The following is a 113837-nucleotide window of genomic DNA, read 5'->3' on the forward strand; positions in this document are numbered from 1 at the left end:
TGCTCCTTCAGGATGCCAATGATCTGCTCTTCGCTGAAACGGCTTTTCCGCATCGTCTGTCTCCTCGTTTGGAGAACAGGCTAACCTCAAACCGCGGACTTTTCAGGGGAGCAGGTCAACGGGTCTCGGCCCAAAGCCGACCTTCGTACCAGACGTGGCAGATTGCCGGTGTCAGCCTTTTGCGGACTATCATAGCCGATCGCGGGGGCAAGGCCGTTGGCTGGAAGCGGTCGTTGGACGAGCATTGCAGCTTCGTTGCGACCGCCGCAGACCGCAGCGGGACGAACCTACCATTTTCCTCGCTGCACGAAGGACGTGCGCCCCGCATGTAAGCAGTGGGTGCACAGACGTGTTCCGACGATGAAACTTCGACATCCAAGTAGCGATCAAGAAACCCCATTGCGAATCCAGCCGCTCAGCCCTCGGCGATCATGTACTCAGCTCGACTAATAAGGCCTCGCCTGTTTCATTTAACCACGTGCTCCAGAATCCAAGCGAACGCGACAAGCATAATCTCTCCCGAAGCCTGACGAAATTCAGTCACGCGGCGCGGCAAACAGAGGTAGGTTCCCGGAGACTACCAAGCAACATGAGGGACACTCGACCTGAATTTTCATCGCCGATAGGTGTGACAAGGTCGACTGCCTGTCTGCCTTTGGGTCGATTTGGCATAGGCGTCTTTGGTCAGACGATCCGCGGAAGTCCCGCCGCTTCGAGGCGAGCGTTGAAATAGCTACGGTCACGATTATCAGAGACGGACACCGCGTCCTTGGACGCTATCCGCGTAAGATTCTCGATGTATCGCTTCTCATTTGTCATCAAGCCTCGAATGCGCCAGATGAAGGAGCTATGGCGAAAAAGCGCATACAGATTGTCAACCTCACCTCTTTTCGCAAAGCTCTTCCAAAGTATCCGGTGGCACCTGTCAAACAATGACGGGATTCTCTGGATGAACAAATATTGATATGCAGCGATTAGCTTGCTGTGATCGAGCTCGGAAATTGAATCCCCGATTTTGAGGGCTCTTTCAGCGAAATCTACCGCTGCCCGGGCTTCGTTATAAATATTATCAGAGCTTCCCTTCGTATTAATGACGCTGCTAAGGTACTGCTCGGCAATTCCATCATCCTTGCTTTCCTTAGCGAGCAAGATCGCCAGATTGTTGGCAACAGTGTAGTACTTTTTATTCCTGGCCTCGCGCTCCAATGCCATGAGTTTTGACGTGCGTTGCTCTCCATCTGGCTCGGCCCCAACAATAATGCTTTGCGCTTGTATCTTTTTCGATCGCGCCTTAGATGCCTTGAGGAGTCTCTGCGCAAAGTCTATCGCCTTAGAGGTATCGTGGGATTGATATGCCAGTGCCAATTCCAAAAGGAGGGATTCTCGATCTGAGCGCCCGAGCTTCTCTAGATCGAGACCTTCCAGGATCTCGATCGATTTTTGGCGCTCACCTCCGATGCGGAGAGCTTTGCCGTAGTTCAAAGTGATGCGCTGGACCGTGTCGTAGGCCACGTTGGTTGGTGCAGTGTGGAGGAAGGCCGAGCAGAAGGCTGCTGCTCCGTAATAGTGCGATCCGGTCAGCAGTGCGGAACTATATGCGACCGCAAGATGCATCAACGCGATCGTTTCATCTTTGCTCTCGTCCTGAAGCGATATCTTTAGAAGGCGAAGGAGAATGGCCGATGCATTCGTTATCTCGTGATGCGAGCATTTTGGACTGGAATACTTGCGTTCCGGCGGCCAACTAGTCGAACCTGCGCGCCAATTCGACCCAAAATACAATTCGGCGGCACGGCGATCGTGGCGCTCAAGCAATTCGTCGCTCATGTTGGCACGCACGACCTCGCGCACCGCACGCGGCACTGAAAGTATGCGTCGGGTTTCCACGACACTCTGGGGCTCAAGGCCGGGCAGCGTGGTGGCAGTTATAAGTGCGCGCTGCATAAGTTCTGTGGCGTTGTCTGGGTAGAAACCATGGACGCCGTTGAAGCGTTTAATGTGTTCGAACTGCGCTCCGTGGGGAAAGGTGGACAGTACTTGGAGCATCGACCGCGCGCGTTGAAGCATGGGGTCTTCTGCGTTGCCGAGCTCCTCAACAGCCCGAACGAGCGTTGGTGAGCGCGTCGCGATTGACGGGTCTGCACCCTCCTGGTGGCCTGCAATTAGTTCGGAAAGAGTGACCACCTTCAATGACTTCAGAATGCGGTCAACCTGATCGGGAACACCGCCAGTCAGATCGTAAACCTGACTGACTACGGGCGGTTCCGCCAGATTCTGGCCACCATTGGAGTGGTGGAGTATGTAGGTCTTCAGGTCTGCCTCGTCCAATGCGCGGATCTCAACCTTGCCGAACTGCTCGTTTGCAGGATTAGACCGAGTTCGCATGATGATAACGAGCGATGGGCAGTAATCGAGCACAACGCGTGCGAGGTCCTCTAGACCTTTTTCACGAGGAAGAGCGCCCTGTGGGCGGTCGCCGAGGGAGATGTCATCGAGGAGCAGAACATAGTTAGATTGCGCGAGTTCTTCCGAGAGTTCCTGTATCTTAATGCCAATCTTGGCTTCGATCTCCTGTTCAAGGTCCTCACCGGAGAGAGGAATCTCGCTGAGGTCGAGCCGCACTATCGACTTGTCTGCCATCGAAGCCCCTTCGAGTATAGACGAGACGAATTCGTCGGAGCTTAATCCCCAATCCGCCACGATCCAAAGGCCGCGCTTGCCGAGCGCATGGCGGGCGGCGGCTTGCTCGACGGTTCGGACGTGAGCGTGTGGTCCCGAGGGCAGGAGATGGTGTCCGAAGCGCGCAACCAACGCTTGTGGCTCTGATGTGGAAGTTGCAGCGAAGATTTTTGGCTTCGGAACCGCCGGGGATTGAGACATCGCGACCGGAGCGGCACTGTCCGCGGACCGTTCGACCTTCTTTGTCTGGAGTGTTAAGCTAGTCGAAATGTTGTCTGGGAGATGGAAGTTGTGATCTGGAGCCATCTTCCCCTGCCCGCCTCGCGAGACCATGAAAGTCCGTGGCCAAATCCTTAATTTACGGCCGCTAGCGGTGACAGCCAGTTCGCCAGCGCTGTAGCCATGTATCCGTCGGGTAGAATTATCGGGCAGATACTCGAGCCCGAACAAGGAGGGCGACTGGAAGATAGTCTTCGGCGTCGATCCCATTACGGAGAGGCTGCTGTGCTCGGGTTCGTGCATATGTCCAAATAGGTGAATGTCGAACCGTCCAGGTGCGGCGATCTCTGCGTTCCATTTGGCCTTGCTTTCGGCGCCGAGCCAATCGACAGGCTGATGGGTGACAAGGATGTTGAAGTCGTTTGCCCGGCACCAGCCTTCCGCTTCTGGCAGCATAGAAGAGAGTTGTGAATGATCTATATGCAGGTCGCCTGCCTTGGCTTCATGAGTCAGTTGGAGCCAAGTTGAATTCAGGCCGACAATCCCGACCTGGTGTCCGTTGACCTCGACGCGAGCGACCTGGTCGCCAGGCAGGTAACCGTGAACGACGTCCAGCACCGGGATGCCGGTGGCGGCGAGGCCCGCTTGCCACAAGCGGTAATTTTCAAACGCGTTGTTTATTACTTTGCGGTAATGGCTGTCCGGGTTGTTAAGAAATTCGTCCCTTACCGTCTTGTTGGTGTGCCACTGACCGAGCAGCATAACTTCCATCCCTTTTGCGGCAGGGCGTACAAGGTCGTGATTTCCCGGGACGGCGATGAATTTCGGGTGGCATCCGAGTTCGGCGAGTTTGCCGTAGAGTTCGAGAAGAGCTTCAGTTGCGCCCTCGAACTCCGCTGGGTTGCCGCTCTGGACGATATCGCCAGAGAAGACCAATAAATCCCAAGGCCCGGACTGCTTATGGAGAAGCGCTAGGTCATCGTAGAGATGATGCTTTAGGTTCGACCAAAGTGGAGCCTGCCCTTTCATGCCGAAATGAAGGTCGGAAATGTGTAGCCATCGGAAGGAGAATTCGGACATACGTCGCTTTCGGAAAACTGAGCAGCGAAACCTGCGGACTGATCGCGCGAACAATAGGGAACTGCCGTACCCTGCTCAAGGGGGACGTCCCCGTAGCGTATTCATCACTAACGGTATTCGCTATGGGAGCCGTTGAGTGTCCGCCTCCGTCAATGCCGCCGCTCAGCGTAGTTAGATCGCGACCGTCAGCAAAGAGCCCGGACCTCCGGAAATCCCTGGGACGGACATCAACCACCCAGGTTAGCTTTCCGCCCTTCATGTCGGCACCTGGCGTGACGCTGCGCCTGGCACGAATGTCGTGGAAGGGCTGCGACCGGACATCCGCCGCTCTTGGCACGAACGGAAGCAAAGGGCCAGTAGCGGCAGGGGACGCTGTTCGAACCTCCCAGAAACTATTTCGGTACCTGCACCGTTCAGTTCAACTGGGCGGAGACTTGGACCGACAGCCACCGCACCTCGCCGTGCCATCCGCACCCGTGCTTTGAAAAGCGCCGCCATAGGCTGAAGCTCCCATTGTGGCCTTGGACGGTCAATCGTCCTTAGACTAGCGTCTCGTGCTACTCGAAGTAAGTCTCTCAATAATAGGCTCAACTTGCTCGACTAGAGCATAGCACGCCGCCCCGTCATTGGCCCAAAGCTGGCTTTCCAGAGAGTCACCCAGCCCAAGGCTCTGAGATGAGAGAGCTCCAAGGTATTTTGGGATCATGCCGTTTCGACTATCCAGTGCTTCGTCCACCGCATCTCTGTCAGACTTGTTCTCCAACACCGTACGGACGATCGTGGATGACAAGAGCAAGCCGTCGGAATTCTTTTCAGTTTGCTTGAGAATGCGGCGGAGCCGTGTTTCGGTCTCTTGATCCTGAAATTTCATAAGCTCTTCCGAAATCAAGGAATGCATCGCGGAATAGAAAGCGGAGCAGCGAGTCATTTGATAAGCAAGTGTGTCTACGGTCAAATCGGGTAGTGGCTCAAGGGCTTGCGCTCGCGCCGACAACGGATAGCTTACGAACAATGCGAACAATAACATAGAAATGTACTGAAAGAGCATGTCGAACCTCTCGTGTAGCCGCTTTCTTGGCATACTACCGGGCACGAAAGGCCAAGCGAAGTCGCCCTCTTCGCGCCGGATTGAGCTTGTCGTCCTTCAGTCATGCGCCGGAAGTTGCTGGATGCAGTTGTTATGATAACATCAACTTTGGGAGGCACAAGTTTAGCATGTTCTACAAAATATCCGGCAGTGTAGGGTCCGGGAAGACTCAAGCCGTCCTTGAACATATCAGAGACAACCTCGGCGTGGGTTACATATTGGTCGCACCTACCATAATGCTATGCGAAGAGGTCTACAAACGAGCGCTCAAAGTCCTCGTAAACCACCCCGAGTACATCAACAACGGCCCGCTTCGTTTGATCGTCACAGACGAACAGAAAGATGAAGGCGTATATCAAAGAGCGGTCAAAGCCTGCGATGACTTTGACGATGCGACCCCGCCGATCATAATCCTGACCACGAAGACATTTGAGTATTTGGTTGATCACCTTCAAGACCATTTTAAAGCCAGATTCGATGTTTTTATTGATGAAGGCCTCCCACCGATCCGGCTGGTTAGATTTGCGCCCGGCGACAAGAGTAGCTACCTAGACTTTTTATCCATTAATGAAAACCATCTAGCCACACCAGCTAACGGTAAGCGTGAGATTCTTGAATGGGCGGCATTCACACCCAATAAGCTTTATGGGCAACAGTTGGACCATCTTAACACCGCTCCTTTTCGGGACATCGCCGAACTCGTTCTCAGCCCCCACTTTGACGCCTTCTTATGGGAAACCGATAAGTCCATTGAGGTTATCGGTGTTTTTTCACCACAAAAACTGTTGCCCTTTCGCTCTATAACGCTCGTCGTCGCAATCTTCGAGCGAACCCTACTCCCGCTACTCTGGGAGAAGCGCTATGGTATCAGTTTCGAGAATTCTCCTGCAGCAGCAAACTTGTTCGATGCTCATACCGCCAAGGGCGCACAAATGGCCGTTTGGCATGTTCTCTGTGAAGGCGACTTGCCTAGCAAAAACAACTTAGAGCGAAATTTTGAAACCCACGAAACCAACGAACCAGATCCACGAAAGCAAGTGATCTTTGAGGCGGCACGTCAAATCAATGCGCGTTTTCCTGACGGTGCTTATTGCTGGGCGGCCAATACAAGTTTCAAAAACACTGACAGTGTCTTGGAAGGCAAAAGGATGCCAGCCAACAGCTCTGGTCTCAACGAATACAAGAACTTCGACACAGTGGTTTCGTTGGTCTGCATCAATCCCCCTCCTTGGGCGAAGCATCGAATGCTTGAGCTTTTCGATCTTGACCAAGACCAGCTTTACGAACTTTGGAGATTTTCCCACACATATCAAACGATTGGACGTTGCTCTCTAAGAGTTCGAGAGAGAGAAAACCCGATCAATGTTGTCGTCACCTCAAGCTTTTGCGCGGACCAAGTCTTGAATTTGTTTGAGGGGGCTACGAAGAAGGGACAGATCACCAACCTTCCGAGATTGAGCAAACTTGCGCACCACGAGAAAGTAACGTTGGGCATCGGCATAAATTATACGAAACAGGATAACACTGCATACTCAAAGTATCGGAGCCGGTTGAAAAAAAAGGGACAAGAACCGATGGAGAAGCACGAGTGGTACGAAGAACATAGAAAACCTCAACTCGCGAAGAAAGGGTAACACGCCCTCTTTTATATAAGTCTAATGTTACCCCTATCATATTGGTTCATCTATTCCCACTGCCATACCTTGCAAGCCGGACCTAACCGCCACAGCACCCTAGCTTTCTAAGTTAAATCATTGATACTCATACCACTTTCTTCGTTAGTACATATCGTTCTTTTGCCGAAGGCGTCTACTTGAGAGCGCCCGTTACCCCACCATCATCGGGTATTTCTAAGACCTTCCTGTGAAGCGTCCTAAGGCCCCACCACTGACATTCGCAGAGGACTTTGCAAGGGTCCATTCTCGAGTTTTCAGTGAGAAAATATTCCGCTTCGTTTCACCTTATCACAAGGGGCTCGCCCCCCTTGCCCCCTTTCATTCTAGACATCAACGACAACTCTGAAATGCAGGTGCTTCCATCAATGACCATGAAGTGAATTTATTCATAATCACAATGCCTTAGCCCTACAGTCACAGTGACTGGCGTGTGACCAGTTGCCCGAGGCGTAATCCGTTCGTTTTGTAGTACTGACTCTCCGATTTTTTGACGGAAAATACTTTGAACTGCCTCTGCGCGATCAAGGCACGAGAGGCTCTCAGTTCGCAATATCTGGGCACGGCTAAGTACGTAGCTCTTACAGCGTACTTTCGTTGACCTAGGAACCCTAGAACGAGTGCCGCTGTTGCTCAGCTGGTAGAGCACGTCCTCGCTCTATAGCGAGCAGGTCGAGTGAAACGAGACCATTCAAAATGATGGGCACTGCATCCGTACATGCCCACGAGAAGCCCGACATGCTCATGGGTTCAAGCTGGATACCCAAGGCATCCGGCTGTGACAACTGTGACAGAAGTTGTGACAAAACACGTTAACTGATACACTCACTGTGCACGTAACACGGTAAGTGCCTCATTTTTCAGGGAAGAGTGGTGCCGCTGAAGGGACTCGAACCCCCGACCCCATCATTACGAATGACGTGCTCTACCAGCTGAGCTACAGCGGCACTCTTCTCTCTGATAGGCCGAAAACGACCCCTCGTGGGGCGGGGCTATAACACCCCGCCGAAGGTTGGAAAAGGGCTATTTTGCCTTCTCGTCCCCGGTCTTGCTCTCGGCCTCCACCGTGCCCTCTGGGGGCAGGATCTCGGCGTCGGGCACGCTGTCCGCATCCTTGGTCGCGGCAGGCGTTGCAGCGGGCCCGGGATCGGCCGCCGGCGGGGTCGGGATCTCCGGTTCGACGGGCTGCGCGACAGGCACGGGCGCAGGGGCCTCTTCGTCGATCTTGCCGACGATCATCGGCAGCATCTCGAAGCCCATGGGCGCGCCGTATTCGCCGCTGCCCGCGTCACGCCAGGCCAGCGTGTCGAAGGCACCGCAGCTGTTGCAGACCGGCGTCCAGTGGCTGTGGACCTGGTGACAGTTCTCGCAGACCCACTGCGGGCCGCGCGGCGCGGCGATGGCGCGGGTCAGCCAGCCCTTCACGATGGCATCGGTGGAGCCCTCGCCGCGTTCGATGGCCGCCATCACGGTCAGCACGCGGGCATCGGGGCTCTCGGTCACCAGATCGCCTAGCGCGCGACGCGCCTCGGGGAAGTCCTCGGCAGCGATGTTCAGCTCGGCCTTGAGCAGGCGGGTTTCGCGGTGCTCGGGGTGGGACTTCAGCAACGGCGCAAAACGCTTGAGCCGGGCCTTGGGCGTCTCCTCCGGCTCGATCGAGGCGAAGGCAGCGGCGAGGTCGGGATGCGGCAGCGCCTCCCAAGCCTTGCGCAGCACGCGCGCGGCATGACGCTTGTTGCCCTTGTCGAGGTAGCCCTGCGCGGCCATGACGGCGGCCGGGATCAGGTCGGGCGACAGGCGGTTCGCCTCGATGGCGGCCTCGCGGGATTCGATGGAGACGCCTTCCTCGAACACGCCCTTGGCCTCGGACAGCGCGAGGACGGCATCGCGGCGGCGATGCACGTCGCGGGGCAGGGAGCCATGACGCAGCTTGGCGTTCAGGGTCGCGCGGGCGCCCTTCCAGTCAGCGTTCTGGGCCTGCAGCTTGAGCAGCGTGTCCTGCACTTCCTCGTGGGCGGGCTTCAGGGCGAAGGCCTTCTGCGCCAGTTGCATGGCGGTATCGGTGTCGCCCTCGGCCAGCTTCTGCTTCATCAGCCCGCGCACGCCGACGAAGCGGGTACGCTCATCGGTGAGCAGGGTCTTGTAGGCGGCCTCGGCGCGGCGCTTGTCGCCGGTGTATTCGGCGGCCTGAGAGGTGAGCAGGGCGCTCAGCTCGGGCCGGTCGAGGTACTTCTGCGCCTTGTTCGCCTTGGCCATGGCCAGACGGCCCTCGCCGGAGGCCAGCGCGATCATCCCGTCGGACAGCGCCTGGTAGCCCTTGCGCTCGCGGTTGCGGTCGAAGTAGCGCGACAGCGCCGTTTCGTCGCCGTTGATGAAGCGCAGCACCGCGATCAGCAGGCCGAAGAGCTTGAGGAACAGCCAGACCGCGAGGATCAGCAGGATCATCGCGATGACCGACTTCAGCGGCGTCAGGTTGAATTCGTACCCACCGAAGGCGATGCGTACCCCGCCGTCCATTTCCAGCAGGTATCCGGCGCCCAGGGTGGCAGCCGCCACCAGCAGGACGAAAACGACAATCTTGATCAGTGACCAGAGCATTCGCTGGAGTTCCTTATTGGCTTTGCGTTTGGTCGGCCAGAAGCGCCTCGGCCGCGGCGAGGGCCTGCGCCCGTTCCGTGGCACTGGCGGTCCAGTCGGCCATGGCGGCCTTGGCCGGTTCCGGCAGGGTGTCGATCTCGGCCAGGGCGTCCTGCAGGCGTCCGTCGCGCAGGGCGGCCTCTGCACGGGACAGCACGGCATCGGCATCATCGCCATCGCGGGCGGTCAGCGAGCGCGCGCCGAGCTGGGTCTTGAGGAAGTCCCCGATCGAGCTGGTGCCTTCGCCGGTCGCCATGCGCACATCGGCAAGCGCGGCGCGGGCGGCGTCGGGATAGGTGTCGATCAGCGCGCCAAGCGTCGTCACACCGGATTGCGCCGGGGCGGACAGCGGGGCAGGGATCTCCACCCCGTTCGCGCCAAGGCCCTGCAGAACGTTGGCGTAGGGCGCGCCGTTGTCGATGGCCGAAAGCACCTGCGAGATGCCCGCGCGGATGGAGGCATCCTGCGCATCCTCGGCGGCGGCGGCCTCCTTCTGCTGGGCCTGGGTGATCAGCGCCTCGACCTCGGTCCGCTGGTCCTGCATCGCCTGCTGCAGCCGGGCCAGTTCATCCTCGTAAGCCTTGATCGCCGCTTCCGAGACGCCCTCGGAAATCGGGCGTTTCTCAAGCTCGGTGATCTTGGCGGCCTGATCGCCCAGCTGGCTTTCCAGCGCAGCGATCCGGTCGGAGGCCGCGGCGGCGGCGGCCTGCGCCTCGGAGGCTGCGGCTTCGACACCGCTGATGTCGGGGCCCACTTCGAGGGCGGCGTTCAGGTCATCCAGCACGCGCTGCTGCGCATCGAGACGTTCGGTGAGCGCGACCACGGCCTCGTCATCGGAGCCGAAGGGCGCGATGCCGGCATTATCGAGATAAAGCGCGAGGCCAAAGCCAAGCCCGGCCGCGACGATGCCACCCACCATGATCGGGACGAAGCCGCCCTTCTTCTGGACGATGGTCGTGCCCGCGGGCGCCAGCGGCGGCTCGGCCACGGTGCGTTCGGTTTCGATCGGATCGGAGGGCGGCAGGACGGGTTCGTCGTCCGACGCCATCTCGGTCTCCGCGTCCTCGGGCGTGTCGTCGGCGGTCGGCGCCTCGTCGGTGTCGCGGAAGGGCTCTTCCTGCGCGATCACCGGGGCATCGTCGTCGCCGGCGCTCTCGGTCTTGGGATTGGAAATGCCAATGTCCTCGGGCAGCGTCAGCTCCGGTTCGGAGGCTGCGTCTGCCGTCGCGGGTGTCTCTTCGAGATCGGTGGACTCGGGCGTCGCGTCGGGCGCGGGCGTTGCCGCGCTCTCCTCGGTCGGGGTTCCCTCGGTGGTGCCGTCCTCGGGCGTCACACCTTCCGGCGTGAGCTTCTCTTCGGAACCATCCGTCTGGGCGGAGGAGTCTTTCTTCTTCGCCACGGTCTCTCCTTTCGATTCTGCCCGGCCCTCACGGGCGTCAAGGCTGACCTTACTGTGGGGCCTCCCGCCCCTCAACCCGCCGGGCGGCGCGGTAAAGCGCCGCCATGGCCTCCATCATGGACGCGGCATCAGGTCTCAATGCAATGGCGCACTTTGTCATCTGACATGCACCCAGCGCCCTGACCACCGCCACGCTCATCGCCGCGACATAAAGCGGCGCTTTTCCGCGCGGTTCTGCTTCAAATAGGGCAGCGCTGCGCGGCGAAAAGAGCGGCACCAGAACAGGGGCGTCCCGATCCAGCAATTTGTGCGCCTCCTGCGAGAGCGGCTGCGCCTTTTGATCGTAAAGCGCGGCCCCCCGTGCCGAAAGACCTGCCGCCGCAAGTCTTTCGACGAGGTTACCACGCACGTTGACGCCGTGGACATGCAGAAGGCCGCCCGGACACCCGCCCGTGCGGGCCATGTCGATCAGCGCCGCGCCCAGCGCATCGACATCGCCGCCAAGCACATCGGCGGTGTGGCCGGCGGCGCGTGCGGCGGCGGCGGTCGCCTCTCCGACGGTGTAGGCGGGCAGGGGCGGCCCACCGCAGGCGGACCAGGCCCGCACCCCGTTGCGCGAGGTGAAGACCAGACGGTCAATGCCGCCCAGATCGGGCAGGGCCCCCGCGAAGACAATGCGTTGCAGCGGAGAGATCACGACCGGCGCCTCGGGCCATTGCGCTGCCAATTGCGCCGCCATGACGCGGGCGTCCTCGGCGGGGCGGGTCAGCAGGAAGGCGGGCTTCATGGCGCGGTCGCGGTTGTTTGTGGACTGTTCCGGTGTTACCTGCCGGGGAACCGCGATGCAAATGCGCAGGAGGCCGGGGGATGACCCGGAGCTTGACCATCCTCGGGCTGGAAAGCAGCTGTGACGACACCGCCGCCGCCGTTCTGCGGGGCGATGCGCAGGGCCGTGCCGAGATCCTCTCGACCGTCGTTTCAGGCCAGACAGAGCTGCACGCGGCCTTCGGCGGCGTGGTTCCCGAGATCGCTGCCCGCGCCCATGCCGAGAAGCTGGACCTCTGCGTCAAACAGGCTCTGACACAGGCGAATGTGACCCTGAAAGAGATCGACGCCGTGGCCGTGACCGCTGGCCCGGGGCTCATCGGCGGGGTCATGTCGGGTGTGATGTGCGCCAAGGGGATCGCCGCGGGCGCCGGTCTGCCGCTGGTGGGGGTGAACCACCTTGCGGGCCACGCGCTGACGCCGCGGCTGACCGATGGCGCGGCCTATTCCTACCTGATGCTGCTGGTCTCGGGCGGGCATTGCCAGTTCCTGCTGGTGCGCGGCCCGCAGGATTTCACCCGCCTTGGCGGCACGATCGACGATGCCCCGGGCGAGGCCTTCGACAAGACCGCCCGCCTGCTGGCCCTGCCGCAGCCCGGTGGCCCCTCGGTCGAGGCCGAGGCGCTGGAGGGCGATCCGAAACGCTTCCGCTTCCCGCGTCCGCTGCTGGACCGGGAGGGCTGCGACATGTCCTTTTCCGGCCTCAAGACCGCGCTGCTGCGCACGCGGGACGAGGCGATGGCCCCCTTCGACGGGCTGCGCAAGCAGGACCGCCGCGATCTCTGCGCAGGGTTCCAGGCCGCCGTGGTGGATGTGCTGGCCGAGAAGACCCGCCGTGCACTGACGCTCTACCTGGCCGAGACCCCCGCCCGTCCCATGCTGGCCGTCGCCGGGGGCGTGGCCGCGAACAAGGCCATTCGGGCCGCGTTAGAGACGGTTTCGGGCGAGATGGGCGTGGCATTCACCGCGCCGCCGCTGCGCCTGTGCACCGATAATGCCGCGATGATCGCCTATGCCGGGATCGAACTATATTCTCTTGGACAGCGGGACGGGATGGACCTGACCGCGCGGCCAAGGTGGCCACTGGACAAGGCCAGCCCGGCAATGCTGGGCGGCGGCAAGAAAGGGGCCAAGGCATGACGGCAGTTCTGGGCGCAGGCGCCTTCGGCACGGCACTGGCGGTCTCGCTGGCGCAGATGGGGCCGGTGACGCTCTGGGGCCGCAACGATTATGCCATGTCCCGCATCGCCGAAACCCGGCAGAACCCGCGCCTGCCCGGCGTGACCCTGCCGGACGCGCTGACCGTGACGGACGATCTGGGTGCGCTGCCCGAGGGGCCGCTGCTGCTGGCCGTGCCGATGCAGAAGCTGCGCGCCATGGTCACCGATCACGCCGAGGCCCTGCGCGGCCGCACGCTGGTGGCCTGCTGCAAGGGGATCGAACTCTCCACCGGGCTCAGCCCGCTGCAGGTGATCGAAGAGGTGCTGCCCGGCACGATGACCGCCCAGCTGACCGGGCCCAGTTTCGCCGCCGACATCGCCCGCGGCCTGCCCACGGCGCTGACGCTGGCCTGCGCCGACGAGGCCTGTTCCCGGACCCTGCAAAGCGCTCTTTCGACCCGAAACCTGAGGATCTACCGCACCACCGACGTGGTGGGCGCGGCGCTTGGCGGGGCGCTGAAGAACGTCATCGCCATCGCCTGCGGGGCGGCCATGGGTGCAGGTCTGGGGGAAAGTGCGCGCGCCGCCCTGATCACCCGCGGCTATGCCGAGATGCAGCGCCTCGCCCTCGCGCTTGGGGCCGAGCCGGAGACGCTGGCGGGCCTGTCGGGCTTTGGCGACCTCACGCTGACCTGCACCTCGGCGCAGTCGCGCAACTATGCCTTCGGCCTCTCCATCGGGAAGGGCGAGGGCTTCGATCCATCCGTCACCGTCGAAGGCGCGGCCACCGCGCGGGCAGTTCAACAGAAAACCGATGCCATGGGCCTCGAGATGCCGATCACAGGGGTTGTGGTCGGGCTGATCGACGGCAAGATGGACGTCGGCCAGGCCATGGACCGGCTGCTGAGCCGGCCACTGAAAGAGGAATAAAAGATGTTTTACGCCCTGATGGCACAGGACAAACCCGGCGCGCTTCAGGTCCGCAAGGACAACCGCGAGGCGCATATCGCCTATCTGAAGGAAACCGGCATCGTCGCCCAGGCCGGGCCGCTGCTCGATGCCAACGGCGACATGTGCGGCAGCCTCGTGATCCTCGACTGTGCCGACATGGCCGCCGCCGAGGCCTGGGCCGCGAATGACCCCTATGCCAAGGCGGACCTCTTTGCAGAGGTGAAGCTGGCGCCGTGGAACCGGGTGATCGGCTGATGCGCTACTGGCTGTTCAAGTCCGAGCCCTCGACCTGGTCCTGGGATGACCAGGTGGCCAAGGGCGATGCCGGCGAGGAATGGGACGGCGTGCGCAACTATCAGGCGCGCAACATGATGCGGGAGATGAAGCTGGGCGATCACGGCTTCTTCTACCACTCCCAGTCGGAAAAGGCCGTGGTCGGGATCGTCGAGGTCTGCGCCGAGGTCCACCCCGACAGCAAGGCCGGTGATCCCCGCTGGGAATGCGTGGACATCAAGGCGGTGCGGCCCTTCAAGCGGCCCGTGACGCTGCAGGACTGCAAGGACGAACCGCGGCTGGCCGAGATGGTGCTCGTGAACAACACGCGGCTTTCCGTGCAGCCGGTGACCGAGGCGGAATGGCGGCTGATCTGCGAGATGGGCCAGACGGACGCGTGATCGCGTACTGATCGGGCAGGGGCCGCGCGCCCCAGTCCGATCCTTCGGTTCCGACCTCACCAATGCCCATAAAACGAAGGGGCCCGGATCGTACCGAACCCCTTCGCCACCCCACGTGTTCCCACTTCACCACACGTGTTCGATTTCAAGGTCCGGCCGTCCTGGCCGCTCCCTTTTAATACCAGACCGGGCAATGCCGAGGCAAAGCCTAAGCACTTAAAATGCCACGCATTGCCGGTGCGGGATCAGCCGTAGACGGCCTCTTTGCCGAAGTGCTTGGTCAGCATGTAGTAGACGACCGCGCGGTACTTGTTCCGCTCGGACTTGCCGTAGGTCTCGATGACGCTGTCGATCGCGCTCATCAGCTCGGGCCCGTCGGCCAGGCCCAGCTTCTTGATCAGGAAATTGGCCTTCACGGTTTCCAGCTCGCCCGGCTGGCTGGAGGCCACGGTGGAGGCATCCGCGTCATAGATCGACGGGCCGCAGCCGATGGTCACCTTGGTCAGCAGATCCATATCCGGATCCATGCCGCATTTCTCTTTCAGATCCTCAGCGTATTTCGCAATGAGATCGTCGCGCTTGCCCATGAATTTCACCTGTCCGTTAGTCATTAAATACACATGAAACCCGGGCAACCCCGCGGTTTCGATCAAAGGTTACTCCCGCGCCGGGACTGAAAGAAGCGCAAAACACCATAATTCCGCCTCAAGTATTAAGCGTTCGTAAAAAATCCATGACAGGTGAGGCGCATTGGCGTCATGCTGACCCCATGCGGGAATACCCGCGGCCGGGCCCTCGACGGTCCCACCGTCCCACCCCGGTCCCAATAAGAACAGGAGAGTGGAGATGACGACTGAAACCTACGTCGTGGCCTATGAGGGCGATGACGACGACAGCAAGACGCTCGACTACGCGATGGCGAGCGCCAAGAAGGCAGGGGCCAAGATCTATCTGGTCCACATCCTCGAATGGTCCCCCTACAGCTTCCTGACCCCGACCGAGATCGAGGAGCGGACCATGCGCCGCAAGGAGGAACTGGCCCGCGCCAAGGAGGTCATCATCGACCCCGCGCTTGCCAAGGTGACCGCCGCCGGGCTGGAGGCCGAGGGCGTGATCAAGTACGGCTCGGTCGTCGAGTTGGTGGCCGAAACGGCGACCTCCGTCGGCGCGTCGATGATCTTCGTGGGACGCTCGGGGTCGAATTCGATCTCGTCGCGGGTCTTCGGCTCGGTCCCGCTGGGGCTGGCACAGATCGCCCCGGTCCCCACGGTCATTGTCCCCTGAACGCGAAAGGCTTCTCCATGAATTTCAAATCCGCATTCCTTGCCGCGCCGGGGCTGGCCTTCCTTGCCTCTGCCGCGCAGGCCTCGATCGACGAGACGATCAACACCGCCGTCGGCGCCGCAACGGGGCCCTTTGTCTCCTTCATCTTCTCCCCCTTCCCGGGCACGTCCTTCCCCTGGATCGTGATGTGGCTGGTCATCGCGGCCACGATCTTTACCCTCTATTTCGGCTTCATCCAGTTCCGGGCCTTTCCCCACTCCATCGCCCTCGTGGCGGGCAAGTACTCTGACCCGAATGACGCGGGCGAGGTGAGCCACTTCCAGGCCCTCGCAACGGCGCTCTCGGGCACCGTGGGCCTCGGCAATATCGCGGGGGTCGCGGTCGCGGTCTCCATCGGCGGGCCCGGCGCGACCTTCTGGATGATCCTCGCGGGCCTCATGGGCATGGCGTCGAAATTCACCGAATGTACGCTGGGCGTGAAATATCGGAACGAGTACGAGAACGGCACCGTTTCGGGCGGCCCGATGTACTACCTCAGCAAGGGCCTGAGCGCGCAGGGCAAGGCGGGCCTCGGCAAGGTGCTGGCGATCCTCTTCTCGATCTTCTGCGTGCTCGGCTCGCTGGGGGGCGGCAACATGTTCCAGGCCAACCAGGCCCATGCGCAGATCACCAACATCGTGGGTGACTACCCCGGCTGGATCACCGGCGTCATCTTCGCGGCCATCGTCTTTGCGGTGATCGTGGGCGGGCTCCAGTCCATCGCGCAGGTGACCGAGAAGATCGTGCCGCTGATGGCCGTGATCTACTGTGGTGCGGCGCTGATCATCATCCTGATGAACATCGACAAGCTCGGCTGGGCCTTCGGTCAGATCTTCTCGGGTGCCTTCACCGGCCTCGGCATCGCGGGCGGCCTCGTGGGCGCGCTGATCCAGGGCTTCAAGCGGGCGGCCTTCTCGAACGAGGCGGGCGTCGGCTCGGCCGCCATCGCGCACTCGGCGGTGAAGACCAAGGAGCCGATCACCGAAGGCTTCGTCTCGCTGCTGGAGCCCTTCATCGACACCGTGGTGATCTGCACCATGACCGCGCTGGTCATCGTGATCACCGGGGTGATGACGATCGACCCGGACACCGGTCTCTATGTCTGGGACGAAGCGGCAGGCCGCATCGCGACCGTGGACAATGCCTCGGGCGTGGCACTGACCTCTGCCGCCTTCGGCTCCACGATCTCGTGGTTCCCCTTCATCCTCGCCATCGCGGTGATCCTCTTCGCCTTCTCGACGATGATCTCGTGGAGCTACTACGGGCTAAAGGCCTGGACCTACATGTTCGGCGAGGGCAAGTCGAAGGAGCTGACCTTCAAGGTGATCTTCTGCATCTTCGTGGTGATCGGCGCGGCCATGAACCTCGGGCCGGTGATCGACTTCTCCGATGCGGCGATCTTTGCCATGGCTCTGGTGAACATCTTCGGCCTCTACTTCCTGATGCCGATCGTGAAGGCCGAGCTGACCTCCTACCTCTCGCGGCTGAAGTCGGGCGAAATCAAGAAGTTCGCCTGATACGGGCCCAAGCGATCCGAAGGGGCCGTCCCATGGGGGCGGCCCCTTTTTCGTGGCGCGCTGTCCGCCACCCGGCCCGCGTCTCTGCCCGGAAAATTCGAATTTTCCGGACCGGAATTTTTGAAAATTCCGGGGGCAGCGCGGGGTGAGAGGGAAACGCAGAATATCATATGAATATGTATCTTTGTTCTTGTCAGACCGGGGGGAGGGGGCGCATCGTCGGGGTCCGGGCGTTGAGGAGCGCCCTTTTCCAGGGAGGAAATCATGATCAGAACGATACTGGCCGCGCTTGCGGTCCTCGTGGCCTTTGCCCTGCCCGGGCTCGCGGAGGGGAGCCGCTATGGCCAGCAGAAGGTCGTCTACCACATCAACGGTGACGGTGGAGAGGGCGGCAAGGCCTATGCCGGTGCGCTCAACAACGTGCAGAACCATATCAACGCGCTCGGGGTCGAGAACCTGGAGGTGCGGATCGTCATGCACGGCAACGGCGTGGGGCTGCTGAAGGCGGCGAAGGAGAACGAGAAACTCCAGACCCAGATCGGCTCGCTCAAGTCGCAGAACGTGGTGTTCAACGTCTGCAACAACACGCTGGTCGGGCGGAAGATCGACTACGAGAACGATCTCTACGACGTCTGGGAACAGGACATCGTGCCCTCCGGCGTGGCCGAGATCGCCTATCTCCAGACGCAGGGCTTCGTCTACGTGAAACCCTGAGGCGACCCCGGGATACGAAAGAACCGGCCCCCGAGGGGACCGGTTCGCAGGGGGCAGGCGCCCCGATACCTTAAGCGGATCAGTAGCGGTAATGATCCGACTTGAACGGGCCCTCGGTGCCGACACCGATGTAGTCCGCCTGCGCCTTCGAGAGCTTCGACAGCTTCACGCCGATCTTCTCGAGGTGCAGCATCGCGACTTTCTCGTCGAGATGCTTGGGCAGGATGTAGACCTCGTTCTTGTACTGGTCGCCCTTGGTCCAAAGCTCGATCTGCGCCAGCACCTGGTTGGTGAAGGAGGCGGACATCACGAACGAGGGGTGGCCGGTGGCGTTGCCGAGGTTCAGCAGACGGCCTTCGGACAGCAGGATGATCTTGTTGCCCGAGGGCATCTCGATCAGGTCCACCTGGTCCTTCACGTTGGTCCACTTGTGGTTCTTCAGGTTGGCGACCTGGATCTCGTTGTCGAAGTGGCCGATGTTGCCGACGATGGCCATGTTCTTCATCTCGCGCATATGCTCGATGCGGATCACGTCCTTGTTGCCGGTCGTGGTGATGAAGATGTCGGCGCTGTCGACGACGTCTTCCAGCAGGACCACCTCGAAGCCGTCCATGGCGGCCTGAAGCGCGCAGATCGGGTCGACCTCGGTCACCTTCACGCGGGCACCTGCGCCGGCGAGCGAGGCGGCAGAGCCCTTGCCCACGTCACCGTAACCGCAGACCACGGCCACCTTGCCGGCCATCATCACGTCGGTGGCGCGGCGGATGCCGTCGACCAGCGATTCCTTGCAGCCGTACTTGTTGTCGAACTTCGACTTGGTGACCGAGTCGTTCACGTTGATCGCCGGGAAGGGCAGCAGGCCCTTCTTCTGAAGCTCGTAGAGACGGTGCACGCCGGTGGTGGTCTCTTCCGACACGCCCTGGATCAGCTCTTTCTGCTTGGTGAAGAAGCCCGGGGTTTCGGCCATGCGCTTCTTGATCTGCGCGAAGAGGAAGGTTTCCTCTTCCGAGGTCGGGGTTTCGATCAGGTCGGTCTCACCGGCTTCGACGCGCGCACCCAGCAGGATGTACATGGTGGCGTCGCCACCATCGTCGAGGATCATGTTCGCGCCGTCCTCGAAGAGGAAGATCTTGTCGGCGTAATCCCAATATTCCTCAAGGGTTTCGCCCTTGATCGCGAAGACCGGCGTGCCGCTTTCCGCGATGGCGGCGGCAGCGTGGTCCTGGGTCGAGAAGATGTTGCACGACGCCCAGCGCACTTCAGCGCCGAGAGCGACAAGCGTCTCGATCAGCACTGCGGTCTGGATGGTCATGTGCAGCGAACCGGCGATCCGCGCCCCGGCCAGCGGCTTCTTCTCGCCATATTCCTCGCGCAGAGCCATCAGGCCGGGCATTTCAGTTTCTGCAATGTCCAGCTCTTTGCGCCCGTAGGCGGCCAGCGAGATATCCTTGACGATGTAGTCAGCGGCCATGTTGATAAATTCCGTTTTTTGCTACGTTCGTGCCGTCTGGTACCATTTCCCGCGAGAAGCCTCAATGTAAGGCCCTCTATGGCGGCCGTCAGGGCATGTCCCGCGGGTGTGACAGAGAGCCATGACAAAGGCGTATACACAATCTGCCCGAAATCTGTGCGCTCTTCCCGGCCCCCGCGCCACGCTGTCCTTGCGTCGCCTGTGGTTGACCTCCGGGCCCGCTTTGCGCCAGATCGACCCAGACAGCTGACCCGGATGATGACATGGCCAAACCGCAACGCGCCTGGCAGAGGATGCTCTCGGGGCGCCGCCTCGACCTGCTGGACCCGACCCCCGTTGATATCGAGATCGAGGACATCGCCCATGGCCTTGCCTTCGTGGCGCGGTGGAACGGCCAGACCCACGGCGACTATGCCTATTCCGTGGCCGAGCATTCGCTGCTGGTCGAGGAGATCTATGGCCGTCTCTGCCCCGAGGCGCCGGTCAAATGGCGCCTCGCCGCCCTGCTGCATGACGCGCCCGAATACGTGATCGGCGACATGATCAGCCCGGTGAAGGCCGCCGTCGGCCCCTCCTACGGAGAGCTGGATGCCCGGCTGACCACGGCGATCCACCTGCGCTTTGGCCTGCCTGCGGCGATCCCGAAGACGGTGAAGAAGCAGATCAAGAAAGCCGACCAGATCAGCGCATGGATGGAAGCGACCGAAATCGCGGGCTTCTCCGAGGCCGAGGCGACGAAATTCTTCGGCCGTCCCACTCCCGCGCTGATGGAGGGGCTGTCCATCGTCCTGCGCCCGCCGGTGGAGACCCGCAACGACTACACCGCCCGCCACGCGGCCCTTCTGGCGCAGATGCCATGATCCACGTGCGCCGTGCCGGGCCGCTCGACACAGGCGCCATGGCAGAGCTTCTCAACGAGATCATCGCCAAGGGCGGCACCACCGCCCTGACGCGGCCGGTGTCCCGCGCGATGCTGGCGGAGTGGATGACCGGCTCGGATCGCGCCGCATGGCACCTCGCAGAGGATGACGCGGGCGAGCTCCTCGGCTTCCAGTGGATCGATCCGCTGCCCGAGACGCCCGACGTGGCGCATATAGCGACCTTCGCCCGGGTGGGCCGCACCGGGCTCGGCATCGGATCGGCGCTCTTCGAGGCCACGCGACGCGCCGCAAAGGATCTGGCCTACCACGCCATCGACGCCGAAATCCGCGCCGACAACGCGGGTGGGCTGGCCTACTACCAGAGCCGGGGGTTCGAAGATCACCACCGCATCCGGGATCGCCTGCTGGACGACGGCACGCGTATCGACAAGATCGTGAAGCGCTACGAGGTCTGACCAAGGCGCTCCGGCTGTGCCCGACCAGCTGTTTCGTGCATTAAGCGCGGGGACATGGCGATGTCCCCGACGCGCCCCTCAGCGGGGCGAGCGTTTGGCGAGGATGCGTTGCAGCGTCCGGCGGTGCATGTTCAGCCGCCGCGCGGTTTCACTCACGTTCCGGTCGCAGAGCTCATAGACCCGCTGGATGTGTTCCCACCGCACGCGGTCTGCCGACATCGGGTTTTCCGGCGGCGGCGGCAGGTCCGCGCCGTCCGAGAGCAGGGCGTTGGTGATATCCGTGGCATCCGCGGGTTTGGACAGATAGTCGGTCGCGCCGATCTTCACCGCGGCCACGGCGGTGGCGATCGCGCCGTAACCGGTCAGAACCACGATCCGGCAATCGGGCCGCTTCTCGCGCAGCACTTCCACCACGTCGAGACCGTTGCCGTCTTCCAGCCGCAGGTCGCAGACCGCGTAGGCCGGGGGCCGGGCCATGGCGATGGCCTTGCCCGCAGCGACGGTCTCGGCCATCTCGACCTCGAAGCCGCGTTTCTCCATCGCCTTGGCGAGACGGCGCAGGAAGGGCTCGTCATCGTCCAGCAGGAGCAGGGACTTGTCGGGTCCGATCTCGGGCAATTCGGTCATCGCGGCTCCCCGGGCATACAACCATATACAATGGCAGATGTTTTATCCCCAAGCCGGCCCAGCGTCAAACCTGTGCGCAGGTTACGCCGTCGTTACAGGGCGTCGAGGAAACAGGCCACCTTGTCGGCCATCTGCTCGGGCGTCGCTTCCCGGCTGAAGAAGTCTGCGAAACCGGTGCCCGGCAGCATGAAATAGGTCTGCGTGGAATGCGAGACGAGGTAGAATTCGTCGTCCTTATCCTCGGGTTCCTGCTTCTGGTAGAAGGTCTTGTAGGCTTGGCTTGCTGCCTTCACCTGTTCCGGCGTGCCGGTCAGACCCAGCATCCGGGGATGCATGTAGTCGGTGAACTCGGCCAGCTGTTCGGGCGTGTCGCGCTCCGGGTCGATGGAGATGAAGACCGGCTTCACCTCATAGCCGCGCTCTTCCAGCAGTTCGACCGCCTCGGCGTTGCGGGCGGCATCCATCGGGCAGACATCGGGGCAGAAGGTATAGCCGAAGTAGACCAGCGCCGGTTCGTCCAGAACCTCCGCATCGGTCACGGTCTTGCCGGTCTCGTCCACCAGCGTGAAGGGCCCGCCGATGGCCGCGCCGCCCGCGACGGCGCCGCTGCGGCACTGCGCGAACTTGTCGTCGCTGCGTCCCAGCGTCGTGGCCAGCCAGAGACCCCCCATCAGGGCGATCAGAATACCGGCGGCGGCGATGGCGACGATGCGGGTCATGGGGGGCTCCTCCTCGGCACGGGCAGCCATTGCCTGCGCTCCGCGGGAGATCTACCCTCTGGACCGGCAGATGCAATGGGACAGGAGCGCACGGGTGCCCGATACGATCGAACGCGTGCTGGCGGGGCAGGAGCGTGGCGGCTGGATTCGCCTGAGAACCCTGACCCTGCTGCGATGGGGGGCCATCTTCGGGCAGGTGTCTGCGCTTCTGGTGTCGCAATACGTCTACCAGCTGCAACTGGAATACGGGCTGGCCTATTTCGTCGTGGGGATTTCCCTCGCCGGGAACCTGATCGCCGGGGTCGTCTTTCCCGAGAGCAAGCGCCTCTCGGAGGTGGAGAACCTGCTGCTGGTGCTCTTCGACCTTCTGCAGCTAAGCCTTCTGCTTTATCTCACAGGGGGGCTGAACAACCCGTTCTCCGTCCTGATCATGGGGCCGGTGACCGTCTCGGCGGTGGCGCTCACGCTGCGCTCGCTGATCTTCATCGGGGCGACGGCCATCGTCTCGGTCACGGTGCTGGCGCGCTATCACATGCCGCTGCTCTACCACGACGGGTCAGAGCTGGAAATCCTGCCGATCTTCCTCTTCGGGTCGTGGCTCGCCATCGTGATCGGGGTGATCTTCCTCGGCATCTACTCGCGCTGGATCGCGAGCGAGATGCACGCCATGTCCGATGCGCTGACCGCGGCCAAGATGGCGCTGGCCCGGGAGCAGAAGCTGACCGACCTTGGCGGGGTGGTGGCGGCGGCGGCCCATGAACTGGGCACGCCCCTTGCCACGATCAAGCTGACCTCCGCCGAGTTGATGGAGGAACTCGACGACCGGCCCGAGCTGCAGGAAGATGCGCGGCTGATCCGCGAACAGGCCGACCGCTGCCGGGACATCCTGCGCTCCATGGGACGCGCCGGGAAGGACGACCTGCACCTGCGGCAGGCGCCCCTCACCACGGTGCTGCGGGAGGCGGCAGAGCCCCATGCGACCCGCGGCAAGACGATCCATTTCGAGGATGGCGAAGGCCCCGGGCACGACGGCCCGCAACCCGCCATCCTGCGCCGCCCCGAGGTGATCCACGGGCTGCGCAACCTCGTCCAGAACGCCGTGGACTTCGCCCGCACCAGCATCTGGGTCGAGGCGGAGTGGAGCGACAGCCGCATCCTCGTGCGGATCACCGACGACGGGCTGGGGTACTCGCCCTCCGTCATCGGGCGGATCGGCGATCCCTTCATGCGGCGACGACGCAGCCAGCGCGATCTGAGCCAGCGGCCGGAATACGAGGGTATGGGGCTGGGGCTCTTCATCGCCAAGACCCTGCTGGAACGCACCGGGGCCGAGCTGAGCTTTGCCAATGGATCGGATGACACGACTGGGCCGCAAACCCCCGGCGCACGCACCGGGGCCATCGTCGAAGTGGTCTGGCCACGTAGCAAGATCGACGCCCGTGTCGGCGAGAATGCGGTGAAGATCGGAAAGAATCAGCCCATCGAGATCTAGGGCCGGGGCCTCGGGCGGTTGGTCCTGACGACCAAACGAATATTTTCGGCATATCTTTTACCCCCCTATTTCGGGGGGATCGGCAACACGGCGGTGAGAAGTCGCCGTACAGGTGGCCCTGGGCGCCAGAAATTAACCCTTTCTTAACCTTTCGCCTGAAACCTGACCGGTATTGTGTCAGGGGGTGGGGGATGACTGTCATCGGTCTGGAGTTGGTGATCACGCTCGTGATCACCAGCGGGTGTGTTGCTGGGGGGGTTCTGTGGTTCGTCGCACGTGTCGGACAGCCGATCCCCCGTGTCGCGCTCTACGCGGCCCCGCAGGACCGGACCGAGATCGACGAACGACAGGATGTCTCCTTCCTCTTCCTCGACAACCAGCTGGCCCATGCCTCGGACCCCGCGCGCGAGATCCTCGCCCGCGGAGACCCGGCGCTCGATGACTGGACCCGGATGGCGCGGATGCTGGAGCCGCGGTTTCCCGGTGTGCCGGACAGCCTCGAGGACCTGCCGCGAAGCCGCGAGATGTTCCTGCCCTCCGCCGCCTCGGGCGACAGGGCCGTGCTCCAGTTCCAGCAGGACGACGAGGCGATCCGCCTTCGGATCGCGAACGACCGGCCGGCCTCGGCCGCCGATCGGCACGTGCGCCTGCTGCGCCAGTCGGAGCTTGCCACGCTGCGCAGCGCAGCGCTCCACGCGCCGAACCCGATCTGGCTGACGGATGCAAAGGGGGCCCTGCTCTGGGTGAACGATGCCTACGCAGGGCTTGCCGCGCAGGCTGACCCGGGCGCCCCCCCGCTGCGCGGCGGCGCCCTCCGGCGCGGTCAGACCTTGCCCTGCATCCTCGACACCGGGTTGCCGCTGCCGACGGACGGGCAACGCGCCAGCGCCCGGGTGCAGGTCACCCCGAAGGAAAGCGGCGAGGACCGCTGGTATGACGTGACGATCCTCGCCTCCCGGCTGGGCTGGATGCATTACGCCACCGATGTGACGCCGGTCGTCCAGGCCGAGGTTGCCCAGCGCAATTTCGTCCAGACGCTCAGCAAGACCTTCGCGCAGCTCTCCATCGGGCTGGCGATCTTCGACCGGGAACGCCGCCTTGCGCTGTTCAATCCCGCCCTGCTCGATCTCACCGCGCTGCCGGCGGACTTCCTGTCGCGCAAGCCCGGGTTCCGCAGCTTCTTCGACATGCTCCGCGACCGCCAGATGATGCCCGAACCCAAGAGCTACGCCAGCTGGTGCGAGCGCGTGACCGAGCTTTTCGCCGCCGCCAAGGATGGCACCTACGAGGAGACCTGGTCTCTTCCCAACGGGATGACCTACCACGTGTCGGGCCGTCCGCATCCCGAGGGGGCCGTGGCCTTCCTCTTCGAGGACATCAGCGCCGAGATCGCCCTGACGCGCCAGTTCCGCCAACAGCTGGAACTGGAGCAGGCGGTGCTGGATGCGATGGAAGACGCCGTCGCCGTCTTCTCGCCGCAGGGGTTCGTCAGCTTCTGCAACACCGCCTACCGCAGGCTCTGGGGTGTCACCGCCGAGGAAACGCTGCTCGATGTCTCCGTGCTCGACGCCACCCGGGCCTGGCAGATGGCCAGCACGCCAACCCCGGTCTGGGGCGAGATCCGCGACTTCGTCAGCGCCTATGGCCCGCGCAGCGAATGGATATCGCAGGTCAAGCTGGCGGATGGCACCCCCGTCGACTGCCGCATCGTTCCGCTTGCTGGCGGGACCACGCTGGTGGCCTTCCGTCCGCAGGAGATTGCCGCCCCCGCGCCCAGCGCCGTGCTTCAGGTCTGATCCCGCTTGCAGGGCGGCGCACGGGCTGTAAGGTCGCCGCCATGTCTGCGCCCGATGCCCCCCTCTGCCGCTCCCTCGACCTGCCGGACCCGCAGGCCACCGCCGACCTGGCGGCCCGCCTCGGCGCGCGGCTCCAGCCCGGCGACGTGCTGCTGCTGGAAGGGCCGATCGGCGCCGGAAAGACCCATTTCGCCCGCTCCCTGATCCAGTCCCTGCTGACCGAGCCGGAGGACGTGCCCTCGCCGACCTTCACGCTGGTGCAGGTCTATGACACGGAAAAGGGCGAGATCTGGCACGCCGATCTCTATCGCCTCACCGGCCCCGACGAGGCGGTGGAGCTGGGCTTGACCGAGGCCTTCGAAACCGCGATCTGCCTGATCGAATGGCCCGACCGGCTGGGCGACCTCGTGCCACCGGGCGCGGCCCACCTGACCTTCACCGCCACCGGAGAGGACAGCCGGGCCCTGACCCTGCGCCTCACCGATCCGCGGCCCGACCTGCTGGAGTTCCTGCGTGACATCTGAGCGCGACACCGAAATCACCACCTTCCTCGCACAGGCGGGCTGGGGCGAGGCGACCCGCAGCCACCTCGCGGGCGATGCCTCCTTCCGCCGTTACGAGCGGCTCCATGCCCCGGACGGCACGCCCGCCGTGCTGATGGATGCCGATACCTCCAAGGGCGAGGACGTGCGCCCCTTCGTGCGGATGGCCGACTGGCTCGCGGGCCTCGGCCTCTCTGCGCCGCGGATCATGGCGGCCGAGGAAGCGGCGGGGCTGCTGCTGCTCGAAGACCTCGGCGATGATCTCTTTGCCCGCGTCATCCCGGGCAAGCCCGAGCTTGAGACCCAGCTTTACGCCGGGGCGATCGACGTCCTGTCGGAGCTTCAGGACGCCACGCCCCCCGAGGGGCTGAAACCCTATGACGCGCAGGTGATGACCGATCTCGCCGCGCTTGCCTTCGACTGGTATCTGGCGGGCGTGTCCGGCCCCGATCCCGTGGCCCGGGCCGAGGCGATGAAGCCGCTAGGGCAGGCGCTCGCCGCGCTCACCGCCAAGCCGGTGGTGATCCTGCGCGACTACCACGCCGAGAACCTGCTCTGGCTGCCCGACCGCGACGGCACCGCCCGTGTCGGTCTGCTTGATTTCCAGGACGCCATGCTGGGCCATCCGGCCTATGACCTCGTCTCGCTGCTGCAGGACGCGCGCCGCGATGTGCCCCTGGAGCTGGAAGAGACGATGATCACCCGCTTCTGCGCCGCCCGCGGGCTGGACCGGGCGGGCTTCCTGCCCGCCTATGCGCTGATCGGCCTGCAACGGAACCTGCGGATCGTCGGCGTCTTCGCGCGGCTCTGCCTACGCGACGGCAAGGCCCATTACGTGGACCTGATCCCCCGGGTCTGGGCCCACCTGCAACGCGACCTCGCCGCCGTGAACCTGCCCGGGCTGACGCAGGCCCTCGCGGCGCTGCCCGCCCCCGACGCGGACGTATTGAAGAAACTGAAGGACCAATGCGCGACACTCCGGACGCCGTGATGATGTTTGCCGCGGGCTTCGGCACGCGGATGAAGGCGCTGACCGCCGACCGGCCCAAGCCGCTGGTCGAGGTGGGCGGCCGCCCCCTGATCGACCATGCCCTGACGCTTGTCCGCGAGGCCGGGATCGGCACCGTGGTGGCCAACACCCATTACCGGGCCGATCAGATGGCGACCTGGCTGACCCCCCGCGGCGTGCGCGTCTCGCAGGAGGCACCGGATATCCTCGAAACCGGCGGCGGGCTGCGCCATGCGCTGCCGCTGCTGGGGGAGGGGCCGGTCTTTACACTGAACACCGATGCGATCTGGTCCGGGCCGAACCCGCTGGCCCTGCTGCGCGACGCCTGGGACCCGGCGCGGATGGATGCGCTGCTGCTCTGCATCCCGGTGGAGCGCGCCGTGGGCCACAAGGGCCGAGGCGATTTCCTCACCGATGCCGAGGGGCGGATCACCGCCCGCGGACCGGGGATGACCTACCTCGGCGCGCAAATCCTGCGGACCGAAGGGCTGGCGGAGATCGCCGAACCCGCCTTCTCGCTCAACCTCCTCTGGGACCGGATGCAGGCGCAGGGCCGTCTCTTCGCGCTGGAATATCCCGGCCACTGGTGCGACGTGGGCCAGCCCGAGAGCATCCCGCTGGCCGAGGCCCTGCTGACCGATGTTTGAGCCCTCCGACACGCCCCGCGTCTTTGCCCTGCCGAACGGGGCCGATTTTCCCCGCGCCCTTGTCGAGGGGCTGCGCCAGATGGTGGACCCCGGCGATCCGCTGGCCTTGCCTCGGGTGAAGCTGATCGTGAACACCCGCCGCATGCAGCGCCGGATCCGCGAGATCTTCGACGAGGGCCCCGCCAGCCTGCTGCCCAGTGTTGAGCTGATCACCGATCTTGGCGCGGCGGCGGCACTGGCCGAGATTCCCGCCCCCGTGCCGCCCCTGCGCCGTCGCCTCGAGCTGGTGCAGCTGATCCAGGCGCTGCTGGATGCCCAGCCGGACCTCGCCCCGCGGGCCGCGCTCTATGACCTCGCCGACAGCCTCGCCGGGCTGATGGACGAGATGCACGGCGAAGGCGTCAGCCCCGAGGATATCGCCGCGCTCGACGTGTCGGACCTCTCGGGTCACTGGGCCCGGGCGCAGCAATTCCTGACCATCGCGCAGGCCTTTGCCGACAAGGCCGACAGCGCCCCCGATGGCGAGACACGCCAGCGTATGGTGGCCGAACGGCTGGTGGCCGAATGGCAGGCGAACCCGCCTCAGGTACCGATCATCCTCGCCGGCTCCACCGGGTCGCGCGGCACGACGCATATGCTGATGGAGGCGGTGGCCCGCCTGCCGCAGGGCGCCGTCGTCCTGCCCGGCTTCGACTTCGACATGGGGCAGGACACCTGGGATCACCTCGATGACGCGCTGACCGCCGAGGACCATCCGCAGTACCGGTTCCACAAGCTGATGCTCTCGCTCGACCTCAAGGCCGGTCACATCCGTCCCTGGCCCGGCGCGGCGGTGAACCCGGCCCGCAACCGCGCACTCTCGCTCGCGCTCAGGCCCGCGCCGGTGACGGATCAGTGGCTGGAAGAGGGCCCGAGGCTGGCCGATCTCGATACCGCCTTTGCCGATGTGACGCTGGTCGAGGCACCCTCGGCCCGGGCCGAGGCGCTCGCCATCGCCATGCGGCTGCGGCAGGCCGCCGAGGAGGGCCAGACCGCCGCGCTGATTACCCCCGACCGGATGCTGACGCGGCAGGTGACGGCGGCGCTCGACCGCTGGGATATCCTGCCGGACGACAGCGCGGGGATGCCGCTGCAACTCTCGCCGCCGGGGCGCTTCCTGCGCCATGTGGCCGCGCTCTTCCAGGCGCCGCTGACGGCCGAGGCGCTGCTGACCCTGCTGAAACATCCGCTGACGCACAGTGGCACCGACCGGGGCCTGCATATCCTGCTGACCCGCGAGCTGGAGCTGCACCTGCGCCGCCACGGGCCGCCCTTCCCGGATGCTGCATCGCTCACCGCCTTCGCGGAGAGCCGCGAGGAGGATATCGCGAAGGACTGGGGCACGTGGCTGGCGGGTTGCTTTGCCGCGCAGGAACTGTCGGGCGACATGCCGCTGGCCGAGCGTGCCGCGCGCCACCGGGTGCTGGCCCAGAAGATCGCGCAGGGCTGCCGCGGCGACGGATCCGGCGGGCTCTGGGACAAGGCCGCGGGCCGCGAGGCGCTGCGCCTGACGGAGAGCCTGATCGAGGAGGGCGTTCACGGCGGGGCGATGAACCCGCTCGACTACGGCAACCTCTTCAACTCCGTCCTCGGCACCGGCGAGGTCCGCGACCGGGACGAGGGCCATCCGAACATCCTGATCTGGGGCACGCTGGAGGCGCGGGTGCAGGGCGCCGACCTCGTGATCCTCGCAGGGCTCAACGAGGGCTCCTGGCCCGAGGCGCCCAAGCCCGATCCGTGGCTCAACCGCCAGATGCGCCACGACGCGGGGCTGCTGCTGCCGGAACGGCGCATTGGCCTTGCCGCCCATGACTTCCAGCAGGCCGTCGCTGCGCGGGAGGTCTGGATCACCCGGGCAATCCGCTCGCAGGACGCGGAAACCGTGCCCTCCCGCTGGGTCAGCCGGTTGACCAACCTGCTGGCCGGGCTGGAAAGCGGCGCACCCGTTCTGAAGGACATGAAGGCGCGCGGCGCGCTCTGGCTGGCGCGCGCCAAGGCGCTGGAGGCGGTCACGCCCGTTGCCCCCGCGCCCCGTCCCGCGCCGATGCCGCCTGCGGCCGCCCGTCCGCGCCGCCTCTCGGTGACCGAGATCAAGCGCCTGATCCGCGACCCGTACGCGATCTACGCCAAGCATGTGCTGAAGCTCCGCGCCCTCGATCCGCTGATGAAGATGCCCGACGCCCTGCTGCGCGGCATCGTCGTGCACGGCGCGCTGGAGACCTTCATCAAGGACAGCCTGACGGATCCGTCGCAGCTAACCGCCGCGCGGCTGATGGACATCCTCGATGAACAGCTCGAAGAGAACGTGCCCTGGGCCGAGGCACGGCTGCTCTGGCGCGCCCGGCTGGAGCGTGTGGCGGCCGATTTCGTCGCCGACGAACAGCGCCGCCAGCAACAGGCCCGCCCCGCCGCCTTCGAGGTGAAGGGCCGCGCCGAGATCGCGGAGATCGATTTCACCCTCTCCGGCACCGCCGACCGGATCGACATCGACGACCGCGGGCTGGGGCATATCTACGACTACAAGACTGGCGCGCCGCCCTCGAAGGAGGCCCAGACCTACTTCGACAAGCAGCTGCTGCTGGAGGCCGCCATGCTGGATCGCGGCGCCTTCGAGAACCTGACCCCGCGACAGGTGGAGCGTGCGGCCTTCATCGGGCTCGGCTCCAAGGCGGGCGAACTGGCCGCGCCGCTGGAGGAAGAAACACCCGAGAAGGTCTGGGAGGAATTCGTCACCCTGATCACCGCCTATGCGCAGCCCGATCAGCATTACACCTCGCGCCGGGCGATGTTCCGGGCCGAGGACGTGGGCGATTACGACCAGCTGGCCCGCTTCGGCGAATGGGACGCCACCAGCGACCCCAAGAAGGAGGTGCTGGAATGAAGCGCGACGCCGCCAGCGAACGGCAGGTACAGGCCGCCGCCCCGCACCGCTCCACATGGCTCTCTGCCAACGCCGGATCCGGCAAGACCCGGGTGCTGACAGACCGGGTGGCGCGCCTGCTGCTGGACGGGGTGCGCCCGCAGCACATCCTCTGCCTGACCTACACCAAGGCCGCCGCCAGCGAGATGCAGAACCGCCTGTTCCGCCGCCTTGGCGAATGGGCCATGCTGCCCGACGACAGGCTGCGCGGACAGCTCGCCTCGCTGGGCCACGAGGGCGCGGTGGAGGACGAGGTGCTGCGCACCGCGCGGCGTCTCTTCGCTGGCGCGATCGAGACCCCGGGCGGGCTGAAAATCCAGACCATCCACTCCTTCTGCGCGGGCGTGCTGCGCCGTTTCCCGCTGGAGGCCGGCGTCTCGCCCCAGTTCACCGAGATGGAGGACCGCGCCGCCGAGCTGCTGCGCGCCGATATCGTCGAACGCATGGCCGCCGGCCCGCAGGAAGCGCTGCTGCGCCGGGTCGCGGCGCATTTCTCGGGCCAGACGCTGGACCAGCTGACCGCCGCCGTGGCCGGGCAGGGGCACGCCATGGCCTTCGGCCTCGACGAGGCCAAGCTGGCCGAGGTGCTGGACCTGCCGAAAGGATACGATGCCGCACGGTTGCAGGGGGATGTCTTCCTCGGCGGCGAGGCCGACCTGCTGGCCCGCGTCCGCGAGGTGATCGCAGGCGGCAGCGCCACGGACGTCAAGAACGCCGCCCGGCTCACCGGGCTGAGCATGGACCTCTCGGCCCTGCCGGAGCTGGAGGGCATCTTCCTCACCGGCGGATCCGCCAAGGAGCCCTTCACCGCCAAGATCGGCAGCTTCCCGACCAAGAAGATGCAGGTCGCCCTCGGCGCTGATCTGCCCGCGCTCGAAGACCTCATGCGCCGGGTCGAAAGCGCCCGCGACCGCCGCCTTGCCCTCGTCGCGGCCGAGCGGACCCGCGCGCTCTATGCCTTCGCCGCGGCCTTCCTGCCAGAATACGAGCGCGCCAAGCAGCTGCGCGGCTGGCTCGACTTCGATGACCTGATCCTGCGGACCCGCGATCTGCTGACGGATCCGGCGGTGGCGGCCTGGGTGCTCTTCCGCCTCGACGGCGGGATCGATCATATCCTCGTGGACGAGGCGCAGGACACCAGCCCGACGCAATGGGACGTGATCCAGACGCTCGCGCGGGAATTCACATCGGGCGAGGGCGCGCGCGCCGACAAGACCCGCACGATTTTCGTGGTGGGCGACAAGAAGCAGTCGATCTACTCCTTCCAGGGCGCCGACCCGCGGGAGTTCGACCGGATGCGCGCCGATTTCGCGGAAAGGCTGGCGCGGACGGAAACGCCGCTGCAGCAGCTCGAACTGGCGCACAGCTTCCGCTCGTCCCCCGCTGTTCTGACGCTGGTGGATACGGTCTTCGAGGGCCGGGTCGAGGCGGGCTTCACGCCCGAGCAACGCCACATCGCCTTCAAGTCCGAGATGCCCGGCCGGGTCGACCTCTGGCCGCTGGTGGACAAGGTCGACGACAAGGACGAACGCGACTGGTTCGATCCCGTCGATCAGCTGGGACAGAACCATCACGACGTGGTGCTGGCCCGCCGCGTGGCCCAGCAGATCAAGCGGATGATCGAGGCCAAGACCCCGATGCCGAGGGAAATTGGCCATACGGGCACGTATGAAGGCCGCCCGGTGGAGCCCGGCGATTTCCTGATCCTCGTGCGCCGCCGCGCCACGATCTTCAACGAGATCATCCGCGCCTGCAAGGAAGCGGGCCTGCCGATCGCGGGCGCCGACCGGCTGAAGGTGGGCGCGGAACTGGCCGTGCGCGACCTTGCGGCGCTGCTCAACTTCCTCGCCGCGCCGGAGGATGACCTCTCGCTCGCCACCGCGCTGAAATCGCCGCTCTTCGGCTGGGACGAACAGGCGCTCTTCGACCTCGCCCACAAGCGGACGCACCGCCACCTCTGGCCCGCCCTGCGGGAGCGCGCGGCGGAGTATCCCGCCACCATGGCCATGCTGAACGACCTGCGCGGCCAGACCGATTTCCTGCGGCCCTACGATCTGATCGAACGCATCCTCACCCGCCACGACGGACGGCGGAAGCTGCTGGCGCGTCTGGGGGAAGAGGCCGAGGACGGGATCGATGCGCTGCTGGATCAGGCGCTGTCCTACGAACGCTCCGCCGTGCCCAGCCTGACGGGCTTCCTCGTCTGGATGGAAACCGACGAGCTGGAGATCAAGCGCCAGCTCGACAGCGCAGGCAACCGGATCCGCGTGATGACGGTGCATGGCTCCAAGGGGCTGGAGGCGCCGATCGTGATCCTGCCCGACACCGGCGTGCGCCGTGACAAGGGGCCAGGGCTGATGATGCGGCAGGGCGAGCAGCGGCTCTGGTCCCTGCCCGCGGCCGAGATGCCCGCCCCAATGCGCGCCATGCGCGAGGCCGTGCTGGAGGCCGAGCGGCAGGAGCAGGACCGCCTGCTCTACGTCGCGCTGACCCGGGCCGAGGTCTGGCTGATCGCCGCCGCCGCGGGTGATCTGGGCAAGTCCGGCGACACCTGGTACGACCGGATCGGCGCAGGGCTTCAGGCGCTCGACGCGCAGCCGCTGGAGGCCCCCGGTGGGGCTGGCCTGCGGCTGGAGCGGGGTGACTGGGCCTCGCTCGTGGCCGGTGAGCGCGAGGTCCGCACAGTCGAAACCCTCGACCTGCCCGCGCATTTCACGACGCCCGCCGCCGCACCTGTCCGGCCTTTGGGCACGATCAGTCCTTCGGAGCTTGGCGGCGCCAAGGCGCTCCCCGGCGAGGCGGGCCTCGACGAGGAGGCCGCGAAACGTCGCGGCCGTCAAGTCCACCTGCTGCTGGAACATCTCGCCGGCACCGAGGAAGCGACCTGGACCGACGCCACCGCCCGCCTGCTGGCCTCCGGCCCCGACGCCGCGGGCGAGGCGGAACGTGTGCTGCTTCTGGGCGAGGCACAACGCGTCCTGACCGCCCCGGCGCTGCAACCGCTCTTCGCGAAGGAGGCCCTCGTCGAGGTCCCGATCACCGCCCATCTGTCCGAGATCGACGCCCGCATCCACGGCATCATCGACCGGCTGATTGTGACCGACGGCCATGTCCTTGCCGTGGATTTCAAGACCAACGCCTCGGTCCCCGACAGCGTGGCACAGGTTCCCGACGGGCTGCTGCGCCAGATGGGCGCCTATGCGGCGGCCCTTGCGCAGGTCTTCCCGGGGCGCGAGATCGACACCGCGCTGCTCTGGACCCGCAACGCCACCCTCATGCGTCTGCCGCAAGATCTTGTGGCCCGTGCACTTGTGCACGCAGGCCCTGCCTTGACGGCAGAGAGGGGCGACCTTACGTTCTGAGCCAAGTTTTAAACTTCCTGTAACCCGGAGAAGATCAATGGCAACCGTTGCCGTGACGGACGATACGTTCGAAGCCGAAGTGAAGAATTCCGACGTGCCCGTGGTCGTGGACTTCTGGGCCGAATGGTGCGGCCCCTGCAAGCAGATCGGCCCGGCTCTCGAAGAGCTGTCCGAGGAATTCGGCGACAAGATCAAGATCGCCAAGGTCGACGTCGACCAGAACCCGAATTCGCCCATGGCGCTCGGCGTGCGCGGCATCCCCGCGCTCTTCATCTTCAAGAACGGCGAAGTGGTCTCGAACCGCGCCGGCGCCGCCCCCAAGGCCGCGCTGCAAAGCTGGATCGAAGACTCGATCTAAGGCTTCGCCCTGAGATACCTACGGAAAGGCGCCCCCACCCGGGCGCCTTTTCTGCTTTCAGCTTTCCGAAAATACTCCAGTGGAATTGGCCCCGGCGCGATCCCGTTCAGGACAAACCGATCCCGGAGAGGGCAGGGCTCACAATAGCAAGCCGCAGCGCGTGAGGGCGTCACGGATCCGTGCCTCGGCATCCTCATGCCCCGCGTTCACCGACATGCGCTGCCAGTACCACCAGAGGTATCCGGCAAAATCCGGCGCGTGCTCCGCAACCCTGTCGAAGGCGGAAAGGTTACCGGGCGTGGCCGTGAGCATCACATGGTGGAAGTCGATCTGCCCGAAGAGGATCGCCGGTTTACGAAAGAACATCGCATCGAAGGCGACCGAGGAATTCATCGTCACCACATAGGCACAGCGGGTGAGGGCCTCCTCCATCCCGCCGATCCCGACTGTCAGGCGCGGATACAGGGCCGCCAGGGCGTCCAGCGCCGCAAGCTCTTGCGACGTATAGGTTTCTTTCGGGTGCAGACGGGCCTCCACACGCCGCTTCGGATCGGCGGACAAGGTGGCCTCGATCATCTGGAGCGGGGTGCAGGACTGGAAACTGCGCTGCTCCAACAGGCGGCCCTGAAGCGGGATGTAGACCATGTCCTGCTGACGTGCCGCCCCGGGCGCATCGCCAAAGAGACGCCGGGCCCAGCGGCGGTGGAAACCATCGGCCTCGCGGCGAGGGACTTCCCCGGACGGGAAGGGCGTGCGGGCCACGTGCCAGTCCCAGCGACGGTCCGTCGTCTCGATCGCCCAGAAGGGATAGTGATAGGCGCGACGTACCGTCAGGGCACGGGCGTGTGTCGGGGCCTCCATGTGGAAGAGCGCCCAGCCGTCGCGCAGCGGCGCCTCCAGCCGTGCGGCGGCCCCGGTCGCGCGGAGGCTGACCGCATAGCCGGCCTCTTCCAGAACCCCTTGAAGACGCGCGAAAAAGTTATGCTCCCCCGCGGCCACGGAGGGGCGCAGATCGTCGTCGAGGTAGAAGGTGATCTGCCGCGTCCCGCTCATGGGGCGACGCTAGCCGCGCAGGGCGCGTGGAACAAGCGCCACGACCCGCCCGCGATGGCCGCTTCCCGCCGCCACCCTTGCAGCGCAGGGTCAGAGCCCGCATATACCCCCCTGACAGAGACGGAGTTTGACATGGCAGAGCGCGACAGCGGCTTTCCCAACTGGCACGGCACAACGATCATCGGCGTCCGCAAGGGCGGCGAAGTGGTGATTGCCGGCGACGGGCAGGTCTCGATGGGCAACACGGTGATGAAGGGGACGGCCCGCAAGGTGCGCCGCCTCTCGCCCGGCGGATACGACGTGGTGGCGGGCTTTGCCGGCTCCACCGCCGATGCCTTCACCCTGCTGGAACGGCTGGAAGCGAAGCTGGAACAGACCCCCGGCCAGCTGGCCCGCGCCAGCGTGGAACTGGCCAAGGACTGGCGCACGGACAAGTACCTGCAGAAGCTGGAGGCGATGCTCATCGTCTCGGACGGTAAGGACATCTTCGTGATCACCGGCGCGGGCGACGTGCTGGAGCCGGAACATGACGTGGCCGCCATCGGCTCGGGCGGGAACTATGCGCTCGCCGCCGCGCGCGGCATGATGGACAGCGCACATTCCGCCGAGGACGTGGCCCGCCGCGCCATGGCGATCGCTGCTGACATCTGCGTCTTCACCAATGGAAATCTGACGGTGGAAAAGATCGGCGGCTAAGAATTTTCGAAAATTCTTGGCAAAATTCTTCGAAGAATTTTGCCCGCCTGTATCTGCCGACATCCCCAAGTATTGAGGACCCCCTCATGAGTGACCTGACCCCCCGCGAGATCGTGAGCGAGCTGGATCGCTTCATCATTGGCCAGAAGGACGCCAAGCGCGCCGTGGCCGTGGCGCTGCGCAATCGCTGGCGCCGCAAGCAGCTGCCGGATGACCTGAAGGACGAGGTCTATCCCAAGAATATCTTGATGATCGGCCCGACCGGCGTCGGCAAGACCGAGATCAGCCGCCGCCTGGCCAAACTGGCGCGCGCGCCCTTCATCAAGGTCGAGGCGACCAAGTTCACCGAAGTGGGCTATGTCGGCCGCGACGTGGAGCAGATCATCCGCGATCTCGTGGACAGCGCCATCGCCCAGACCCGCGAGTGGATGCGCGAAGACGTGAAGGCCAATGCCCACAAGGCGGCCGAGGACCGCGTGATCGAGGCCATCGCCGGCACCGACGCCCGCGACGGCACGCGCGAGATGTTCCGCAAGAAGCTCCGCTCCGGCGAGCTGGACGAGACCGAGATCGAGCTGGAGGTGGCCGACACCGGCAACCCGATGTCGATGTTCGAGGTCCCCGGCCAGCCCGGCGCGGGCCAGATGGGCATGATGAACCTCGGCGATATCTTCGGGAAGGCCTTCGGCGGGCGCAAGGTGAAGCGCAAGATGAAGGTTTCCGAGAGCTACGAGGTGCTGATCGGCGAAGAGGCCGACAAGCTGCTGGACGACGAGACCGTGAACCGCGCCGCGCTGGAAGCGGTGGAGCAGAACGGCATCGTCTTCCTCGACGAGATCGACAAGGTCTGCGCCCGGTCGGACGCGCGCGGCGGCGACGTCTCCCGCGAGGGCGTGCAGCGCGACCTGCTGCCGCTGATCGAGGGCACGACCGTTTCGACGAAATACGGGCCCGTGAAGACCGATCACATCCTCTTCATCGCCTCGGGCGCCTTCCACATCGCCAAGCCGTCGGACCTGCTGCCCGAGCTTCAGGGCCGCCTGCCGATCCGGGTGGAGCTGCGCGCGCTGACCGAGGAAGACTTCGTCCGCATCCTGACCGAGACGGACAACGCCCTGACGTTGCAGTATTCCGCGCTGATGAAGACCGAGGAGGTCGAGGTGAGTTTCACCGAGGGCGGTATCCTCGCCATGGCGAAACTGGCCGCAGAGGTGAACCAGTCGGTCGAGAACATCGGCGCCCGGCGGCTCTACACGATCATCGAGAAGGTCTTCGAGGAGCTGAGCTTCACCGCGCCCGACCGGGCCGGAGACAAGATCGAGGTGACGGCCGAGTTCGTCGAGGAAAACGTGGGCAAGCTGGCCCATTCCGCGGACCTCAGCCGCTACGTCCTGTAACGCACCGTCGCGGCCCCGGAAACTGGCGCCGCAGTGCACCGCTTGCTAGCAAGGGGCATCCTGTCGGGTGCCCCTTTTTGCGGTTATGGTTGCGATGCGTTTCCTTGTCCTGCTCTTCCTTCTGCTGCTGACGGCCTGTGCCGACCGGAATGTCACGCAGGTCTTCCCCACGGCGGGCGGAGAGGTGGAGCGGATGCTGGTTCAGACCAACCGGGCGATCGGGGCGGACGGCGTCCCGGGCTGGGGCCGGGACATGGCGGACCACTTCCTGCAGGTCGGCGTCTCCGTTCCCCCCGACCGGGCGGTGGGCTCCTTCCCGATCAGCTATCTCCACCCCGATCCGCAGCATGACTTCGTGCTTCAGCAGGTGGCGCAGGTCGAGGACCGCACCGCCTTCCTGGCCGAGATGCGGCACCGGCTGGCCGCCCTCCCGCGTGGCGGACGGGAACTGGTGATCTTCGTCCATGGCTACAACACGAGCTTTGCCGACGGTGTGTTCCGCATGGCGCAGGTCCAGCGGGATTTTGGGCTGGAGGCGGTGTCCGTCGCCTTCTCCTGGCCCACGGCCGCGCGGACGCTGGGATACAGCCATGATCGTGAAAGCATGCTCTATTCGCGGGATTCGCTGGAGAGGCTGATCCGGGATGCCGGGGCCTCGGGCGCGGATACGGTTCTGCTGGTGGGGCATTCCATGGGCGCGATGTTGATCATGGAAACCCTGCGCCAGATGGCGATTGCCGAGCCGGGCCTGCCTGCGCGCCTTGTGGATGGGGTTGTCCTGATGGCGCCCGACATCGACGTGGACGTGTTCAACGATCAGGCCCGGCGGATCGACCCACTGCCACAGCCTTTCTACATTTTCACCTCCGCCCGCGACAGCGCGCTGCGGGTGTCGGGGCAGATCAACGTGGAAAGCACCCGCCTGGGGATGCTGGAAGACCCGGCCCGGGTGGCAGATCAGCCGGTGACGCTGGTGGATGTGACGAATTTCCCGACGACCCTGCGGGACAGCCACCTTGTGGCGATCTCTTCCCCGGCGCTGATCCAACTGCTGGCCAATCGCAGGCAGCTGGAGGAGACCTTCCGCGGGACCGCCGCCGGAAACACGCTGCCCGAAGCCTTCGACAGCGTGCGCCGGGCCACGCGGCTGGTGCTCTCCCCGATCACGCCCTGAGGCGATCAGCCCCGGTTCTTGCGTAGGTAGACGTAGTAGGCCCCGCCGCCGCCGTGCTTGAGGTGCGCCTCGCTCACCTGCATCACGAGCGCCGAAAGCGGGGGCATCTGCAGCCAGTGCGGCACCTGATGGCGCAGCACGCCGCGCGGCACCGGGATCGGGCCATCCTCGTCGCGGTCCTTGCCCTTGCCGGTGATCACCAGCACCAGCCGCCGCCCCTCGTGGTGCGAGCGCAGGATAAAGCCGATCAGCGCCGGATGGGCGCGGGCCATGGTCATGCCGTGCAGGTCGATGCGCGCCTCGGGCAGCATCTTGCCGCGCTTCAGCTTGGTATGGGCCTTGCGGTCCATCTGCACCGCCGCGCGGCCCAGCAGGTCGGGCAGGGCGGGCAGCAGATCATGGGACGGCCCCGTGGCCGAGGACTTCTGCCCCAGCCGGAACGGCTTCAGCCCGGGCTGGGCCACGGGCTGCGGGTCTGGACGTTTCGGGGCGGGCGTCTTGCCCTCGACCTTGGGCGGCTTGGCCTCGGGGTGCATCCTCTCGGTCGATCGGGCCACCCGCTGCCACAGTTCCAGATCCTCTTCGCGCAGGCGTCGCTTCTTCATTCGGCCCCCAGCGGCAGCATGGCATAGGCGCGCTGGATCGGCAGCAGGGCGATCACCCGCCCGCCATCGCGCATCCGCCCAGCCTCGCGCCCGGCGGCATCACCGGTGCCCATGAAGATATCCGCCCGCTGCGGCCCCTTGATGGCCGATCCGGTGTCCTGCGCGATCATCAGCCGGTGCATCGGGATCGCGCCCTCCTTCTCGATCCAGACCGGCGCGCCAAGTGGCACGTAGCGGGGATCGACGGCGATGGACCGCCCCTTGGTGATCGACCGGTTCATCGCGCCGAGCGGCCCGAACTCGGGCGGGACCTCGTTCACCTCGCGGAAGAAGACGTAGGAGGGGTTGTGGCGCAGCAGCTCCTGCCCGTCCTCTGGATTGCGGCGCACCCAGTTCTTGATCACCTGCGCCGAGACCTGATGCGGCTGGTAGACGCCGCGGCGCACAAGCTCTTGCCCGATGGAGCGGTAGTCATGGCCATTCGCCCCGGAATAGCCAACGCGGATATAGTCCCCATCCGGCAGGTGAATCCGCCCAGATCCCTGAATTTGCAGGAAGAACAGCTCAACCGGGTCATCGACCCAGGCGATCTCCAGCCCGCGCCCGGCAAGGGCGGTGTCGCTTTCGATCTCGGCCCGGGACAGCCAGCGTTCGGTCGCGCGGGCCTCGGGCGGCATACGATAGACGGGATAGCGGAAGCGCGCGTCGGGCGCGCGGGCGCCTTCAAGCTCGGGCTCGAAGTAGCCGGTGAAAAGCGCGGACGTGTCCTCGTCGCGGATCAGCACCGGCACGAAGAACAGCTCGAAGAAGGTCTTGGCATTGTCCTGCTGGACCGAGGCGAGGGCGCAGAGCGCGCGCCAATCGGGATCGTCCATGTCTCCGCAGGTGGAGAGGAAGACCTGCATCGCGGTCTGGTGGTCGTCGTCCTCCCAGCCGTCAAGCTGGGAGAAGTCGAGGATCGAGGTGACGACATCCGCGGCCGCCGGAAGAGTGAATGCCCCCGTCATGGCCAGCCCCGTTGTGACCGATGCCAGCCAGGCCCGGATCATTCGCCCGTCGCGACCAGATGCCAGTTCGGATCGTCGTTGCCCATGGTGCGGGCAAAGGTCCAGGCGTCCCGCTGGGTCTTCACCTCGCCGGGTGTGCCCTCGATCACCTCGCCGCCATTGTCGCGCACGACAGAGGTCAGCTGACCGACGAAACGCACGGTGAGTTCGGCAAGACGGCTGTTGGGATCGAATTCCGCGTCCACCAGTTGCATCTCGCGCACGCCGACGAATTCGGCCTCGATGCTCAGCCCCTGCGCTTCGCGGGCGGTCACCACCTCGGCAAAGCTGTCATAGACCTCGGGGGCGAGGAACGGCTTGATCTCGGCGAGATCACCACGCTCGAAGCCCATCAGGATCATCTCATAGGCGCCACGGGCGCCGCCAAGGAACTCGTTCACCGAGAAGGAGGGTTCCACCTGCTTCATCTGGGCGAGGGCCGCGGCCGCCGGGCTGTTTTCGGGAACGTGATCGGTGATGTCCAGATCCGGGCCGCCCTCGATCACCTCGAACTTGCGTTCGGGCGTCGGGCCGGTCGCCTCGCCACGGGGTGCCGGTGGCTTCTCGAAGCCTTCGCGTGTTCCGAGGACGGAGCGCAGACGAAGGATCAGGAAAACGGCAATGCCGGCCAGCACGAGCAGCTGAAGGATGGGCGAGTTCATCAAATCCTCTTTCAGGTCCAACCATGGTAACGCTTGGGTTCCGTCCCTATGTAGGTGCTGTGCGCGGCCACGTCTACCGCGCCAGACCCAGAGGAGAGGCAAGATATGTGGCTTTTGATCGCCTTCATCGCGGTTCCGATGATCGAGATCGCACTTTTCATCCAGGTTGGCGGGCTGATCGGCCTTGGCTGGACGCTGGCGATCGTGCTGGGAACGGCTCTTCTGGGCAGCTACCTGATGCGCTCTCAGGGGGCGCAGGCGATGGAAAAGATCAAGCGGTCGTTCAATGAAATGACCGATCCGACGGCCCCGCTGGCCGAGGGGGCGATGATCCTCTTTGCCGGTGTCCTGCTTCTGACCCCGGGTTTCTTCACCGACACGGTCGGCCTTCTGCTGTTGATGCCCCCCGTCCGGCACAGCGTCTTCAGGACGCTGCGTCGTCACGTGAAGGTGCAGAGTTTCTCGTCCTTCAACTCCGGCTTCAGCACCGGTCCCGCGCAATCGCCCCGTCGCGGCCCGATGGGTGGCGATGTGATCGACGGGGAGTATACTGAGGTCGACCCCGAGGATTTCGGGGACAAGGAGCTGCCGAAGAAGCCGACCCATCGGCCCTCGGCCTGGACGAAACATTAAGACCGCCGTCGCCGGAGTGCAGCCTGCGCCCCGGCGTCGCAATCACGCATTGAGCACAAAGCATTGAGCGACCTGTTCCGACTTGTTAGGAACGTTGCGACCTAAGCCTTTTGGAGAACGAAAATGGCCGAGACCGGCACCGACGCACCGCAGCCCGAACAACAGCCGCAAGTGCGGATGAACATCCTGTCGCAGTACATCAAGGATCTCTCCTTCGAGAACATCCTGGCCCGCAAGCCCGCTGACGGCAACGTCCAGCCCGACGTGAAGATCCAGGTCGGCCTCGACGCCAACCGCCGCGCGTCCGGCGAAAACCACTACGAAGTGGTGATCAAGGCCAAGGTGACCTCGAACGCCAAGGACACCGATCAGCCGCTCTTCCTGCTGGAAGTGGAATATGCCGGTGTCTTCCTGATCGACGGCATCCCGCAGGAGCAGCTGCACCCGTTCCTGATGATCGAATGCCCGCGCATGCTGTTCCCGTTCCTGCGCCGCATCGTCTCCGACGTGACGCGCGATGGTGGCTTCCCGCCGCTGAACCTCGACACGATCGACTTCGTGCAGCTCTACCGCCAGGAAATCCAGCGCCGCGCGCAGGAACAGCAGGCGGCCGCACAGCCGAACTGATGTCTCGATCCTGCCGGTCTGCGGCAGGTCGACAGGGCGGGGCCATGTGCCCCGCCTTTTCTATTGCGGATGGCGGGGGCCAAGGCCCCGTTTCAGGGCAGAGGGGCTTCAGCCCCGGTGCCAGACAAAGGGGCCGCAGCCCCGTTCGCCGATGGTCGGGGCCTCAGCCCCGTTTCCAGACGGCAGCCTCGCCCAGTTTCTCCACGAAGGTCGCATGGGCGGTGGCCTCTGCCTCGGTGATCCGGCCGGGCAGGGGGGTCGGACGGGGGCGCGGGCGCCAGTCGTCCGCCTCTGCCCCGTCGGCCCCGCCACCGACGTTCAGCGACAGGCCGAAATCCGGCTGCCGCCCGCCGATCAGCTCCAGATAGACCTCGGCGAGGATCTCGGAGTCGAGCAGCGCCCCGTGCAGCGTCCGCGAGGAGTTGTCGATGCCGAAGCGGCGGCAGAGCGCGTCCAGCGTGGCCGGGGCCCCGGGGAACTTCTTGCGCGCCATTTCCAGCGTGTCGATGGCCTGTTCCCACGGCAGTTTCGGCAGGCCCAGCCACCCCAGCTCGGCGTTGAGGAATTTCATGTCGAAGCTGGCGTTGTGGATCACCAGTTTCGCATCGCCCACGAAATCGAGGAAGCCCTGCGCCACATCCTTGAAAAGCGGCTTGTCGGCGAGGAATTCATCCCCCAGCCCGTGCACCTCGAAGGCCTCCAACGGCATGGACCGCTGCGGGTTGATGTAGACGTGGTAGGTGTTGCCCGTGGGCATGTGGTTCAGCAGCTCGACGCCGCCGATCTCGACGATCCGGTCGCCCTGTTCGGGGTTGAAGCCGGTCGTTTCCGTATCCATCACGATTTCACGCATCGGCGCTCTTCCTCCGGATATCCGCCACCACGTCACGGACCTGCGCGCGGGCGTGGTCCAGCGTGTCGGTGACGATCACGTAATCGGCCCGGGCGCGTTTCTCCGCGTCGGGCATCTGCTTGGCCAGAATGGCCCCGAACTGGGTCTCACTCATGGTGCCGCGGGCCATGACCCGCTCGCGCTGAAGCTCCGGCGGCACGCTGACCACGGCCACCGCATCCATCATCCGCTCTGAGCCGCCCTCGTAGAGCAGCGGAATGTCCAGCACCACGATATCCGCCGTGGCTTCCGCAAGGAAAGCCTGCCGGTCGGCCCCGACGAGGGGATGCACGATGGCCTCGATCCGCTTCAGCGCGCCGGGGTCCGCGGCAATCGCGCGTTTCAGCGCGCCACGGTCGATGCCACCCTCAACAACAGCCTCTGGAAAGGCCTCCGCCATGGGCGCCACCGCCGCGCCGCCGGGGGCGTAGAGGCGATGCACCGCCGCATCCGCATCCCAAAGGGCACAGCCCTCGTCCACGAACATCTGCGCCGTCGTGCTCTTGCCCATGCCGATGGAGCCGGTGAGGCCCAGAATGAAGCTCATGCCAGCACCGCGGCCCGCGTTTCCTCATCCACCTGCGGCCGCTGGCCAAACCAGCGTTCGAAGCCGGGCACGCCCTGATGCAACAACATGCCAAGGCCGTCGACCACGGTGCAGCCCACGGCGCGGGCTTCCTTCAGAAGCGCCGTTTCAAGCGGGGCATAGACCAGATCGGTCACCACCATGTCAGGGCGCAGCGCATCCAGCGGCACCCGCAACTCGGCCTGTCCGACCATTCCGAGGGAGGTGGTGTTCACCAACGCACCCGCCTCTTCGATCATGTTGCCGGCCTGCACCCAGTCCACGACGCGCAGGCGTTTGCCGAAATCGTCATAGAGCTTCTCGGCCCGGTTGCGGGTGCGGTTGGAGATCAGGATTTCCGGCACGCCTGCATCCAGCAGCGCGGCCACGACGCCCCGCGCGGCCCCGCCCGCGCCCAGCACGGCCACCGGTGCCTCGGTCGCGTCCCAGCCGGGTGCGCCCTGCTTCAGGTTCTCGATGAATCCGTACCCGTCCGTATTGTCCGCGTGGATCTTGCCATCGGCCCGGAAGGTCAGCGTGTTCGCCGCCCCGATCAGCGCCGCGCGGTCAGTGACCACGTCGGCCAGCGCCAGCGCCTTCTCCTTGTGGGGCACGGTGACGTTGCAGCCGACGAACCCCATCTTCGGCAGCGTGCGCAGCACCTGCTCCAGATCAGAGTGTTCCACGTGGAGCGGCACGTAATGTCCGCTCAGCCCATACCGCTTGAGCCAGAAGCCGTGCAGCTGCGGCGACTTGGAGTGGGCGATCGGGTTCCCGATCACGCCCGCCAGCGGAATGCGGTGCTCGCTCATGTTTCGATCAGTCCTCGCACGGTCAGGTAGTTCAGCAGGTCCAGCAGGGGCAGCCCCAGTATGGCGAAGTATTCACCGTCGATCCGGGAAAACAACCGGATCCCTTCCGCCTCGACCTGATAGGCCCCCACGCAATAGCCGACCTCGGGCCAGTTCCGGTCGAGGTAGCTCTTTATATAGCTGTCGCTCAGGTCCCGCACCCGGAGCCGGACGGTCGAGACGGCGCGCCAGACCGGGCGGTTGTCTTCAAAGATCACGGCGGCGGAATGCAGCATATGCGGCTTGCCGGACAGACGGCGCAGGTGGGCGGCGGCCTCGTCCCGGTCGGCGGGCTTGGAGAGGACCTCGCCCTCGATCTCCAGCACCTGATCCGATCCGATCACCAGTTGCTCAGGCCTGGCCTTCATCGCGACGCGCTGCGCCTTCATCTCTGCCAGGGCATCGGCCAAGTCGCGCGGCTTGGTCCCCTCGGCCAGAAGGGCGGCCTTCAGGGCCTCCTCATCCACCCGCGGCTTCACCACGTCGAAGCTGAGCCCGGCGTTTGTCAGCATTTCCGCCCGGATCGTGGAACCGGAGGCGAGGACGAGCGTTGAAGTCATGTGGATATCCCGGTGGAGGTTTTGCCCTGAACCATGGGCAGACTTTCTGGGGAAAACCGGTCCGACATGCAAGCGGGCGGATCTACACACCTCCATGCACCCTCAATCCTGCCGCTGTCCCGCCGTGGACAGGGATAACTGGTGAACCGGTAAAACTCGGCTTAACCTCGGCCTATCCCCCATTTACCCCCAAGCCGGAAAACCTGTCCTCAGAGAGATTCAGGAAAATTTTACAAATACTTGCGCGAAGAAGTTCACCAAGACTCAGATTAGCTCCACATAGTTATCCACAGACGAGAGTCTTGGGGGATAACTCCGAGGGCAACCGAATAATCCACCGGACTCGGGGATCCCTACTTACATCATCAATCTTTCTTTTCTTTCTTATTTAATTATTAGGGAGGTCCGAGCAGCGAGGCCCCCATGACCGATATCCTGATTTCCCTGTATCCCTGGACCAAGGCGCTTCACATCGTGTCCGTCGTGGCCTGGATGGCCGGGATCTTCTATCTGCCGAGGCTTTTCGTCTATCACGCGGAAAGCGTAGAGCAGGGGAGTGACACGGACGCGCTCTTCAAGATCATGGAACGGCGCCTGCTGAAGGCGATCATGAACCCCGCCAGCATCGCCACGTGGATTTTCGGCCTCATGCTGGTCTTCACGCCCGGGATCGTCGACTGGAGCGCCGTCTGGCCCTACACCAAGGGCGCCTCGATCCTCGCCATGACGTGGTTCCACCACTGGCTCGCGCTGCGCCGCAAGGATTTCGCACGCGGCGAGAACCAGCTCGCAGGGCGCCGCTACCGCATGATGAACGAGCTTCCCACGCTCCTGCTTATCGTGATCGTGTTTTCGGTCGTCCTGCGCTTCTGAGGGGCCTTACAGCGCCATCTCGGCCCCTTCCGGCTTTTTAGATCCCAGCGAATCCGTTGACTCAGCGGGGGGCTGCGCCTATCTGTGGCCCCAAGCCCGTCCGTCCGGACAAGGGATTCCACGATACACATGACCAAACGAACGATCGCGCGCCCGTGCTTCACCGGGCCGATCCGGGATATTCGCATATGACCACCGAACGTCTGAACCTCTCCGACCTGAAGGCAAAGAGCCCCAAGGCGCTTCTTGCCATGGCCGAAGAGCTGGAGATCGAAAACGCCTCGACCATGCGCAAGGGCGAGATGATGTTCTCGATCCTCAAGGAAATGGCCGAGGAAGGCTGGGAGATCGGCGGCGACGGCGTCCTCGAGGTGCTGCAGGACGGTTTCGGCTTCCTGCGCTCGACCGAAGCCAACTATCTGCCGGGTCCCGATGACATCTATGTCTCGCCCGACATGATCCGCCAGTACTCCCTGCGCACCGGGGACACCATCGAGGGCCTCATGAAGGCCCCGCAGGAGACCGAGCGCTACTTCTGCCTGACCACGGTCTCCTCGATCAACTTCGAGGACCCTGAGAAGGCCCGCCACAAGATCGCCTTCGACAACCTGACCCCGCTCTATCCCGATGAGCGGCTGAAGATGGAAATCGAAGACCCTACCATCAAGGACCGCTCCGCCCGGGTCATCGACCTCGTCGCGCCGATCGGGAAGGGGCAGCGTTCGCTCATCGTGGCACCGCCGCGGACCGGTAAGACCGTCCTGCTGCAAAACATCGCCCACTCGATCGAGAAGAACCACCCCGAGTGCTATCTGATCGTCCTGCTGATCGACGAACGTCCCGAAGAGGTGACGGACATGCAGCGTTCCGTGAAGGGTGAGGTGATCTCCTCCACCTTCGACGAACCGGCCACCCGTCACGTCGCCGTCTCCGAGATGGTGATCGAGAAGGCCAAGCGTCTGGTCGAGCATAAACGAGATGTTGTGATCCTTCTCGATTCGATCACAAGACTTGGTCGTGCCTTCAACACTGTGGTGCCGTCCTCGGGTAAGGTGCTTACCGGTGGTGTTGACGCCAACGCCCTGCAGCGCCCCAAGCGCTTCTTTGGTGCCGCACGGAACATCGAAGAGGGCGGTTCGCTCACCATCATCGCCACCGCGCTGATCGATACCGGCTCGCGGATGGACGAGGTGATCTTCGAAGAATTCAAAGGGACGGGTAACTCCGAGATCGTGCTCGACCGCAAGATTGCGGACAAGCGCGTCTACCCGGCGATCGACATCCTCAAGTCCGGCACGCGGAAAGAGGATCTCCTCACCGACAAGGGCGACCTGCAGAAGACCTTCGTCCTGCGCCGTATCCTCAACCCGATGGGCACCACGGATGCGATCGAATTCCTCCTGTCGAAGCTGAAGCAGACCAAGACGAATGGCGAATTCTTCGACTCGATGAACACCTGATCCTGCCATCCGGCACGGAGCACGACAGGGCAGGCGCGGTGATCTCACCGGCCTGTCCGTTTGCTTTCCGGCCCCGGCTTTCCCTGGCGGGTCGCCCGCCGCAGCGCAATTCGGATGTGACACGATGGACACGATCTATGCCCTCGCTTCCGCCCCCGGCAAGGCCGGCGTGGCTGTCATCCGCCTGTCCGGGCCCGAGGCCTGGGCCGCCGGTCGTACGCTTGCCGGCTCTCTGCCTGTTGCGCGCCAGTCTGCCGTCCGCCGCCTGACCTCCGCCGACGGCACCCACCTAGACGAGGCCTTGGTGCTGCCCTTTGCAGAAGGGGCCAGCTTCACCGGCGAAGAATCGTTGGAGCTTCATCTCCACGGGAGCCCCGCGGTCATCGCTGCGGTCCTGCGTGAACTGTCGCTTCAACCGGGTCTTCGACCGGCCGAGGCTGGCGAGTTCACTCGCCGCGCGTTGGAGAACAACCGGCTCGACCTTGCGCAGGTCGAAGGCCTCGCCGATCTCATCGACGCAGAGACCGAGGCACAGCGGCGCCAGGCGCTTCGTGTTCTCTCCGGCGAACTCGGTACCCGCGCCGAAGGCTGGCGCCGAGACCTGATCCGTGCCGCCGCGCTCATCGAGGCGACCATCGACTTTGCCGACGAGGAAGTGCCCGTCGACGTTACCCCTGAGGTGACCGAGCTTCTGACCGGCGTCCGCGACAGCCTCCGTGCCGAGATTGACGGCACCCGCGTGGCGGAACGTATCCGCACCGGCTTCGAGGTTGCCATCGTCGGTGCGCCCAATGTCGGAAAATCCACGCTGCTCAACGCGCTTGCCGGGCGCGAAGCGGCGATCACCTCGGAATACGCCGGCACCACGCGCGACGTGATCGAGGTCCGCATGGACCTTGGCGGTTTGCCCGTGACGCTGCTGGACACCGCGGGCATCCGCGATACCGACGATTACGTCGAAGCCATCGGCGTCGAACGCGCCCGCGAACGGGCCCGGCTGGCGGATCTGCGCGTTTTCCTCCTCGACGGCGATGCGCCTGATCTGGAACCGGAAGGGCAGGACCTCGTCCTGCGGGCCAAGGCCGATCTCCACCCCGATGCCGATAATGCGATCTCCGGCAAGACGGGGCAGGGGATCTCCACCCTTGTGGCCCGCGTGACCGAGATCCTCTCGGCCCGTGCCGCCGGGATTGGCATCGCCACGCGCGAACGCCACCGGATCGCCATGACGCGCGCCATCGCCACCATGGAAGACGCGCAGCTGCGGATCGACATGGGGCCGGATATGGCCGACCTCGCGGCGGAAGAGCTTCGCACCGCTATTCGCGCCCTCGATTCTCTGGTAGGACGCGTGGACGTTGAGAATTTGCTGGATGAAATCTTCTCCAGCTTCTGCATCGGCAAGTAGGAGTGTTTCACGTGAAACATTGGGACTTCGATGTCGTCGTCATCGGCGGCGGTCACGCGGGCAGCGATGCAGCCCACGCAGCGGCGCGCGCCGGGGCACGAACTGCCCTCGTCACGCTCAAGCGAGCCGGTATCGGCGTGATGTCCTGCAACCCGGCGATCGGGGGCCTCGGCAAGGGGCACTTGGTGCGGGAAGTGGACGCGCTGGACGGCGTGATGGGCCGTGTCGCGGACAAGGCGGGTATCCAGTATCGCCTGCTGAACCGCCGCAAGGGCCCCGCGGTGCAGGGGCCGCGCGCCCAGGCAGACCGTAAACTCTACCGCGAAGCCATGCTGGCCGAGATCGAAGCCTGCCCCGGCCTGACCGTGGTCGAGGGCGAAGCCACCGACTTCCTGATGGAAGGGGAGGGCGTGCGCGGCGTCCGCCTCGCCGATGGCAGCGAGTTGAAGGCCGGGGCCGTGGTCCTGACCACTGGTACCTTCCTCCGCGGCGTGATCCACATCGGAGATGTGAACCGCCCCGGCGGTCGTATGGGCGACAAGCCCTCGGTGAAGCTTGCCGAGCGGATTGACAGCTTTGATCTGCCTCTGGGCCGCCTGAAAACCGGCACGCCTCCGCGTCTCGACGGCCGTACGATCAACTGGGATATCCTCGAAAGCCAACCCGGCGACGATGAACCGGTCCTGTTCTCCTTCCTGTCCAAAAGCGTCGCCGTCCGGCAGATCGCCTGCGGGATCACCCACACGAACGAGCGGACGCACGAGATCATCCAGGAGAACCTCGGCCGGTCTGCCATGTATGGCGGCCATATCGAGGGCGTCGGTCCGCGCTATTGCCCGTCCATCGAGGACAAGATCGTGCGGTTTGCGGATAAAACCTCGCATCAGGTCTTCCTCGAACCCGAGGGGCTGGATGACCACACGGTCTATCCCAACGGCATTTCCACCTCGCTGCCGCAGGATGTGCAGGAGGCCTACGTCACCTCGATCCGCGGTCTGGAGAACACGACGATCCTGCAGCCGGGCTATGCGATCGAATATGACTACGTCGATCCCCGCGCGCTGGATACACGGCTGGCCGTGAAGTCCGTCCCGGGGCTGTTCCTCGCTGGGCAGATCAACGGGACCACGGGTTATGAAGAGGCGGCGGCACAAGGCCTTGTGGCTGGCATGAACGCCGCCCGCGAAGTCTTGGGGCAGGAGCCTGCGCTCTTCTCGCGCTCAGATTCCTACATCGGTGTCATGGTGGATGACTTGACCAGCCGTGGCGTGACCGAGCCCTACCGGATGTTTACCTCACGGGCTGAATTCCGTTTGTCCCTGCGGGCGGACAACGCGGACCAGCGCCTGACGCCGCTTGGTCTCAACTGGGGCGTGGTCGGGGAGACCCGTAAAGCGGCCTTCGAGGATAAGATGGAGCGGCTGGAATCCGCGAAGGACCGGATGACCACGGCGACCTATACGCCGCGCGAGGTGTCCGCGCTTGGGCTAAAGGTCAACCAGGACGGTGCACGGCGGAGCCTGTACCAGCTGATGGCCTTCCCGGATATGACCTTCGAGGCGCTTCTCGCGCTCGACCCCGCGCTGGAAACCATCGACGGCGAGACGCGCGAGCAGATCGCCCGTGATGCGCTTTATGCGAACTACATCGAACGGCAGCAGCGCGACGTGGAGGCGATGAAGCGGGATGAACAACAGGAGATCCCCGTGAACTTCGATTTTACCGCGCTTGAGGGGCTCAGTAACGAGCTGAAAGGCAAGCTGACGCGTGCCCGACCTGCGAACCTTGCCCAGGCGGCACGTGTGGATGGGATGACGCCGGCGGCTGTGACGCTCCTTCTGGCGCGTCTGCGTCGCGACAAGCGCGAGAAGTCGGCGTGAGCGGGGCAGGGGAGGCGCTCAATGTTTCACGTGAAACACTGGAGCGGCTGGAAACCTACGCAGAGCTTCTGAAGAAATGGAACCCTCGGATCAACCTCGTGGCCAAATCCACGCTGGATGACCTGTGGAACCGGCACATCCTTGATAGCCTTCAGGTTTACGAGGCGGCTGGCGCGCCCGAGGGGAAATGGGTGGATCTGGGCAGTGGCGGAGGCTTCCCGGGGCTGGTTGTCGCGATCTGTGCGGCGGATCAGCAGCCCGACCTCGATGTGACGTTGATCGAATCCGACCAGCGGAAGGCGGCCTTCCTGCGCTCGGTCCTGCGGGAAACCCATACCCCGGGCCGGGTGCTGGCGCAGCGGATCGAGCAGGCGGAACCGCAACAGGCGGAGTACCTTTCGGCCCGGGCGCTGGCAGATTTGGGGGACCTTCTGGGCTTTGCCGAACGGCACCTCGCACCCGAGGGAATCGCCTATTTCCAGAAAGGCGCGCGCTGGAAGCAGGAAATTTCTGCGGCGGAAACCGCGTGGCGCTTCCACTGGGAGGCCGTGGAGAGTAAGACTAATCCCGGTGCAGCCATCTTGAAAATCAGGGGAATCGCGCGTGTCTGACCTCATCACTTCTACTCAGCCCAAGATCATCGCGATTGCCAATCAGAAGGGCGGGGTCGGGAAGACCACGACCGCGATCAACCTCAGCGCTGCGCTGGTGGAGCAGGGCTGCAACGTGCTTCTCATCGATCTCGACCCGCAGGGGAATGCCTCTACCGGGCTTGGGGTTGAGCTGGAAGAGCGTGAAAATACGACCTATGAGCTGCTGCTGGACGAGGTGGCGCTGGAGGATGTGATCCAGGCGACGGAGATTGACGGGCTGTGCATCGTGCCTGCGACGGTCGATCTGTCTTCCGCGGATATCGAGCTGATCGCGAATGAGAAGCGCAGCTTCCTGCTGCATGACGCGCTGCGCCAGCCTGCGATGGAACGCTATCGCTTCGATTACATCCTGATCGACTGCCCGCCTTCGCTGAACCTGCTGACGGTGAACGCCATGGTCGCCTCGCATTCGGTGCTGGTGCCGCTGCAGTCGGAATTCTTCGCGCTGGAAGGTCTGTCGCAGCTGATGCTGACGATCCGCGAGGTGCGTCAGAGCGCCAACAAGGACCTTCGGATCGAAGGTATTGTGTTGACCATGTATGACGCACGCAACAACTTGTCCCAGCAGGTCGAAAAAGACGCGCGGGATAACCTCGGCGATCTGGTCTTCAGCACCATTATCCCGCGTAACGTGCGTGTCAGCGAGGCGCCGTCCTACGCGATGCCCGTGCTGGATTTCGATACGACCTCGAAAGGGGCGCAGGCTTATCGCCAACTGGCGGAAGAGCTGATGCGGAAGAACGAGCGGGTCGCCGCCTAAAACACCCTGGAAAAGGGCCCACAAGAAGGGGAAGAGCATGAGTGAAGCGAGAAAAGGCCGCGGCCTTGGCCGGGGGCTGTCGGCCCTCATGGCGGATGTACGGACCGAGGAACCGGTCGCAGCGGGGGCAGGGGAGGCCACGCCGCGCCGTCCCGACATGATGGTGCCGGTCGAGCGGGTTCAGCCGAACCCGGATCAGCCGCGTCGCACCTTCACGCCGGATCAGCTGGACGAACTGGCGGAATCGATCCGCGTGCGCGGGATCATCCAGCCGCTGATCGTGCGCGAGAAGGACGGCAATTACGAGATCGTCGCCGGTGAACGCCGCTGGCGCGCTGCGCAGATTGCGCAGCTGCACGAGGTTCCGGTGCTGGTGCGGGACTTCAACGATACGGAAGTTCTGGAAGTCGCGATCATCGAGAACATCCAGCGGGCGGACCTGAACCCGGTGGAAGAGGCCGCGGGCTACCGCGCGCTCATGGATCGTTTCGGCCACACGCAGGAGAAGGTCGCGGAGGCGCTCGGCAAGAGCCGGTCCTACATCGCGAACCTGCTGCGGCTGCTGAACCTGCCGGACGAGATCCTGAACTACCTCAAGGAAGGTCAGCTGTCCGCCGGTCACGCACGGGCGCTGATCACGGCGGAGAACCCGGTGGCGCTGGCGCGTCAGGTGATCCAGCGCGGTCTTTCCGTACGGGAGACTGAGCGTCTGGTGAAACTGGGGCAGGAGCAGAAGCCGAAGGCCGAGAAGAAGCCGCGCAGCCTTGAAAAAGACGCGGACACGCGGGCGCTGGAAGGCGACCTGTCGGCCACGATCGGCATGAAGGTTTCGATCGACCACACCCAGGGCCAGAAGAGCGGCAAGGTGGTGATCAGCTACGACTCGCTCGAAAAGCTTGATGAGCTGTGCAGCCTGCTCAGTTCGGGGCGGTAGGCCGCGTCCAGATGAAAATCAGGACGCCGCAGAGCACAAGCGCCTGAATCAAAAGGATAATTGGCGCGAAACCAAGGGCAAGCGACACGCAGAAGCCAGCAAAGACCGAGATGGTCGTGATTTGCTTGGTTTTCTTGGTCACCGAACCGGTTTCGTGCCAATGATGGATGGGCGGCCCGAAGGTTGGGTGGGTCATCAGCCAGTCGTGCAGCCGTTCGGATGAACGGGCAAAGCAGAAGGCCCCCAGCAGCATGAAGGGGACCGTGGGCATGATGGGAAGTGCCGCGCCGATGAGGCCCAGCAGAACCGCCGTCAGCCCGCAGAGGAACCAGACGGTCCGCATCAGCCGCCCAGGTATTCCGAGATCACAGCGTTGAGCACCAGCCTGCCTTCTTTCGTGGTCTTCAGGCGGGAACCGTCCCGCCGGATCATTCCGATATCAGACAGATATTGCGTTTTCGCTTCCGGCAAAGGGGCCCCGGCGAGAACGTGATAGCGCTCCGGGTCGATGCCTTCGGTGAGGCGCAGGCCCATCATGAGGAATTCCTCGGCCTGATCGAGCGGCTCCAGCGCACGCACCGGGCCGGCGGGCTGGCCGCTTTCGACCAGCTCCAGCCATTTGCCGGGGGCCAGCACCGTCTCGGTCGCATAGCGCGTGCCGTTGAGGGTCAGACGGCCGTGGGCGCCGGGGCCGATACCGATGTAATCGCCGTAGTTCCAGTAGATCAGGTTGTGCCGGCTCTCCGCGCCCGCACGGGCGTGGTTGGAGACCTCGTAGGCGGGCATGCCGGCGGCCTCGGTCAGCTCCTGCGTGATCTCGAACATCTCGGCCCCGCTGTCCTCGTCGGGCAGGCCGCGCAGCTTGCCGCGGTTGTAGCGGTCGCCGAAGGCCGTGCCCTGTTCGATGGTCAGCTGGTAGAGCGAGAGGTGATCGACCGCCATGGAGAGCGCCTCTGACAGTTCCGCACGCCACTGGTCTTTGGTCTGGTCCTGCCGGGCATAGATCAGATCGAAGGAGACGCGGTCAAAGGCGCTGCGGGCGATGTCGAAGGCGGTGCGGGCCTGTGCCACGTCATGGATCCGTCCAAGGCGGCGCAGGTCGTCGTCATTCAGGGCCTGAACGCCGAGGGAGACCCGGTTCACGCCGCCCTGCGCATAGGCACGGAAGCGTCCCGCCTCGACGGATCCGGGGTTCGCCTCCAGCGTCACTTCGATGTCGTTGGTCTGGGGCCAGAGCCGCCGGATCCGCTCAAGGATCGCGGCGACGACCTCGGGCTCCATGAGGGAGGGGGTGCCGCCGCCGAAGAAGACCGACCGCAGGATGCGGTTCGGGGTCAGGGCGGCGCTGCGGTCCAGCTCGCTCAGGTAGGCGTCCAGCCAGCGGCGCTGATCGATGTGCCGCACCACGTGGCTGTTGAAGTCGCAATAGGGGCACTTGGCCTCGCAGAAAGGCCAGTGCAGGTAGAGGCCGAAGCCTCCGTTCTGCCAGTCCTCAGGCAAAGCAGCCCTTCACGAGCTTGTCGAAGGCATCCGCGCGGTGCGAGATCGCGTTCTTCTGCTCGGAGGTCATCTCGGCAAAGGTGATGTCGAAGCCTGCGGGGACGAAGATCGGGTCATAGCCATGCCCGTTCGTGCCACGCATGGGCCAGACCACCTCGCCGGGCATCTTGCCTGCGAAGACCTCGTCATGGCCATCGGGCCAGGCAAGGCAGAGCGTGCAGTTGAAGGCCGCGGTGCGCGGGAAGGGGGCGTTGCGCTCTTCCAGCTTGGTCCAGGTCTTGGTCATCGCCATGACGAAGTCGCGCCCGTCGGGCGTTTCGGCCCAATCGGCGGTGTAGACACCGGGCTGACCGTCGAGACCATCGACCGAAATGCCGCTGTCATCGGAGAGCGCGGGCAGGCCGGTCGCCTTGGCGGCGTAATGCGCCTTGATGCGCGCATTGCCGGCAAAGGTCGTCTCGGTCTCTTCCGGTTCATCCAGGCCGTGATCGGCGGCCGAGGTGACGGTGATCCCGAAGGGGGCGAGGAGCTCGGTGATCTCCTCCAGCTTGCCCTTGTTGTGGCTGGCCAGAACCAGCGCCTTGCCCTCGAACTTACGCATTGGCGGCGGCCTTCTGGATCTCCACCAGCTCGCCCACGCCCTTTTCGGCGAGGTCGAGAAGCTGGTCCATCTGGGTGCGGGAGAAGACAGAGCCTTCCGCCGACATCTGCACTTCGATCAGCCGCTTGGAGCCGGTCATGATGAAGTTGCCATCCACGCCCGCATCGCTGTCCTCGGGGTAGTCGAGGTCCAGCACCGGCTGACCGGCGTAGATGCCGCAGGAAACGGCGGCCACGGGATCGACCAGCGGGTCGGAGACGACGGCGCCGGTCTTCATCAGCTTGTTGACCGCGATGCGCAGCGCAACCCAGCCCCCGGTGATCGAGGCGCAGCGGGTGCCGCCATCGGCCTGGATCACGTCACAGTCGATGGTGATCTGGCGCTCGCCCAGGGCCGAGCGGTCGACACCGGCGCGCAGGGCGCGGCCGATGAGGCGCTGGATCTCGACGGTGCGGCCGCCTTGCTTGCCCATGGCCGCCTCGCGGCGCATCCGCGAGGTGGTGGAGCGGGGCAGCATGCCGTATTCCGCCGTCACCCAGCCCAGACCGGTGCCCTTGATGAAGGGCGGAACCCGGTCTTCCAGCGTCGCGGTGCAGAGCACATGGGTGTCGCCCATCTTGATCAGGCACGACCCTTCGGCGTGTTTCGTGACCCCGGTCTCGATTGAAACCGCGCGCATTTCGCTTAAATCTCGTCCTGACGGTCGCATTGGGCACCCCTTTCGTTTGTGGGCGACATAGTCACGGCCACCTCGTGAACGCAACCCCGATTGACCTTTGGGGCAGGGGCTCTTTAATGGGCGGCCAAGGGCAGGACCTCTACGGATGAGCAACGGAACTTCCATTCTGAACGAACTCAACGACCGCTCGCGGGAGGTCTTCCGCCGGGTGGTCGAGGGCTATCTCGAAAGCGGCGAGCCCGTCGGCTCCCGCAGTCTGACCCGCGTGATGTCCGAGAAGGTCTCCGCCGCGACGGTGCGCAACGTGATGCAGGACCTCGAGTATCTCGGCCTGCTGAACTCGCCCCATGTCTCCGCCGGCCGGGTGCCGACACAGATGGGTCTGCGCATGTTCGTCGATGGCCTGCTGGAAGTCGGCGACCTGCACAGCACCGACCGCGAGATGCTGGACGCCACGCTGGGCGACCGCGGTGATGTGGGCGCGATGCTGGATCGCGTGGGCGCGGCGCTTTCGGGGGCGACCCACGGCGCCTCGCTGGTGCTGGCGCCCAAGCACGAGGCCCCGATCAAGCATATCGAGTTCGTCAGCCTTGCGCCTGACCGGGCACTGGTGGTGCTGGTCTTTGCCGATGGCCACGTGGAGAACCGTCTCTTCACCCCGCCGCCGGGTCAGACGCCGTCCTCCATGCGGCAAGCGGCCAATTTCATGAATGCGCTGATCGAGGGACGGACGCTTTCCGACCTGAAAAGCGTGATGCGCCGCGAGATCGCCGCCCGCCGTCAGGAGATCGACGTGCTGGCGCAGGAGCTGATCGACAGCGGTCTTGCGGTCTGGGACGGCGAGGGCGACAGCTACGAGCGGCTCATCGTCCGGGGCCGCGCGAACCTGCTGGAAGCGGCGGCGGAAGAGGACCTCGATCGCATTCGCAGCCTCTTTGACGACCTCGAGCGCAAGCGGGACATTGCCGAGTTCCTGCAGCTTGCCGAAGAGGGCGACGGGGTGCGGATCTTTATCGGGTCAGAGAACAAACTTTTCTCACTTTCGGGTTCCTCTCTGGTGGTTTCTCCATATATGAACGCTGACCGAAAGATCATTGGTGCGGTGGGAGTCATTGGTCCGACGCGATTGAACTACGGTCGGATCGTACCGATCGTGGACTACACGGCACAGCTTGTAGGTCGGATGATTTCCGACCGGAGTTAGAGGTGAGACATGGCAGAGCCTAAGAAAGACGATTTTCTCGACGATATCGAGGATGCCGAGGCCGAGGCCTATGCCGAGGATATGGCAGAGATTGACGATGACGCCGCAGAGCTTGATGCGCTGCGCGCCGAACGGGACGAGCTGAAGGACCGCTTCATGCGGGCGCTGGCGGACGCGGAAAACGCGCGCAAGCGCGCCGACAAGGACCGGCGCGAGGCCGAGAACTACGGCGGTTCGAAACTGGCGCGCGACATGCTGCCGGTCTACGACAACATGAAGCGCGCACTCGAAGCCGCCGGTGAGCAGACCGAAGCCACCGCCGCGCTGATCGAGGGCGTGGAGCTGACCATGCGCGAGCTGGTCAACGTCTTCCGCAAGCATGGAATCGAGCCGATTTCCCCCGCCGTGGGCGACAAGTTCGATCCGAACCACCACCAGGCGATGTTCGAGGCCCCCGTGCCCGGTACCAAGTCCGGCGAGATCATCCAGGTTGCCGCCGAAGGCTTCATGCTGCACGACCGCCTGCTGCGTCCCGCGCAGGTTGGCGTTTCGTCGAACCCGGGCTGATTGTTCACGGGTCACAGACCCGTCGATGAGAGATGCAAAGAGGCGCCGTGGATTTCCCCGGCGCCTCTTTCTTTGCGTTGTTCCTTGCCGCGAGGGTGGAGGGGGCTGTCTGCCCCCCGGGCCTGCGGCCCGTCCCCCGAGGATATTTTGGAACAGTGGATGTGGGGGTCAGCTCTCGCGGCTGGCGTCCTTGAGCTTGTAGAGCAGGTCCAGCGCCTCGCGCGGGGAGAGGTCGTCGGGCGTGATCGTGGCGAGGAGATCGAGCGCGGGGGAAGGTTTCGGCGCGGCTTTGGCCGCGGGCGGCGGGGCGGCGGCGAAAAGCGGCAGGTCGTCGATCAGCGCCTTGGGCTTGGTGCCGCCTTCGCGTTCGCCCTTTTCCAGCGCGTCGAGGACGGTGCGGGCACGGGCGACGACGCTGTCGGGAAGGCCCGCGAGCTTGGCCACCTGCACCCCGTAGCTGCGATCGGCGGCGCCGCGGCGCACCTCGTGCAGGAAGATCACGTCGCCATCGTATTCCCGCACCGCCACCGTGGCATTGTCCACCTTGCCGAGCTTGCCGGCGAGTTGCGTGAGTTCGTGGTAGTGGGTGGCGAAGAGCGCCCGACAGGCGTTCACGTCATGGAGGTGTTCCAGCGTGGCCCAGGCGATGGAAAGGCCGTCGTAGGTGGCCGTACCGCGGCCGATCTCGTCGAGGATGACGAGGGCACGGTCGTCGGCCTGGTTCAGGATCGCCGCGGTTTCGACCATTTCGACCATGAAGGTCGAGCGGCCGCGGGCGAGGTCGTCGGAGGCACCGACGCGGGAGAAAAGCTGGCTGACGAGGCCGATCTGGGCAGAGCTGGCGGGGACGTGGCTGCCCATCTGCGCAAGCAGCACGATCAGCGCGTTCTGGCGCAGGAAGGTCGACTTACCGGCCATGTTTGGGCCGGTGAGCAGCCAGATCTCGGCTTGATCCCCGCCCGAGAGATCACAATCATTGGCGATGAAGGGCGCGCCCTGCTTGCGCAGGCTTTGTTCCACGACCGGGTGGCGACCACCGTCGATCTTGAGCGCGCGGCTGTCGGTCACATCGGGGCGGCACCAGTTCTCGGCCCGGGACAGGTCTGCGAGCCCGGTGGCGAGGTCGATTTCCGAGAGCGCGCGGGCCGTGCCGCCGATCAGGGGCGCGCTGTCCAGAATCGTCTCTTTCAGCCTGTCATAGAGCCGCTTTTCGACCTCCAGAGCGCGGCCACCGGCGTTCAGGATGCGGGTCTCCATCTCGCTCAGCTCAGGCGTGGTGAAGCGGAGCTGGTTCGCCGTGGTCTGACGGTGCTTGAAGCGCTCGTTCAGCGGCTCGGAGAGCATCTTCTCGGCGTGGGTCGCCGTCACCTCGATGAAGTAGCCCAGCACATTGTTGTGCTTGATCTTGAGCGAGGAGATGCCGGTCTCCTCCGCGTAGCGGGTCTGCATCTGGGCGATGACGCCACGGCCCTCGTCACGCAGCTGGCGGCTGTCGTCGAGATCCGGCTCGAACCCGGGGGCGATGAAGCCGCCGTCGCGGGCGAGGAGCGGGGGCTCTGCCACAAGCGCCTGATCGAGGAGCGAGAGCAGATCGTCATGGCCGGTGAGATCGGCAGCGGCGCGGGCGAGGAGATCGGGCAGATCGCGTCCAGACAGGGTCTGTGCAAGGGTTTCAGCCTGTGTCAGCCCGTTGCGGATGGCGGCAAGGTCGCGCGGGCCGCCCCGGTCGAGGGAGAGCCGCGAGAGGGCGCGGTCGAGGTCCGGCACCTTGCGCAGCGCATCGCGCAGATCCGCCGTCAATCGAGACTGTTCCACGGCGAAATCGACGGCAGTGAGCCGATCCTGCACCGTGGAGAGTACGCGCGAGGGGCTGGAGAGCCGGCGTTCGAGCAGCCGCGCCCCGCCGGCGGTGACCGTCCGGTCGATGGCGGAGAGCAGCGAGCCCGCGCGGCCGCCGCCCAGCGAATGGGTCAGTTCGAGGTTGCGCCGGGTCGCGGCGTCGATCTGCATTGTGCGCTCTTCGGCCTCGCGCACGGGCGGGCGCAGCAGGGGCAGCTTGCCCTTCTGGGTGATCTCCAGCCATTCGACGATCGCGCCCATGGCGGCGACCTCGGGACGGGTGAAGCTGCCGAAGGCCTCCAGCGAGCCGACACCGAAGAGCGAGAGCAGGCGCTTCTCGGCGCCGGTGCTGTCGAAGGCGGCACGGCCCAGCGGGGTCAGGGATGCGCCGGATTCAGAGACTGTTTCAGCGAAATCGGCCTCGTGGCTTTCGCTGATCACCACCTCGGAGGGCATCAGCCGGGCCAGTTCCGGCCCAAGGCGCACCGGCGGCAGGGGCATGACGTGGAAGGCCCCGGTGGAGATATCAACCCAGGCCAGCGCACCTTCGTCCCGCAGCATCGCATAGGCCGCGAGGTAGTTGTGGCGCCGCGCCTCCAGCAGGCTTTCCTCGGTCAGGGTGCCGGGGGTGACGAGGCGGACCACGTCGCGGCGCACCACGGATTTCGAGCCGCGCTTCTTGGCCTCGGACGGGTCTTCCATCTGTTCGCAGACGGCAACGCGGAAGCCCTTGCGGATCAGTGTCAGCAGATAGTTCTCGGCCGCGTGGACGGGCACGCCGCACATGGCGATATCCTCGCCCAGGTGTTTGCCGCGCTTGGTGAGCGCGATATCGAGCGCCTCGGCGGCCGCGACGGCGTCGTCGAAGAACATCTCGTAGAAATCACCCATCCGGTAGAACAGCAGCGCGTTCTGGTACTGCGCCTTGATTTCCAGATATTGCGCCATCATCGGCGTGACAGTTGCGGCCTTGTTCACGGCATCCCCCAAAGTTCCGGCGCCCATCCTATCGACCGTGCACCTGCGGCGAAAGGGGCCGGTTGGCAGCCTGCGTGACGTTGTGTAAGACGCGGCGACCGCAGAAGGGATCCAACATGAGCCGCAACCGTATCACGCGCGAAGACGCACTGGCCTTCCACCTCGAGCCCACGCCGGGCAAGTTCGAGATTTCCGCCACCGTGCCGATGACCACGCAGCGGGACCTGTCGCTGGCCTATTCGCCGGGCGTGGCCGTGCCCTGCGAAGAAATCGCCGAGAACCCCGAGACGGCCTATGATTACACCAACAAGGGCAACCTCGTTGCCGTGATCTCGAACGGGACCGCGGTGCTGGGCCTCGGCAACCTCGGCGCGCTGGCCTCCAAGCCGGTGATGGAGGGCAAGGCGGTGCTCTTCAAGCGCTTCGCCGACGTGAACTCCATCGACATCGAGCTGGATACCACGGACGTCGATGCGATCGTGAACGCGGTCAAGCTGATGGGGCCGACCTTCGGCGGCATCAACCTTGAGGACATCAAGGCGCCCGAGTGTTTCATCATCGAGCAGCGGCTCAAGGAAGAGATGGATATTCCCGTCTTCCACGATGACCAGCACGGCACCGCCGTGATCTGCGCCGCGGGCCTGATCAACGCGCTGCACCTGAGCGGCAAGAAGATCGAGGACGTGAAGATCGTCCTGAACGGGGCAGGGGCGGCGGGCATCGCCTGCATCGAACTGCTCAAGCGGATGGGCGCGAAGAACGAGAACTGCATCGTCTGCGACACCAAGGGCGTCATCTACCAGGGCCGGACCGAGGGGATGAACCAGTGGAAGTCGGCCCATGCGGTAAAGACCGACCTGCGCACGCTGGAAGAGGCGATGAAGGATGCGGATGTCTTCCTCGGCGTGTCGGTCAAGGGTGCGGTGACCCCCGCAATGGTCGAGGCGATGGCCAAGGACCCGGTCATCTTCGCCATGGCGAACCCCGATCCCGAGATCACCCCGGAAGAGGCCCATGCCGTCCGCGAGGATGCCATCGTCGCCACCGGCCGGTCGGACTACCCGAACCAGGTGAACAATGTCCTCGGCTTCCCCTACCTGTTCCGCGGTGCGCTGGACATCCACGCCCGCGCGATCAACGACGAGATGAAGATCGCCTGTGCGCAGGCCTTGGCCGAACTGGCGCGGGAAGACGTGCCGGATGAGGTGGCGATGGCCTATGGCAAGGCGCTGACCTTCGGGCGCGACTACATCATCCCCACGCCCTTCGACCCGCGCCTGATCCACCGCATTCCGCCCGCCGTGGCGCAGGCGGGGATGGAGACCGGGGCCGCGCGGCGCCCGATCGTGGACATGGACGGCTACGAGCTGAGCCTGAAGACCCGGATGGACCCGACGGCGAGCATCCTGCGCTCGATCAACACCCGCGCACGCAACGCGCAGGCGCGGATGATCTTTGCCGAGGGCGACGATCCCCGCGTGCTGCGGGCCGCCGTGCTCTACCAGCGGTCCGGCTTCGGCCATGCGGTCGTCGTGGGCCGCCAGCCCGACGTGGAGGCCAAGCTGAAGGCCGCCGGCATGGCAGATGCCGTGGGCGAGCTGGAGATCGTGAACGCCGCGAACACCGAGCACCTCGAGACCTACAAGGCGTTCCTCTACGAGCGGCTGCAGCGCAAGGGCTTCGACATGATCGACGTCCACCGGCTTGCGGCGCGGGATCGCCATGTCTTTGGCGCGCTGATGCTGGCCCATGGCCATGGCGATGGCCTCGTCACCGGGGCGACGCGGAAGTCGGCCCATGTGATGGAGCTGGTGAACCACGTCTTCGATGCCGATGCGGAACATGGCGCGGTGGGGATCACCGCGCTGCTGCACAAGGGCCGGATCGTGCTGATCGCGGATACGCTGGTGCATGAATGGCCGGACGAGAACGACCTCGCCAATATCGCCACGGCGGCGGCAGGCGTGGCGCGTCATCTGGGGCTGGAGCCGCGGGTGGCCTTCGTCAGCTTCTCGACCTTCGGCTACCCGGTGTCGGAACGGGCCGAGAAGATGCACCTCGCCCCGGAAGTGCTGGACGCACGCGGCGTCGACTTCGAGTACGAAGGCGAGATGACCGTCGACGTGGCGCTCAACACCAAGATCCAGAACAACTATCCGTTTCAGCGCCTGACCGGCCCGGCGAACATCCTCGTGGTGCCCGCGCGGCATTCGGCGTCGATCTCGGTCAAGCTGATGCAGGAAATGGCGGGCGCCACGGTGATCGGCCCGATCCTCGCGGGCGTCGACCAGTCGATCCAGATCTGCTCCACCGGCTCCACCGTGAACGACATCCTGAACATGGCGGTCCTCGCGGCCACCAAGGTCGGCTGACATGGCGGTTTTCAACCTCGGCTCGGTCAATGCGGATCTGTTCTACAGGCTGCCGCATATGCCCGCGCCGGGGGAGACGCTGGCCGCGCTCTCCCATGACCGGGGCCTCGGCGGCAAGGGGGCGAATATGTCGGTCGCCGTCGCCCGTGCGGGCGCGCGGGCGGTGCATATCGGGGCCGTGGGCCCCGATGGTGTCTGGATGCGCGCCCGGCTGGAGGCCTATGGCGTCGATGTGGCCCATCTGGCGCTGCACGAGGGGCCTTCGGGCCATGCGGTGATCTACCTCGATCCCGAGGGCGAGAATTCCATCGTGATCTTCCCCGGCACCAACCGTCAGATCGCGGAAACGGACATGGTGTCGGCGCTGGCCGAGGCAAAGCCCGGCGATATCGCCGTCTTCCAGAACGAGACGAACCTGCAACGCGCCTTTGCCGAAACCGCCCGCGCCAAGGGCCTGACCGTGGCCTATGCGGCGGCCCCGTTCGAGGCGGCGGCGGTGCAGGAGGTGCTCGATCAACTCGACCTCCTGGTGATGAACCGGATCGAGGCAGCGCAGCTGCAGGCCGCCACCGGGCTGGCGCCCGAGAAGCTGCCGGTGGGGCAGGTGGTGATCACGCTGGGGGCCGAGGGCTGCCGCTGGATCGACACGGTTTCAGGGGAAACCCGTGATTTCCCCGCGCCGAAGGTGCGCGTGGTGGATACCACGGGCGCGGGCGATACCTTCACCGGCTACCTGATGGCCGGGCTCGACCGGGGCGACGACATGGCCACGGCGATCACGCTGGCACAGCGCGCCGCCGCGCTGAAGGTGACCCGTGCGGGCACCGCCAATGCCATCCCCACGCGGGACGAGGTGCTGGCCGCGGGCTGACCGCACCCGCGCCGGATCGGGCCCGAAGAGGCCGAAAACCCCAGTAAAAACAGCGCAAAACAATCCTGTATTTCACACTTATGTTATCCGGACAGTTGGTCCGAAACTCCTGACCCTGCGTAACGTGTCTATTGCAGTTCGGGCATTCCGCCCGGGCCCCGGACGATCTGTGCCGGGACCGAAGAGACCCAAGGGAGAGAAGATATGAAGACCATTCTGACGACTGCCGCCGTGCTCATGGCCGCCACCACCGCGATGGCCGATGGCCATTCCTCCATGACGCCGATGGTGAAGGCGATGGACCAGGACGTGTCCAACGGCGTGGTCAGCGCCGAGATGATCACTGCCGGTGAAAATGGCTGGATGGTGGTGCACCGCACCGATGCCGCGATGAAGCCGGGCCCGGTGGTCGGCTATGCCCCGCTGCGCGCCGGTGAAAACCATGATGTGGCCGCCCTGCTGCAGGAAGACGTGGCGTCGGGCGACATGCTGATGCTGATGATCCATTCGGAGGCGGGCGGCGTCACGCCGGGTGTCTTCGAATATACGCTTGGCGCCACGGAGGACGGCCCGATTAAGCCGGACGGCAAGCTCGTCATGGCGACGATCACCGCGAAGTAACCTCCGCACGGTCCCTCGTGTATCCCGACTTGCCGGGGCGGTAGCCGTACCTGCCCCGGCCTTTTAAAACGGTCATGCCTCGGCGCCCTGTCGCCGCTTGGCATTCCAACGTCACCTGCGTAGCCTCGCCCCCGAAAGGGGACCCACATGCAGGAACAGACGACCCATGACGCGGAACACGACCCGCGCAACGATGACCTCAAGTTCTGGCTGAACGGCCGGATCGTCGGCAAGGCCGACGCCGTGGTCAGCATATATGACAGCGGCTTCATGCTGGGCGATGGCATCTGGGAGGGTCTGCGTCTCTACGATGGGCATTGGGCCTTTCTCGACGATCACCTCGACCGGCTGTTCGAGGCGGCGCTGGCGATCGACCTCGACATCGGGATGGACCGCGCCGGTGTGATCGCCGCGCTGGAAGAGACCCGCGTCGCCAACGGAATGCAGACGGATGCCCACGCCCGGCTGATGATCACCCGGGGCACCAAGGTGCGCCCGTTCCAGCATCCCTCGCTCAGCCGCTCCGGCCCGACGGTGGCGATCATCATGGAGCATTCGCGCCCCCGGATGGGCCGCCCGATCCGGCTGGCCACCGTCCCGCATCAGCGCGGCCTGCCCATGACGCAGGATCCCAAGCTGAATTCCCATTCCAAGCTGAACTGCATCCTCGCCTGTATCGCCGCCGAGAAGGCGGGCGCGGACGAGGCGCTGATGCTGGACGTGCATGGCTTCGTGAACACCACCAACGCCTGCAACTTCTTCATCGTGCGCAAGGGCGCGGTTTGGACCTCGACAGGGGATTACTGCATGAACGGGATCACCCGGCAGAAGGTGATCGACCTGTGCCGCGCCAATGATATCCCCGTGTTCGAGAGGAATTACTCCCTCGTCGATACCTATGGCGCGGACGAGGCCTTCCTCACCGGCACCTTCGGCGCCCAGACCCCGGTGAGCGAGATCGACGGCCGCCAGATCGGCACCGGGCAGCTTGGCCCGGTGACGGAGCGGATCCGCGCGCTCTACAAGGACCTCGTGGCGGCGGAGGCGGCGCAATGAAGATCGCCTGCTGGTCCGGGCCGCGGAATATCTCCACCGCGATGATGTACAGCTTTGCCAACCGGGCTGATTGCGGCGCGGTGGATGAGCCCTTCTATGCCGCCTACCTCGCCATGACCGGGCGGGTGCATCCGATGGGCGAGGCGATCCTCGCCTCGCAGCCGACGGATCCGGACGTGGTGATTGCCGAGCTGACAGGGCCCAACCCCGGTCGGCTGCCCCATGTCTATCACAAGCACATGGCGCAGCACATGTTGCCGGGCATTCGCCGGGACTGGTTCACGGGGATGAAGCACATCCTGCTGATCCGGCATCCCGCCCGCGTCGTGGCCTCCTTCTCGGCCAAGTACGAGAACCCGGAACTGGCCGAGATCGGCTTCACCCAGCAGGCGGAGCTCTACGATCAGCTGACGGCCGAGGGCCATGCGCCGGTGGTCCTCGACAGTGCCGATGTGCGCGCGGATCCGGAGGGGACGCTCAGGGCGCTTTGCGAGGCCCTCGGCCTCGACTGGGATCCTGCCATGCTGCACTGGCCCGCGGGCCCCAAGGCCGAGGACGGTGTCTGGGCCGCGCATTGGTACAACGCCGTGCATGGCTCCACCGGCTTTGCCGGGGCGGAGGGGCCGATGCCGGTGCTGGAGGGTGCGGGCAGGACCCTGGCCGAGGCGGCGCTGCCCTCTTACGAGAAACTGACGCCGCTGCGGCTCAGGGCCTGACGCCCCTCAGCCGAGGAGCGACAGAAGCGCGAAGCAGATGCCCGACAGGATCGCGGCGGCGGGCACGGTGATGACCCAGGCCGCGACGATGGTCATAAAATGCGACCGGCGTACCAGCTTGCGCCGCTTGCGCTCCTCCGGGGCGATGACCTTGGGCGGGCGGGTGGCCTGCATCTGGCGGGCGCGCCGTTCGGCGTGCCATTCCCGGAAGAAGCCGACGCCGAAGATACCGCCGACGGCGATGTGGGTCGAACTCACCGGCAGGCCCAGCCAGGAGGCGGCGATGACGGTCACAGCCGCGGACAGCGCCACGCAATAGGCCCGCATCGGGTTCAGCTTGGTGATCTGGTTGCCCACCATTGCGATCAGCTTGGGCCCGAACAGCACGAGGCCAAAGGAAATCCCCAGCGCCCCGATCACCATGACCCAGAGCGGAATGGCGACCTGCCCGGACACCCCGGCGGTCTGCTGGGCATAGACCACGGCGGCCAGCGGCCCCACGGCATTGGCCACGTCGTTCGCCCCGTGGGCGAAGGAGAGCAGCGCGGCAGAGATCACCAGCGGCAGGCGGAAGAGGATCTTCAGCGAGCGGTTCCGGTTCTCCAGCCCCCGCGACTGACGGCGGATCAGCGGCACGGCGGCCAAACCGCAGCCGATGCCGGTGAGGCCGCCAATGGTCAGCGCGCGCGGCATGTCGATATGGATGAGGTGCTTGAGCCCCTTCAACGCCAGATAGGTGGCAAAGGCGGCGGCCATGATCCCGATCAGGACCGGCACCCAGACCCGCGCAGCGGCGATCTTGTCCTCGACGTAGATCACCTTCCACTTGATGAAGGCCAGCATGGCGGCGGCAAAGACGCCCCCCAGCAGCGGCGAGATCACCCAACTGGCGGCGATCGCGCTCATCTGGTGCCAGTCCACGACGGAGAGGCCGGCGGCGGCGATGCCTGCGCCCATGACCCCGCCCACGACGGAGTGGGTGGTGGACACCGGCGCCCCGATCCAGGTGGCGATATTGACCCAAATTGCCGCCGACAGCAGCGCCGACATCATCGCCCAGATGAAATAGGTGCTGTTGGAGAGGCTGGCCGGGTCAATGATCCCCTTGGAGATGGTGGACACCACGTCGCCACCCGCGATCAGCGCGCCCGCGCTTTCAAAGATCGCGGCAATGGCGATTGCGCCCATCATCGGCAGCGCGCCGGCGCCCACGGCTGGGCCCATGTTGTTGGCGACGTCGTTCGCCCCGATGTTCAGGGCCATGTAGGCCCCGAAGGCAGCGGCGATCACCACGACGAGGGATCCCGGCTCGGCCCCGGTCAGGAGCAGCGCGGTCAGCGCCGCCAGCGTCACGAAGACAAGCGAAATCCCCACGCCGACCAGCGGGCGCGAAGTGTAGAGCGTGGCGGCCTCGAGGCGCGTGATCCGGTTCAGGTCCCGGTCAAGCGTCTGCCAGGCGCGAGTCTTGTCGTCAGTGTTGGTCAACGTTCCGTTCCGCGAAGGGGCCCCGTCAGGCGTCGTCAGGCGATCCTGCCCGTCAGTGCCATGCCGGGCACTTCGGAAAGCAGTTTCTTCAGACCCTCTTCGTCCACCCGTGCAGCGGCCACCTCGGGGGTGACCCATTCGCGCTTGCGCTTGCCCGCCTCGGGATAGTCGTCCAGCAGCTTTACCACCTGAATGGCAAAGACGGCGACATCCGTCGGCACGGGAACCCCGCCACGCATCCGCTTTTCATAGCGGTAGGTGCCGATCTTGACCGGCGGCGGACCGGCGGGCTTGATGCCCGCCTCTTCCCAGGCTTCTTCCAGCGCGGTCCCACCGGCGTCGTAGCCGGTCTTGGGCCAGCCCTTGGGCAGGATCCAGCGACCGGTGTCGAGCGACGTGATCAACAGGACTTCACGACCGGCCTTGCCCTCACGATAGCACAACGCCGCGCTTTGAAAGCGGGCGGGGCGCACGAGAAGGGGCGACAGGAAGTTGGTCCAGATATGGTTGATCAAAGGGGTACTCGCATCTGCATACAGGTTTAGAGGGTTTAGCCTTTCAACGTGGGTCGTTTCAATCTCACGTCCAGTTTGGACAGGCAAAAGGGCAGGACTTCGCATCGTCCTGCCCTCGAACCGGGCATATCCCGGTCGCCTTTCGGAAAGGTAAGGGCGGTCTCGGAGAGCCGCCCTTACCTCATGCAGGGATCAGCCTTTGACGCGCTTGTTGCGCACGGCGATCAGTTTCAGGCGCAGGGCGTTCAGGTTGATGAAGCCGGCCGCATCCTTCTGGTCGTAGGCGCCCGCATCTTCTTCGAAGGTCACGTGGGCCTCGGAGTAGAGCGAGTGATCCGACCAGCGGGCCACGGTGCGGGCTGCGCCCTTGAAGAGCATCAGCTTCACGGTGCCGGTGACATGTTCTTGGGTCTTGTCGATCAGCGCCTGCAGGGCCTCACGCTCGGGCGAGTACCAGAAGCCGTTGTAGATCAGCTCGGCATAGCGGGGCATGATCGAGTCCTTCAGGTGGCCTGCGCCGCTGTCGAGGGTGATCTGCTCGATGCCGCGGTGGGCTTCCAGCAGGATCGTGCCGCCGGGGGTCTCGTAGACGCCGCGGGACTTCATGCCGACGAAGCGGTTCTCGACGAAGTCGAGACGGCCGATGCCGTGTTTCTTGCCCAGTTCGTTGAGCTTGGTCAGGATCGTCGCCGGGCTCAGCGCCTCGCCGTTGATGCTGACCGCGTCGCCTTTTTCAAAGCCGACCTCGATGTACTCGGGCTCGTCGGGGGCCTGGGTCACCGGATCGTCGGTGCGCTGGAAGACGTAGTCGGGCGCCATGTCGGCGGGGTTTTCCAGAACCTTGCCCTCGGAGGAGGTGTGCAGCAGGTTCGCATCGACCGAGAAGGGCGCCTCGCCGCGCTTGTCCTTGGCGATCGGGATCTGGTTCTGCTCGGCGAATTCCAGCAGCTTGGTGCGCGAGGTCAGGTCCCATTCGCGCCAGGGCGCGATCACCTTGATGGCGGGGTTCAGCGCGTAGCAGGACAGCTCGAAGCGGACCTGGTCGTTGCCCTTGCCGGTGGCGCCATGGGCCACGGCATCGGCGCCGGTCGCCTCGGCGATTTCCACCAGGCGCTTGGAGATCAGCGGACGCGCGATCGAGGTGCCCAGCAGGTAGAGTCCCTCGTAGACAGCGTTGGCGCGGAACATCGGGAAGACGAAGTCTTTCACGAACTCTTCACGGACATCTTCGATAAAGATGTTCTCGGGCTTGATGCCCAGCAGTTCGGCCTTCTGTCGCGCCGGCTCCAGTTCCTCGCCCTGGCCAAGGTCGGCCGTGAAGGTGACGACTTCACAACCGTATTCGGTCTGAAGCCACTTGAGGATGATGGAGGTGTCGAGGCCACCGGAATAGGCCAGCACGACTTTCTTGGGCGCGGACATGTCTTTTCCCTTGTGAGAAGTTTGCTGCGCGATACCGGGTTTTCCGGTCAGGTACAAGCATGCGGACCCGTCCGGGCCTGCAAATGCTGGCGATTTGGGCGCTGGGCCGCCCCGCGCGGGCGCCGATCTTGCCAAACCTCCCGGCTTGCGCCAGTGAAGAGCCATGGATGACTTTCGACATGCAGCCCGTGAGGCCGCCCACGCCATGCGCGCGGTCTTTCCCGCGACGCCGCTCCAGCGCAACGATCACCTGTCGGCAAAATACGATGCCGACATCTGGCTCAAGCGCGAGGACCTGACCCCGGTGCGCAGCTACAAGCTGCGCGGCGCCTTCAATGCCATGCGCAAGGTTCTGGCGGGCGGCACGCGGCCGGTCTTCGTCTGTGCCAGTGCAGGCAATCACGCGCAGGGCATGGCCTACATGTGCCGTCATTTCGAGGTCCGCGGCATCGTCTTCATGCCGGTGACCACGCCGCAGCAGAAGATCGACAAGACCCGCGTCTTCGGTGGCGAATTCATCGAAATCCGCATGGTCGGAGACTATTTCGACGACACGCTGGCCGAGGCGAAGGCCCATTGCGCCCAGATCGACGGGCACTTCATGGCGCCCTTCGACGATGCCGACGTGATCGAGGGGCAGGCCAGCGTTGCCGCCGAGATCGAGGCCCAGCTGCCCGATCTGGCGGATCGGATCATCCTGCCCGTGGGCGGTGGCGGTCTCTCGGCCGGTATCCGCAGCTACTTTGGTGACCGCCTGGCCCTGACCTTCGTGGAGCCGCTGGGGGGCGCGTCCCTTGCCGCGGCGGTGAAGGCCAATGAGCCGGTGACGCTGAACAAGGTCGACAGTTTCGTGGACGGCGCCGCCGTGGCCCGGATCGGCGCGCTGCCCTTCGAGCGACTCAGGGGCATCCGGATCGAGGACGTGCTGGCCGCGCCCGAGGATCGCGTCTGCACCACGATCCTCGAAATGCTGAACGTCGAGGGTATCGTGCTGGAGCCCGCGGGCGCGCTGGCCGTCGATGCGCTGGCCGATGTGGCCGAGGAGATTCGCGGCAAGCGGGTGATCTGCGTCACCTCCGGCGGCAACTTCGATTTCGAGCGCCTGCCCGAGGTGAAGGAACGCGCCCAGCACTACCGCGGCGTGAAGAAGTACCTGATCCTGCGGCTGCCGCAGCGCCCCGGGGCCCTGCGCGATTTCCTCGACATGCTGGGCCCGCAGGATGACATCGCGCGGTTCGAGTACCTGAAGAAATCGGCGCGCAACTTCGGTTCGGTCCTGATCGGGATCGAGACCAGCGAGGCCGAGAATTTCACCCGGCTCTACGGGCGTCTGGACGCGGCGGGCTTTGCCTATCGCGACATCACCAACGATACGATCCTCGCCGATATCCTGATCTGATCCCTTTGAAGGATCAGGGGGCCGCCCTCACGCGGCGAGCCGCCATTCCCATTCGGCAAGGAAATGATCCCGCGCGGTGCCATAGGCCGCGCGGATCAGGTGCAGGCGCACCTCGCGCGGCCGCCCGGCGGCGGCCATCGTTTCGCCCGACTGGCAGAGCGCCGCGAATTCGGTGAAGCCGAGGTTCAGCGCGGCCCCTTTCAGGAAATGCAGCTGTGCCTCCAGCCCGGGGCCATGCATCAGGGCCTCCAGCGCCTCCTCGACCTCGATGAAGAAGAGGTCCACGACCTCCTGAAAGGCGTCGAGCCCCACATCGTCGCGCAGCTCTGCCGCCTTGGCCCAGTCGATGTCGATCGGCCCGGCCCCGGTGTTGCCCCCTGCGCCGCCTTCGCCGTGTTGCTCCGCTATGCCCTCCGTGCCTCCGCCTGCATTGGCGGGCAGGTGTAGTCCGGAAGGCTTAACAAAATCTGGAATACCCCCGGTTTAGAGACAATTTGAGCCGCCTTGGCGGGTTCACCCGTTCTTAAGCCGCGCGGCCTAGGGCCGGTCTGGCCGGCGTCAGACCGGTCTGGAACATGAGGCAGGCAGTGAGCCTGAACACGCGCGCTGACAATTTGGGCCAGGTGGCCGATCCGCCGGGGCGGGACGTGCTTGTCGTGGATGACAGCCGGTTGCAGCGCCACATCCTTGCGACATCGCTCCGGGGCTGGGGCTATCGCGTGACGGAGGCCTCCGGCGGGGCAGAGGCCCTTGCGATCTGCCGTCATGCGCCGCCCGACCTGATCCTGAGCGACTGGATGATGCCGGGCATGGACGGTCTGGCCTTCTGCCGCGCCTTTCGCGCACTGCCGCTGGAGCGTTACGGTTACTTCATCCTGCTGACCTCTAAGCAGGAAAAGGATCAGGTGGCGCGGGGCCTCGACAGCGGGGCAGATGATTTCCTCACCAAGCCAGTGAACACGGGCGAGCTGCGCGCGCGGATCAGCGCAGGGGAGCGGCTCTTGCGGATGCAGGAGGAGCTGCAGGAGAAGAACCGGCTGATCAAGTCGACGCTGGATGAATTGCAGGTGCTCTATGACTCGCTCGACAGTGATCTGGTCGAGGCGCGCAAGCTGCAGCTCTCGCTGGTGCGCGAGCGGTTCCATGACTTCGGCCCGGCGCAGGTGGCGTTGATGTTGCGGCCCGCCGGGCGGGTTGGCGGGGATCTGGTAGGCTTCTTTCCGGTGGACGGGCAGAAGGTGGGCCTCTTCGCGCTGGATGTTTCGGGGCACGGGATTTCCTCGGCCCTGATGACGGCGCGGCTGGCGGGCTATCTCTCTACAGCGACGCCGGATCAGAACGTGGCGCTTGCACCCCTGCCGGGCGGCGGCTACCGCGCCCGCGCCCCGGACGAGGTGGCAGCGCGGCTCAACCGGCTGATGCTGGAGGAGATGGAAACCGAGCATTATGTGACCCTGTTACTGGGTTTTGCGGATATGACGACCGGCCGGGTGCACATGGTGCAGGCCGGGCATCCGCATCCGCTGGTGCAGCGCCGGTCGGGCCGTGTGGACCGCGTGGGGCAGGGTGGCCTGCCCGTGGGGCTGCTGGCGGAGGCCCGCTACGACAGTTTCGAGGTCCGCCTGCAACCGGGGGACCGGCTGCTGATCCCCTCGGACGGGATCACCGAATGCCCTGATGGGTCTGGTCGCCTGCTGGGGGAGGCCGGGCTGGCGCGGATGCTCAAGGGATTGCGCGGATCGGCCGGGACAGCGGTGCTCGAAAGCCTGCTGTGGATGCTGGGGGAGCACAACGTGCAGCGGGATTTCCCGGACGATGTCTCGGCGGTGCTGCTGGACTACAGCGGCTGATGGAACCGCGCGGGGGCGGCACTGGCCGGAAAATTCGAATTTTCCGGACCGTTTTCTTCGAAGAAAACGGGGCAGGCATCGATGGACGGTGCATCTGCCTTGGGCCACACCGCGTGATGCACGCGGGGAAGAAATCTAAGGAAATTTCTTCCCAAAATTCTTGTTTCAAGAATTTTGGTGCCGGACGGAGAGGGGGCCTGCGTGCCGAGCCGACGGGGAAGCGTCGCCCGCCCACGCAACCGAACAGGCAGGCAGGGTCGCGTCGTCCGAGGGGGTGGCCCTCAGATCTGGCCGAGGACCGAGGCGAGGAGCCCGCGGCTGCCGGGATCGGGCAGCAGAGAGAGCGCCTCTTCGGCCGGCATCCAGACCGCCATATGGCCGTCTTCGGAGGGCGCGTCCAGGCGGCGTACCGGGCGCGCGATGTAGATCGCGCAGACCTTCTCGGCGAAGAGATCGTATTCCGGCATGTAGACGAAGCGGCGGTAGACCCCGGCGCGGCGCGGGGCAGCGATCGACCAGCCGGTCTCCTCGAAGACCTCGCGGTGCAGCGCGTGCAGGGGGCTTTCGCCCGGATCGATCCCGCCGCCGGGAAGCTGGAATTCCGGCTCCGGCTCCATCTGGTGGGTCAGCAGCAGGCTGCCGTCCCGCGGCAGGATAGCATAGGCGCCGGGGCGCAGCTTGTAGGTCCGGTCTGCCCGGGGGGTATCGCCGTAGCGCCGCATCTGGGATCCTCTCATTTTCTTCCTGTCCGGTCTCGCCCCTTGAAACCTGAGCAAATCGGTCATACCTGCGCCGCTTTGTTGCTCCTGCCGCCCCGGCGGGGTAGAGCAGGAACAGGTGCGGAAGGATACCTCATGACCATTGGCAGCAAACTCGCCTGGGACGACACGGTTCTGCCGTTCCAGCTGGACGTTTCCGACATCCGTGGCCGGGTGGCCCGGTTGGACGGGGTGCTGGACGGCATCCTGAAACAGCACGATTACCCGCCGGTTGTCGAGGCGCTGGTTGCGGAAGTCGCCCTGCTGACGGCGCTGATCGGCGAGTCGATCAAGCTGCGCTGGAAATTGCAGCTTCAGGTCCAGTCCGATGGGCCGGTCCGGATGATCGCCACCGATTACTACGCGCCGGCTGAGCCGGGCGAACCGGCGCGGATCCGCGGCTATGCCTCCTTCGATCCGGAGCGGCTGACTGATGGCCGGCCCTTCGATCAGGTCGGCAAGGGCTACTTTGCCATCATGATCGACCAGGGCGAGGGCATGGCCCCCTATCAGGGGATCACCCCGCTGGCCGGCGGTTCGATCGCGGCCTGTGCCGAAGCCTACTTCGCCCAGTCGGAACAGCTTCCGACGCGGTTCTCGCTCATGTTCGGCCAGTCGACCGAGCCGGGTGGCGGTGAACATTGGCGCGGCGGCGGTGTCATGGTGCAGGCGATGCCCAAGGCGTCCCCTTCGGTTTCGGGCGAAGGCGGCTCGGGCGAAGGCGGCCTGCTGCATGCCTCCGATCTGGTGACCGGGGACGAGGAAGAGAACTGGAACCGCGTGAACATGCACCTCAACACGGTTGAGGCGCTGGAACTGGTTGGGCCGCAGGTCTCGCCCTCCGACCTGCTGGTGCGGCTCTTCCACGAGGAGCAGCCGCGCGTCTTCGACGCCCAGCCGGTGCGCTTCGGGTGCAGCTGTTCGGAAGCTAAGGTGCGGCAGTCGCTGTCGATCTACTCGGCCAAGGACATCGAGAAGATGACCACCCCCGAGGGCCGTGTGACCGCGGACTGCCAGTTCTGTGGCGCGCATTACGATCTCGATCCCGCCACCGTGGGCTTCGAGGCCGAGGGCGCCGATACGGAAGAAGGCAACGCAGGTGCCTGACGCCTCTCTCGCCCGACTGCGCGCCGCACTGGGCCGCTCGGGCGCGGAGACGACGGATTTCGACCTGAACCCCGATGTGATCCTGCCGGCGGGCCGCACCTTGCGGCCCGCCGGTGTGCTTGTGGGGATCGAGGACAGCCCCCTCGGCCCGCGCGTCATCCTGACGAAACGCTCCTCCGCGCTGAAGCACCACCCCGGCCAGATCGCCTTTCCGGGGGGCAAGGTGGATAAGGCCGATGCCGATGCCACCGCGGCCGCCCTGCGCGAAGCCCGCGAGGAGATCGCCCTGCCCAGCGAGGCGGTGGAGGTCATCGGGCATCTTCCCTGCCATGAAACGGTAACCGGCTTCGTCATGACACCGGTCGTGGGGCTCGTCACCGCGCCCTTCGTGGAGCGCCCCGAACCGGGCGAAGTGGCCGAGATCTTCCGCGTGCCCCTCGATCACGTCACCGATCCGGCGCGGTTCTCTGTCCAGTGGCGCCGCTGGCGCGGGCAGCGCAGGCTCTATTACACCGTGCCCTACGGGCCCTATTACATCTGGGGCGCCACGGCCCGCATCCTCCATGCGCTCGCGGTGAGGATGTCCGCGTGACACGCGTCACCGGCCCATGGATCACGCGGCAGGAAACGCAGGCCGTGTGCTTGATGCTCACGGCGGCGGGGCATCAGGCCTATTTCGTCGGCGGCTGCGTGCGCAATGCCCTGCTGGGTCAGCCGGTGGATGATATCGACATCTCCACCGATGCCCGACCCGAACGGGTGATGGACCTGGCGGCGCAGGCGGGCCTCAAGGCGGTGCCGACGGGCATTGACCATGGCACGATCACCGTGGTTTCGGGTCACATTCCCCATGAGATCACCACCTTCCGCAAGGACGTGGAGACCGACGGCCGGCGGGCCGTGGTGGCCTTTTCCGACGATCTGCATGACGACGCCCTGCGGCGGGATTTCACGATGAACGCGCTCTATGCCGACGCGCTGGGCGAGGTGACCGATCCGGTCGCGGGGCTGGCGGATCTGACGCGCGGTCACGTCCGCTTCATCGAAGACCCCGACAGGCGTATCCGCGAGGATTACCTGCGCATCCTGCGCTTCTTCCGGTTCTACGCGTGGTATGGCGCGCCCTCGACGGGTGCCGATCCCGATGCGCTGGGCGCGATCGCGGCCAATCTGGACGGGTTGGCGCAGCTCTCGCGTGAGCGGGTCGGCAAGGAGATGCTGAAGCTGCTGGCGGCAAAAGACCCCGGCATGGCGCTGTCCTCGATGCAGATCACCGGCGTGTTGTCCCGGCTGCTGCCCGGCGCGGAGGCCCGGATGATCCCTGTCCTCGTCCATATGGAAGAGGCGACCGGCACCGCGCCGGAGCCCCTGCGCCGTCTGGCGGTGCTGGGCGGTGACGAGGTGGCAGAGCGTCTGCGGTTGTCCCGGAAGGATGCGCAGCGGCTGGAGCAGACCCGTGACGCGGTGCAGGAGATGACCGCCGTGGGGGAGGTTGGCTATCGCTGGGGGGCAGAGATCGCCCGCGACGTGGTGCTGATCCAGGCCGTGTTGAGCGAGCATCCGCTCTCGGCACAGGACCTGGCCGCCGGCGCGCAGGGCGCAGGGGCTGTCTTCCCGCTCAAGGCCGCTGACCTGATGCCAGCCTATGGCGGGCCCGCGCTGGGCCGGATGCTGAAGCAGCTTGAGGCCGCGTGGATTGCCTCGGGCTTTACCCTCGACCGGGCTGCGCTGCTGACCCGCGCGGATGAGGCAGGCCCCGAGGCAGACCCGGAGGGTTGACCCCGCCCGAGACTGCGTCATCCTCTGGCGCGACAAAGGACCTCCCATGCCCCGAACTTCCATGCCCCGTACCCGTCTGCGCCCTGAATCCCTGATCGACACCTTCCGCCCGGCGGAGGGGCCCCCGCCGCAGACGCTCTGGGCCTTCATGCGCTGGGGTCTGTCGGGGGCGTTCCCGGCGCTGATCCTTGCCGCCACCCTGTCCTGTGCTGCGGGCGGGCTGGAGGCGGGGACGGCTTGGATCCTCGGCAAGATCGTGGACGGCGCTTCGACCAGCGGGCCCGAGGCCTTCTTCTCTGCCCAGAACATCGCGTTGATCGGCGGAGCTTTGGCCTTCTTCCTTGTCGCGCGGCCGCTGCTCTTTGGCCTGTCCTCGGCCTCGAACTCGATCATCGTGGCGCCGAACGTGAATACGCTGGTGCTGGCGCGGCTGCACCGCTGGACGCTGGGCCAGTCGGTCGTCTTCTTCGACGACGATTTCGCGGGCCGGATCGCGCAGAAGCAGATGCAGACCTCCCGCGCCATGACCGACGTGGCGGTGGAGATGATCAACGTGGTCGCCTTCGCGCTCGCCTCGCTGGCGGGCGGGGTCGTGCTGATGGCGGGGATCGACGCGCGGCTGGCGCTTGGCTTCCTCGTCTGGCTGGCGGCCTACTTCCTGCTGATCCGCTGGTTCCTGCCGCGCATCCGGCAGCGGGCGATGAAACGCGCGGCGGCCCGGGCCATGGTCTCGGGGCAGGTGGTGGACACGATCACCAACATCAAGACGGTCAAGCTCTTCGCCCATGCGGCGCATGAGGAGGGCGCGGCGATCGGTGCCATGCGCGGCTTCCGCGAGAGGGCGCTGGATTTCGGCTATCTCTCGGCCCTGTTCCGGGTCTGCCTGATGACGCTGGCAGGCGTGTTGCCGGTGTTCCTCGTCGGCGCGACGCTTTGGCTCTGGTCCGTCGGATCGGCGACCACGGGGGATATCGTGGCGGCGGGCTCCGTCGCGATCCGGATCGCCCAGATGACCGGCTGGGTCAGTTTCGCGCTGATGGGCATCTATGCCAGCGTGGGCGAGGTCGAGGACGGAATGAACACCTTGGCGCGCTCCGTCCGGCTGGAGGATGAGCCGAATGCCAAGCGGTTGCAGGTGAGCGAAGGCCGCGTGACGCTGGACGACGTGAACTTTGCCTATGGCCGTCAGAAGGGCGGGGTGCGGGGCATTTCGCTCGATATCGCGCCGGGCGAGAAGGTGGGCATCGTCGGCGCCTCCGGGGCCGGGAAATCCACCCTCGTGGCGCTGCTTTTACGTCTCTATGACCCAGAACAGGGTCGAATCTTGATCGACGGTCAGGACATCCGCGAGGTGACGCAGGACAGCCTGCGGCAGGCCATCGGCATGGTCACGCAGGAGACCGCCATGTTCAACCGCTCCGCGCGTGAGAACATCCTCTACGGCCGTCCTGACGCCAGCGATGACGATTTGGTCGCCGCCGCGCAGAAGGCCGAGGCCGATGGGTTCATCCGCGATCTGGTGGATCACACCGGCCGCGAGGGCTACGAGGCGCGGCTTGGCGAACGGGGCGTGAAACTGTCGGGCGGGCAGCGGCAGCGGATCGCGCTGGCGCGGGCGATCCTGAAGGACGCGCCGATCCTGATCCTCGACGAGGCGACCTCGGCGCTCGACAGCGAAGTGGAGGCGGCGATCCAGTCCGCGCTCGAACGGGTGATGGAGGGCAAGACCGTGCTGGCCATCGCGCACCGGCTCTCCACCATTGCGGACATGGACCGGATCTGTGTCCTCGATGCGGGCGAAATCGCGGAGATCGGCACCCATGACGAGTTGCTGGAGAAGAACGGCCTCTATGCCCGCTACTGGGCGCGGCAGTCCGGTGGCTTCCTCGGGGATCTTGATGCGGCGGAATAGCCCCCGCAAATAGCCCCCGCGAATAGACCCTTTGCGGCACGGCGCGCTTGCGTTATGGGGCCGCATGGACCCCGTGATCATCGACCGGCTGGGCCACCAGGGCGACGGGATCGCCCCCGGGCCCCTCTTTGCCCCGCTCACCCTGCCCGGTGAAGCGGTTACCGGAACCGTGTCCGGCGACCGTCTGACCGACGTGCGCATCGTGACGCCCTCGCCCGACCGGGTGGCGGCCCCCTGCCGCCACTACCGGTCCTGCGGCGGCTGTTCGCTTCAGCATGCCAGCGATGCCTTCGTGGCGAACTGGAAGGTCGAGGTGGTGCGCCGCGCCCTGCTGGCGCAGCATATCGAGGCGGAGTTCCTGCCGATCGAGACCTCGCCCGCCGCCTCGCGTCGCCGGGCCGCGCTGTCTGTTCGCCGCACCAAGAAGGGCGCGTTGGCCGGGTTCCATGCCCGCGCCTCCGACGTGATCGCCGATGTGCCGGACTGCCAGCTGCTGGACCCGCGCCTGATGCCCGCCCTGAAGGTGGCCGAGGAGCTTGCCATCGCGGGGGGCTCCCGCAAGGGGGAACTCAGCGTGCTGGCCACGATCAGCGAAACCGGGCTCGACCTGGCCGTGACCGGGGGCAAGCCCCTGAGCGGGGCCGAGGAAGGCCGGCTGCGCATCGACCTTGCCCGGATCGCCGAAGAGCGCGGCCTGTCGCGCCTTGCCTGGGATGACGAGGTCGTGGCCCTGCGCCTGCCGCCGACCCAGCGGTTCGACGGCATCGCCGTTGTGCCGCCGCCGGGGGCTTTCCTTCAGGCCACGCCGCAGGGTGAGGCCGCGCTGCTGGCCGCCGTGAAGGGCATTGTCGGCAAGGCGGGCCGCGTGGTGGACCTCTTCGCCGGCTGCGGCACCTTCGGCCTGCCGCTGGCCCGCGGGGCCGAGGTGCATGGTGTCGAGGGAGCCGCGCCCATGACCCGCGCGATGGATCACGGCTGGCGCCATGGGACGGGGCTGAAGAAGGTGACGGGCGAGACCCGCGACCTGTTCCGCAACCCGCTGATCGCAGATGATCTGAAACGCTTCGACGCTGCCGTCATCGACCCGCCACGCGCCGGTGCCGAGGCGCAGGTGGCCGAACTGGCCGCCGCGCGCGTGCCGGTGATCGCCCATGTCTCCTGCAACCCCGTCACCTTCGCCCGCGAGGCGCGCGAACTGCTGGCAGTGGGTTACGAGATGGGGCCGGTGCAGGTGGTGGACCAGTTCCGCTGGTCGCCCCATGTGGAGCTTGTCGCGGGATTTTCGCTCAACTCCGCGTGAGCGGCCTCGTGACCCTATGCTGCACTGCGCAGATCCTGTAGAAGATTGGCCAATACCGACAAGAATGCGGATAATTGGGCAGTGATATGCGGCGTTTCTGGATCGTCCTGATGCTCCTTGCCGGGGTGACCCTGGCAGGGTGTTCTTCCTCCAAGTTCAAGACGTACCGCGGGCCGGAAGTGACCCGCATCTACGTCTTCAAGGACCAGCGGACCATGTACCTCATGCATAACAATGAGGTGCTGAAGACCTATGGAATCGAGCTCGGCTTCAACCCGATCGGGCACAAGCAGTTCGAGGGCGACGGGAAAACGCCCGAGGGGCGGTATTTCATCGACCGCCGCAACCCGAACAGCAATTTCCACCTCTCCGTTGGGATCTCCTACCCCAATCCCTATGACCGTGCGTTCGCTCATGATCAGGGCAAGAGCCCGGGCGGCGACATCTTCATCCACGGCCGCCCCGGCGACGTGGGCAAGGCAGAGCGCGACTGGACCGCGGGCTGTATCTCGGTCACCGACAAGGAGATCGAGGACATCTACGCGATGGTCCGGGACGGGACGGAGATCTTGATCTATCCGTAAGCACCCACGCGTCGGAACGGCGGGGTGAGCAGGGGGCCGATAGGCCCCCTTTTGCGTCTCTGATGTTAGTCTTAGGGACTGATCCGCGCGTCCGGACTGCCACCGTTCTGGCCGCGACCTAACGCCGCCTGTTGCCGTGGCGCGCGGCACGAAAAAGCCCCGCACGCGGTTGCGTCCGGGGCCTTGTCCTTGGGGCGAGCTGTGGGCTCAGGAGCCCATGATCAGCGTCCACCAGATCTTGCCGTTGGGCTCCTGGTACCAGGCGAAGCCGATGTTCGACGCGTTGGGATCGAGGATCACGTCGCGGATGCCGTCTTCGTCCATCCAGGCCGAAAGCGTCTCCAGCTCGGTCTCGTAGGTTTCGGAGATGGCTTCGCCCAGCATGGTGCCGGTGTAGCCCACGCGGCGCACCCGGTCGATCGGCGAGGAGCCGTCGGAGCCGAAGTGCCAAGGACGGTTCTGGCGCGACATGTCCTGGCTGTGGGTGGCGGCGGCGGCGTTCAGCTGCGCGTTGAGCTGCACCGGCGCAGCGCCGGAGGCCTGCCGCAGCGAGTTCACGCCGTCCAGCATCGAATATTCGACCTTCGATTCCATCGCGGGCGTGATGCGGTACATGCGCGGCAGCGGCTTGCCGTCGGCACCCATCTGGCGCGGCGCCGGCGGCGCGGCGCAGGCGGAGAGGGCGATCAGGACCGGAAGGATGAGGGCGATACGCATGAACTTCTGCCTTTTTGAGACGTTGACCCCGCATCTAGCGCGGACCGCGTGTCTAATCAAACTCACATGCCCGAGAGATCGGCAAATGACGGTGGTTTGAATTGCGACTGGTGTTTCTGCGCCATAAACTGCCCGCAAAACGCGGTTTCCGTGACCGTTCCCATCCGGAGTGTCCCCATGTCCGATACCAAACTGCCCCTGCCCGGGGCGCAATTGGGGCGTCGTGCCCTGCTTTCCGGGGCGGCCGCCCTGCTGGCCACGCCCGCCCTCGTGGGCCGCGCCCGGGCGCAGGCCAGCCCCTTCGAGAACACCACCGAGGTGGAGCGTGACGTGACCGAGTCGGTCCGCCGCAACATCTCGTCCTTCCGCTCGCTGGAGTGGCAGCCCTACTTCTCGAACACGAACAAGGGCGCGATCCTTGTCGACGTGACCTCGCGGGCGCTGCACTTCTGGTCCGAGGACCAGTCGATCTACAAGCTCTACCCGACCTCCGTGCCGCTGACCGAGGACCTGACCCGGCGCGGCCGCACCTCGGTGACCCAGAAGGTCGAGGGCCCGTCCTGGCGTCCGACCCCCTCCATGTTGGAGCGTAACCCGGAATGGCCGCCGTTCATCGGCCCCGGCCCGGACAATCCGCTGGGCACCCATGCGCTCTACCTGAGCTGGACCTACTACCGCATCCACGGGACCCACGACACGCGCAAGATCGGGCGGCGGTCCTCGAACGGCTGCATCGGCCTCTACAACGAGCATATCGCCGAGCTCTTCTCGCTCACCACGGTGGGAACCCAAGTGTTGCTTATTTGACGACATCGACGCCATCAGGAGTCAGCATTGGTTAAGTTGGGTTTGCAATCGCCTGATTTTACTGCTTAGAACGAGTCACGAGGTAAGTCTTGGGTGCCTGATGTCATGTATCCATTTGGACGTCAGGCAAATATCTGGAGGATACTATGAAGAAACTCGTTCTCGCTGCTGCTCTCGCTGGCGCCGCTTCGACCGCAACCGCTGGCTCGCTCGCCGAGCCGGTGATCGAAGCTCCGGTCATCGTTGAAGAAACCACCTCCTCGTCGGCCGGCATCCTGGTGCCGCTGCTGATCCTGGCTGTGATCGCTGCAGCTGTTGCCGCCGACTAATTCGGCCGTAACGACTGAAGAATGAAAAAGGCGGTGGAGCTTTCCACCGCCTTTTTTCTATGTCTTTTGACAGGTTTTCGGGCCAATTCGGGTCAACTCTGGAGGGGAGCCGCGAGGCGGCGATCCGGCCGGGCCCAAGCCGTTCCTCCCGGCATCGGAGGGCGGAGGGGGGCTGTCGGCCCCCCGTCGCGTGCCGCGACTCCCCCCGAGGATATTTCCGAACAGTGGATGGTCAGGAAAGCCAGCCGGCGAGGTTGCGGGTGATCTGCCCGCAGAGCGCGTCGATGTGGGCCGCGTCGTCGTTCAGGCAGGGGATGTAGGTGAAATCCTCGCCTCCCGCGTGTTCGAAGCTCTCGCGAATCTCCTCGTTGATTTCCTCGAGAGTCTCGATGCAATCCGCCGAAAAAGCAGGCGCGATGACCGCGATGCGTTTTTTTCCGGCTTCTGCCTGACGGGCGACTTCCTCGACCGTATAGGGCTTGAGCCATTCCTCCGGGCCGAATTTCGACTGGAAGGTCGTCATGATCCGGTCGTCCGCCCAGCCGAGTTGCTCCTTCAGCAGGCGCGTCGTTTTCTGGCACTGGCAGTGGTAGGGATCGCCCTCGTGCAGGTAGCGTTCCGGCAGGCCGTGGTAGGAGCAGACCAGCAGGTCCGGCGCCGTCTCCTTGGCCGCATAGGCGCGGGTCACCGACTGGGCGAGCGCGTCGATATAGGCGGGATCGTCGAAGTAGGGCGGCAGGGTGCGGGTGGCGGGCTGCCACTTCTCCTCCATCAGGGCGCGGAAGAACTGGTCGTTTGCCGTGGCGGTCGTGGCGCCGGCGTATTGCGGGTAGAGCGGGCAGAAGAGGATGCGGTCGCAGCCGGCCTTCACCATCGCGCGCACCTTGGACCGGGTCGAGGGGTTGCCGTAGCGCATGCAGTAATCGACCATCACCTGATCGCCGTATTGCGCCTGCATCTTGGCGGCGACGGCGGCGGTCTGGGCCTTGGTGATCGTGGCCAGCGGGCTTTCACCCGCATCGTGGTTCCAGATGCTCTCGTAGGCCTTGCCGGAGGCGAAGGGGCGTTTGGTCAGCACGATGGCCTGAAGGATCGGCTGCCACTTCCACTTCGGGTAGTCGATGACCCGCTGGTCCGAGAGGAACTCGTTCAGGTAGCGCCGCATCGGCCAGTAGGAGGTGCCGTCCGGCGTGCCGAGGTTGGCCAGCAGGATGCCGACCTTGCGGGAGGGCAGTTTCGGGTGGCTGTCGGGGGCATGTGCCGGGCGTGCGCTGGTGTCCATCTCTCGGTTCCTTTTCGTCTGCGCGGAGATAGGGGACTCGGCGCCGGGGTCAATGGCGGGGCCGGAGGGCGCGACGCATGGTCACTCCTTCAGCGGCATCTCGAAGGTGTTGAGCGCATCGGCCAGCCGGGTGGAGGCGGAGCCGGGGCGCAGCGGTTTCGGCTGGCTCTCGTCCGGGGCCCAGCCGAGGAGGAAGAGGATCTCGAAGGTCGCGGTGATGCGGCCATCGGGGCCGGCGAAATGTTCGGCATAGATCTCGGCGGCCCGGGTGAAGACCGCGCGGCGGGTGGGCCGGCGGAGGCGCGCGTCGAGCGCGTTGCCCTCGCCCATGGCGCGCAGGTCGCGCATCAGGTGCAGGGGCGTTTCGTAGCTGGCCGTGAGGGTCAGGCTGTCGGCCACCGGCAGAGCAAAGCCCGCCCGTTGCAGCAGGGCGCCGAGGTCGCGGATTTCCCCCATCGGGGCGACCCGGGGCGAGAGGCCGCCGGTCACCTCGGCCTCGGCCTGGGCGAGGGTGGCGCGCAGTTCGGCCAGCGTCTGGCCGCCGAAGAGGCAGCTCATGAAGAGGCCGTCCGGCCTCAGCGCGCGCCGCGACTGGATCAGCTGGCCGACGGGATCGGCGGCCCAGTGCAGCGCCATCGCGTGGATCACGAGGTCATGGGCGCCCGGCTCCAGCGCCAGCACCTCCTCGGGCGCGGCCAGCGTGGCACCGGGGGCCACCGCCTCCCAGAGCGCGGGGAAGGGCGTCACGAGCGCCGGCGACGTAAACGATCTCTTAACCAGCAGGAGGCGATCCTGCATGTCTTCCGCCGCGGCGCGGTGCAGGAACAGGGCCTCGTCCCGGGCGCGGGCACGGTTGCGGGCAAGGGCCGTGGTGTCGGTGAGACGGGGCGTCGGGGCGGCTGTCATGGCGCGACCATAGGGGGGCGAGGGGGATGTTTCAAACGGCATTGCGGCTGATCTATCCCCCGCGGTGCCTGAACTGCGGCGGGCTGGTGGAGAGCGATGGCGGGCTCTGCGGCCCCTGCTGGCGCGAGATGCCGCTGATCGGCGGCACGGTCTGCGATCTCTGCGGTACGCCGCTGCCCGGCGAGGGCGAGGGGCTGCAATGCGATGCCTGCCTGCGGGTGGAGCGGCCCTGGGACCGGGGCAGGGCGGCGCTGGTCTATGACGGCGTGGCGCGGAAGCTGGTGCTGGGGCTCAAACACGGGGATCGGGCGGATCTGGTCGCCCCGGCGGCGGGGTGGATGGCCCTCGGTCTGCGGGGCCTCGTGCCGGAGGGGACGCTGGTGGCGCCGGTGCCGTTGCACCGCTGGCGGCTGGCGAAACGGCGCTACAACCAGTCCGCGCTGCTGGCCCGGGCCTTGGCGCGGGAGCTGGGGCTGACCTGTGTGCCGGACCTGCTGGTGCGGCGCCTGCGCACGCCCTCGCTCGATGGTCTCGGGGCCGAGGCGCGCTTTGCCACGCTGGAGGCGGCGATCACGGCGCACCCGAAGCGTGCCGCGCAGATCAAGAGCCGGGTGATCCTCCTGGTGGATGACGTGATGACCTCCGGGGCGACGCTTTCGGCGGCAACCCGGGCCTGCCGCGACGCGGGAGCGGCCGGCGTGATCGTGGGGGTACTGGCGCGGGTCGCGAAAGATGCATAAGTTACATGCATCCGAAATTCCGGGGGTCCCCATGCAACCTGTCGATATCTATTCCTCGCCCTACTGCGGTTTCTGCCACGCGGCCAAGCGCCTGCTGGTCCAGAAGGGCGTGGAGTTCAACGAGATCGACGTGATCGCCGCGCCCGAGAAACGGGCCGAGATGCTTCAGCGGGCCCATGGCCGTCATACCGTGCCGCAGATCTTCGTGGGTGAGACTCACGTGGGCGGCTGCGACGACCTCTACGCGCTGGAGAATGCCGGCAAGCTCGATCCGCTTCTGGCCGCCGACGGCTGATCGCCGGGCGGACCATGAACGACACGACCCACAACCTCGCGGTCACGCTCTTCAGCGAGATCCTGACCTCCGACCAATTGGTGCGGAACCGCCTGTCGCGCGTGCTGCCCAAGGGCATGGAGATCTCGCATTTCTCGGTGTTGAACCACCTCGCCCGCGCGGGCGGCGAGCGCAGCCCGGCGCAGCTGGCGCGTGCTTTCCATGTCACGCGCGGCGCCATGACCAATACGCTGAGCAAGCTGGAATGGGCAGGCTACATCCACGTTCGCCCCGATTGGGACGATGCCCGCCGCAAGATGGTGGCGATCTCGCCCGCGGGCCGTCAGGCAAGGGACGCCGCCCTTTCGGCGATCACTCCCATGGTCCGCGAAGTGGTGGGCGAAATCGGCGAAGACCGTGTCCGCGCCGCCCTGCCGATCCTGCGCGAGTTGCGCCTGAAGCTCGAAGAAGACCGCTAGGTCCCCCTCATCCACTGTTCCCAAATATCTTCGGGGGGAGTCGCGTCAGCGACGGGGGGCAGACAGCCCCCCTCCACGCCCGCCGCAGGCGCTTACGCCATCGCAGGCCGCAGCGCCGCGGTCACGTAGTTCACACTCAGGTCCCGGTCCGAGATCCGCCACTGCCAGCTCACCGGGTTGAAGACGTAGCCCTTGCGGTCCACCGGCTCCATGCCCGCGCGTCGGATCAGGTCGTAGAGCTCGTCCGGGGTGATGAACTTGTCCCAGTCGTGGGTGCCCTTGGGCAGCCAGCGCATCACCCATTCCGCGCCCACGATCGCCATGGCGAAACTCTTGGGGTTGCGGTTGATCGTCGAGCAGAGGTGCAGCCCGCCGGGCTTCAAAAGGTCGTGACAGGCACTCAGGTAGGCCAGCGGATCGGCAACATGCTCGACCACTTCCATGTTCAGCACCACGTCGAACTGCTCGCCGGCCTCGGCCATGGCCTCGGCGGTGGTGTGGCGATAGTCGATCTCCAGCCCGGATTGCTCGGCATGGACCTGCGCCACGGGGATGTTGCGTTCCGCTGCATCGGCACCCACCACCTCGGCCCCAAGGCGCGCCATCGGCTCGCAGAGCAGCCCGCCGCCACAGCCGATGTCGAGCAGGCGCAGCCCCTCGAAGGGCCGTTCGCTGCGCAGGTCGCGGTCGAATTCCGCGGCGATCTGCTGGGTGACATAGTCCAGACGGACGGGGTTCATCATGTGCAGCGGCTTGAACTTGCCGTGGGGATCCCACCATTCGGCGGCCATGGCCTCGAACTTGGCGACTTCGGCGGGGTCGATCGTGGTCTGAGCGGTTTGCATTCCGGTGGTCCTGAGGTCATTGTGGGCTGCGGCTTACATATAGGGCAGCGATGGACAAATTCTCCGGCCAAAAGAGCGCAGCGCAGTATCTCTACCCTCCGATCGACCCGTTTGACCAGCGGATGCTCGCGGTGGGGGATGGCCATACGATCTATGTCGAGCAATCCGGCAAGCCGGACGGAATTCCCGTCGTGGTGCTGCACGGTGGCCCGGGCGGCGGATGCAGCCCGGCCATGCGGCGGTATTTCGACCCCTCGGTCTATCGTGTTGTGCTCTTCGATCAGCGCGGCTGTGGCCGCTCGCGGCCCCATGCGGCCATCGAGGGCAACACGACCTGGGATCTCGTGGCCGATATCGAGCAGATCCGCACCACGCTGGACATCGACCGCTGGATCGTCTTCGGCGGCAGCTGGGGCGCCACGCTGGCGCTGGTCTATGGCCAGAGCCACCCCGACGCGGTGACCCACCTCGTGCTGCGCGGGGTCTTCCTCGGCACCCAGTCCGAGCTGGACTGGTTCTATGGCGGCGGGGCCGCGCAGTTCTGGCCCGAGGTATGGCGCCGGTTCACCGACCTGATCCCCGAGGACGAGCGTGGCGACATGATCGCGGCCTACCACCGGCGGCTCTTCTCGGGCGTCGCGGCGGAGGAAATGCGCTTTGCCAAGACATGGTCGCAGTGGGAAAACGCACTCGCCTCGATCTCGTCGCAGGGGTTGGGCGGCGAGCCGCCGGGCACCTATGCCCGCGCCTTCGCCCGGCTGGAGAACCATTATTTCACCAACCGCTGCTTCCTCGACGAGGAAACCGCGATCCTGAACCGGATGGACCGGATCAGGGATATTCCCGGCTGGATCGTGCAGGGGCGCTACGACATGATCTGCCCGCCGCGCATGGCCTGGGAGTTGTCGGCGAAATGGCCGTCCTCGGAGCTGCGGATGGTGGGCGACGCCGGGCACGCGCTGTCCGAGCCGGGGATCTCGGCCGAGCTGGTGCGGATCATGAACCGGATCGCCCTGGGATGAGTCCCGGGGGCTGTCTGCCCCCGGACCCCCGAGGATATTTCCGAGCGAAAGATGCGAGGGGGCGTGACACGCATATTCCCCTTGTGATTCGAGGAAACCGCGCGTATATCAGCGCCAACAGCGGCGTGTCGGTGTCCTCGGGTACCACGCTCCACCGGATGCATCGACGGGCCGCGCGCCCGTTTTTTTATGCCCTGACGGTCCCTTCCGTCCGGGCGGATGCAGGACAGAGATGACAGACCTGATTGCAAAAGCCGCCATCGACCGCCGTCTGGCCGAGATCGTGAGCCCGGTCATCGAGGACATGGGCTTCGAACTCGTGCGCATTCGGCTCATGGGCGGTCAGACCAAGACGCTGCAGATCATGGCCGAACGGCCCGACGGCGGCATCGAAGTGGATGAATGCGCCGAGATCTCCAACGCGGTGAGCGCCGTGCTGGACGTCGAGGACCCGATCATCGAGGCCTACACGCTGGAGGTTTCCAGCCCCGGCATCGACCGGCCGCTGACCCGGCTGAAGGATTTCGACACCTTCGAAGGCTACGAGGCCAAGCTGGAGACCGCCGAACTGGTGGGCGGCCGCAAGCGCTTCAAGGGCGTTCTGGCCGGGGTCGAGGACAATGACGTGCTGATCAACATCGAGGACCAGGGTGAGGAAGTCACCGTGGGCCTGCAGTTCGAGTGGCTGGCGGATGCCAAGCTCGTGCTGACCGACGAGCTGATCAAGGAAATGCTGAAAGCCCGCAAGGACGCAGGCGATCTGGACGAAACCAAGTTTGACGAGATCGAAACGGACAACACGTCCGAGGAGGATTGAGAATGGCGATTACCTCTGCCAACCAGCTGGAACTGCTCCAGACCGCCGAAGCCGTTGCCCGCGAGAAGATGATCGACCCGGGTCTCGTGGTCGAGGCGATGGAGGAATCCCTCGCACGCGCGGCCAAGAGCCGTTACGGCGCCGAGATGGACATCCGCGTCAAGATCGACCGGAAGACCGGCCGCGCGACCTTCACCCGCGTCCGCACCGTCGTGGAAGACGAGGCGCTGGAGAACTACCAGGCCGAGCTGACCGTCAAGCAGGCGAAGCAGTATATGGCCGACCCGCAGATCGGCGATGAGATCGTCGACGAGGTGCCCCCGGTCGAGATGGGCCGGATCGCCGCGCAATCGGCCAAGCAGGTCATCCTGCAGAAGGTCCGCGAAGCCGAGCGTGACCGCCAGTACGAAGAATTCAAGGACCGCAACGGCACCATCATCAACGGCGTCGTCAAGCGCGAGGAATACGGCAACGTCATCGTCGACGTGGGCCGTGGCGAAGCCATCCTGCGCCGCAACGAGAAGATCGGCCGCGAGAGCTATCGCCCGAACGACCGTATCCGCTGCTACGTGAAGGATGTGCGCCGCGAAGCCCGAGGCCCGCAGATCTTCCTCAGCCGCACCGCGCCGGAATTCATGGCCGAGCTGTTCAAGATGGAAGTGCCCGAGATCTATGACGGCATCATCGAGATCAAGGCCGTGGCCCGCGATCCCGGTTCGCGCGCCAAGATCGCCGTCATCTCCTATGACAACTCGATCGACCCGGTCGGCGCCTGTGTCGGTATGCGCGGTTCGCGCGTGCAGGCCGTGGTGAACGAGCTTCAGGGCGAGAAGATCGACATCATCCCGTGGAACGAGGACCAGCCCACCTTCCTGGTGAACGCGCTGCAGCCCGCAGAAGTGTCGAAGGTGGTTCTGGACGAAGATGCCGAGCGTATCGAGGTCGTGGTGCCGGACGAGCAGCTGTCGCTCGCCATCGGCCGCCGCGGTCAGAACGTGCGTCTGGCCTCGCAGCTGACCGGTCTCGACATCGACATCATGACCGAGGCCGAGGAATCCGAGCGTCGCCAGAAAGAATTCGAAGAGCGCACCAAGCTCTTCATGGACACGCTGGACCTCGACGAGTTCTTTGCCCAGCTGCTGGTTTCGGAAGGCTTCACCAACCTCGAAGAGGTGGCCTATGTCGAGCTGGACGAACTGCTGGTCATCGACGGTGTGGACGACGGCACGGCCGAAGAGCTTCAGGCCCGTGCCCGCGACTACCTGGAAGCACAGGCCAAGGCCGCCCTGGACCACGCCAAGGAACTGGGTGCCGAGGACAGCCTCATTGACTTCGAGGGTCTGACACCCCAAATGGTGGAAGCACTGGCGGAAGACGGCGTGAAGACGCTGGAAGACTTCGCCACCTGCGCCGACTGGGAACTGGCCGGCGGCTGGACCACGGTCGACGGACAGCGCGTCAAGGACGACGGCATCCTCGAAAAGTTCGACATGTCGCTCGATGAAGCACAGCAACTGGTGATGACCGCCCGTGTCCTGCTGGGCTGGGTCGACCCCGCCGATCTTGAAGCGGACGCAGAGGACGAGGATGCCGAGCTCGAAGACGAGATCGACGCCGAGGACGAGCAGTAAGGCATCCCGGAACAGGAAGGCCTGACATGAGCCGAGGTGGCGCAGAGAAAGACCGCTCCGGGGGACCGGAGCGGAAATGCATCGCAACTGGCGAGACTCAGCCCAAGTACGGGTTGATCCGCTTCGTTGTGGGGCCTGATTCGCAGCTTGTACCGGATGTTCTGGAGAAGCTGCCGGGCCGTGGACTATGGGTGTCGGCCGACCGGGCCGCGCTCGATACGGCGGTGAAGAAGAAACTCTTTGCCCGCGCTGCCCGCCAGCCGGTGACCGTGCCCGATGGGCTGACCGACCTGGTGGAGAGCATCCTGGTTCGCCACGTGGTGGAACTCATTGCTCTGGCGCGGAAATCCGGTGACGCGGTTGCCGGCTACGAGAGGGTCAAGGACTGGCTGGCCAAGGAAGAGGCCCGCGTCCTGATCCAGGCCTCGGACGGTTCCGGCCGGGGCAAGTCAAAATTGAGCACCCCCTACGAGGGGCGCTATATCGGTTGGCTGACGGCGGATGAGCTGGGGTTGGCCTTCGGACGCGAAACTGTCATACACGCCGCCCTAGGCGCTGGTGGTTTGGCGAAACGTGTTGTAGAGGAAGCGGCGAGGCTGAAAGGCCTGCGCGCTGACGAGGGCGGCCGATCCGCCTGAGAGGATGAATGAGCCATATGAGCAACGACGACGGTAAGAAGACTTTGGGTGTACGTGGTGGCGGGTCCCGGCCGGGAAACGTGAAGCAGAGCTTCAGCCATGGACGCACCAAGAACGTCGTGGTCGAAACCAAGCGTAAGCGTGTCGTGGTCCCCAAGACGGGCAGCGGCAAGCCGGGGTCCAACCCGGCGCTTGGTGATCCGGCGCGCCGACCCAAAGGCATTTCCGACGCAGAGATGGAGCGTCGCCTGAAGGCTGTTCAGGCGGCCAAGGCGCGTGAGGTCGAAGAGGCCGCACAACGCGAAGCCGATGAAAAGGCCCGCGAGGAAGAGCGCCAGCGTCGCCGCGAAGAAATCGAACAGAAAGAACGCGAAGAGCGTGAGCGCGAAGAAGCCCTCAAGGCCAAGGCCGAAGAGGAAGAGCGCCAGCGCCGTGAAGCGGAAGAGGCCAAGAAGGCCGCAGCCGAGGCCGACAAGGCCGCGCGCGCAGCCCCTGCGGCCGCCGCGCCCGGTGAGGATGCCAACCGGGGCGCCAAGCCCGTGGGTGGCCGCCTGAAGGCCGCGCCGACCAACGAGCGCAACAACAACACCGATCGTGACGATCGCGGTGGCCGCGGCAAGGGCCGCGACGACGGCCGTCGTTCGGGCAAGCTGACCCTGAACCAGGCGCTCTCCGGTGGTGAGGGTGGCCGTCAGAAATCGCTCGCCGCGATGAAGCGCAAGCAGGAGCGCGCCCGCCAGAAGGCCATGGGCGGCAACCAGCAGCGTGAGAAGGTCGTCCGCGACGTTCAGCTGCCCGAGACCATCGTGGTGTCGGAGCTGGCCAACCGTATGGCAGAGCGCGTGGCCGATGTGGTCAAGGCGCTGATGCAGAACGGCATGATGGTCACGCAGAACCAGACCATCGACGCGGATACCGCCGAACTGATCATCGAGGACTTCGGCCACAAGGTCGTCCGGGTTTCGGACGCCGATGTGGAACAGGTCATCGACAGCGTCGAGGACAAGGCCGAAGACCTGAAGTCGCGTCCCCCGGTCATCACGATCATGGGCCACGTCGACCACGGCAAGACCTCGCTTCTGGATGCGATCCGGAACGCAAAGGTCGTCGCAGGCGAAGCCGGCGGCATCACGCAGCACATCGGCGCCTACCAGGTGAAGACCGACAGCGGCTCGATGCTGACCTTCCTCGACACGCCCGGCCACGCGGCCTTCACCTCGATGCGCTCCCGTGGTGCACAGGTGACGGACATCGTGGTTCTGGTTGTGGCAGCGGACGATGCGGTGATGCCGCAGACCGTCGAAGCCATCAACCACGCCAAGGCGGCCGGCGTTCCGATGATCGTGGCGATCAACAAGATCGACAAGCCCGCGGCAGACCCGATGCGCGTGCGCACCGCCCTGCTGCAGCACGAAGTGATCGTGGAACAGCTGTCCGGTGAAGTGCAGGACGTGGAAGTCTCGGCCGTGACCGGCCAGGGCCTCGACGAACTGCTCGAAGCCATCGCGCTGCAGGCCGAGATCCTCGAACTGAAGGCCAACCCCGAGCGTGCCGCCCAAGGCGCCGTCATCGAGGCACAGCTGGACGTGGGCCGTGGTCCCGTCGCCACCGTTCTGGTTCAGAACGGGACGCTGCGCCAGGGCGACATCTTCGTCGTGGGTGAGCAGTACGGTAAGGTCCGTGCGCTGATCAACGACAAGGGTGAGCGCGTCAAGGAAGCCGGTCCGTCGGTTCCTGTCGAGGTGCTGGGCCTGAACGGCACGCCCGAAGCAGGCGACGTGCTGAACGTGGTCGACACCGAGGCTCAGGCCCGCGAGATCGCGGAATACCGCGAGCAGGCCGCCAAGGACAAACGTGCCGCCGCTGGCGCCGCGACGACCCTTGAGCAGCTGATGCAGAAGGCCAAGGACGACAAGGATGTCTCCGAGCTGCCGATCGTCGTGAAGGCGGACGTGCAAGGTTCGGCAGAGGCCATCGTTCAGGCGATGGAAAAGATCGGCAACGACGAGGTCCGCGTGCGGGTTCTGCACTACGGCGTCGGCGCGATCACCGAGTCCGACATCGGTCTGGCCGAGGCGTCCGGTGCCCCGGTTCTGGGCTTCAACGTCCGTGCCAACGCACCGGCCCGGAACAGCGCCAACCAGAAGGGTGTGGAAATCCGCTACTACAGCGTGATCTACGACCTCGTGGACGATGTGAAGGCGGCGGCCTCGGGCCTGCTGTCGAACGAAATCCGCGAGACCTTCATCGGCTACGCGTCGATCAAGGAAGTCTTCAAGGTGTCCAACGTCGGCAAGGTCGCCGGCTGTCTGGTCACCGAAGGTGTGGCACGCCGCTCCGCCGGTGTCCGCCTGCTGCGCGACGACGTGGTGATCCACGAAGGCACGCTGAAGACCCTCAAGCGCTTCAAGGACGAAGTGTCCGAAGTCCAGTCCGGCCAGGAATGCGGTATGGCCTTCGAGAACTACGACGACATCCGCCCGAACGATGTCATCGAGATCTTCGAACGCGAAGAGGTCACCCGGACCCTGGATTGATCCCGGTTCGAGGGAATTGAAAAGGGCGCCCCTCGGGGCGCCCTTTTTCATTGGGACGGTGCTGGACGGCGCGTGCCGTTGGAAAGCCAACGTCCAGACGTGCGAAAGGCGAGCCGTGGTGCGGGCTCGCCTTTCAAAATTCAGTAGTGCCAGGAAGTTCTAGTGCTGCGAAGGATCATGCAGCCGCAGGTTGCGACACGGGCAGGCCAGCGAAGACCTTTTCACCCACGCGAACCTCGACCCTGCCGTCCGGCAGCGAGCGGACGTAGTTCCCCTGAACGGAAATGTACTGTCCAATCGTGATAGTGCGAAGCATTTCAATCTCTCCCCAGAAGATCGGTGAGACTCAAAAATACACCGACTCCGTTAATAAATCACTGAGAAAGTCATCAAAGTTTCGCAAAAAGTTAAGAATTTAAGCGCGAAAAATATGCATGTTAGGGCGCACACCCTGATCTGCACGGATTCGCTTGATTTTTCTGCACTGCGTCATAGCCAGTCGCGCAGAATCGGAATCAGGGGAATATCCGCAGGCGGCATCGGGTAATCGCGCAGCTCATGCTTGTGCGCCCAGGCCAGCGTCTGCCCTTCGCGGGCCTGAGGGATGCCCTGCCACTTGCGGCAGGCAAAGACCGGCATCAGCAGGTGGAAGTCGTCATAGGAATGCGACGCGAAGGTCAGCGGCGCGAGGCAGCTGGCCCAGGTGTCGATGCCGAGCTCTTCCTGCAATTCGCGGATCAGAGCCTCTTCCGGGGTCTCGCCGGGTTCGACCTTGCCGCCGGGAAACTCCCACAGGCCGGCCATCGACTTGCCTTCGGGGCGCTGCGCCAGAAGCACCCGGCCGTCGACATCAATCAATGCGACGGCCGAGACGAGTATGACCTTCTTGCTCACGAGCGGTAGTCGGCGTTGATCGCGATGTAGCCGTGGGTCAGGTCACAGGTCCACACGGTGGCCGCGCCGCCGCCGAGGCCGAGGTCGACCTTGAAGACGATGTCCTGCCCCTTCATGTGGTTGGCGCCGTCTTCCTCGCGGTAGCTCTCTGCCACCCAGCCCTTTTCGGCCACCAGCGTGTCCCCGAACCAGATCGAGATCAGGTCGCGATCCGCGGCGGCGCCGGACTTGCCGATCGCCATGACGATGCGGCCCCAGTTCGGGTCCTCACCGGCGACGGCGGTCTTGATCAGGGGCGAGTTCGCGATGGCGAGCGCATGGGTCTTGGCATCCGCGTCTGACTGGGCGCCGGTCACATGGATCTCGATGAACTTCGAGGCCCCTTCGCCGTCCTTCACCACCTGATGCGCGAGGTCGAGCATGACGGTGCGCAGCGCTTCGATGAAGGCGGTGTCCTCAGCCGACACGGTCACGCCGGAGGCGCCGGTGGCGGCCAGCAGCAGCGTGTCGGAGGTCGAGGTGTCGCTGTCGACGGTAATGCAGTTGAAGGTCAGGTCCGTGAGGGCGCTGACCATGTCCTGAAGCACCGAGCGCTCCACCGCGGCATCGGTGAAGATGTAGACCAACATCGTCGCCATGTCGGGCGCGATCATGCCGGAGCCCTTGGCGATGCCCGCGATCTTCACCGGCTTGCCCCCGATCTCGACCGTGACGGTCGAACCCTTGGGGAAGGTGTCGGTGGTCATGATCGCCTCGGCCGCCTCGGAGATCCCTGCGGCAGAGAGCTTGCCGTCCAGCTCTTCGAGCTTGGCGATGATGCGGTCATGCTTCATCGGCTCGCCGATCACGCCGGTAGAGGAGGTGAAGATCCGCTCCTGCGGGAGATCCAGCACCTTGGCCGCGGCGGCGGTGACCGCCTCGACCGAGGCCCGGCCATGCTTGCCGGTAAAGGCGTTCGCATTCCCCGAGTTCACCAGAATGGCGGCACCTGCCTCGCTGTCGCCACCGATCTTGTCCTGGCAATCCAGCACGGCGGCGGACCGGGTCGAGGACCGGGTGAAGACCCCGGCCATGGACGTGCCCGGCGCAAGCCGGCACAGCATCACGTCGGTCCGACCCTGATAGCGGACCCCGGCGGCGACGGTCGCGAAGGACACGCCGCCGATTTCGGGCAGATCGGGGAAGCTTGCGGGCGCAAGCGGAGAGAGAGGGGGTTTGCCGCCCATGGGCGTTTACTCCAGCAGGCCGAAATCGGCGATGGCGTTGGGGTCGATGCCTTCCGCGCCGGTCCGGTCGACGGTGGCGGCTGCGGTGACTTCGTCGATATGGGCCGAGACGGCTTCTTCCTGAAGCTGGGCGGTCAGCTCATCGCGCACCTCGTCGAGGGTGGGCGCGGCCTTGTCGCGGGTCTCTTCCAGCTTGATCACGTGCCAGCCGAACTGGGTCTGCACCGGATCGGAGACGGCGCCGGGCTCCATGCCCTTCACGGCGTCCTCGAAGGGCTTCACCATCATGCCGTCGCTGAACCAGCCGAGGTCGCCGCCGGTCGGGCCCGAGGGGCCGGTCGACTTGTCGCGGGCGAGCGCTGCGAAATCGGCGCCGCCGTCGAGCTCTGCCTTGATCGCCTTGGCCTCTTCCTCGGTTTCCACGAGGATGTGGGCGGCGTGGTATTCGGTGCCCGGCTCCGCGTCGCCGTACTGCGCGTCATAGGCAGCCTGCAGCGCGTCATCGGTGATCGCGGTTTCCATGTAGGCGGTGACGGCTTCACCGGCCATCAGGGCGCGCTTCTCGTTTTCCATCGCCAGTTCGACGCGGTGGGGCGTCTCGGTGATGCCCTGCGACAGCGCGGTCTGCTGGATCAGCTGCTGCAGGATGCCCTCGAAGAGCGCGTCGTTCGGCAGTTGTGCGTATTGCGCGGGCAGGCCGGCACGCACGAGGATCATGTGGCCCAGCGTGATGTCCACGCCGTTGACCGTTGCGACCACGGTGTCGGCGGTGGCGGCTTTGGCCGGGGTTTCCGACGTGGCTTGGGCCGCGGGGGCCTCGGTGGTCGGGGTGGCATCCTGCGCCACTGCCGTCATCGGCAGCGAAAGGCAGAGAGCTGCCAGAATTCCGGTATGTCGCGACATCGCTTCGGTCCTTCCTAGGGTCACGGAGCCCCTGTGACGGGGCGTGACGTTGACACTCCCAGACCCGCCGCTTACATCGCCTTATGAATAAGGCTGCAGGCCCGTTCGCGCCCCGTTGTAGGGGAGGGACTCTGGGGGCACAAGGCAGACCATCGCACGAAGACGTCAACGACCGGAAGTGATAGATCATGCTGGGTATCGGAACGCTCGCCAAAAAGGTCTTCGGGACCCCGAACGACCGAAAAATCAAGGCGGCGCGCCCGATTGTGGCGAAGATCAACGCGCTAGAAGAGCAGTTCATCGCCATGAGCGACGATGAGCTCAGGGCCAAGACCGAAGAGCTCTCGCAGCGTGCCATCGGTGGCGAAAGCCTCGACGACATCCTGCCGGAGGCCTTCGCGAACTGCCGCGAGGCGGCCAAGCGAGCGCTCGGTCTGCGGGCCTTCGACACGCAGTTGATGGGCGGGATTTTCCTGCACCAAGGTAACATTGCCGAGATGAAGACCGGCGAGGGCAAAACCCTCGTGGCGACCTTCCCGGCCTACCTGAACGCGCTGACCCGCAAGGGCGTGCATGTCGTCACCGTGAACGACTACCTCGCCAAGCGGGACTCCGAGTGGATGTCCAAGGTCTATGGCCTGCTGGGCCTGACCACCGGCGTGATCTACCCGCAGCAGGACTCGAAAGAGAAATACGACGCCTACCGCTGTGACATCACCTACGCGACGAACAACGAGCTTGGCTTCGACTACCTGCGGGACAACATGAAGTCCGAGCTGAAGGAGATGTTCCAGCGCGGGCACAACTTCGCCATCGTCGACGAGGTGGACTCGATCCTCATCGACGAAGCGCGGACCCCGCTGATCATCTCGGGCCCGGCGCAGGACCGCTCCGATCTCTACACCGCGATCGACCAGCTGATCCCGCAGCTGAACGAAGACATGTTCACCGTGGACGAGAAGCTGCGGCAGGTGACCTTCACCGACGAGGGCAACGAATACCTCGAGGCGAAACTGCACGAGGCGGGCCTCCTGCCCGAGGGCCACACGCTCTATGACCCGGAAAGCACCACCGTGGTGCACCACGTCAACCAGGGTCTGCGCGCGCACAAGCTCTTCACCAAGGACAAGGACTACATCGTCCGCAACGATGAAGTCGTCCTGATCGACGAGTTCACCGGCCGGATGATGGCGGGCCGCCGTCTCTCCGAGGGTCTGCACCAGGCCATCGAGGCCAAGGAAGGCGTCAAGATCCAGCCCGAGAACGTGACGCTGGCGCAGGTGACCTTCCAGAACTACTTCCGCCTCTACAACCGCCTCTCGGGCATGACCGGGACCGCGATCACCGAGGCCGAAGAATTCATGGAAATCTACGGCCTCGGCGTGGTGGAAGTGCCCACCAACCGGCCGATCGCCCGGGTGGACGAGGACGACGCCGTCTATCGCACCGTGCGCGAGAAGTTCCAGGCCATCGTCGAGACGATCAAGGAAGCCCATGCGAAGGGCCAGCCGGTCCTCGTCGGCACCACCTCGATCGAGAAATCCGAGATCCTGAGCCAGCTGCTGACGCAGGCCGGGCTGCAGCACAACGTGCTGAACGCCCGCCACCACGAGCAGGAAGCCGAGATCGTCGCGGATGCGGGCAAGCTGGGCGCGATCACCATCGCCACCAACATGGCCGGCCGCGGTACCGACATCCAGCTGGGCGGCAACGTCGAGATGAAGGTGATGCAGGCGCTGGCCGAAACGCCCGACGCCGATCCCGAGCAGCTGCGCGAGAAGATCGAGGCGCAGCACGCGGAAGAGAAGAAGAAGGTGCTGGATGCCGGCGGCCTCTTCGTTCTGGCCACCGAGCGTCACGAATCCCGCCGGATCGACAACCAGCTGCGCGGCCGCTCGGGCCGTCAGGGGGATCCGGGCCGGTCGTCCTTCTTCCTCTCGCTGGAAGACGACCTGATGCGCATCTTCGGCTCGGAACGGCTGGAGAAGGTGCTTCAGACGCTGGGCATGAAGGAAGGTGAGGCGATCATTCACCCTTGGGTGAACAAGTCGCTGGAACGTGCGCAGGCCAAGGTCGAGGGGCGCAACTTCGACCAGCGGAAGAACGTGCTGAAGTTCGACGACGTGATGAACGAACAGCGTAAGCTGATCTTCAAGCAGCGGATGGAGATCATGGAGGCGCAGGACCTCTCCGAGATCGCCGCCGACATGCGCCATCAGGTCATCGACGACCTCGTCGAAGAATACATGCCGCCCAAGACCTACGCCGACCAGTGGGATACCGACGGGCTCAAGCAGGCCTGTGTCGAGACGCTGGGCATCGACGTGCCCGTCGATGCATGGGCCGCCGAGGAAGGCGTGGACGATGACGAGATCATCGAGCGCCTCGAGAAGGCCTCGGACGAGTCGATGGCCCAGAAGGCCGCCGCCTTCGGTCCCGAGAACATGCGCCTGATCGAGAAGCAGATCCTGCTCCAGACCATCGACACCAAGTGGCGCGAGCACCTGCTGACGCTGGAACACCTGCGCTCGGTTGTGGGCTTCCGCGGCTATGCGCAGCGCGACCCGCTGAACGAGTATAAGAACGAGGCCTTCGCCCTCTTCGAATCCATGCTCGACGGTCTGCGCGAGGATGTGACCAAGAACCTCGGCCGGGTCCGCCCGATGACCGAGGAAGAGCAGCGCGCCCAGATCGAGCTGATGCAGCAACAGGCCCTCGCCCAACAGGCGGCCCTGCAGCGGATGGCCGAAGAAGCCCAGGCTAAGGCCGAGGGCGCGACGCCCGAAGGGGCCAAGCCCGGCTTCGACGAGGCTGACCCCTCGACCTGGGGTGAGCCGAGCCGGAATGACCTCTGCCCCTGCGGATCGGGCAAGAAGTTCAAGCACTGCCACGGCCAGATCCTCTGATCGCTGACAGTCTCCGACAGCACCGGGCCCCCGTTGCGGGGCCCGATTGCGTTCCGGGGGTGGCGCACGCGGTGTCCCAAGGTCAGAGAGACTCCACGCCTGCGCCTTAAACTGGCCGCTATTGCAGATCAGTTTGTTTCCAAACAGTGAACCTGTGTGGAGGCTGATGCTATGGCAGGTATGAACAGATATGTCGTCGCTGGCGCGGCCTTTGTCGCGGCGATCTCCGCCGGTTACGTGATGCAGAACGGGTTCGGTGGCGGTGGGCACGGCCCGACGCAACTGGCGGCGGCGCAGCCGGTGACGGCCCAGTCTATGCTGCCGATCCCCGCCGCACCGGCACCGAGCGCGCCTGTGGTGCTGTCCGACATTTCCCATGTCTCGGCCCTGCCCGAGGAGGGCGTGAACCGTGCGGCCGCCGAGGCCGCCCCGGAGGCGCCCGCAGTGGTACCTGCCTTGGTGCCTGCCATGGACACTGCCGCAGCCGCCTACGATATCGCACTGGCCGAGGATCCGGCCCCGGCCAAGCCGACGCTGGGCACCCCTGTCGGCGAGCTGATGGAGCCGATCGCCAAGCCTGCGCCCGACACCACGCCGACAGACACCCCGGCAGAGGCCGCCTCGGACAAGGATGCAGCCGCCCCGGTCTGCGAGGTCGCCCTGCAGGCCGAACAGCGCGCCGCAGCCATGGTGCACCTCGTCCTCGACGCGCCCTGCCTGCCGAACGAACGTGTGACCTTCCACCATTCCGGGCTGATGTTCACCCTCGCCACCGATGCCGATGGGCATCTTGAAGCCGAGGCGCCCGCGCTGACCGAAACCGCGCTCTACATCGCGTCCTTCGCCGCCGGGGACAGCGCCGTGGCGATGGTCGACGTCGACTCGCTGATCTTCTACGACCGGGCCGTGGTGCAATGGAAAGGCGCCGAGGGTCTGCACCTGCACGCGCTGGAATACGGCGCCCATTACGGCGAGGCTGGCCATGTCTGGGCCGATGCCCCTCGCGACCTGACCGTCGCCGCCCGCGGCGAAGGTGGGTTCCTGACCAAGCTGGGCGATCCCTCGATCGCGGAGGCGCAACTGGCCGAGGTCTATACCTTCCCGACGGCGACCGCTGCCCGCGAGGGGGACATCGACCTCTCGGTCGAGGCCGAGGTGACCGCCGCCAACTGCGCGCAGGAACTCGACGCGCAATCCCTGCAGGTCCACGAAGGCGCCGCGCCCGTGGTTCAGGATCTCGTGCTCGACATGCCGGAATGTTCCGCCGCGGGGGACTATCTGCTGTTGAAAAACCTCGTGAATGACCTGAAGATCGCCCGCAACTGAGCAATCCTCGGGGCAGGACATGATCAAGCATCGTGCGGCGATCCTCGCCGCACTTTTCCTTTTTGGACAATCCCTTGGCATCGGTCAGGCGGCGGCGCAGGACGTCACCTTCCTGTCCCGCGACGGCTCTGTCGAGGTGTCGGGCACGCTGCTTGGCTTCGACGGGGAATACTACCGCGTCGACACGCTCTATGGCGAGCTGACGGTGGACAGTTCCGGCGTCATCTGTGACGGGCCCGGCTGTCCCGACCTCACCTCCTACGTGGCCGAGCTGGAGCTGTCGGGTGCCGCCGCCATGGGTCGCGTCCTGCTGCCTGCGCTGATCGAGGGCTTTGGCCTGAAATACGGCTACACGGTGGAGCGCAAGGACCTCGAGCCGACGCGGACGGAGTACCGCCTGACCGAGGGCGACCGCATCGCGGGCGTCTTCCGCATTCATTCTTCCAACACCGACGAGGGCTTTGCCGACCTGCTGGCCAACGAGGCCGACATGGTCATGGCCCTGCGCGAGATGCGCCCGGACGAGCGGGAGCGCGCGCAGGATGCGGGCATGGGCGATCTGCGCAGCGTGGGCCGGTCCCGGGTGCTGGCGCTGGATGCGCTGGTGCCCATCGTCGCCCCGGGCAACCCGGTGACGGCTCTGACGGTGCCGCAGCTGTCGGATGTGCTGGCGGGCAAGGTGACGAACTGGCAACAGCTTGGCGGGCCCGATGCGCCCATCGACGTGCATCTGCGCGACGGGGCCTCCGGCTTTGGTCAGGCGACGGTGGACCGCCTCCTCTCCCCCGTGGGCGAGGCGCTCTCGCCCGGGGCGACCCGGCATGACAGTGATGCGCTGCTGATCCGCGCGGTGATGCGCGATCCCTTTGCCCTTGGCGTGATCAGCCTGTCGGAGCTGCGCGAGGCCGTGCCCGTGGCACTCTCCGGCGCCTGCGGTTTCACCCTGCGGCCGACCCGGCGCAACGCCAAGACCGAGGACTACCCGCTGGTGCTGCCCGTCTTCCTCTACCTTCCTGCCCGGCGCCTGCCCAAGCTGGGGCGCGAGTTCCTCGCCTATACAAGGTCCTCCGCCGCGCAGCTGGTGATCCGGCGGGTGGGCTACGTGGATCAGGCGCCGGAAGAGGTGCCGATCAACATGCAGGGCGACCGTTTCGCCAATGCCATCGCGCGCGCGGGCGAGGAAGTGCCCCTGCAGGAGTTGCAGCGCATGGTCGGGCGGCTGACGCCGATGAAGCGGCTGACGACCTCCTTCCGCATCGAGGCCGGGTCCTCCGACCTCGATGCGCAGTCGCGCTCCAACATCCTGCAACTGGCCGATGCGCTGGAGAGCGGGGATTACGACGGGCGCGAGCTGCTTTTCGTGGGCTTCTCGGATGGCGAGGGCCCGGCCGGGCCGAACCGCGAAATCGCGCAGCGCCGGGCGCAGGTGGTCTATGACGCCATCGTCACGGCCGCCGAAACCTTCGATCCCACGCGCACGCAGCTCTCGGTCGAGGCCTTTGGCGAGGCGATGCCCATGGCCTGCGACGACAGCGCCTGGGGCCGGCAGGTGAACCGCCGGGTCGAGGTCTGGCTGCGCTAGAGATAGCCCTCGGCCTTCAGCGAGACCTCGCGCGATTTGCCCACGATCAGGTGGTCATGCAGTGTCAGCCCCAGCACCTGCGCCGCCTCGTCGATCTGGCGCGTCATGGCGATATCCTCCTGCGAGGGCGTCGGATCGCCCGAGGGATGGTTGTGCACCAGGATGAGCGCCGAGGCGTTCAACTCCAGCGCGCGTTTCACCACCTCGCGCGGGTAGACCGGCACATGGTCCACCGTGCCGCGGGCCTGCGCCTCGTCGGCGATGAGGATGTTCTTGCGGTCGAGGTAGAGGACGCGGAACTGCTCCGTCTCGCGGTGGGCCATGGTGGTGTGGCAGTAGTCGACCACCGCATCCCAGGAGGAGATCACGTGCCTGCGCATCACCCGCGAGCGCGCCAGCCGGGCCGCCGCGCCCTCGATCAGCTTCAACTCGGCCACCACGGCGGCGCCGACGCCCTCCACCTGCAGCAGCCGTTCCTCCGACGCCGTGACCACGCGGTTGAAGTCGCCGAAGACCTCCAGCAGGCGGCGGGCCAGCGGCTTCATGTCGGCACGGGCATTGGCACGGAAGAGGACCATTTCGAGGATCTCGTAGTCCGGCATCGCCTCGGGCCCGCCCTGCAGCAGCCTCTCGCGCAGGCGCTTGCGATGGTCGCGTATGTAGGAGGGCGGCTGTGCCGATCCTCCCGCCGGGGTGGCGGTCTGGCCCTCGAAGAGCGGCAGCGAAGCTTCGGAGAGGTGGTGCGGCGGCGTGGTCATGGCGCAGCCTCGCCATGAAATGGTTAAGGGCGGGTTAACCCCGCCCTTGTCCTGTCGTTTCCCGGTGTCTGTCCGGGCCGGGCGTCAGCCCTTCATGTTGTCCCAGAAGGTCTTCACCGAGGAGAAGAAGCTGTTGCTTTCCGGGTTGTTATGCTCGGACTGGGCCGAGAACTCCCGCAGCAGTTCCTTCTGACGCGCGGTGAGGTTCACCGGGGTCTCGACGGCCAGTTCGATGAACATGTCACCGCTGCCGCCGCCGCGCAGGTTGGGCATGCCCTTGCCACGCAGGCGCATCTGGCGGCCGGACTGGCTGCCCTCGGGGATCTTCACCCGCGAGCGTCCGCCGTCGATCGTCGGCACCTCGATGTCACCGCCAAGCGCGGCCGTGCTCATCGCCACCGGCACGCGGCAGTAGAGGTTGTTGCCCTCGCGCTGGAACAGCTCATGCGGCCGGACCTCCACGAAGATGTAGAGATCGCCCGACGGGCCACCGCGCATCCCGGCCTCACCCTCGCCGGCCAGCCGGATACGGGTGCCGGTCTCGACGCCCGCAGGGATGTTCACCGAGAGCGAGCGGTCGCGTTCGACGCGGCCCTGCCCATGGCAGACCTTGCAGGGGTTCTTGATGATCTGGCCGAGGCCGCTACAGGTGGGACAGGTCCGTTCCACCGTGAAGAAGCCCTGCTGCGCGCGCACCTTGCCCATGCCGGAACAGGTCGGACAGGTCGTGGGTTCGGCCCCGCCTTCCGCACCGGTGCCCGAGCATTCGCCACAAGCGACCGAGGTCGGAACGTTGATCGTCTTCTGAAGCCCGGAATAGGCCTCTTCCAGCGTCACGCGCAGGTTATAGCGCAGGTCCGAGCCGCGTGCCGCCCGCTGCCGGCCACCCCCACGGCCCTGCTGGCCCATGAAGTCACCGAAGAGGTCGTCGAACACGTCGGAGAAGGCAGAGGCGAAATCGCCCTGGGCCCCGGCGCCACCCCGGCGCGGACCCCCGCCCATGGAGCCGTCGAAGGCGCCGTGACCGAAGCGGTCATAGGCGGCTTTCTTGTCGGCGTCCTTGAGGACGTCATAGGCTTCGTTGACTTCCTTGAACTGCTCTTCGGCGTTCGGGTTGTCGGAGTTGCGGTCGGGGTGCAGTTCCTTGGCCTTGCCGCGGTAGGCTTTCTTGATTTCGTCCGCCGAGGCGCCCTTCTGGACGCCCAGAACGTCGTAGTAATCACGTTTTGCCACTGGGTTTACCCCCTTTTACGGAACAGATAGGGCCGGCCCGCCGGAATGGCGGACCGGCCCCAGAGGTTCCTCAGCTGCCCTTAGGCACGCTTGTTGTCGTCCAGGTCCTCGAAGTCGGCGTCGACGATGTCATCGTCGTCAGCCGAGCCGCTCGGCTCATGGTCTGCCGCGGTCGGCTCGTCGCCGCTCTCTTCCTGGCTGGCCTTGTAGATGGCTTCACCCAGACGCATGGAGGCTTCGGTGACGTTCTGGATGCCGGACTTGATCTTGTCGGCATTCTCGGTTTCCAGTTCGTCCTTCAGCGCGGCGATGGCCAGCTCGATGGCTTCGACGGTGGACGGGTCCACCTTGCTGCCATGCTCTTCCACGGCCTTCTCGGTCGAGTGGATGAGGCTCTCGGCCTGGTTCTTCGCCTCGACCAGCTCGCGGCGGCCCTTGTCGGCCTCTGCGTTGGCTTCGGCTTCCTTGACCATTTTCTCGATGTCCTCGTCCGAGAGGCCACCAGATGCCTGGATGGTGATCTTCTGCTCGCGGCCCGTGCCCTTGTCCTTGGCGGACACGTTCACGATGCCGTTCGCGTCGATGTCGAAGGTCACTTCGATCTGCGGCATGCCGCGCGGTGCGGGCGGGATGTCCTCGAGGTTGAACTGGCCGAGCATCTTGTTGTCGGCAGCCATCTCGCGTTCACCCTGGAACACGCGGATCGTCACGGCGTTCTGGTTGTCCTCGGCGGTCGAGAAGACCTGGGACTTCTTGGTCGGGATCGTCGTGTTGCGGTCGATCAGGCGGGTGAACACGCCACCCAGCGTCTCGATCCCCAGCGACAGCGGGGTCACGTCGAGCAGGACCACGTCCTTCACGTCGCCTTGCAGAACACCGGCCTGAATGGCGGCGCCGAGGGCCACGACCTCATCGGGGTTCACACCCTTGTGGGGTTCCTTGCCGAAGAACTTGGTCACCTCTTCGATGACTTTCGGCATCCGGGTCATACCGCCGACGAGAACGACTTCGTCGATGTCCGAGGTGGTCAGACCGGCGTCTTTCAGGGCTGCCTGGCAGGGCTTCATCGAAGCCTTGATCAGGTCGCCGACGAGGCTTTCCAGCTTGGCGCGGGAGAGCTTCATCACGAGGTGCAGCGGTTGGCCGCCTTTCGGGTCCATCGAGATGAACGGCTGGTTGATCTCGGTCTGCGAGGAGCTCGACAGTTCGATCTTGGCCTTCTCTGCGGCTTCCTTCAGGCGCTGCAGAGCCATCTTGTCCTTGGTCAGGTCGACGCCGTGTTCCTTTTTGAACTCGTCAGCAAGGTAGTTCACGATGCGCATGTCGAAGTCTTCACCGCCGAGGAAGGTGTCCCCGTTGGTGGATTTCACTTCGAAGAGGCCGTCGTCGATTTCCAGGATGGTCACGTCGAAGGTACCGCCGCCGAGGTCATAGACCGCGATCGTGTGGGTGTTTTCCTTGTCGAGACCATAGGCCAAGGCCGCTGCCGTCGGTTCGTTGATGATCCGCAGCACTTCGAGGCCGGCGATCTTGCCGGCGTCCTTGGTGGCCTGACGCTGGGCGTCGTTGAAGTAGGCGGGCACGGTGATGACGGCCTGGGTCACTTCCTCGCCGAGGTAGGACTCCGCGGTCTCTTTCATCTTGCCGAGGATGAAGGCCGAGATCTGGCTGGGCGAATACTTCTCACCCTTGGCTTCGACCCATGCGTCGCCGTTGCCGCTGTCGATGACATTGTACGGCAGGTTTTTCTTGTCTTTCGCGAGGTCCGCGTCGTCGTTGCGACGACCGATCAGACGCTTCACACCGAAGATGGTGTTGGCGGCGTTCGTGACGGCCTGACGTTTTGCCGACTGACCGACCAGACGCTCTTCATCCGTGAAGGCGACGATCGAGGGCGTCGTGCGGGCCCCTTCGGAGTTCTCGATCACTTTGGGCTGCGAACCGTCCATGATGGCGACGCAGCTGTTGGTGGTGCCGAGGTCGATACCGATAACTTTCGACATGTTTTTCGATCCCTTTCACTAAGGCGATGTGGCGAGGCGCGGACCCGTTACGGCATCCCCACCCCGGTTCGAGGGGTGGCGTTCAGTGCGCAGGCAATGCCCTGTCCGCCACGCTTCTGGGCGTATATAAGAAGGCCCGAATGGCCCTGCAAGCATTGCGCGGAGGGGGAAGTGGCGAAAATGCCGCATTTTTCACATCGGGCGCAAAACCCCGGGGAAGGCGAGCGGAATGGCGGCGAAAATCACGCTGCGCGGCTTTGAAATCCACAAGGAGTACCTCGACGACGCGGCGCAGAAGGCCCTGATCGGCGCTTTGCGGCCGGTGCTGAAGGCCGCGCCGCTGTTTTCGCCGGAGACCCGCTGGGGCAAGAAGATGTCGGTGCGGATGACCTCGGCGGGGAAATACGGCTGGTACTCGGACCGGCGCGGCTACCGCTATGCCGAGACCCACCCCGAGGGCATGGGCTGGCCGCCGATCCCGCAGGAGGTGCTGACGATCTGGCGCGATGTGACCGGGCTGGAGCGGACGCCCGATTGCTGCCTGATCAACTACTACGGCGAAACCGCGCGTATGGGCCTGCATCAGGACCGGGACGAGGCGGATTTCACATGGCCGGTGCTCTCGGTCTCGCTGGGCGACGACGGGCTTTTCCGCGTCGGCAACGAGGAGCGCGGCGGCAAGACGGAATCGATCTGGCTCGAATCCGGCGATGTGGTGCTGATGGGCGGCCCGGCGCGGCTGCTGCATCACGGGGTGGACCGCATCCGCTTCAAATCCTCGCGGCTGCTGCCGAAAGGCGGGCGGATCAACCTGACCTGCCGCGTGGTGGACTGAGCCCTCAGGGGGCGATGGAGCAGCAGCCCGCGTAATGCGCCGGGCCGAGGTCGCCGGTGAGGATCATGTCGACGGTCAGGCCATAGAGCCGGTCCGACATGCCGTCGCTGCAGATGTCGCGCCCGACGACGATGGTGCCTGCCACGTCCGCGCCCTTGCCGGCCAGCAGGATCGTGGCATAGCGGTCGGACCGCCCGGCGGCCGTGCCCTGCCAGCCGGAGGGCAGGAAGGTCGCGGCCCCGCCGGCCTGCTGGAAGGTCCAGCCCGCACCTGCGGGCATCAGCGACCAGAACGGCTCTGTCCCGAAGCAGCGGGTCAGCGCGGGCTGCGTGCCGTCCGGCTGTCCGGGCTGGCGGGTGAGGTAGGCGGGCGAGGCCCAGCCTGCCGTTTCGCCGCTGTTGACCCGCAGCCATCCACTGTCCGCGTCGGCCTGCACCGCCTCGATCCCGGTGGCGTCGGGTGCCAGCGTGCCCACGATGGGGGCAGAGGGATCGGGTGCTGCGCGCATGTTCAGCACGTCGTTGGCGGCCACGCCGCTGACGTCGTAGAGCGCGGGAAACCCCTCCTGCGCCAACAGCCCCGCGGGGGTGAGCATCAGGGCAAGTGACAGGAAAAACCGTTTCATCGCTTGGCGTTCCACGAAACGGAGGCGTGACGCCGGGTGTAGAACTCGGCCATCAGCCCCACCATGAGAAAGGCGATCCCGACATAGATCGGGTACTCGATCGACGAATAGCGCGGTGAATAGTTGATGAAGACGAAGCCGCGCGACTGGTCGATGGTGTGGAACAGGGGGTTCCAGTCGAACATCGCCAGCATGTAGGCGGGCAGCTGGTTGGCCACGAACATCTTGCCCGAGGCGATCATGTTGGCCCGCTGGTAGACGGTGGTGAAGATCTTCACGAACGTCGGGAACCACGGCTTGATCGCCAGCAGCAACAGGCCAAGGGCGATGCCGGTGAACCACGCGATCAGAAGGCAGCCGAAGGCCGCGATCGGGCGGTCGATGGTGAAGCGCGTGTGCACCACGTCGTAGATGAAGAGGATCAGGAAGAGCGAGAGCACCTGAACATAGAGCGTGGAAAGCGCGGCGGCGGCGATGGAAATCACCGTGTTCATCGGCGCGTGCTGCATCATCGGCGAGGCGGGCCCCTCGGACCCCACGACCGCGCCCAGTGTCTTGGCGTGGGTCATATAGAGGAACACGCCGGACATGATGTAGAGCAGGAAATCGCCCCGGATCGCCGAGGAGCGCAGCCCCAGAAGCGAGAACATGATGTAGAAGGCGAGGATGAAGACCGCGACCTGAATCATGTTCATCACGATGGACATCATCGCGTTGGCATGGCCCTTGCGCACGTTGCGCACCGTGGCGTGGTAGATCAGCTCAAGGATCGTGACGGCGGATTGCAGCCGCGTCCCCGTGCGCCGGTGCTGAAACATGGAGGCCGCTCCGCTCTGCCTGTCACTGTGCCCTTGCGCCCGCCCGGTGACCGGATCAGCCGCTGCCTTGTGCCGGACCTTGCCGGTCGGACAAGGTGGTCTTGCTCTTCTTCGTGGCGTTCAGCATAACGATGTGGCGCCGATTTTTCAACGGAACCGGCGTCTTGAACACAGCATCTCCGGAGATTGATCGTTTTGGATTACGAAAAGCTTGCCACCGTCATGCGGGACCTCGCCATTCAGGCCGGTGAGGTCATCATGCAGGTCTACAACGCCGATGATTTCGACGTGAAGGCGAAGTCCGATGACAGCCCGGTGACCGAGGCAGACGAGAAGGCCGATGCGCTGATCTCGGCCGGTCTGCGCGCAGCCTTCCCGGACGTGACCCTCATCACCGAGGAACAGGCGGCGACCCATGGTGTGCAGGCCTCGACCTTCCTGATCGTTGACCCGCTCGACGGCACCAAGGAATTCGTCCAACGTCGCGGCGATTTCACCGTGAACATCGCCTACGTCGTCGATGGCGTGCCGGTGCGCGGCGTGGTCTATGCCCCCGCAAAGGACCGCATGTTCTTTACCGACGCCGAAGGCACCACCTACGAGGAGGCCGCGCCCTTCGTGGTCGGCACCGTTGGTGCGCTGACCCCGATCAAGGTCGCGGATGCGGACAACGGCGCGCTGCGCGTGGTGGCCTCCAAGTCGCACCGCGATCAGGCGACCGACGATTACATCAACAAATACGCCGTGGCCGACACCAAGAGCGCGGGGTCCTCGCTGAAGTTCTGCCTCGTGGCGACCGGCGAGGCCGACATCTACCCCCGCGTGGGCCGCACGATGGAGTGGGACACGGCCGCAGGTCATGCCGTTCTGGGCGGAGCCGGTGGCAAGGTCGTGCGCTTCGACGACCACTCCCCGCTGGTCTACGGCAAGGAAGGCTTCGCCAACCCCTTCTTCATCGCCTATGCACCCAACGTTGAGCTGAAGCCCGCCTGATGTCCGTTCTTGTCGCCATTCCCGCGCGCTATGCCTCGACCCGCTACCCGGGCAAGCCGCTTGTCGAACTGAAGGGCGCTTCGGGCGCGGCCAAGAGCCTCGTCCAGCGCTCGTGGGAAGCGGCCTGCCAGGTGCAGGGCGTGGACCGCGTGGTGGTGGCGACCGACGATGAACGGATCGAAGCCGCGGCGCAGGCCTTCGGGGCAGAGGTCGTAATGACCTCGCCTGCCTGCGCCAACGGCACCGAACGCTGCGCCGAGGCCCATGCGGTCCTCGGTGGCGGCTACGACGTCGTGGTGAACCTGCAGGGCGATGCGCCGCTGACGCCCAGCTGGTTCGTCGAGGACCTCGTGAAGGGGCTTCTGGCCGATCCGGGCGCCAGCATCGCCACGCCGGTGCTGCGCTGCGACGGCCGGGCGCTGAACGGCTTCCTCGAAGACCGCAAGGCCGGTCGTGTCGGCGGCACCACCGCGGTGTTCGACGCCAACCGGCACGGGCTCTACTTCTCCAAGGAAGTGATCCCCTATACCTCCGAGGTCTACGCCGACGAGGCCGAGACGCCCGTGTTCCACCACGTCGGTGTCTATGCCTACCGGCCCGATGCGCTTGCCGCCTATCCGGCATGGACGCCCGGCCCGCTGGAAGGGCTGGAAGGGCTGGAGCAGCTGCGCTTCCTCGAGCAGGGCCATCCCGTGCTCTGCGTTGAGGTGGAGGCCCGCGGGCGCCAGTTCTGGGAGCTGAACAATCCCTCCGATGTGCCCCGCCTCGAAGCCATGATGGCCGAGATGGGCATGGAATGAATGACCTTCCGGTCAGTGTCGTGGTGGTCAGCCGCGGCCGACCGGATCGTCTCAAGCTCTGCCTCGCGGGGCTGAGCTTCCTCTTCTACGACGCCTATGAAATCGTCGTGGTGGCCGACGCCGCGGGACTGGCCGCGGTGGCCGAGGCCGGGCTGGCCGATCTGGTCAAGACCGTCCCGTTCGAGACCCCCAACATCAGTGCCGCGCGCAATGCAGGCATCGCGCAGGCGGCGGGCGAGGTCGTGGCCTTCATCGACGACGATGCGGTGCCCGAACCGATGTGGCTGGCCCATCTCGCGGCGCCCTTCGCCCGCGCCGAGGTGGGCGCGGCGGGCGGCTTCGTGCGGGGCCGCAACGGGATCACCTTCCAGTACCGGGCCCGCAGCGTGGATGGCGCTGCGCAGGCGCGGCCGCTGGATGTCGACCCGGCGCAGGTTACGCTGCTGCGTCCGGCGCAGGGCCGGGCCATCAAGACCGAGGGCACCAACATGGCGGTGCGGCGCGATCTGCTGGCCCGAATCGGCGGGTTCGATCCGTCCTACCGGTTCTTCCTCGACGAGACCGACCTGAACATGCGCCTCGCGCGGACAGACCAGCTGACGGCGATCGTTCCGCTGGCCGAGGTCCACCACGCCTATGCGCCCTCGTCGCGGCGCCGGGCGGACCGGGCCCCGCGTGACCTGTCCGAAAAGGCGGCGAGCCTCGCGGTCTACCTCGGGCGCTATTGTCCGAAGGACGCGCAGCCGGCGCTCTGGTCCGATCTGCGGCGCGAGGAGCGGCAGAACGCGCTGCGTCACATGGTGGCGGGGCGGCTGGAACCGCGCGACGTGAAGCGCCTGCTGGCCAGTTTCGATGCCGGGCGGGAGGAGGGGGCTGCCCGCCGGCCGGTGCCGATGCCCGCGATTCCCCATGCAAGGGAAGGCTTCCGCCCGTTTTTTACGCGTGCGCGCGGGGCAGAGGTGCTGGCCGGGCGGGTCTGGGAGGGCGGACGCCTGCGGCGGGCCGCCGCTGCGCGGGCCGCGGAGGGCAAGATCGTCTCGCTTTTCCTATTTTCACACACCACGCTCTACCATCAGGTGCGTCTGGAGGCGCCGGGGATCTGGGTCCAGAGCGGCGGTCTCTGGGGGCGCAGCACTCGCTCGGGGCGGGCCGTTCAGCCCGCGACGTTCGCGTCAAGGTTGGAGCGCGAGGTGCGACGCGTTTCCTGGCAGCGTGGAAACAGTTGAATACTGGTTGAAAAACGCCACTGACCAGCGATATTCCGCGGAACAATACCTTTGGGCCCCTGTTATCACCGAAGGAGCGTTTGCTTGCCTTTGCTTGGATGTTAACGTCTGGGTTTAGGACCCGAGGTACTGGGGCATAAAATTTTGGCAGTCTGTGAGGAATTGAGATGACAAATAAGGTGACGAAGGCGGTGTTCCCGGTCGCAGGTCTGGGCACGCGTTTTCTGCCCGCGACCAAGTCGGTCCCGAAAGAGATCATGACGCTGGTTGACCGCCCGCTCATCCAATACGCAATTGACGAAGCTCGTGCCGCGGGCATCAAGGAATTCATTTTCGTGACGTCGCGCGGCAAGTCCGCGCTGGAAGACTACTTCGACCATTCGCCCTCGCTCGAGGCCGAGCTTGAGCGCAAGGGCAAGACCGACCTGCTCAAGACCCTCGAAGACACCAACATGGACAGCGGCGCGATTGCCTACATCCGTCAGCACAAGCCGCTCGGCCTCGGCCACGCGGTGTGGTGTGCCCGCCGCATGATCGGCAACGAGCCCTTCGCGGTCATCCTGCCCGATGACGTGATCGCCGCCGAGAAGCCCTGCCTGCAGCAGATGGTCGAAGCCTACGAGGAAAAGCCGAGCAACATTGTCGCCGCCATGGAAGTGCCGCGCGAAAAGACCAGCTCCTACGGCATCCTGGCCACCGGCGCAGACCACGGCAACATGGTCGAAGTGACCGGCATGGTCGAAAAGCCCAAGGCCGAGGAAGCGCCCTCGAACCTCGCCGTGATCGGCCGCTACATCCTGACGCCCAAGGTTCTCGAGAACCTCGAGCAGAAGCAGACCGGCGCCGGCGGCGAGATCCAGCTGACCGATGCGATCGCCAAGGAAATCGACGGCGAAGGCGTGCACGGCTTCCGCTTCCAGGGCCAGCGGTTCGACTGCGGCTCCAAGGCTGGCTTCCTGCAGGCGACTGTCTCCTTCGGCCTGTCGCGCCCGGAACTTCGCGATGACCTGATGGGCTTCATCCAGGATATCGTCCACATGGACAAAGCGGCCCAGTAAGACTTCGAAAGTTCTGTACGTATGACGAATATCCTTGTGACAGGCGGCGCGGGCTACATCGGCTCGCACGCCTGCAAGGCCCTCAAGCGGGCTGGCTACACTCCCGTCACCTACGACAGCCTTCTGACCGGCTGGGAGGACGCGGTGAAGTTCGGGCCCCTCGAAAAGGGCGAACTGTCCGATCGGGCGCGTCTCGACGAAGTCTTTGAGAAATACAAACCGGCGGCCGTGATGCATTTCGCGGCCCTCAGCCAGGTCGGCGAGAGCATGCGCGATCCCGGCATGTACTGGCGCGCCAACGTGCTGTCCTCGCTCACCCTGATCGAGGCGACGGTGGCGGCAGGGGTGAAGAACTTCGTCTTCTCCTCCACCTGCGCGACCTACGGCGATCAGGACAACGTGGTGCTGAACGAGAGCTCGGCCCAGTATCCGATCAACGCCTATGGCGGCTCCAAGCGCGCGATCGAGGACATCCTGCGGGACTTCGGCGCGTCGAGCGGGCTGGAGAGCGTGATCTTCCGCTACTTCAACGTGGCCGGTGCCGACCCCGAGGCCGAGGTGGGCGAGTTCCACCAGCCTGAGACGCACCTGATCCCGCTGATGCTGGACGCGATTGCCGGCAAGCGTGACGCGCTGACCATCTTCGGCACGGATTACGAGACGCCGGACGGCACCTGCATCCGCGATTACGTCCACGTCTGTGACCTCGTCGATGCCCATGTTCTCGGCCTGAAATGGCTGGAAGAGGGCAAGGGCAGCCGGATCTTCAACCTCGGCACCGGATCGGGTTTCTCCGTCCGCGAGGTGATTGATCACTCCCGCTCCGTCACCAACATGGACGTGCCCTACAACGAGGGCGACCGTCGCCCCGGCGACTGCACCAAGCTGGTCTCCGGCTCCACCCGCGCGGTGGAGGAACTGGGCTGGACGCCTGATCGGTCTACGTTGCAGACTATGATCAGCGACGCATGGCGGTGGCACCAGACTGGGCACTACGACAAATAACCCCCCTGCGCGGCTGCTGGACATCACCCGTCTTGCCAGCCGCGCCGGCCGCGTCCTCACGGGCGTGGACCGGGTGGAGCGTGCCTATCTCTCCCATCTTCTGACCCTCGACACCCCCGTCTATGGCCTGGCCAAGGTGGCGGGGGGCTATGTCCTGCTGGATCGCGATGGCCTCAGCGCCATTCTCGACCGTGTTGATGGCCATGCGCCCTGGGGCCGGCGGGACACGCTGGCCCGTCTGTCACGCAGGCTCGACCTCTGGCAGGGGCGGGCGCAGTCCGACCTGCGCCGCCTCGCCATTGCCAAGGCGCCACGCATCGCCCTCGGCTGGCTGCTGCGGCATCTGCCCAACGGGCTTGTCTACCTCAACACCGGCCACAGCGCCCTCAGCGCCCGTGTGATCAGCGCCGTGCGGCGCAGGCAGGGACGGGTGAGCGTGCTGCTGCACGACACGATCCCGCTCGACTTTCCGCAGTTCCAGCGGGCGGGAACGGTGGAGCGTTTCCACCGGATGCTGAAGCT

General features: G+C 65.2%; 104 protein-coding genes and 1 tRNA gene (1 of these 105 running past the window's edge). 65 read left to right on the plus strand and 40 right to left on the minus strand.

Annotation, left to right across the window (positions count from 1 at the left end; translation table 11 throughout):
* Nucleotides 1-684 precede the first annotated feature (684 nt).
* The gene (locus LCM32_RS07700; RefSeq protein WP_224820482.1) at nt 685-3978 is read right to left on the minus strand and encodes a metallophosphoesterase family protein; all 3294 of its coding nucleotides are present in this window, start codon (nt 3976-3978) and stop codon (nt 685-687) included.
* 544 nt (nt 3979-4522) lie between these two features.
* The gene (locus LCM32_RS07705; RefSeq protein WP_224820483.1) at nt 4523-5026 is read right to left on the minus strand and encodes a hypothetical protein; all 504 of its coding nucleotides are present in this window, start codon (nt 5024-5026) and stop codon (nt 4523-4525) included.
* Between the two features lie 167 nt (nt 5027-5193).
* On the opposite strand from LCM32_RS07705, the gene LCM32_RS07710 reads away from it, so the two are divergent.
* Complete coding sequence (locus LCM32_RS07710) at nt 5194-6699, plus strand: DEAD/DEAH box helicase family protein (protein WP_224820484.1); 1506 nt, start codon at nt 5194-5196, stop codon at nt 6697-6699.
* A 910-nt stretch (nt 6700-7609) separates the two neighbouring features.
* Here LCM32_RS07710 and LCM32_RS07715 read toward each other — a convergent pair.
* The 4 genes from LCM32_RS07715 to LCM32_RS07730 form a co-directional block, all read right to left on the minus strand.
* A tRNA-Thr gene (locus LCM32_RS07715) sits at nt 7610-7685 on the minus strand.
* A 76-nt stretch (nt 7686-7761) separates the two neighbouring features.
* Nucleotides 7762-9336: a heme biosynthesis protein HemY gene (locus LCM32_RS07720; protein WP_224820485.1), complete on the minus strand. Its 1575-nt coding sequence runs from the start codon at nt 9334-9336 to the stop codon at nt 7762-7764.
* Between the two features lie 13 nt (nt 9337-9349).
* Nucleotides 9350-10774, minus strand: a complete 1425-nt coding sequence (locus tag LCM32_RS07725) for a hypothetical protein (RefSeq protein ID WP_224820486.1) — start codon at nt 10772-10774, stop codon at nt 9350-9352.
* A 49-nt stretch (nt 10775-10823) separates the two neighbouring features.
* Nucleotides 10824-11561, minus strand: a complete 738-nt coding sequence (locus LCM32_RS07730; RefSeq protein ID WP_224820487.1) for a uroporphyrinogen-III synthase — start codon at nt 11559-11561, stop codon at nt 10824-10826.
* A gap of 80 nt (nt 11562-11641) precedes the next feature.
* Between LCM32_RS07730 and tsaD the strand changes: the two genes are divergently transcribed.
* Genes tsaD through LCM32_RS07750 form a run of 4 tightly spaced genes read left to right on the plus strand, consistent with a single transcriptional unit; the run spans nt 11642 to nt 14384 of the window.
* Nucleotides 11642-12739, plus strand: a complete 1098-nt coding sequence (tsaD, locus tag LCM32_RS07735) for a tRNA (adenosine(37)-N6)-threonylcarbamoyltransferase complex transferase subunit TsaD (protein WP_224820488.1) — start codon at nt 11642-11644, stop codon at nt 12737-12739.
* Nucleotides 12736-13689: an NAD(P)H-dependent glycerol-3-phosphate dehydrogenase gene (locus LCM32_RS07740; protein WP_224820489.1), complete on the plus strand. Its 954-nt coding sequence runs from the start codon at nt 12736-12738 to the stop codon at nt 13687-13689. The genes tsaD and LCM32_RS07740 overlap by 4 nt, the downstream gene beginning before the upstream one ends.
* Before the next feature lie 3 nt (nt 13690-13692).
* Nucleotides 13693-13965 carry a YciI family protein gene (locus tag LCM32_RS07745; protein ID WP_224820490.1) on the plus strand — a complete coding sequence of 91 codons (273 nt, stop codon included), beginning with the start codon at nt 13693-13695 and terminating at the stop codon, nt 13963-13965.
* Nucleotides 13965-14384 carry an EVE domain-containing protein gene (locus LCM32_RS07750; RefSeq protein ID WP_224820918.1) on the plus strand — a complete coding sequence of 140 codons (420 nt, stop codon included), beginning with the start codon at nt 13965-13967 and terminating at the stop codon, nt 14382-14384. Before LCM32_RS07745 ends, LCM32_RS07750 begins: the two co-directional genes overlap by 1 nt.
* A gap of 245 nt (nt 14385-14629) precedes the next feature.
* Here LCM32_RS07750 and LCM32_RS07755 read toward each other — a convergent pair whose 3' ends face one another.
* Entirely contained in the window at nt 14630-14971 is a 342-nt protein-coding gene (locus LCM32_RS07755) for a DUF2853 family protein (RefSeq protein ID WP_224820919.1), read from the minus strand.
* A gap of 259 nt (nt 14972-15230) precedes the next feature.
* Here LCM32_RS07755 and LCM32_RS07760 point away from each other — a divergent pair, with 259 nt between their 5' ends.
* The 3 genes from LCM32_RS07760 (at nt 15231) to LCM32_RS07770 (ending at nt 17938) form a co-directional block, all read left to right on the plus strand.
* Entirely contained in the window at nt 15231-15668 is a 438-nt protein-coding gene (locus LCM32_RS07760) for a universal stress protein (RefSeq protein ID WP_224820491.1), read from the plus strand.
* A 17-nt stretch (nt 15669-15685) separates the two neighbouring features.
* Nucleotides 15686-17224, plus strand: a complete 1539-nt coding sequence (locus tag LCM32_RS07765) for an alanine/glycine:cation symporter family protein (protein WP_224820492.1) — start codon at nt 15686-15688, stop codon at nt 17222-17224.
* A gap of 264 nt (nt 17225-17488) precedes the next feature.
* The gene (locus LCM32_RS07770; protein WP_224820493.1) at nt 17489-17938 is read left to right on the plus strand and encodes a DsrE family protein; all 450 of its coding nucleotides are present in this window, start codon (nt 17489-17491) and stop codon (nt 17936-17938) included.
* A gap of 79 nt (nt 17939-18017) precedes the next feature.
* Here LCM32_RS07770 and ahcY read toward each other — a convergent pair whose 3' ends face one another.
* The gene (gene ahcY / locus LCM32_RS07775; protein ID WP_224820494.1) at nt 18018-19409 is read right to left on the minus strand and encodes an adenosylhomocysteinase; all 1392 of its coding nucleotides are present in this window, start codon (nt 19407-19409) and stop codon (nt 18018-18020) included.
* 263 nt (nt 19410-19672) lie between these two features.
* Between ahcY and LCM32_RS07780 the strand changes: the two genes are divergently transcribed.
* Nucleotides 19673-20269 carry an HD domain-containing protein gene (locus LCM32_RS07780; protein WP_224820495.1) on the plus strand — a complete coding sequence of 199 codons (597 nt, stop codon included), beginning with the start codon at nt 19673-19675 and terminating at the stop codon, nt 20267-20269.
* Nucleotides 20266-20745 (plus strand): GNAT family N-acetyltransferase, encoded by a 480-nt coding sequence (locus LCM32_RS07785; protein WP_224820496.1) that lies wholly within the window; start codon nt 20266-20268, stop codon nt 20743-20745. The genes LCM32_RS07780 and LCM32_RS07785 overlap by 4 nt, the downstream gene beginning before the upstream one ends.
* Nucleotides 20746-20823: 78 nt before the next feature.
* Here LCM32_RS07785 and LCM32_RS07790 read toward each other — a convergent pair whose 3' ends face one another.
* Both LCM32_RS07790 and LCM32_RS07795 read right to left on the minus strand, forming a co-directional pair.
* Nucleotides 20824-21372 (minus strand): ActR/PrrA/RegA family redox response regulator transcription factor, encoded by a 549-nt coding sequence (locus LCM32_RS07790; RefSeq protein ID WP_224820497.1) that lies wholly within the window; start codon nt 21370-21372, stop codon nt 20824-20826.
* Between the two features lie 92 nt (nt 21373-21464).
* On the minus strand, nt 21465-22091 hold the full coding sequence (locus tag LCM32_RS07795) for an SCO family protein (protein WP_224820498.1): 627 nt from the start codon (nt 22089-22091) through the stop codon (nt 21465-21467).
* Between the two features lie 94 nt (nt 22092-22185).
* Here LCM32_RS07795 and regB point away from each other — a divergent pair, with 94 nt between their 5' ends.
* The 8 genes from regB (at nt 22186) to trxA (ending at nt 34256) form a co-directional block, all read left to right on the plus strand.
* On the plus strand, nt 22186-23583 hold the full coding sequence (gene regB / locus LCM32_RS07800; protein ID WP_412070669.1) for a sensor histidine kinase RegB: 1398 nt from the start codon (nt 22186-22188) through the stop codon (nt 23581-23583).
* A 191-nt stretch (nt 23584-23774) separates the two neighbouring features.
* On the plus strand, nt 23775-25379 hold the full coding sequence (locus LCM32_RS07805; RefSeq protein WP_224820500.1) for a PAS-domain containing protein: 1605 nt from the start codon (nt 23775-23777) through the stop codon (nt 25377-25379).
* Between the two features lie 41 nt (nt 25380-25420).
* Nucleotides 25421-25903 (plus strand): tRNA (adenosine(37)-N6)-threonylcarbamoyltransferase complex ATPase subunit type 1 TsaE, encoded by a 483-nt coding sequence (gene tsaE / locus LCM32_RS07810; RefSeq protein ID WP_224820501.1) that lies wholly within the window; start codon nt 25421-25423, stop codon nt 25901-25903.
* Entirely contained in the window at nt 25893-26912 is a 1020-nt protein-coding gene (locus LCM32_RS07815; RefSeq protein ID WP_224820502.1) for an aminoglycoside phosphotransferase family protein, read from the plus strand. The genes tsaE and LCM32_RS07815 overlap by 11 nt, the downstream gene beginning before the upstream one ends.
* Nucleotides 26888-27577 carry a nucleotidyltransferase family protein gene (locus tag LCM32_RS07820; RefSeq protein ID WP_224820503.1) on the plus strand — a complete coding sequence of 230 codons (690 nt, stop codon included), beginning with the start codon at nt 26888-26890 and terminating at the stop codon, nt 27575-27577. Before LCM32_RS07815 ends, LCM32_RS07820 begins: the two co-directional genes overlap by 25 nt.
* Complete coding sequence (gene addB / locus LCM32_RS07825) at nt 27570-30497, plus strand: double-strand break repair protein AddB (protein WP_224820504.1); 2928 nt, start codon at nt 27570-27572, stop codon at nt 30495-30497. Before LCM32_RS07820 ends, addB begins: the two co-directional genes overlap by 8 nt.
* On the plus strand, nt 30494-33898 hold the full coding sequence (addA, locus tag LCM32_RS07830) for a double-strand break repair helicase AddA (RefSeq protein ID WP_224820505.1): 3405 nt from the start codon (nt 30494-30496) through the stop codon (nt 33896-33898). Before addB ends, addA begins: the two co-directional genes overlap by 4 nt.
* Nucleotides 33899-33935: 37 nt before the next feature.
* Complete coding sequence (gene trxA, locus LCM32_RS07835) at nt 33936-34256, plus strand: thioredoxin (RefSeq protein ID WP_222490797.1); 321 nt, start codon at nt 33936-33938, stop codon at nt 34254-34256.
* 138 nt (nt 34257-34394) lie between these two features.
* Here the strand turns inward: trxA and LCM32_RS07840 are convergent, their stop codons facing one another.
* Complete coding sequence (locus LCM32_RS07840) at nt 34395-35309, minus strand: hypothetical protein (protein WP_224820506.1); 915 nt, start codon at nt 35307-35309, stop codon at nt 34395-34397.
* A gap of 132 nt (nt 35310-35441) precedes the next feature.
* On the opposite strand from LCM32_RS07840, the gene hslV reads away from it, so the two are divergent.
* From hslV to LCM32_RS07855, 3 genes are all read left to right on the plus strand, one after another.
* The gene (hslV, locus tag LCM32_RS07845) at nt 35442-36005 is read left to right on the plus strand and encodes an ATP-dependent protease subunit HslV (RefSeq protein WP_224820507.1); all 564 of its coding nucleotides are present in this window, start codon (nt 35442-35444) and stop codon (nt 36003-36005) included.
* Between the two features lie 86 nt (nt 36006-36091).
* Nucleotides 36092-37402: an ATP-dependent protease ATPase subunit HslU gene (gene hslU, locus LCM32_RS07850; RefSeq protein ID WP_224820508.1), complete on the plus strand. Its 1311-nt coding sequence runs from the start codon at nt 36092-36094 to the stop codon at nt 37400-37402.
* 94 nt (nt 37403-37496) lie between these two features.
* Nucleotides 37497-38576, plus strand: coding sequence for an alpha/beta hydrolase (locus tag LCM32_RS07855; protein ID WP_224820509.1), 1080 nt, complete (start codon nt 37497-37499; stop codon nt 38574-38576).
* Nucleotides 38577-38581: 5 nt separating this feature from the next.
* Here LCM32_RS07855 and LCM32_RS07860 read toward each other — a convergent pair whose 3' ends face one another.
* Genes LCM32_RS07860 through LCM32_RS07870 form a run of 3 tightly spaced genes read right to left on the minus strand, consistent with a single transcriptional unit; the run spans nt 38582 to nt 40889 of the window.
* On the minus strand, nt 38582-39181 hold the full coding sequence (locus LCM32_RS07860; RefSeq protein ID WP_224820510.1) for a Smr/MutS family protein: 600 nt from the start codon (nt 39179-39181) through the stop codon (nt 38582-38584).
* On the minus strand, nt 39178-40188 hold the full coding sequence (locus LCM32_RS07865) for a murein transglycosylase A (RefSeq protein ID WP_224820511.1): 1011 nt from the start codon (nt 40186-40188) through the stop codon (nt 39178-39180). The genes LCM32_RS07860 and LCM32_RS07865 overlap by 4 nt, the downstream gene beginning before the upstream one ends.
* 38 nt (nt 40189-40226) lie before the next feature.
* Nucleotides 40227-40889, minus strand: coding sequence for a Tim44/TimA family putative adaptor protein (locus LCM32_RS07870; RefSeq protein ID WP_224820512.1), 663 nt, complete (start codon nt 40887-40889; stop codon nt 40227-40229).
* Between the two features lie 105 nt (nt 40890-40994).
* Between LCM32_RS07870 and LCM32_RS07875 the strand changes: the two genes are divergently transcribed.
* Both LCM32_RS07875 and secB read left to right on the plus strand, forming a co-directional pair.
* A complete protein-coding gene (locus LCM32_RS07875; protein ID WP_224820513.1) occupies nt 40995-41522 on the plus strand; it encodes an FxsA family protein in 528 nt (175 codons plus the stop codon).
* Between the two features lie 123 nt (nt 41523-41645).
* A complete protein-coding gene (gene secB, locus LCM32_RS07880; RefSeq protein ID WP_224820514.1) occupies nt 41646-42149 on the plus strand; it encodes a protein-export chaperone SecB in 504 nt (167 codons plus the stop codon).
* Nucleotides 42150-42312: 163 nt separating this feature from the next.
* On the opposite strand, the gene dnaQ is transcribed toward secB, so the two are convergent.
* From dnaQ to LCM32_RS07900, 4 genes are read right to left on the minus strand one after another with little or no spacing between them, the layout of a single operon-like run.
* Nucleotides 42313-43002, minus strand: coding sequence for a DNA polymerase III subunit epsilon (dnaQ, locus tag LCM32_RS07885; protein ID WP_224820515.1), 690 nt, complete (start codon nt 43000-43002; stop codon nt 42313-42315).
* Nucleotides 42995-43588 (minus strand): dephospho-CoA kinase, encoded by a 594-nt coding sequence (gene coaE / locus LCM32_RS07890; RefSeq protein ID WP_224820516.1) that lies wholly within the window; start codon nt 43586-43588, stop codon nt 42995-42997. The genes dnaQ and coaE overlap by 8 nt, the downstream gene beginning before the upstream one ends.
* On the minus strand, nt 43585-44418 hold the full coding sequence (locus LCM32_RS07895) for a shikimate dehydrogenase (RefSeq protein WP_224820517.1): 834 nt from the start codon (nt 44416-44418) through the stop codon (nt 43585-43587). The genes coaE and LCM32_RS07895 overlap by 4 nt, the downstream gene beginning before the upstream one ends.
* Complete coding sequence (locus LCM32_RS07900; RefSeq protein WP_224820518.1) at nt 44415-45017, minus strand: Maf family protein; 603 nt, start codon at nt 45015-45017, stop codon at nt 44415-44417. The genes LCM32_RS07895 and LCM32_RS07900 overlap by 4 nt, the downstream gene beginning before the upstream one ends.
* Nucleotides 45018-45440: 423 nt before the next feature.
* Here LCM32_RS07900 and LCM32_RS07905 point away from each other — a divergent pair, with 423 nt between their 5' ends.
* From LCM32_RS07905 to LCM32_RS07935, 7 genes are all read left to right on the plus strand, one after another.
* A complete protein-coding gene (locus tag LCM32_RS07905; protein WP_224820519.1) occupies nt 45441-45890 on the plus strand; it encodes a CopD family protein in 450 nt (149 codons plus the stop codon).
* A 188-nt stretch (nt 45891-46078) separates the two neighbouring features.
* On the plus strand, nt 46079-47350 hold the full coding sequence (gene rho / locus LCM32_RS07910; RefSeq protein WP_224820520.1) for a transcription termination factor Rho: 1272 nt from the start codon (nt 46079-46081) through the stop codon (nt 47348-47350).
* 124 nt (nt 47351-47474) lie between these two features.
* Nucleotides 47475-48758 (plus strand): tRNA uridine-5-carboxymethylaminomethyl(34) synthesis GTPase MnmE, encoded by a 1284-nt coding sequence (gene mnmE, locus LCM32_RS07915; protein WP_224820521.1) that lies wholly within the window; start codon nt 47475-47477, stop codon nt 48756-48758.
* Between the two features lie 11 nt (nt 48759-48769).
* A complete protein-coding gene (mnmG, locus tag LCM32_RS07920) occupies nt 48770-50638 on the plus strand; it encodes a tRNA uridine-5-carboxymethylaminomethyl(34) synthesis enzyme MnmG (protein WP_224820522.1) in 1869 nt (622 codons plus the stop codon).
* On the plus strand, nt 50635-51249 hold the full coding sequence (gene rsmG / locus LCM32_RS07925) for a 16S rRNA (guanine(527)-N(7))-methyltransferase RsmG (RefSeq protein ID WP_224820523.1): 615 nt from the start codon (nt 50635-50637) through the stop codon (nt 51247-51249). The genes mnmG and rsmG overlap by 4 nt, the downstream gene beginning before the upstream one ends.
* Nucleotides 51242-52051, plus strand: coding sequence for a ParA family protein (locus tag LCM32_RS07930; RefSeq protein ID WP_224820524.1), 810 nt, complete (start codon nt 51242-51244; stop codon nt 52049-52051). The genes rsmG and LCM32_RS07930 overlap by 8 nt, the downstream gene beginning before the upstream one ends.
* Before the next feature lie 37 nt (nt 52052-52088).
* The gene (locus tag LCM32_RS07935) at nt 52089-52985 is read left to right on the plus strand and encodes a ParB/RepB/Spo0J family partition protein (protein ID WP_224820525.1); all 897 of its coding nucleotides are present in this window, start codon (nt 52089-52091) and stop codon (nt 52983-52985) included.
* Here LCM32_RS07935 and LCM32_RS07940 read toward each other — a convergent pair.
* From LCM32_RS07940 to rph, 4 genes are read right to left on the minus strand one after another with little or no spacing between them, the layout of a single operon-like run.
* Complete coding sequence (locus LCM32_RS07940) at nt 52969-53328, minus strand: YbaN family protein (protein WP_224820526.1); 360 nt, start codon at nt 53326-53328, stop codon at nt 52969-52971. The genes LCM32_RS07935 and LCM32_RS07940 overlap by 17 nt on opposite strands.
* Nucleotides 53328-54485: a radical SAM family heme chaperone HemW gene (hemW, locus tag LCM32_RS07945; protein ID WP_224820527.1), complete on the minus strand. Its 1158-nt coding sequence runs from the start codon at nt 54483-54485 to the stop codon at nt 53328-53330. The genes LCM32_RS07940 and hemW overlap by 1 nt, the downstream gene beginning before the upstream one ends.
* Nucleotides 54478-55086: an RdgB/HAM1 family non-canonical purine NTP pyrophosphatase gene (rdgB, locus tag LCM32_RS07950; protein ID WP_224820528.1), complete on the minus strand. Its 609-nt coding sequence runs from the start codon at nt 55084-55086 to the stop codon at nt 54478-54480. The genes hemW and rdgB overlap by 8 nt, the downstream gene beginning before the upstream one ends.
* Nucleotides 55079-55795, minus strand: a complete 717-nt coding sequence (gene rph / locus LCM32_RS07955) for a ribonuclease PH (RefSeq protein WP_224820529.1) — start codon at nt 55793-55795, stop codon at nt 55079-55081. Before rph ends, rdgB begins: the two co-directional genes overlap by 8 nt.
* Before the next feature lie 115 nt (nt 55796-55910).
* Here rph and hrcA point away from each other — a divergent pair, with 115 nt between their 5' ends.
* Nucleotides 55911-56969, plus strand: a complete 1059-nt coding sequence (hrcA, locus tag LCM32_RS07960) for a heat-inducible transcriptional repressor HrcA (protein ID WP_224820530.1) — start codon at nt 55911-55913, stop codon at nt 56967-56969.
* A gap of 9 nt (nt 56970-56978) precedes the next feature.
* The gene (gene grpE / locus LCM32_RS07965; protein WP_224820531.1) at nt 56979-57536 is read left to right on the plus strand and encodes a nucleotide exchange factor GrpE; all 558 of its coding nucleotides are present in this window, start codon (nt 56979-56981) and stop codon (nt 57534-57536) included.
* 168 nt (nt 57537-57704) lie between these two features.
* Here the strand turns inward: grpE and mutS are convergent, their stop codons facing one another.
* The gene (mutS, locus tag LCM32_RS07970) at nt 57705-60326 is read right to left on the minus strand and encodes a DNA mismatch repair protein MutS (RefSeq protein ID WP_224820920.1); all 2622 of its coding nucleotides are present in this window, start codon (nt 60324-60326) and stop codon (nt 57705-57707) included.
* A gap of 143 nt (nt 60327-60469) precedes the next feature.
* Here mutS and LCM32_RS07975 point away from each other — a divergent pair, with 143 nt between their 5' ends.
* The 5 genes from LCM32_RS07975 (at nt 60470) to LCM32_RS07995 (ending at nt 65989) form a co-directional block, all read left to right on the plus strand.
* On the plus strand, nt 60470-62725 hold the full coding sequence (locus LCM32_RS07975; RefSeq protein WP_224820532.1) for an NADP-dependent malic enzyme: 2256 nt from the start codon (nt 60470-60472) through the stop codon (nt 62723-62725).
* A gap of 1 nt (nt 62726) precedes the next feature.
* On the plus strand, nt 62727-63596 hold the full coding sequence (locus tag LCM32_RS07980; RefSeq protein WP_224820533.1) for a ribokinase: 870 nt from the start codon (nt 62727-62729) through the stop codon (nt 63594-63596).
* 204 nt (nt 63597-63800) lie between these two features.
* Nucleotides 63801-64217 (plus strand): hypothetical protein, encoded by a 417-nt coding sequence (locus LCM32_RS07985; RefSeq protein WP_224820534.1) that lies wholly within the window; start codon nt 63801-63803, stop codon nt 64215-64217.
* A gap of 147 nt (nt 64218-64364) precedes the next feature.
* Nucleotides 64365-65273, plus strand: coding sequence for a D-amino acid aminotransferase (locus tag LCM32_RS07990; RefSeq protein ID WP_224820535.1), 909 nt, complete (start codon nt 64365-64367; stop codon nt 65271-65273).
* Entirely contained in the window at nt 65270-65989 is a 720-nt protein-coding gene (locus tag LCM32_RS07995; RefSeq protein WP_224820536.1) for a sulfotransferase, read from the plus strand. Before LCM32_RS07990 ends, LCM32_RS07995 begins: the two co-directional genes overlap by 4 nt.
* A gap of 6 nt (nt 65990-65995) precedes the next feature.
* Here LCM32_RS07995 and LCM32_RS08000 read toward each other — a convergent pair whose 3' ends face one another.
* The 3 genes from LCM32_RS08000 to LCM32_RS08010 all read right to left on the minus strand — a co-directional run bounded on the left by LCM32_RS08000 (nt 65996) and on the right by LCM32_RS08010 (nt 69411).
* A complete protein-coding gene (locus tag LCM32_RS08000; RefSeq protein ID WP_224820537.1) occupies nt 65996-67474 on the minus strand; it encodes an inorganic phosphate transporter in 1479 nt (492 codons plus the stop codon).
* Nucleotides 67475-67509: 35 nt separating this feature from the next.
* Complete coding sequence (locus tag LCM32_RS08005; protein WP_224820538.1) at nt 67510-67989, minus strand: NUDIX hydrolase; 480 nt, start codon at nt 67987-67989, stop codon at nt 67510-67512.
* A gap of 192 nt (nt 67990-68181) precedes the next feature.
* Nucleotides 68182-69411 (minus strand): argininosuccinate synthase, encoded by a 1230-nt coding sequence (locus LCM32_RS08010; protein ID WP_222490831.1) that lies wholly within the window; start codon nt 69409-69411, stop codon nt 68182-68184.
* A gap of 163 nt (nt 69412-69574) precedes the next feature.
* Between LCM32_RS08010 and ilvA the strand changes: the two genes are divergently transcribed.
* A complete protein-coding gene (gene ilvA, locus LCM32_RS08015) occupies nt 69575-70810 on the plus strand; it encodes a threonine ammonia-lyase IlvA (RefSeq protein ID WP_224820539.1) in 1236 nt (411 codons plus the stop codon).
* A gap of 27 nt (nt 70811-70837) precedes the next feature.
* On the opposite strand, the gene LCM32_RS08020 is transcribed toward ilvA, so the two are convergent.
* Nucleotides 70838-71122 (minus strand): Hpt domain-containing protein, encoded by a 285-nt coding sequence (locus tag LCM32_RS08020; RefSeq protein ID WP_224820540.1) that lies wholly within the window; start codon nt 71120-71122, stop codon nt 70838-70840.
* A 275-nt stretch (nt 71123-71397) separates the two neighbouring features.
* Between LCM32_RS08020 and LCM32_RS08025 the strand changes: the two genes are divergently transcribed.
* Complete coding sequence (locus LCM32_RS08025; protein WP_318246183.1) at nt 71398-72660, plus strand: PP2C family protein-serine/threonine phosphatase; 1263 nt, start codon at nt 71398-71400, stop codon at nt 72658-72660.
* A gap of 281 nt (nt 72661-72941) precedes the next feature.
* Here LCM32_RS08025 and LCM32_RS08030 read toward each other — a convergent pair whose 3' ends face one another.
* Nucleotides 72942-73397, minus strand: coding sequence for an NUDIX hydrolase (locus LCM32_RS08030; RefSeq protein WP_224820541.1), 456 nt, complete (start codon nt 73395-73397; stop codon nt 72942-72944).
* A 117-nt stretch (nt 73398-73514) separates the two neighbouring features.
* Here LCM32_RS08030 and LCM32_RS08035 point away from each other — a divergent pair, with 117 nt between their 5' ends.
* The 6 genes from LCM32_RS08035 (at nt 73515) to LCM32_RS08060 (ending at nt 80100) form a co-directional block, all read left to right on the plus strand.
* Entirely contained in the window at nt 73515-74525 is a 1011-nt protein-coding gene (locus LCM32_RS08035) for an Hsp33 family molecular chaperone HslO (protein WP_224820542.1), read from the plus strand.
* A complete protein-coding gene (locus LCM32_RS08040; RefSeq protein WP_224820543.1) occupies nt 74518-75117 on the plus strand; it encodes a CoA pyrophosphatase in 600 nt (199 codons plus the stop codon). The genes LCM32_RS08035 and LCM32_RS08040 overlap by 8 nt, the downstream gene beginning before the upstream one ends.
* Nucleotides 75118-75170: 53 nt before the next feature.
* A complete protein-coding gene (locus LCM32_RS08045) occupies nt 75171-76304 on the plus strand; it encodes a CCA tRNA nucleotidyltransferase (RefSeq protein WP_224820922.1) in 1134 nt (377 codons plus the stop codon).
* A 61-nt stretch (nt 76305-76365) separates the two neighbouring features.
* Complete coding sequence (locus LCM32_RS08050) at nt 76366-78216, plus strand: ABC transporter ATP-binding protein (RefSeq protein WP_412070670.1); 1851 nt, start codon at nt 76366-76368, stop codon at nt 78214-78216.
* A gap of 64 nt (nt 78217-78280) precedes the next feature.
* The gene (locus LCM32_RS08055; RefSeq protein ID WP_224820544.1) at nt 78281-79516 is read left to right on the plus strand and encodes a class I SAM-dependent RNA methyltransferase; all 1236 of its coding nucleotides are present in this window, start codon (nt 78281-78283) and stop codon (nt 79514-79516) included.
* An 86-nt stretch (nt 79517-79602) separates the two neighbouring features.
* Nucleotides 79603-80100: a L,D-transpeptidase family protein gene (locus LCM32_RS08060; protein ID WP_224820545.1), complete on the plus strand. Its 498-nt coding sequence runs from the start codon at nt 79603-79605 to the stop codon at nt 80098-80100.
* A gap of 207 nt (nt 80101-80307) precedes the next feature.
* Here the strand turns inward: LCM32_RS08060 and LCM32_RS08065 are convergent, their stop codons facing one another.
* Entirely contained in the window at nt 80308-80817 is a 510-nt protein-coding gene (locus LCM32_RS08065; protein ID WP_224820546.1) for a CAP domain-containing protein, read from the minus strand.
* A gap of 177 nt (nt 80818-80994) precedes the next feature.
* Here LCM32_RS08065 and LCM32_RS08070 point away from each other — a divergent pair, with 177 nt between their 5' ends.
* A complete protein-coding gene (locus LCM32_RS08070; protein ID WP_224820547.1) occupies nt 80995-81624 on the plus strand; it encodes a L,D-transpeptidase in 630 nt (209 codons plus the stop codon).
* 146 nt (nt 81625-81770) lie between these two features.
* Nucleotides 81771-81953: a hypothetical protein gene (locus tag LCM32_RS08075; RefSeq protein WP_224820548.1), complete on the plus strand. Its 183-nt coding sequence runs from the start codon at nt 81771-81773 to the stop codon at nt 81951-81953.
* Nucleotides 81954-82185: 232 nt separating this feature from the next.
* Here the strand turns inward: LCM32_RS08075 and hemH are convergent, their stop codons facing one another.
* Nucleotides 82186-83235, minus strand: coding sequence for a ferrochelatase (hemH, locus tag LCM32_RS08080; RefSeq protein WP_224820549.1), 1050 nt, complete (start codon nt 83233-83235; stop codon nt 82186-82188).
* Between the two features lie 81 nt (nt 83236-83316).
* Nucleotides 83317-84141, minus strand: coding sequence for an SAM-dependent methyltransferase (locus tag LCM32_RS08085; protein ID WP_224820550.1), 825 nt, complete (start codon nt 84139-84141; stop codon nt 83317-83319).
* 26 nt (nt 84142-84167) lie between these two features.
* On the opposite strand from LCM32_RS08085, the gene LCM32_RS08090 reads away from it, so the two are divergent.
* From LCM32_RS08090 to LCM32_RS08100, 3 genes are read left to right on the plus strand one after another with little or no spacing between them, the layout of a single operon-like run.
* Nucleotides 84168-84881, plus strand: a complete 714-nt coding sequence (locus tag LCM32_RS08090; RefSeq protein ID WP_224820551.1) for a ComF family protein — start codon at nt 84168-84170, stop codon at nt 84879-84881.
* Between the two features lie 31 nt (nt 84882-84912).
* The gene (gene grxC / locus LCM32_RS08095; protein WP_224820552.1) at nt 84913-85176 is read left to right on the plus strand and encodes a glutaredoxin 3; all 264 of its coding nucleotides are present in this window, start codon (nt 84913-84915) and stop codon (nt 85174-85176) included.
* Between the two features lie 14 nt (nt 85177-85190).
* On the plus strand, nt 85191-85634 hold the full coding sequence (locus LCM32_RS08100; protein WP_222490846.1) for a MarR family winged helix-turn-helix transcriptional regulator: 444 nt from the start codon (nt 85191-85193) through the stop codon (nt 85632-85634).
* 92 nt (nt 85635-85726) lie between these two features.
* On the opposite strand, the gene ubiG is transcribed toward LCM32_RS08100, so the two are convergent.
* Nucleotides 85727-86479: a bifunctional 2-polyprenyl-6-hydroxyphenol methylase/3-demethylubiquinol 3-O-methyltransferase UbiG gene (ubiG, locus tag LCM32_RS08105; protein WP_224820553.1), complete on the minus strand. Its 753-nt coding sequence runs from the start codon at nt 86477-86479 to the stop codon at nt 85727-85729.
* A 50-nt stretch (nt 86480-86529) separates the two neighbouring features.
* Here ubiG and pip point away from each other — a divergent pair, with 50 nt between their 5' ends.
* The 5 genes from pip to infB all read left to right on the plus strand — a co-directional run bounded on the left by pip (nt 86530) and on the right by infB (nt 93124).
* Nucleotides 86530-87501: a prolyl aminopeptidase gene (gene pip / locus LCM32_RS08110; protein ID WP_224820554.1), complete on the plus strand. Its 972-nt coding sequence runs from the start codon at nt 86530-86532 to the stop codon at nt 87499-87501.
* A 232-nt stretch (nt 87502-87733) separates the two neighbouring features.
* Nucleotides 87734-88318, plus strand: a complete 585-nt coding sequence (gene rimP, locus LCM32_RS08115) for a ribosome maturation factor RimP (RefSeq protein ID WP_222490849.1) — start codon at nt 87734-87736, stop codon at nt 88316-88318.
* A 2-nt stretch (nt 88319-88320) separates the two neighbouring features.
* On the plus strand, nt 88321-89949 hold the full coding sequence (nusA, locus tag LCM32_RS08120; protein WP_224820555.1) for a transcription termination factor NusA: 1629 nt from the start codon (nt 88321-88323) through the stop codon (nt 89947-89949).
* Between the two features lie 26 nt (nt 89950-89975).
* Complete coding sequence (locus tag LCM32_RS08125) at nt 89976-90587, plus strand: RNA-binding protein (RefSeq protein ID WP_224820556.1); 612 nt, start codon at nt 89976-89978, stop codon at nt 90585-90587.
* A gap of 17 nt (nt 90588-90604) precedes the next feature.
* Nucleotides 90605-93124, plus strand: coding sequence for a translation initiation factor IF-2 (infB, locus tag LCM32_RS08130; RefSeq protein ID WP_224820924.1), 2520 nt, complete (start codon nt 90605-90607; stop codon nt 93122-93124).
* A 489-nt stretch (nt 93125-93613) separates the two neighbouring features.
* Here infB and mutT read toward each other — a convergent pair whose 3' ends face one another.
* From mutT to LCM32_RS08145, 3 genes are read right to left on the minus strand one after another with little or no spacing between them, the layout of a single operon-like run.
* Nucleotides 93614-94018 carry an 8-oxo-dGTP diphosphatase MutT gene (gene mutT / locus LCM32_RS08135; RefSeq protein WP_224820557.1) on the minus strand — a complete coding sequence of 135 codons (405 nt, stop codon included), beginning with the start codon at nt 94016-94018 and terminating at the stop codon, nt 93614-93616.
* Complete coding sequence (argJ, locus tag LCM32_RS08140) at nt 94015-95244, minus strand: bifunctional glutamate N-acetyltransferase/amino-acid acetyltransferase ArgJ (protein WP_224820558.1); 1230 nt, start codon at nt 95242-95244, stop codon at nt 94015-94017. Before argJ ends, mutT begins: the two co-directional genes overlap by 4 nt.
* Nucleotides 95245-95250: 6 nt before the next feature.
* The gene (locus LCM32_RS08145) at nt 95251-96147 is read right to left on the minus strand and encodes a peptidylprolyl isomerase (RefSeq protein WP_224820559.1); all 897 of its coding nucleotides are present in this window, start codon (nt 96145-96147) and stop codon (nt 95251-95253) included.
* A gap of 188 nt (nt 96148-96335) precedes the next feature.
* Between LCM32_RS08145 and secA the strand changes: the two genes are divergently transcribed.
* The 3 genes from secA (at nt 96336) to LCM32_RS08160 (ending at nt 101961) form a co-directional block, all read left to right on the plus strand.
* Nucleotides 96336-99053, plus strand: coding sequence for a preprotein translocase subunit SecA (gene secA, locus LCM32_RS08150; protein ID WP_224820560.1), 2718 nt, complete (start codon nt 96336-96338; stop codon nt 99051-99053).
* A 180-nt stretch (nt 99054-99233) separates the two neighbouring features.
* Entirely contained in the window at nt 99234-100379 is a 1146-nt protein-coding gene (locus tag LCM32_RS08155) for a hypothetical protein (protein WP_224820561.1), read from the plus strand.
* Between the two features lie 19 nt (nt 100380-100398).
* Entirely contained in the window at nt 100399-101961 is a 1563-nt protein-coding gene (locus LCM32_RS08160) for a substrate-binding domain-containing protein (RefSeq protein WP_224820562.1), read from the plus strand.
* Here LCM32_RS08160 and radC read toward each other — a convergent pair.
* The 3 genes from radC to dnaK all read right to left on the minus strand — a co-directional run bounded on the left by radC (nt 101958) and on the right by dnaK (nt 105955).
* Entirely contained in the window at nt 101958-102719 is a 762-nt protein-coding gene (radC, locus tag LCM32_RS08165; RefSeq protein WP_224820563.1) for a RadC family protein, read from the minus strand. The two genes, LCM32_RS08160 and radC, sit on opposite strands and share 4 nt — an antisense overlap.
* Before the next feature lie 84 nt (nt 102720-102803).
* Nucleotides 102804-103952, minus strand: a complete 1149-nt coding sequence (gene dnaJ / locus LCM32_RS08170) for a molecular chaperone DnaJ (RefSeq protein WP_224820564.1) — start codon at nt 103950-103952, stop codon at nt 102804-102806.
* An 80-nt stretch (nt 103953-104032) separates the two neighbouring features.
* Nucleotides 104033-105955, minus strand: a complete 1923-nt coding sequence (dnaK, locus tag LCM32_RS08175) for a molecular chaperone DnaK (protein WP_224820565.1) — start codon at nt 105953-105955, stop codon at nt 104033-104035.
* A gap of 229 nt (nt 105956-106184) precedes the next feature.
* On the opposite strand from dnaK, the gene LCM32_RS08180 reads away from it, so the two are divergent.
* On the plus strand, nt 106185-106790 hold the full coding sequence (locus tag LCM32_RS08180; protein ID WP_224820566.1) for an alpha-ketoglutarate-dependent dioxygenase AlkB family protein: 606 nt from the start codon (nt 106185-106187) through the stop codon (nt 106788-106790).
* A 4-nt stretch (nt 106791-106794) separates the two neighbouring features.
* On the opposite strand, the gene LCM32_RS08185 is transcribed toward LCM32_RS08180, so the two are convergent.
* Entirely contained in the window at nt 106795-107415 is a 621-nt protein-coding gene (locus LCM32_RS08185; protein WP_224820567.1) for an SH3 domain-containing protein, read from the minus strand.
* Entirely contained in the window at nt 107412-108233 is an 822-nt protein-coding gene (locus LCM32_RS08190) for an ABC transporter permease (protein ID WP_224820568.1), read from the minus strand. Before LCM32_RS08190 ends, LCM32_RS08185 begins: the two co-directional genes overlap by 4 nt.
* A gap of 195 nt (nt 108234-108428) precedes the next feature.
* On the opposite strand from LCM32_RS08190, the gene cysQ reads away from it, so the two are divergent.
* The 6 genes from cysQ to LCM32_RS08220 all read left to right on the plus strand — a co-directional run.
* Nucleotides 108429-109226, plus strand: coding sequence for a 3'(2'),5'-bisphosphate nucleotidase CysQ (gene cysQ / locus LCM32_RS08195; RefSeq protein WP_224820569.1), 798 nt, complete (start codon nt 108429-108431; stop codon nt 109224-109226).
* Complete coding sequence (locus LCM32_RS08200) at nt 109226-110026, plus strand: 3-deoxy-manno-octulosonate cytidylyltransferase (protein WP_224820570.1); 801 nt, start codon at nt 109226-109228, stop codon at nt 110024-110026. The genes cysQ and LCM32_RS08200 overlap by 1 nt, the downstream gene beginning before the upstream one ends.
* A complete protein-coding gene (locus tag LCM32_RS08205) occupies nt 110023-111252 on the plus strand; it encodes a glycosyltransferase family 2 protein (RefSeq protein ID WP_224820571.1) in 1230 nt (409 codons plus the stop codon). Before LCM32_RS08200 ends, LCM32_RS08205 begins: the two co-directional genes overlap by 4 nt.
* Nucleotides 111253-111419: 167 nt before the next feature.
* Nucleotides 111420-112310, plus strand: a complete 891-nt coding sequence (gene galU, locus LCM32_RS08210) for a UTP--glucose-1-phosphate uridylyltransferase GalU (protein WP_224820572.1) — start codon at nt 111420-111422, stop codon at nt 112308-112310.
* Between the two features lie 21 nt (nt 112311-112331).
* Nucleotides 112332-113315, plus strand: coding sequence for a UDP-glucose 4-epimerase GalE (galE, locus tag LCM32_RS08215; protein ID WP_224820573.1), 984 nt, complete (start codon nt 112332-112334; stop codon nt 113313-113315).
* A gap of 64 nt (nt 113316-113379) precedes the next feature.
* Nucleotides 113380-113837: the beginning of a glycosyltransferase family 4 protein gene (locus tag LCM32_RS08220; protein WP_224820574.1), read on the plus strand. Its footprint extends 664 nt past the window's final position; the window shows 458 of its 1122 coding nt (coding positions 1-458); its start codon is at nt 113380-113382; its stop codon lies off the right edge, out of view.

Source organism: Pseudooceanicola nanhaiensis, assembly GCF_020171315.1.
In the GTDB taxonomy this organism is placed as follows: Bacteria; Pseudomonadota; Alphaproteobacteria; order Rhodobacterales; family Rhodobacteraceae; genus Pseudooceanicola; species Pseudooceanicola nanhaiensis_A.

Coding starts and splice junctions, on each gene's coding strand:
- LCM32_RS08035 (WP_224820542.1), top strand. CDS start 73,515: ATGACCATTGGCAGCAAACTCGCCTGGGACGACACGGTTCTGCCGTTC.
- LCM32_RS07860 (WP_224820510.1), bottom strand. CDS start 39,181: ATGAAGAAGCGACGCCTGCGCGAAGAGGATCTGGAACTGTGGCAGCGG.
- infB (WP_224820924.1), top strand. CDS start 90,605: ATGAGCAACGACGACGGTAAGAAGACTTTGGGTGTACGTGGTGGCGGG.
- LCM32_RS08145 (WP_224820559.1), bottom strand. CDS start 96,147: ATGTCGCGACATACCGGAATTCTGGCAGCTCTCTGCCTTTCGCTGCCG.
- hemH (WP_224820549.1), bottom strand. CDS start 83,235: ATGGACACCAGCGCACGCCCGGCACATGCCCCCGACAGCCACCCGAAA.
- tsaD (WP_224820488.1), top strand. CDS start 11,642: ATGACCCGGAGCTTGACCATCCTCGGGCTGGAAAGCAGCTGTGACGAC.
- hslU (WP_224820508.1), top strand. CDS start 36,092: ATGAGTGACCTGACCCCCCGCGAGATCGTGAGCGAGCTGGATCGCTTC.
- LCM32_RS08030 (WP_224820541.1), bottom strand. CDS start 73,397: ATGAGAGGATCCCAGATGCGGCGCTACGGCGATACCCCCCGGGCAGAC.
- LCM32_RS08055 (WP_224820544.1), top strand. CDS start 78,281: ATGGACCCCGTGATCATCGACCGGCTGGGCCACCAGGGCGACGGGATC.
- LCM32_RS08180 (WP_224820566.1), top strand. CDS start 106,185: ATGGCGGCGAAAATCACGCTGCGCGGCTTTGAAATCCACAAGGAGTAC.
- secB (WP_224820514.1), top strand. CDS start 41,646: ATGGCCGAGACCGGCACCGACGCACCGCAGCCCGAACAACAGCCGCAA.
- galU (WP_224820572.1), top strand. CDS start 111,420: ATGACAAATAAGGTGACGAAGGCGGTGTTCCCGGTCGCAGGTCTGGGC.
- LCM32_RS07820 (WP_224820503.1), top strand. CDS start 26,888: ATGCGCGACACTCCGGACGCCGTGATGATGTTTGCCGCGGGCTTCGGC.
- LCM32_RS07780 (WP_224820495.1), top strand. CDS start 19,673: ATGGCCAAACCGCAACGCGCCTGGCAGAGGATGCTCTCGGGGCGCCGC.
- galE (WP_224820573.1), top strand. CDS start 112,332: ATGACGAATATCCTTGTGACAGGCGGCGCGGGCTACATCGGCTCGCAC.
- LCM32_RS07790 (WP_224820497.1), bottom strand. CDS start 21,372: ATGACCGAATTGCCCGAGATCGGACCCGACAAGTCCCTGCTCCTGCTG.
- hslV (WP_224820507.1), top strand. CDS start 35,442: ATGGCAGAGCGCGACAGCGGCTTTCCCAACTGGCACGGCACAACGATC.
- LCM32_RS07765 (WP_224820492.1), top strand. CDS start 15,686: ATGAATTTCAAATCCGCATTCCTTGCCGCGCCGGGGCTGGCCTTCCTT.
- LCM32_RS08060 (WP_224820545.1), top strand. CDS start 79,603: ATGCGGCGTTTCTGGATCGTCCTGATGCTCCTTGCCGGGGTGACCCTG.
- LCM32_RS07995 (WP_224820536.1), top strand. CDS start 65,270: ATGAAGATCGCCTGCTGGTCCGGGCCGCGGAATATCTCCACCGCGATG.
- LCM32_RS07750 (WP_224820918.1), top strand. CDS start 13,965: ATGCGCTACTGGCTGTTCAAGTCCGAGCCCTCGACCTGGTCCTGGGAT.
- LCM32_RS07935 (WP_224820525.1), top strand. CDS start 52,089: ATGAGTGAAGCGAGAAAAGGCCGCGGCCTTGGCCGGGGGCTGTCGGCC.
- LCM32_RS07985 (WP_224820534.1), top strand. CDS start 63,801: ATGAAGACCATTCTGACGACTGCCGCCGTGCTCATGGCCGCCACCACC.
- coaE (WP_224820516.1), bottom strand. CDS start 43,588: ATGAGCTTCATTCTGGGCCTCACCGGCTCCATCGGCATGGGCAAGAGC.
- LCM32_RS08185 (WP_224820567.1), bottom strand. CDS start 107,415: ATGAAACGGTTTTTCCTGTCACTTGCCCTGATGCTCACCCCCGCGGGG.
- LCM32_RS07795 (WP_224820498.1), bottom strand. CDS start 22,091: ATGACCCGCATCGTCGCCATCGCCGCCGCCGGTATTCTGATCGCCCTG.
- LCM32_RS08190 (WP_224820568.1), bottom strand. CDS start 108,233: ATGTTTCAGCACCGGCGCACGGGGACGCGGCTGCAATCCGCCGTCACG.
- rdgB (WP_224820528.1), bottom strand. CDS start 55,086: ATGCGTAAGTTCGAGGGCAAGGCGCTGGTTCTGGCCAGCCACAACAAG.
- ilvA (WP_224820539.1), top strand. CDS start 69,575: ATGGATGACTTTCGACATGCAGCCCGTGAGGCCGCCCACGCCATGCGC.
- LCM32_RS07895 (WP_224820517.1), bottom strand. CDS start 44,418: ATGAGCGAGCACCGCATTCCGCTGGCGGGCGTGATCGGGAACCCGATC.
- LCM32_RS07875 (WP_224820513.1), top strand. CDS start 40,995: ATGTGGCTTTTGATCGCCTTCATCGCGGTTCCGATGATCGAGATCGCA.
- LCM32_RS08010 (WP_222490831.1), bottom strand. CDS start 69,411: ATGTCCGCGCCCAAGAAAGTCGTGCTGGCCTATTCCGGTGGCCTCGAC.
- rho (WP_224820520.1), top strand. CDS start 46,079: ATGACCACCGAACGTCTGAACCTCTCCGACCTGAAGGCAAAGAGCCCC.
- LCM32_RS07980 (WP_224820533.1), top strand. CDS start 62,727: ATGGCGGTTTTCAACCTCGGCTCGGTCAATGCGGATCTGTTCTACAGG.
- LCM32_RS08160 (WP_224820562.1), top strand. CDS start 100,399: ATGATCAAGCATCGTGCGGCGATCCTCGCCGCACTTTTCCTTTTTGGA.
- LCM32_RS08125 (WP_224820556.1), top strand. CDS start 89,976: ATGAGCCGAGGTGGCGCAGAGAAAGACCGCTCCGGGGGACCGGAGCGG.
- LCM32_RS07760 (WP_224820491.1), top strand. CDS start 15,231: ATGACGACTGAAACCTACGTCGTGGCCTATGAGGGCGATGACGACGAC.
- LCM32_RS07740 (WP_224820489.1), top strand. CDS start 12,736: ATGACGGCAGTTCTGGGCGCAGGCGCCTTCGGCACGGCACTGGCGGTC.
- LCM32_RS07755 (WP_224820919.1), bottom strand. CDS start 14,971: ATGGGCAAGCGCGACGATCTCATTGCGAAATACGCTGAGGATCTGAAA.
- ubiG (WP_224820553.1), bottom strand. CDS start 86,479: ATGCAAACCGCTCAGACCACGATCGACCCCGCCGAAGTCGCCAAGTTC.
- LCM32_RS07840 (WP_224820506.1), bottom strand. CDS start 35,309: ATGAGCGGGACGCGGCAGATCACCTTCTACCTCGACGACGATCTGCGC.
- LCM32_RS07905 (WP_224820519.1), top strand. CDS start 45,441: ATGACCGATATCCTGATTTCCCTGTATCCCTGGACCAAGGCGCTTCAC.
- LCM32_RS08085 (WP_224820550.1), bottom strand. CDS start 84,141: ATGACAGCCGCCCCGACGCCCCGTCTCACCGACACCACGGCCCTTGCC.
- LCM32_RS08050 (WP_412070670.1), top strand. CDS start 76,366: ATGCCCCGTACCCGTCTGCGCCCTGAATCCCTGATCGACACCTTCCGC.
- LCM32_RS07730 (WP_224820487.1), bottom strand. CDS start 11,561: ATGAAGCCCGCCTTCCTGCTGACCCGCCCCGCCGAGGACGCCCGCGTC.
- grxC (WP_224820552.1), top strand. CDS start 84,913: ATGCAACCTGTCGATATCTATTCCTCGCCCTACTGCGGTTTCTGCCAC.
- LCM32_RS07745 (WP_224820490.1), top strand. CDS start 13,693: ATGTTTTACGCCCTGATGGCACAGGACAAACCCGGCGCGCTTCAGGTC.
- LCM32_RS07705 (WP_224820483.1), bottom strand. CDS start 5,026: ATGCTCTTTCAGTACATTTCTATGTTATTGTTCGCATTGTTCGTAAGC.
- rimP (WP_222490849.1), top strand. CDS start 87,734: ATGACAGACCTGATTGCAAAAGCCGCCATCGACCGCCGTCTGGCCGAG.
- LCM32_RS08065 (WP_224820546.1), bottom strand. CDS start 80,817: ATGCGTATCGCCCTCATCCTTCCGGTCCTGATCGCCCTCTCCGCCTGC.
- rph (WP_224820529.1), bottom strand. CDS start 55,795: ATGCGACCGTCAGGACGAGATTTAAGCGAAATGCGCGCGGTTTCAATC.
- argJ (WP_224820558.1), bottom strand. CDS start 95,244: ATGGGCGGCAAACCCCCTCTCTCTCCGCTTGCGCCCGCAAGCTTCCCC.
- LCM32_RS08045 (WP_224820922.1), top strand. CDS start 75,171: ATGCTCACGGCGGCGGGGCATCAGGCCTATTTCGTCGGCGGCTGCGTG.
- LCM32_RS07900 (WP_224820518.1), bottom strand. CDS start 45,017: ATGACTTCAACGCTCGTCCTCGCCTCCGGTTCCACGATCCGGGCGGAA.
- LCM32_RS08090 (WP_224820551.1), top strand. CDS start 84,168: ATGTTTCAAACGGCATTGCGGCTGATCTATCCCCCGCGGTGCCTGAAC.
- LCM32_RS08155 (WP_224820561.1), top strand. CDS start 99,234: ATGAACAGATATGTCGTCGCTGGCGCGGCCTTTGTCGCGGCGATCTCC.
- LCM32_RS07990 (WP_224820535.1), top strand. CDS start 64,365: ATGCAGGAACAGACGACCCATGACGCGGAACACGACCCGCGCAACGAT.
- mnmE (WP_224820521.1), top strand. CDS start 47,475: ATGGACACGATCTATGCCCTCGCTTCCGCCCCCGGCAAGGCCGGCGTG.
- LCM32_RS08070 (WP_224820547.1), top strand. CDS start 80,995: ATGTCCGATACCAAACTGCCCCTGCCCGGGGCGCAATTGGGGCGTCGT.
- radC (WP_224820563.1), bottom strand. CDS start 102,719: ATGACCACGCCGCCGCACCACCTCTCCGAAGCTTCGCTGCCGCTCTTC.
- tsaE (WP_224820501.1), top strand. CDS start 25,421: ATGTCTGCGCCCGATGCCCCCCTCTGCCGCTCCCTCGACCTGCCGGAC.
- dnaK (WP_224820565.1), bottom strand. CDS start 105,955: ATGTCGAAAGTTATCGGTATCGACCTCGGCACCACCAACAGCTGCGTC.
- LCM32_RS07720 (WP_224820485.1), bottom strand. CDS start 9,336: ATGCTCTGGTCACTGATCAAGATTGTCGTTTTCGTCCTGCTGGTGGCG.
- LCM32_RS07700 (WP_224820482.1), bottom strand. CDS start 3,978: ATGTCCGAATTCTCCTTCCGATGGCTACACATTTCCGACCTTCATTTC.
- addB (WP_224820504.1), top strand. CDS start 27,570: ATGTTTGAGCCCTCCGACACGCCCCGCGTCTTTGCCCTGCCGAACGGG.
- LCM32_RS07940 (WP_224820526.1), bottom strand. CDS start 53,328: ATGCGGACCGTCTGGTTCCTCTGCGGGCTGACGGCGGTTCTGCTGGGC.
- mutS (WP_224820920.1), bottom strand. CDS start 60,326: ATGATGGCGCAATATCTGGAAATCAAGGCGCAGTACCAGAACGCGCTG.
- LCM32_RS07785 (WP_224820496.1), top strand. CDS start 20,266: ATGATCCACGTGCGCCGTGCCGGGCCGCTCGACACAGGCGCCATGGCA.
- LCM32_RS07870 (WP_224820512.1), bottom strand. CDS start 40,889: ATGAACTCGCCCATCCTTCAGCTGCTCGTGCTGGCCGGCATTGCCGTT.
- LCM32_RS07865 (WP_224820511.1), bottom strand. CDS start 40,188: ATGACGGGGGCATTCACTCTTCCGGCGGCCGCGGATGTCGTCACCTCG.
- LCM32_RS08200 (WP_224820570.1), top strand. CDS start 109,226: ATGTCCGTTCTTGTCGCCATTCCCGCGCGCTATGCCTCGACCCGCTAC.
- ahcY (WP_224820494.1), bottom strand. CDS start 19,409: ATGGCCGCTGACTACATCGTCAAGGATATCTCGCTGGCCGCCTACGGG.
- LCM32_RS07855 (WP_224820509.1), top strand. CDS start 37,497: ATGCGTTTCCTTGTCCTGCTCTTCCTTCTGCTGCTGACGGCCTGTGCC.
- grpE (WP_224820531.1), top strand. CDS start 56,979: ATGGCAGAGCCTAAGAAAGACGATTTTCTCGACGATATCGAGGATGCC.
- addA (WP_224820505.1), top strand. CDS start 30,494: ATGAAGCGCGACGCCGCCAGCGAACGGCAGGTACAGGCCGCCGCCCCG.
- LCM32_RS07770 (WP_224820493.1), top strand. CDS start 17,489: ATGATCAGAACGATACTGGCCGCGCTTGCGGTCCTCGTGGCCTTTGCC.
- LCM32_RS07710 (WP_224820484.1), top strand. CDS start 5,194: ATGTTCTACAAAATATCCGGCAGTGTAGGGTCCGGGAAGACTCAAGCC.
- hrcA (WP_224820530.1), top strand. CDS start 55,911: ATGAGCAACGGAACTTCCATTCTGAACGAACTCAACGACCGCTCGCGG.
- LCM32_RS08075 (WP_224820548.1), top strand. CDS start 81,771: ATGAAGAAACTCGTTCTCGCTGCTGCTCTCGCTGGCGCCGCTTCGACC.
- pip (WP_224820554.1), top strand. CDS start 86,530: ATGGACAAATTCTCCGGCCAAAAGAGCGCAGCGCAGTATCTCTACCCT.
- nusA (WP_224820555.1), top strand. CDS start 88,321: ATGGCGATTACCTCTGCCAACCAGCTGGAACTGCTCCAGACCGCCGAA.
- LCM32_RS07975 (WP_224820532.1), top strand. CDS start 60,470: ATGAGCCGCAACCGTATCACGCGCGAAGACGCACTGGCCTTCCACCTC.
- trxA (WP_222490797.1), top strand. CDS start 33,936: ATGGCAACCGTTGCCGTGACGGACGATACGTTCGAAGCCGAAGTGAAG.
- LCM32_RS08100 (WP_222490846.1), top strand. CDS start 85,191: ATGAACGACACGACCCACAACCTCGCGGTCACGCTCTTCAGCGAGATC.
- dnaQ (WP_224820515.1), bottom strand. CDS start 43,002: ATGCGTGAAATCGTGATGGATACGGAAACGACCGGCTTCAACCCCGAA.
- LCM32_RS08205 (WP_224820571.1), top strand. CDS start 110,023: ATGAATGACCTTCCGGTCAGTGTCGTGGTGGTCAGCCGCGGCCGACCG.
- secA (WP_224820560.1), top strand. CDS start 96,336: ATGCTGGGTATCGGAACGCTCGCCAAAAAGGTCTTCGGGACCCCGAAC.
- LCM32_RS07805 (WP_224820500.1), top strand. CDS start 23,775: ATGACTGTCATCGGTCTGGAGTTGGTGATCACGCTCGTGATCACCAGC.